Raw genomic sequence first — 112,488 nt, 5'->3', positions numbered from 1 at the left:
GGCGGCGGGTCGCCACCCGATATGACCGCTGCCCCGAAGTCTTCCTCTCGGCCATCGCTCTCGCCGCAACAGTCATGTTTTGGTTATGAGTCCTGAGCCTAGATACTTTTCGGGTATGTATTACGTTTATTAAAAATGCAAATTAAATATGAATAGAGGATAAGGGTTGGGGAAATACAGCCTTAGAATCACAATAAAATTTCCCCTTATGAGTTTATTGCGAAATCGCTATGTGAACGGATCAAGGCTTTTCACGGCTTTCTGGTGATCTCAATTCCGACCGATTGCTGTGAAAAGGCAATGAACCGATAACAATCCTCTGGCAGGCTTTCTTGTAGGGCCTTCCATTCATGATGCCGCCAGCCGGGATAGCCGTACAATTCGTCAAACAGCAGGATACTGCCCACGTCCAACCGGGGCCGCAGGGCATCCAGTACAAAGCGGGTGGGCGTATAGGTATCCAAATCCAGACTGGCCAAGGTAATCTTCTGATCGGGGTGGTCCTGTAACCAGCCTGGAACCGTGTCCTGTACCCAGCCTTTGACCAGTTTCACGTTCGGTTCAACCTCGGGGAGGTGGCCGTTCAGCGTGAACCGCCCGGCCTGTCCGCCCTTGGCGTGGCCGGTCCAGTCCTCTTCCAGCCCTTCAAAGCTGTCAAAGCCCCAGACCGTGCCTTGCTTGCCCAGCAACTTGGCAAACAGATTGACACCCACGCCCTTCCAGACACCGAATTCCACGAACAGGCCATCACAGCCCGTCCGGTCCACGGCCTGTTTCAGGCAGTACTTACGGATGCCGCGCTTTTCGGGGAACAGCATGGCTTTGGTCATCTGCTCCCGGAAGGTTTCGAAACTGTCGCGGATCGAATCGTCGACCAGCAGATCAATCGGAGAGGCGCGGCCACCCTGTTCAGCCATGTGTCAGCCCCCGACTTTCAAGACGATTTTGCCGATGTGGCCGCTGGCTTCCATATGGGCGTGCGCCTTGCTGGCATCGGCCAAGGCGTATTCGCTGTCCATCACCGGGCTGATTTTTCCAGCATCCAGTAGCGGCCAGACCTGTTCCCGCAGGCTGTCTGCAATCTGTGCCTTTGCCAGATCGCTTTGGGGGCGCAGGGTGGACCCTGTGATCGTCAGCCGCCGGGTCATGAGCTGGGCAAAGTTCAGTTCAACCTTTGGCCCTTGCAGGAATGCAATTTGCACCAAACGCCCGTCATCGGCCAAAGCACGGATATTACGGGGAATATACAGACCGCCGACCATATCCAGAATAAGGTTTGCGCCGCCTTCGTTGCGCATGACATCTACGAAATCCTCTTCGCTGTAGATGATGGTTTTTTCCGCGCCCAGTTTCGCGCAAGCGGCAGCTTTTTCCTGACTGCCGACGGTAACGAACACGCGGGCGCCGAATTCACGGGCCAGTTGGATCGCCGTCGTGCCGATGCCGGACGATCCGCCGTGGATCAGGAACCGTTCACCAGCTTTCAGCCCGCCGCGCTGGAACACGTTAGACCAGACGGTGAAAAAGGTTTCAGGCAGGCAGGCGGCCTCTTTCATGGACATGCCCTTGGGGATGGGCAGGCAATGCGCGGCGGGGGTGGCGACATATTCGGCATAGCCACCACCGGGCAGCAAGGCACAAACCTGATCGCCGATGGACCAGCCGCTGACGCCTTCGCCCAAGGCAACGATTTCACCCGAGGCTTCCAACCCCGGCAGGTCGCTGGCCGTGGGGGGCGGGGCATAGGAACCCGCGCGTTGCAGCGCGTCGGGGCGGTTCACCCCGGCATAGGCCACCTTGATGATGACCTGCCCGGCTGCGGCCTGCGGCACAGGGCGTTCGCAAAGTTTCAGCACATCGGGGCCACCTGCTTCGGTGATTTCCACCGCCCGCATCATATCGGTCATCGTCGTCTCCTTATTGTCCGCCGTGCGTGTGGCCCGGCCTGTCATTACGTGCGCCCGATGGCGCCTTGATCTGGTTCAGAATGGCCGTTGGTCCGGCCAACAGTGCGGAAAGCGCCTTGTTGTTGCGCACGCCTGCCTTGAATTTTTCAAACCGCATCACGTCGTCGATGCGGCGGGACAGGAAATCCCATGTCGCCTGATGATCCGGCGAATCATCCCCCAGCCAATACAGCACGGTCGCGCCATAAACCCCGCTAAGCGTGGCGCGTTTGGTGTACCAGTTCACATCGTCTGACGTGTCGCCCAGCGTGGTCCAGATCAGATCGCAGGTGTTCCAGATTAGCCGCGCGCCATCGGCGGCGTATTTGGGCAGGGCGAACAGGGTGCTGCCGCGGCGCACGGCTTCTTTGTCATCGGCGGCTTCGATCCGGAACCGGATCAGGGCGGCAACCTTTTCGCTGTAACGCAGGGCAGACAGGTCTGTAACGCTGGCGCGTTCGATCATCAAACGGTCGCCCCGCTGGTGATAGGCCACTGCCAAATCCACTGCGCCGCGTGGGCAAATTGCACGGGCCACCGCCATATTCACGCCGCTGTCTTCGACTGCCGCGCGAAACGTGTCTTCGGTCCAGCCGTCGAACGCGACATGGATCAGGGCGGCATCCAGCAGGGTTTCCTTCAGATCGGGGGCGGTCATGGCAGGCTCCAGTTTTGCTGTTCGGACATACCCTAGACAAATAGGGCAAGCTTTGCTATATGGCCACTTCCTGCAAATCCTTGCAACTCAACTTAGAAAGGTGGTGAAAACCACATGCAGGTAAGCGTTCGCGACAATAACGTCGATCAGGCACTTCGTGCCCTGAAGAAAAAGCTGCAGCGTGAAGGCGTGTTCCGTGAAATGAAGCTTAAGCAACATTTCGAAAAACCGTCCGTCAAAAAAGCGCGCGAGAAAGCTGAAGCCGTTCGTCGTGCCCGGAAACTGGCACGCAAGAAAGCACAGCGTGAAGGTCTTCTCTAAGATCTCCTCTCAGCTTGGATGCTAAAGACGACCCCCGCGGCCCTGCCCGGGGGTTTGTCGTTTCTGGCATAAGGATCAAGCTGTTGTGTAGGGACGTCACGCCATCGGTTTGCGGGCGTTCAGGGCGGCGGTAATTGTGCCGTCATCCAGATAATCCAATTCCCCGCCAATCGGCACACCCTGCGCCAGTGAACTCAGCGCAACGCGGCCCTCTAATTGATCCGCGATATAATGGGCGGTGGTCTGGCCGTCGACGGTGGCGTTCAGGGCCAGAATAACCTCGGTCACGGATTCGGTTTGCACGCGGTCCAACAGGCGGGGGATTCGCAATTCATCCGGGCCAATCGAATCCAGTGCCGACAGGGTGCCGCCCAGCACATGATAGCGTCCTTTGAAAACGCCGGATCGTTCCATTGCCCACAGATCGGCCACGTCTTCGACCACGCACAGGATGCCATTTCCCCGCGCGGACGAGGCACAGATGTCGCAAATATCGCCGGTGCCGATATTGCCGCAATTCAGACATTCGCGGGCATTGGCAGCAACGGTTTGCATCATATCGGCCAGCGGAGCCATCAACAGGGCGCGTTTGCGGATCAGATGCAGCACCGCACGCCGGGCCGAACGCGGACCAAGGCCCGGCAGCTTTGCCATCATGTCAATCAGGGCATCTATGTCGCGGTTACTGCTCAACCTGTGGCCTGTGGATGGGGTGGGATATCGAGTATTTTTGGCAAGATGAAAGGGGCGGGGTGCGCCCCTTTCGGATCATCGGATCAGAACGGCAGTTTCATATCCGCAGGCAGGCCCAGACCTTCGGTCAGCTTGGCCATTTCGGCCTGTGCAGCTTCGGCGGCTTTGCCCTGTGCATCCTTGATAGCCGCCAAAATCAGGTCTTCGACGACTTCTTTGTCATCGGCGTTGAAGATCGACGGGTCGATGTCCAGCGCGGTTAGTTCGGATTTCAGGGTGCAGGTCGCCTTGACCAGCCCGGCCCCGGATTCGCCGGTTACGGTCATGCTGGCCATTTCCTCTTGCAGGGTGGTCATTTTGCTCTGCATGTCCTTGGCCGCTTTCATCATCTTGGCCATATCGCCAAGACCGCCGAGTCCTTTTAGCATTTTATGTCTCCGTCATCTGGGGCGGCATCGGGGCCGCATGGTGGCGTTTGGCCGGGTGTTAAGCATATAGGGGCTTAGAAGGCGATGGTTAATCTTCCTCGAACGGGTCCCATTCATCCTCGACCTCTTGCAGGGCGTCGGCCTGAGCTTCGGCGGCGATGTCGTCATAAGATCGGACTTCGGTGACTTTTGCCTTGGGGAATGCCGCCAAAACCGCCTGCACCATCGGGTGTTGGGTGGCTTCCTGTTTCAGGGCCAGATCGGCGGCATCGCGTTTTTCAGCGATGGTTTCACCGCCGCCTTCCTGAACCAGCGTCACGACCCAGCGATTGCCGGTCCAGCGTTGCAGGGCGCTGCCCAGACGCGGGGCCAGATCGTTCGGGGCTTTGTCCGTGGGCTGGAATTCAATACGACCGGGGCGGTAGGCGGCCAGTCGAATGCCGGTTTCCACATCAACCAGTAGCTTGGCATCGCGATTGATGCGGATCAGATCGACCACATGTTCAAAGCTGGGATAGCGGGCCAGCGCCTGTTCGGTGTCCTGTGCCAGCGCCATGACCGGGCCGCCACCACCGCCGCCATATCCACCGCCGCCGGGGCCGGGGGAATAGGCCTGGGTCATCTGACCACGCGGGGCCGCATTGCCGGGCGCTGGCATTCCCCCGCCACCGCCGGGATTCGGCGCTGGTGGGGGTGTCGCGTCTTTCAGGCGGCGTACCAGATCTTCGGGGGTGGGCAATTCGGCCACATGTGTCAGCCGGATCACTGCCATTTCAGCGGCCATCATCGTGTTGGGGGCGTTGCCCACTTCGTCCAGCGCCTTTAGCAGCATTTGCCACATGCGGGTCAGGGTGCGCATGGACAGGGATTTGGCCATGTCCTGACCGCGCGCGCGTTCATCGGGCGAAACGGTGGGGTCTTCGGCGGCTTCGGGGGTGATCTGGACCACGGAAATCCAGTGAGTGATTTCCGCCAGATCACGTAGCACGGCCATCGGGTCTGCACCATCGGCATATTGTGCGCCCAGTTCTGTCAGCGCCCCGGCAGCGTCGCCTTTCATAATCAGGTCGAACAGATCCAGCACGCGGCCCCGGTCCGCCAGCCCCAGCATGGCGCGGACCTGATCGGCGGTGGTTTCGCCCGCCCCGTGGGAAATCGCCTGATCCAATAGCGAGGTTGCATCGCGGGCCGAACCTTCGGCGGCGCGGGTGATCAGGGCCAGCGCGTCATCGGTAATGTCGGCATTTTCAGCTCCGGCGATTTTGCGCAGCAGGGTGATCATTACCTCGGGCTCGATGCGGCGCAGGTCAAACCGCTGGCAGCGAGACAGAACCGTGACTGGCACCTTGCGGATTTCGGTGGTGGCAAAGATGAATTTCACATGGGCTGGCGGTTCTTCCAGCGTTTTCAGCAGCGCGTTAAAGGCGCTGGTCGACAGCATGTGAACTTCGTCGATGATATAGATTTTATAGCGGGCGCTGGCGGCGCGGTAGTGGACGCTTTCGATGATTTCGCGGATGTCGCCCACGCCTGTGCGGCTGGCGGCGTCCATTTCCATCACATCGACATGGCGGCCTTCCATGATGGCAACGCAATGTTCGCATTTGCCACAAGGTTCGGTGGTGGGACCGCCGGTGCCATCGGGACCGATACAGTTCATCCCCTTGGCGATGATCCGGGCGGTGGTGGTTTTCCCGGTGCCGCGAATCCCGGTCATGATAAATGCTTGCGCGATACGATCCGCCGCGAACGCGTTTTTCAGGGTGCGCACCATAGCATCCTGACCGACAAGATCGGCAAAGGTTTCGGGCCGGTATTTACGTGCCAGAACCTGATAGCCGGGGGTGGGGGTGTCGGTCATGCCTGCGCCTGTGGATTCGGAAGTTTGGGCTAAACTAAGCATCCCGGCGCGGCACGTCCACCGTATTGCCGCGGCATGTGGGCCAGCGGCGGGACAAAGGGGGAAAACACGCCGGTCTTTTTCATATCCAGCCGGATACAAAGGCGCTACGTTGGCGGGATTACATGAAAGAAAGTTCGACAGGATGCGTTTAAAAGGTGTGCGGGGCAGCCGCAACATAGAGGACCGCCGCCGCAGCGGTGCCGGGGGAAAGGCCAGTATTGGTGGCGTGGGGCTGCTGATTGTGCTGGCGATCGGGTATTTCGCTGGGATTGATGTGTCGCCATTGCTGGATGGGCAGATGGGCGGCCAAAGCACGGCCCCGCGCGAATTGAGCGCCGAAGAAGAAAAAGCGGCTGAATTTGCGGCGCAGGTGTTGGCGACGACCGAAACCGTTTGGACCGATGTGTTCGCGGAACAGTTGGATGCGGAATATGTGCCGCCGGTGCTGGTGCTGTATTCCGGTGTGACCCAAAGCCCCTGTGGCGGGGCCAGCGGGGCGACCGGGCCGTTTTACTGCCCTGCGGATGAAAAAGCATATCTGGACACCGATTTTTTCGCCACTTTGGCGCGGCAATTGGGGGCCAGGGGGGATTTCGCGGCGGCCTATGTGATTGCGCATGAAGTGGCGCATCATGTGCAGAATGAAATGGGGATTTTGCCGCAGGTGAATGAACTGCGCCAACAGGTCAATGCTGCGCAGGCTAATGCGCTGACGGTGCGGCTGGAATTGCAGGCGGATTGTCTGTCCGGGGTCTGGGCGCGGAATGTCGACGGGATGCTGGAACCCGGCGATCTGGAGGAGGCGCTGAACGCTGCCCGCATGATCGGGGATGACCATTTGCAAAAACGCGCAGGTCAGGTGCCGCAGCCGCATACGTTTACGCATGGCACATCCGAACAGCGATCCCGTTGGTTTGCCAAAGGATACAAAGGCGGTAAAATCAACGCGTGTGATACATGGAATGCACGTCAGTTGTAGCCTAAAGCTGAAGGGGATGGGGCTGTACGCCCGCACATGTCAGAGGAGGTGACAGTGCCGGATTTCGTCATTCATGCCTTGCAGGTGGGCGAGGGGATTTTGGCCTTGTCGCCATTGCCCGGTCGCGGCGGTGACTATGACGCCGATCTGGAACATCTGCGCGAATGGCAGCCCGCGATGCTGATCACGCTGACCACCGAGGTAGAGATGGTGGAAAAAGGTGTGCGACATCTGGGGCAGGATATTCAGGATCGGGGCGCGCGGTGGGTGCATTTGCCGATCCGCGATTTCGGGATTCCCGATGCCGAAGTCGAAGAAAAATGGCCCGAGGTCAGCCGGATTGCCCGCAAGGCGCTGTCCGGGGGCGGGCGGGTGCTGATTCACTGTATGGGCGGCTGTGGTCGATCTGGCATGACGGCGCTGCGGCTGATGGTCGAGGCCGGGGAAGACCCGCAAGCGGCACTGACCCGGTTGCGCAGGGTGCGTCCCTGCGCAGTGGAAAACGATGCACAGATGAAATGGGCGGTTACTCCCACTCCATCTGGCTGAACATTTCCTGTGCGTTGCGGCGGGCCAGCGTGTCGAAATTTTCCAGATAGGCAAAGGCGGATTGATCTACATCGACCGAACCGATGATGTCGCCGCCTTCGTCGATATAGTCCCGCATCTTGCTGCGCAGATTGTCCAGATAGTCGCGGGTGTCACGGGTCGCGGTGGCCAGATCGGTGACAGGGCCGTGACCGGGAACCACGTGATCCGGGTGCAGCGCGGCCAAGGCGTCGAACGCGTCCAGCCATGTGGCCCCGCTGGAAAATTCCATCACGCCCAGAATACGCCGGATATAAACGATATCGCCGGTAAAGACGGTTTTCGCGGCAGGGTGCCAGACAAACGTATCGCCCGGCGTGTGGGCCGCTGCCACATGCGACAGGTGCAGCGTGGTGTCCCCAAGGCTAAGGTCGTATCGTTCGTCGAATGTGATGTCGGCATAGGCGGGCGTTGTGCCCGAAAGTTTATCGGCACCAATCAGTGCAGTCAGTGCGGTTTGCTGCATCGAGGCGCGGGCGGTCTGATCGGCCACCGCATCGGCCGAGGCAATGATGGTTGCGCCCTGCTCTTTCCAATAGGAATTGCCGATCCAGCGATGATCCTGCCCGCCGGTGTTGATCACGAATTTCACGGGCTGATCGGTCAGGCTGCGGATCAGGGTGTGGATTGCCTGCGCCCCCTGATAGCTGCCGCCCGCGTCAATCAAAATCGCGCCTTTGGAGGTAACAATCAGCCCGTGGGTGGAGTTGTTCCCCAGATTTTCCGGGCTGCGGTTGCTGGTGGGACCAACCAGCGCGAAACTGTCTGCGGTGATCTGTGTTACGGTCATTTCCGCCCGGACGGGGCCGGTCAGCAGGGTGAATAGCAGGATCAGGCTGGTTAAAATGCGGGTCATCGGCGCCTCCCTTCGCGTGATGCAGGCGCCGATGTTTGTATGTGTGCGGCATTTCAGGCAATTGGCCGGATTGTCGCGCAACAGATTGGTCAGTCTTCACCACGGCGGGCGCGTTTGGCCTTCATCGTGTTGCGGACATGTTTGCTGAACTTGCGGCCACGGGCGCGGGATTCCGCCACGGTTTCGGAATTGCGGGCGTCTTCGTCTTTCAATTTGCGCCAGCGTTCCAGCCGGTCCTGATCCAGTTCCCCGGCATCAATTGCGGTACGAACCAGACAGCCCGGTTCCGACTGGTGTTGGCAATCTGAAAATTTGCACCCTGCCGCCAAATCGGTGATGTCCGCGAAAAGCTGATCAATCCCGCCAGCTGCGTCATGCAGGGCTAGTTCGCGCATACCGGGCGTATCCACCAGCCAGCCCCCGGCGTGCATCCGGTACATGGATCGGGCGGTGGTGGTATGGCGGCCCTTGGCATCATCTTCGCGGATGTCACCCACGGCCAGATCTTCGCCGGTCAGGCCGCGCGCGATGGTGGATTTACCCACGCCGGACGACCCGACCAAGGCCACGGTCTGCCCGGTGCCGCAATAGGGTTCCAGCTTTGCGATATGGGCCGGGTCTTTGGCATTGATCGCCAGCACGTTGGCATCGCGATACAGGGCGCGGGCGCGGTCCTGATAATCCTCGGCGCTGTGGTCTTCGGGTTTGTCGGCCTTGGTGATCACGATCACGGGGGCAATCCCGGCCTCGATCGCGATGGCCAGATAACGCTCCAGCCGCGCCTCATTAAAGTCGGCGTTGCAAGATGTGGTGATGAACAACGTGTTGATATTCGCCGCAATCAACTGCGTGTCTGAAATCAACCCGGCGGATTTACGCGAAATCAGCGTGCGCCGATCCAGACGGCGGGTGATCCTGTCGCCGTCGGTCAGAACGAAATCGCCAACGGCAAATTCGCTGGCGACATGTTCGCCGGTCAGTGCCAGATCGTGCCGTGCCAGATTGGCGGACAGCGCTACCACATCCCGCCGCCGGACTTCGGCAAGGCGCATGGGGGTTTGGGTTTCAAATTCGTCAGGGGAAAGCTGGCCGGTGAAATGCTGGGTCCAGCCAAGGGTTTTCAGATCGGATGTCATTGGTTTGCCTTGGAAAACGCGAAAAAGTCCCCGATGCCGAAGATGCGGCAGGGGCGAATGGTTTCGGGCAGTCCGGGAATGGCGCGTGCCTTAGGTTGCGGCGGCCCGAGGGGTGCGAACGACAAACATCAATGACCCTCCGTGGCGGCTGTGGACGATAAGGCGAATTAGGTGAGAGGCTGGACAACGACCCAAGCGGGACTCGTTACGGCTGCTTCCTTCCGGACCTGACCGGGTTGGCGAGGAGCTTGCCCGCGCCAACCTCTCAGGCGTTCATATAGGGGGCGGGGTTCGGATTCGCAAGCGGCCTGTCGCAAGCGTGTCATGTTGGCTGCATTTACAGATTTAGGCGATAGCGGGCAAAACCCCGTGGACCCGTTCCCACGCGTTCCAGTGGTAGCGGTACATCCTGCACGAAGTCCTGCGCGCGGGGCGAGGTTCGCAATAAGGCGCTGGTGTCCGGCATCGCTGCGAAGTTCCAGTTTAATGTGGGACGCGGGTCCAATACCTGTTGTTTGCGCACCCAATCCGTCAGGATGGTGCGTAAATCCTCGGTCGGGATGGGGACCTGAATGCCGGGGCCAGTCCCGGCAAAAGCACCACCGCCCCCCGCCCGAAAGCTGTTGGTGGCAATCAGGAACATGTCCGTGGGCGCGATTGGGCGGTCGGCGTGGCGCAGATCGCGAATCCGGTGGGTATCCGGGTGCAGCAGGCAGCCGTCTAGGGCAAACCGGCTGGGTTGGCTCAGATCAAGGGTGAAATCCACACCCAGAATGAACCCGCTGTGATAGCTTGGAAAATCCCGGTTCAGCAGCATTTGGTCTTGCTTGCCGGGGTGCAGTTGATTGAACTTGCCCGCGGCGCGTTCCAGCCAGTCCTTTATCTGTGCGCCGGTCACTTTCAGAATGCTAAGCGCATTTGGAAACGGATAAAGATCGGCCAGATTGCGCAGGCTGACGGGACCGGCGGCGACCATGGTGTAATTATCCGGGCCGGGGTGGCCGCCCGCGCGGAACGGGGATGCTGCCGCCAGAATTGGCAGGTCTTGCGGCCCCAGCAGAGCAACTGCCCGGTCGCGTTTGGCCATCGCCACAAGACGCGAGGCAGGATCGAAGCCGACAAAGGTGAAATAGGTATGCAGCGGTTGCCGGGTCTGGGCAACAGAGCGGCGGATATGGGTTAGTGTCTGGTTGTGGTCCCGTTGCAGGGCTTGCGGCACGTCAGGGGATGTGGCGGTTTGCATTGAAATCGGTCGCAGTGCAGACCGATGACGGCGCAGATACCAGCGTTTGGAAGCGTCCTGCGCCAGCGCCAGGTCAATCATACCAAGATCCGATCCCCAAAAGCCTGCCATAACGGCGGGTTTGCCGTGGATCGTGCCGTTCGTGGGGTCTACGTTCGGTAATTCCTGAAAGGCGGGATCGGGAAAGCGCCGGTGCTGGTGGCCGCATAGCACGACATCAATGCCGTCGATCGCGGCCAGCGGAATGCTGGCGTTTTCCTGATTTGATACATCTTGCGAGGCGCCGAACCCGGAATGATTCAGTGCGATAATCAGGTCGGCCCCTTCGGCCCGCATTTTTGGGACATAGGCGCGGGCAGCTTCGGTGATGCCGCGCATGAACAGGCGGTTTTCCAGATGGTGCCGATCCCAGATCGCTATTTGTGGTGGCGCGAAGCCGATTAGCCCAATTTTAATCTGCCGCACCTGTCCCAACGCGTCACGCACCTGCCGATCCAGAATGACATAGGGCGGGAATAGGGTTTCGTCCTGATCCGGGGTGTCGCCCAGCCGTGTGGCCGCATTGGCCAAAACAATTGGAAACCCGGCCCCTGCGGTGACTGCTGTCAGAAAGCTCAGCCCATAGTTGAACTCGTGATTGCCCACGGTGCCGCCATCATAGCCCAGAAGATTCATGGTTGTGATTGACGGATGCGTCGGGCCGCCCTGGGGGTTGTTTTCCGCGAACAGGTCGCCCAGCGGGGTGCCTTGCAGGAAATCGCCGGTATCCAGAAGCAGGGAATTAGGTACTTCGGCGCGAGCCAGATTGATCAGGCCCGCCACCTGAATTTGGGTCGGGGCTGTCGGTGAAATAGTTATAGGGCAGTAAATTGACGTGTACGTCCGTGGTTTGCAAAAGGCGAAGATGGGTTTCGTCGCTGGCGACGGGGAAAGGCGTTGGGTGAAACAAAGGCTGCTCGGGAGAGTTCATTTTTAGTTTAATCGCCTATAGGTTGAGTCGCTGCGCGCAGGAGTTCAAGAGCCGATACAATTTGGCAAAAAATTTTGGTGGTATTGCAGCGCATTTGTGACGGGACCGGACCCTTTCCGCGTCAGAAATGGATTTAGTGGTGAAATCCCCCCGGTTTTTCCCGTAAACCCGATGCGGGAGATATGGAGTCGAGCGGAATGAAATTTGCAGAGACAGTGACCTTTGGCGGATCGGGGCTGGATCGCGCAGCCGAGTGGCGGGGCGATACCGCTGCGATAGAAGCGGCACGAACCGATGTGAACGCTGTGGCGGTGGTGATGTGGCGCGGCAAACCGCTGGTCGTCTGGGGGATGGGTCAGACTGTTGAACTGGCACGGCTGCCGTTGGATCATCCGGTTCTGGCCGAGGCACAGGGCAACCCGCCGATTTTTTTGGGCCGAGAGGAGACAGGGCCGGTTTTCGCCTATGAGATTTCGGGCTGGGACCCTGACGATCTGGATCAGGCGCAACTGAACAGCTTTATGGATCGCAGCGAGCAGCATCATCCCAGCCTGCCGGAAACCCATCTGTTTTCGGAATTGCGTGGGATCATGACGCAGCTTTCAGCACGGGATGCCGAACTGGCGGCGATGGCGCGGGCGGTGTTTGCGTGGCATCGGTCGCATCGGTTTTGCGCCATGTGCGGGGCGGAAAGTGAAATTGCGATGTCTGGATGGCAACGGAATTGTCCGTCTTGCGGTGGGCAGCATTTCCCGCGCACGGACCCGGTGGCGATTATGCTGATCACACAGGGCAATGATGTGCTGATGGGGCGGTCGCATGGCTGGCCACGGGGGATGTATTCCTTGTTGGCCGGGTTTATCGAGCCGGGCGAAACCGTCGAAGCCGCCGTGCGCCGCGAGGTCTGGGAAGAAGCAGGCGTGCGCGTGGGCGAGGTTGGATATCTGGCCAGTCAGCCTTGGGCGTTTCCGGCGTCTTTGATGATGGGGTGCCGGGGGCAGGCCATCAGCCGTGATATAAATATCGACCCCAAGGAAATCGAAGACGCCCGCTGGTTCAGCCGCGAGGAAATCATGTTGGCGTTTTCCGGGCAGCACCCAGAGTTGATGCCCGCGCGAAAAGGTGCCATCGCGCAGTTTTTGTTGCGGAACTGGCTTGCTGATACGCTGGATTGAGGCGACACTGCGCCGCAACGGGCGGGCAGTTTACGAAAACAGGATGATTTATGGAATTTTCGACCAAGGCAGATATTGAAGCACCGGCAGAGTATGTTTTTGATTGCCTGTCCGATTTCCAGAGTTTCGAGAAAGCGGCCCTGCGGCGCGGGGCGGATGTGCAGCGCGTTGATGGCAATGCCGAACTGGGACTGGGCGCACAATGGCGGGCCGAGTTTAATTTTCGCGGGAAATCGCGCGAGGTGCTGGTGGAGTTGATCGAGTTTCAGACCCCGGAACTGGCGACTTATAAGGCGACCGGGCAGGGGATCGAAGCAACGATGCGGGTTGAGCTGATCCAGATGTCAAAAGACCTGACGCGGATGACTTCGACAGTGTCGATGGAGGCGAAAACCCTGCCTGCGCGGTTGCTTTTGCAATCGCTGAAACTGGCCAAGGGGCAGATTGGAAAAAGGTTCGACGGTATGATGGTGGATTACGGTCGACAGTTGGAAAAACGCTACAGCAAAATCAGCTAATCCGAGAGCTATTCCGGGACAGGGCGCGGAGGAACCGCGCCCTGTTGTTTGGATCGGGATGCGCCGCCCCGCGTCAGTGGTGGCGCTGTGCCGCGGGATAGACGCCCAGAATTTCGGTGTTGGTGGTAAAATACCCCAATTCGTCCAGCGCCAGTTTCACGTTGGCATCGTCGGGGTGGCCTTCGATATCTGCGTAAAACTGTGTGGCGGTGAATGATCCGTCCACCATGTAGCTTTCCAGTTTGGTCATGTTGACGCCATTCGTGGCAAAACCGCCCATCGCCTTGTACAGCGCGGCGGGGATGTTGCGGACCTGAAAGACAAAGCTGGTCATCATGCCCTGATCGCCCCGGCGGGAATAGTCCGGCTCACGGCTCATCAGCAGGAAACGGGTGGTGTTGTTGCCGTGGTCTTCGATATGGCGGGCCATCACGTCCAACCCATAGATTTCCCCCGCCAGTTCGCTGGCCAGCGCGGCCACTGTCGGATCGCCGCGTTCGGCCACTTCGCGCGCGGCGCGGGCGTTATCGGAACTGACCCTGCCAGTGATTCCATGTTTTTTCAGGAACCCGGCACATTGCGGCAACAGCACCAGATGCGAATGTGCTTCTTTGATGTCTTCCAGCCGGGCGCCGGGAACGGTCAGCAGGTTGATGTGAACGCGGACGAACGCCTCGTCTATGATATGCAGACCGCTGTGGGGTAGCAGCCGGTGAATATCCGCGACCCGGCCATAGGTGGTATTTTCCACCGGAAGCATGGCCATATCCGCGTCACCGCTGTTCACAGCGTCGATCGCATCTTCAAAAGTCCGGCACGGAAGGGCCTCCATCTCGGGGCGGGCCTGACGGCAGGCCTGATGGGAATAGGCCCCCGGTTCCCCCTGAAACGCGATGCGATTGGTCATTTTCGGTCATTCCTGTGGTTTTTTATACCCATTGGGCGATTGGTCGCGGAAACTACACCTTGCGTAAGGCAAGGGGAAGCGGATACATACGCGCCGACAGACACGAAATGAACGGGCGAACCATGTTTGACACGATGACCCTTACCAAAGTCGGCGGCGCGCTCTGCGGCTCGCTTCTGGTGTTCCTGCTGGGCAACTGGGCGGCGGAATCGCTGTACCATGTAGGTGGCGGCGGTCACGGCGACGAAGTGCATCAGGCCTATGTGATCGACACCGGCGATTCCGAAGCGGATAGCGGCGCTGAAAAAGAAGAAGGCCCCGACTTCGCAACCCTGTATGCCGAAGCTGATGTAGCTGCCGGTGCCAAGGTGTTCTCGAAGTGCAAAGCTTGCCATAAGATCGAAGCTGGCGTGAACGCAACCGGCCCGTCGCTGTACGGCGTTGTTGGGCGGAACGTGGATGCGGAACCCGGCTTTGCCTATTCGGGTAAGCTGGAGGAAGCCGCCGATGTGTGGACCCCGGAAAACCTGAGCCATTTCCTGGAAAACCCCAAAGGGTTCGCACCGGGTACGAAAATGTCCTTTGCCGGTCTGAAGAAGATCGAGGATCGCGCGAACCTGATTGCTTATCTGGATACGCTGGATAACTAAGTTCGCTGTTTAGGCATTAGGCAGAGATTCCAAAGGCCGTTGCCCGCGAGGCGGCGGCCTTTTTGCTGTCTGGGTGATCGCAGGCGCACAAATCCCGGTGAGGATCGGGAATAGCCGCTTGAACATGATCCACCCGGCCCGGTAGCTTGGCGTAACAGTCGCCAGACCGGAACGACGAGGAGGAAGAGCATTTGACACCCCATCGGCCCCGCGCCCGCGCCACGACCCGCGTATTGGTGCGCTCGTTTCCTTTGTCGGCTTGGATGGCCGCGATGGTTTTGACACTGGCCGCCGCGTTGGCTGCCCTGCCTGCGAAAGCAGAGGAGGTCATCAAAAGCCACGGCTATTCCTATTTCGGTGATCTGAAGTACCCGGCGGATTACGCGCATTTCGACTATGTGAACCCGGATGCGCCGAAAGGTGGGGAAATCGCCCTGTGGGCGCCGGGGACGTTTGATTCGATGAACCCCTACAGCCGCAAGGGCCGCGCGGGGCGCTATAGCTGGATGGTCTACGAAAGCCTGTTGGGCGAAGAACCTGCCGCTGGTGGCGGCGCCCCGGCGGATGTGTATGGCGAAAGCTATGGGTTGTTGGCCGAAAGTCTGGAATATGACGCAGGTAAAACTTGGGTCATTTTCCACATGCGACCCGAAGCCCGGTTTTCGGATGGTGCGCCGGTGACGGCGCATGACGTGGTGTTTTCCCATAACCTGTTGCTGGAACAGGGATTGCCGTCTTATGCGCAGGCCGTGAAAAAGCGGGTGCTAAGCGCCGAGGCGCTGGATGATTATACGGTGAAATTCACCTTTGCCACCGGGATTTCGCGGCGCAGCCTGATTGATCAGGTCGGCGGTGTGCCGGTCTGGCCTCGTCACTGGTTTGAACAAACCGACGCACGGCTGGATGAACCGCGTATGGACGCGGCACCGGGGTCTGGTCCCTATATGCTGGACAGTTATGAAATTAATCGCCGCATCGTGTACAAGCGGAACCCAGATTACTGGGGCAAAGATCTGCCGATCAATGTGGGGCGGCACAATTTTGACCGGATCAGGATCGAATATTTCGGGGATGATTCGGCTGCGTTCGAGGCATTCAAGGCCGGGGAATATACGTTCCGCGCCGAAGGAAATTCCAAACAATGGGCCACGGGCTATGAATTCCCGGCGGTGCAAAAAGGGTGGGTGAAACTGGAAACCCTGCCGGATGGCACCCCGCCGGACCCAAGCGGAATCGTGTTCAATCTGGGCCGCGAGATTTTCAAGGATAAGCGTGTACGCGAGGCGGTGTCGCTGGCCTATAATTTTGAATGGACCAACCAATCGCTGCAATACGGGCTGTTCAAGCAGCGCAATTCCTTTGTCGAAGGGTCGCATCTGGAAGCAAAGGGCGTTCCCACTGGCAAGGAACTGGAGCTGCTGAAATCGCTGGGTGATCTGGTGCCGCCTGAACTGCTGACGGAACCGGCTGTGATGGCGCATACGTCAGACCCGGATCGTCTGAAGGATCGGCGCAACCTGCGCAAGGCGATGAAGCTGCTGGATCAGGCCGGTTGGCCCGTGGGCAGCGACGGAATGCGCCGGAACGCCAAAGGTGACTTGCTGACCGTTCAATTCCCGATTGCGACCAGCGGATCGGCGACGCTGGAAGCGGTGGTGGAAACCTTTGTGCAGAATTTGCGGGCGATGGGGATCGACGCGAAGTTTGAAAAGATCGACCCGTCACAATACACGCTGCGCACGCGCGACCGTGATTACGATCTGGTCTTTGACGGCTATCGCACCTTTCTGGATACCGGCACCGGGCTGCATCAGATGTATGGATCGGCCGAGGCGGCGTTCAGCCTGTTTAACCCGGCCGGACTGGCCAGCCCGCTGGTGGATAAGATCATCGACATTTCGCTGGAAACCACCAACGCCGAAGATCGGGATGTGGCGCTGACGGCGCTGGATCGGGTGCTGCGGTTTGAACGTTTCATGATCCCGGTCTGGTACAACGATTCCAGTTGGGTCGCTTATTGGGACATGTTCGGACATCCCGCCGAATTGCCGACCTATTCGTTGGGGGTGCTGGATTTCTGGTGGTATGACACGGACAAGGCCGCCGCTCTGAAAGCGGCTGGCGCGCTGAGGTAACGCCTGAATGGGAGCTTACATCCTTCGCCGCCTGTTGCTGATCATCCCCACGCTGATCGGCATTATGGTGATCAATTTCGCGCTGGTGCAATTCGTGCCGGGTGGCCCGATTGAACAGGTCATTGCCCAGATGCAGGGGCAAGGCGATGTGTTTCAGGGGTTCGCCGGATCGGGCGAGGATGCAGGCGCATCCGCCCCCACGGGGGACGAACAATATATCGGCGCGCGCGGTCTGCCTCCGGAATTCATTGCGCAACTGGAAAAGGAATTTGGCTTTGACAAGCCGCCGCTGGAACGGTTCCTGAACATGATGTGGAACTATATGCGGCTGGATTTCGGCGAAAGCTTTTTCCGGTCCATTAGCGTGACGGATCTGGTGCTGGAAAAGATGCCGGTGTCGATCACGCTGGGCCTGTGGTCGACGATCATCGCTTATATGGTGTCGATCCCGCTGGGGATCAGGAAAGCGGTCAAAGACGGGACCAGCTTTGACACATGGACCAGTGGGCTGATCATCGTGGCCTATGCGATCCCCGGTTTCCTGTTCGCGATCCTGCTGCTGGTGCTGCTGGCGGGCGGGTCATATTGGCAGATTTTCCCGTTGCGCGGGCTGACCAGCGACAATTGGGATCAACTGTCGTGGCTGGGAAAAATCGGGGATTATTTCTGGCATATCGCGTTGCCGGTTGTGGCCTCGACCATTTCGGCCTTTGCCACGCTGACCTTGCTGACGAAAAATTCGTTTCTGGACGAGATCAAGAAGCACTATGTCATGACCGCCCGCGCCAAGGGGCTGTCGGAAAGCCGCGTGCTATATGGCCATGTGTTTCGCAACGCGATGCTGATCGTGATCGCGGGTTTTCCGGCAGTGTTTATCGGGGTGTTTTTTGGTGGCTCGTTAATCATCGAAACGATTTTCAGCCTTGATGGGCTGGGCCGTCTGGGGTTCGAGGCCGCCGTCGCCCGCGATTATCCGGTGATTTTCGGGACGCTGTTCATTTTTGGCCTGATCGGGCTGGTTGTCGGTATCCTGTCGGACCTGATGTATGTGCTGGTGGACCCGCGCATTGATTTTGAACGGAGGGAAGGCTGATGGCATTGTCCCCGCTGAATCAACGCCGCTGGAACAATTTCAAGCGCAACCGCCGGGCGTTCTGGTCCTTGATCGTCTTTTCGGTGCTGTTTGGGCTGTCGTTGTTTGCCGAATTTATCGCCAACGACAAACCCATTCTGGTGCAATATCGGGGGGAATATTACGCCCCGATTTTCAAATTCTACCCGGAAACGCAGTTCGGGGGGGATTTCCAGACCGAAGCCGCCTATCGAGACCCCGAGGTGCAATGCCTGATCGTGTCCGGCGGGCTGGAGGACTGTTTCGACGACCCCGACGGGATTATCGACGCCATTGGAACGGGTAGTTTCGACACCAGCACCGAAGGGTTCCAAAAAGGTTGGACGCTGTGGCCGCTGATCCATTATTCCTTTGACACGGTGGTGGATCGTCCCGGCGCGGCCCCGTTGCCGCCCAATGCGCAAAACTGGCTGGGCACGGATGACACCAAGCGCGACGTGGTGGCACGGGTGCTGTATGGGTTCCGGCTGTCGATCCTGTTTACGCTGATCGTGACCACGCTGGCATCGGTCGTGGGGATCGTGGCGGGGGCGTTACAGGGCTTTTTCGGAGGTTGGCTGGACCTGATTTTCCAGCGCGTGATTGAAATCTGGGGCGCGACACCATCGCTGTATGTGATCATCATCCTGTTTGCTGTGCTGGGGCGCAGTTTCTGGCTGCTGGTGTTCATTACGGTGTTGTTCGGCTGGACCGCACTGGTGGGCGTTGTGCGGGCTGAATTTTTGCGGGCGCGCAATCTGGAATATGTCCGCGCGGCGAAAGCGTTGGGCGTGTCCAATACCGTGATCATGTTCCGCCACATGCTGCCGAATGCGATGGTGGCGACGGTCACGATGCTGCCCTTTATCGTAACCGGAACCATTGCCACGCTGGCCAGTCTGGATTTTCTGGGATTTGGTTTGCCGTCCTCGGCCCCGTCCTTGGGGGAACTGACCTTGCAGGCGAAGCAGAACCTTCAGGCACCTTGGCTGGCCTTTACCGCGTTCACGGTTTTCGCGGTGATGCTGTCGCTGTTGGTGTTTATCTTCGAAGGGGTCCGCGATGCGTTTGACCCCAGAAAGACGTTCCAATGAACGCCGCAACCTGTTCATCGGCGCTGCAATGCAGGCTGAACGGTATGTTCGGCACGCTGACCTTTGTCAGCGCGGCGGCATTGGCGTGGGTGCTGTTTGACAGCGGTTTGTCGGGTATGGCGATGATGTTGCCAGCATTGGGCGCGGTCGGGGTGGCCGCCGCGCTGAAAATACTGGGGCGCCACCCCGGCTGGCTGTCGCTTGGCCTGTCTGTTGTGGGGGCGGTTTGGGCCGTCATTGCCTTGAATACGCTGGAGAGCCTATGAGCATTCTGGAGGTCAAAGACCTGACCGTATCCTTCCGGCAGGATGGGAAATCCCAAATGGCGGTCAAGGGCGTGTCCTTTGCGCTGGATCGCGGTGAAACCGTGGCCTTGGTCGGGGAATCCGGGTCCGGCAAATCGGTTACGGCGCTGTCCACGGTATCGTTGCTGGGCGGATCGGCGCAGGTGGGCGGGTCTGTAACCTATGACGGGCAGGAAATGATTGGCGCGCCCGAAAACCTGCTGCGCAAGGTGCGGGGTAACGACATCAGCTTTATCTTCCAAGAGCCGATGACCAGCCTGAACCCGCTGCACACGATCGAAAAGCAACTGGCCGAAAGCATCGCGCTGCATCAGGGGTTGGTTGGCGATGCCGCCCGCACCCGTATTCTGGAGTTGCTGCAAAAGGTGGGCATTCGGGACGCCGAAAGCCGTTTGGGCGCGTATCCGCATCAGTTGTCTGGTGGGCAGCGGCAGCGGGTAATGATTGCGATGGCGCTGGCGAATAAGCCCGACATCCTGATTGCGGATGAACCGACGACGGCGCTGGACGTGACCATTCAGGCGCAGATTCTGGAATTGCTGGCAGAATTGAAGGCCAGCGAAAATATGGGGCTGCTGTTCATCACGCATGATCTGGGGATCGTGAAGCGGATCGCGGATCGGGTTTGCGTGATGAAGGACGGCGAAATCGTGGAAACCGGCCCTACGGCCGAGATTTTCGCCAATCCGCAGCATCCTTATACGCAAAAGCTGCTGTCGGCCCGCGCCGTGGGGCAGCCCGCGCCGGTGCCGGATGGGGCGAAAACGCTGATTCAGACGGATGAATTACGGGTTTGGTTCCCGATCCAACAGGGTTTTTTCAAAAAGGTCGTAGGCCATGTGAAGGCCGTGAATGAGGCGACAATCAGCGTGCGCAGTGGCGAAACGCTGGGGATCGTGGGCGAAAGCGGATCAGGAAAAACCACGCTGGCGCTGGCGATCATGCGGCTGATCGGGTCCGAAGGGGGCATTACCTTTGACGGGCAGGACGTGCGCAAATGGTCGACCAGCCAATTGCGGGCCTTGCGCAAGGATATGCAGATCGTGTTCCAAGACCCGTTCGGCAGCCTGTCGCCGCGCATGACCTGCGAACAGATCATTGCCGAAGGGCTGGGCGTGCATCGCATAGATGCCGGGCGCAGCACCCGCGATCTGGTGGCCGAGGTGATGGAGGAAGTGGGCCTGAACCCGGCCATGATGCACCGCTATCCGCACGAATTTTCCGGCGGGCAGCGGCAGCGTATCGCAATTGCGCGGGCGATGGTGTTGCGGCCCCGTCTGGTGGTGCTGGACGAACCGACCAGTGCGTTGGACATGACGGTGCAGGTGCAGATCGTGGACTTGTTGCGTGATCTACAGGTGAAATACGGGCTGGCTTATTTGTTCATCAGCCACGATTTGAACGTGGTCCGCGCCATGAGCCACAAAATGATCGTGATGCGCCACGGCGATGTGATCGAGGCGGGCGCGGCACAAGATGTATTCGCCAATCCGCAGACGGATTACACCCGCAACCTGTTGGCGGCGGCTGATCTGTCATGACCGCCCGCCTGACTGCCCGGTTCTGGGTCGATGCCTATCTGATGCGGTTGCGTCTGTATGATATTCCCGCCTTCGTGGTGAAACACGGGGACGATACGGCAGGCGCGGTTCTGGTGAAACTGAACACGCTGGACGGCGCGGCGGTGGTGTATCAGCGGTCCTTTGATTTGCTGAGCGGTGAACGGGTCTGGATGGAACTGACCGCAGGCGAAGAACGGGATGTGGATGCCGCGATCCTGAAACAGCGCGGGTTTGACCCGGATTTGTGGGTGATCGAGGTCGAAGACCGTGCCGGGCGGCATCTGCTGGACGAACCGGGGCTGGAATAGCGCCGGGTTCCGGGGAATAGTGGCCGCATGGAATGGCGGGATCAGGGCATATTACTGGGTGTGCGCAGGCATGGGGAAACCTCGGCCATACTAGAGGTATTCACCGAAGGGCACGGGCGGCATGTGGGCGTCATGCGCGGGGCGACCAGCCGCAAGATTGCGCCGGTGTTGCAGCCGGGGGCGCAACTGGACCTGACATGGCGGGCGCGGTTGGACGATCACATTGGCAGCTATACGGTGGAACCGCTGCGCAGCCGCTCGGTGATGGCGATGGCGGATCGGTTGTCCCTGGCGGGGCTGAATGCTGTGGCGGCGCTGCTGATGTTCCTGCTGCCGGAGCGAGAGGTGCATTGGTCCCTGTATCGCCGGACCGAGGCGTTGCTGGATATTTTGGACGAGGTACAGGTCTGGCCGCTGGCCTATCTGAAATGGGAAATGGCCCTGTTAGAGGAATTGGGTTTCGGGCTGGACCTGCGCAAATGCGCGGTGACGGGCAGCCGGGATGATCTGATCTATGTGTCACCGCGCACCGGGCGGGCGGTGTCGCGTCAGGGGGCGGGGGATTGGGCGGATCGGCTGTTACCCCTGCCGCTGTGCATGTTGGGACAGGGCGGGGCGTCCGATACGGAAATTGCTGATGGATTACGCACGACGGGATATTTCCTGATGAACCGGCTGGCACCGGAACTGGGGCATAAACCCCTGCCCGAGGCCCGCCAGCGGTTCATGGATGTGTTCCTGCGTCGGTTAGCGCAGGGCCAGCACCAGATCGACAAGTGATCCCATTGCATTGGTATTGTCGGCTGAATCGCGTGACGATAATTCCTCCATCCCGATGTCGGCGGCATAGATGATCCGCGCCCATTCCGGGTTGGTGATGCCGGTTTCGTTCAGCAGGGTTTCCAACTGGGTCAGACGTTGCCCGTCGACATGGGCCAGCCGGTCGGCCACCATCGCATTCGCCCGCGCCCATGCCCGGATTGCAGTATCCAGCCGCACACCGCCCAGCGTTTCGCTGCGATGGGCTGCAACGATCTGACTAAGCCGCCGCAGTTTGGCAACGGGGGTGGGTTCGGTTTCCAGCGCGGCGGGAATATGGCTGGTGGCTTGTTCTGCCCACAGGTCCAACATGGCCGAATGAAAGGCCGGAACATCCGCGAAATGCCAGTAGAACGATCCCTTGGTCGTTCCCAGCCGCCGCGCCAAGGGTTCGGCTTTCAAGGCGTCTGGCCCGTCCTGTGCAAGGGCGGCGAAACCGGCAAGCAGCCAGTCGGTCTGGGAAAGGCGCGGTTTCTTTGTCATGGTTTCGGGATACGCGGAGTCCGATCATTTCGCAAATGCAGAAAAATCTTCTGCGGCAAAAGGGGGCGGGGGCGTGACACTCTTGCCCGGAAAATGATGACGGTCCTGTGACGAAGCGCTGTTTAATCCGGCGGAAAATGCCGCTTTGTGGGATTTCAACGGACGGGATGATCAAAAAACGGGCAAAACCGGGGGTGAGGGTAAAGTTTTTCACGCGGTCAAATTTTACCAGTTGATAAAAAATGAAACCGTGAAATAGTGAATCGCAAAAAAACACCAAGCACAGCGGAGGTTGAAATGACTTCAAACACCCTGACGCCAGGTATTGCCGCAGGGCGACTGCCGGGCGAAGATTATTCACGGAACTTTGCGGATTTGCATCCGGTTCTGGACGATCACGAGGCATTGGTTGCGGCGGATCGCTGCTATTTTTGCCATGACGCGCCCTGTATGACGGCCTGTCCGACCAGCATCGACATCCCGTTATTCATTCGCCAGATTGCCACCGGCACACCCGAAGCGGCGGCGAAAACCATTCTGAACCAGAATATTCTGGGCGGTATGTGCGCACGGGTTTGCCCCACGGAAACCCTGTGCGAAGAAGCCTGTGTGCGTGAGACCGCCGAAGGTAAGCCGGTACAGATTGGCCGGTTGCAACGCTTTGCCACCGATACGCTGATGGCGGCGGGGGTGCATCCGTTTGAACGGGCGGCACCGACCGGCAAGGCGGTCGCTGTGGTTGGGGCCGGGCCTGCGGGGCTGTCCTGTGCGCACCGTCTGGCGATGCACGGGCATGACGTGACGGTGTTTGATCCGCGTCCCAAGGCGGGCGGGCTGAATGAGTTTGGCATCGCCGCCTATAAATCCGTGGATGGTTTCGCCGCGAAAGAGGTGGATTGGCTGCTTCAGATCGGCGGTATCACGGTGGAAACCGGGCAGGCGCTGGGCGCTGGGCTGTCGTTGGAAAAACTGAAAGCGGATCACGATGCTGTCTTTCTGGCAATCGGGTTGGCTGGTGTGAATGCGCTGGGCGTCGAAGGCGAGGACAAGGACGGCGTGGACGACGCGGTGGAATTCATCGCGGACCTGCGTCAGGCCGATGATATGAGTACGGTGCCGATTGGCCGTGATGTGGTGGTCATCGGGGGCGGAATGACCGCCGTGGATGCTGCTGTGCAGGCCAAACTGCTGGGCGCGTTGAACGTCACGCTGGTGTATCGCCGGGGCAAGGACCGGATGAATGCGTCTGTATTCGAGCAGGATCTGGCAGCCAGCAAGGGCGTGCGGATCATCACCAACGCATCACCCAAGGCTGTCATCGGCAACGGTGCGGTGCAAGAGATCGAATTTGAATACACCGATGACGATCTGGCACCGACCGGGGAAACCTTCCGTCTGGCGGCGGATCAGGTGTTCAAGGCGATTGGGCAAACGCTGGGGCGGACTGACCTGCCGGAACTGGACGGGCGCAAGATCGCTGTCAATGACACGGGCCGCACCAGCATGGCGGGCGTTTGGGCCGGTGGCGATTGCGCCAGCGGTGGCGATGACCTGACCGTGACCGCCGTGGCCGAAGGGCGCGATGCCGCCGAAGACATCCACGCCACGTTGATGGCGTAAGAGAGGGAGATAAGCAGATGGCCAATCTCGCAAGCGAATTCATCGGGATCAAATCCCCAAACCCGTTCTGGCTGGCCTCGGCCCCGCCTACGGACAAGGAATACAACGTCCGCCGCGCCTTCGAGGCCGGTTGGGGCGGTGTCGTGTGGAAAACGCTGGGGTCCGAAGGGCCGCCGGTGGTGAACGTCAACGGCCCGCGTTATGGCGCAATCTGGGGGGCGGATCGCCGCCTGCTGGGGCTGAACAACATCGAACTGATTACGGACCGCCCGCTGGAAACCAACCTGCGTGAGATCAAATCGGTGAAGCGCGATTACCCTGACCGGGCGCTGATCATTTCGCTGATGGTGCCGTGCGACGAAGATAGCTGGGCCGATATTCTGAAGCGGATCGAAGATACCGGGGCTGATGGGGTCGAACTGAACTTTGGGTGCCCGCATGGGATGGCCGAACGCGGCATGGGTAGCGCCGTGGGGCAGGTGCCTGAATATATCGAGATGGTTACGCGCTGGGTGAAGAAGCACAGCCGGATGCCTTGTATTGTGAAGTTGACACCGAACATCACGGATGTGCGCAAACCCGCCGAGGCGGCCAAGCGGGGCGGGGCGGATGCTGTCAGCCTGATCAACACGATCAATTCCATTACCTCGGTCGATCTGGATGATTTCGCGCCTGAACCAACGATTGACGGCAAGGGGACGCACGGCGGCTATTGCGGACCGGCGGTGAAACCCATCGCGCTGAACATGGTGGCGGAAATTGCCCGGAACCCCGAAACCCACGGTCTGCCGATCAGCGGGATCGGTGGTGTGACCACATGGCGCGATGCGGCCGAATTTATGACCTTGGGGGCAGGTAACGTACAGGTTTGCACGGCGGCCATGACCTATGGGTTCAAGGTAGTGCAGGAAATGATTTCGGGCCTGTCGGATTACATGGACCGCAAGGGCATGACCTCGACCTCTGAATTGGTGGGGCGTGCGGTGCCGAATGTGACGGACTGGCAATATCTGAACCTGAACTACATCACCAAGGCCAAGATCAACGAGGCCGATTGCATCAAATGCGGGCGCTGCTATGCCGCCTGCGAGGACACCAGCCACCAAGCCATCGCCATGTCCGAAGATCGCGTGTTCACGGTGAAGGATGACGAATGCGTGGCCTGTAACCTGTGTGTCAACGTCTGCCCGGTCGAGGGCTGTATCACGATGGAACGCGTTGCGCCCGGCCAAGTGGACGAACGTACCGGCAAGGTGGTGCCAGAGGAATACGGAAACTGGCTGGAGCATCCGAACAATCCGGGCAATGCCTGCGCGGCTGAATAAAATACAAAGCCCCGGTTCCTGTGACCGGGGTTTTCCAAATTGTGCGCCTGCGGCGCGCTTTATAAGGATGGGTTTTCCCTGTGGGAAATCCCATCCGGTTTTGCCTTCGGCGAGGATATTTTGACCAAGAAAGAACGGTTTGGTCGGTCCGTTCAGGGGGCCAGCAATTTGCGGAATAATGTGTCCAGATAGGTTTCCGCGCCTTGGATAATGTCTTTTTCGCCGGGTGTCAGAACCGAAACCTGAGCTTCAAAATCCGCGTAGTGCTGGGTTGTGGCCCAGATTGAAAAGACCAGATGGCGGGGATCGACGCGGTTGATTTTGCCCGCATCCATCCAGCCCTGAATGACGGCGGTTTTTTCATCGAAAAGCGGCTTCAGGCCGGTTTCCAGATGTGGTGCCATCCGTGGGGCACCTTGCAGGATTTCATTGGCGAACAGGCGGCTTTCGCGGGGAAATTCGCGGCTCATTTCCGTTTTGCGGCGGACATAGGCGCAGATTTCTTCCAGCGGGTCGCCGTTGGGATTCATTTCGTGCAGCGGGTCCAGCCAGTTTTCCATCAGCTTATTCAGCAGGGTGACATGGATCGCTTCTTTGCCGTCGAAGTAATACAGGATATTGGGTTTGGACAATCCGGCGTGTTCCGCAATCTGATCAAGCGTCGCGCCGCGATAGCCGTGTTGGGAAAAAACCTCGAGCGCAGCATCCAGAATTTTCTTGCGGTTCCGCAGTTGAATCCGGCTTGGTTTTTTGGCTGTCGCGGTTTTTTCAACGCTCATTCAAATACCTTTCGGTAAAGTGCTGTAAAATTCATCGGGGCCTCTTTTAGACTATCGGGCGGGGCGCGATAGCCAAGAGTTTTCTTGACACGGGCAGGTCTGTTCGCAATCGTCACTTTACCAAATGGTAAAAAAGCAGCAAGAGGGCCTCGCTCTCCAGCCGAGCGCCGCTCTCTTGTCTGAAATGCATAACGACGAGGGAAAGAACAATGCCTGCGCCCGGTGAAAATCTGAAAATCAATGGGGACCGTCTGTGGGACAGCCTGATGGATATGGCCAAGATCGGCCCCGGTGTGGCGGGTGGCAATAATCGCCAGACGCTGACCGATGCCGATGCCGAAGGCCGCGCCCTGTTCCAGACATGGTGCGAAGACGCGGGCTGTTCGATGGGCGTGGACCAGATGGGCAACATGTTTGCGATGCGTCCGGGCGAAGACCCCGAGGCGCTGCCGGTTTATGTCGGCTCGCATCTGGATACCCAACCCACGGGTGGTAAATATGACGGGGTTTTGGGGGTGCTGGCGGGGCTGGAGCTGATCCGCACGCTGAACGATCTGGGGATCAAGACCAAGCACCCTATCGTTGCGACCAACTGGACCAACGAAGAAGGGACGCGGTTCGCGCCTGCGATGTTGGCTTCGGGGGTGTTTGCGGGAATTCATACGCAAGACTGGGCCTATGAGCGCGAGGATGCCGAGGGCAAGAGCTTTGGCGCCGAGCTGGAGCGGATCGGCTGGAAGGGCGACGAGGACGTAGGCGCGCGCAAGATGCACGCGTTTTTTGAACTGCACATCGAACAAGGCCCGATTCTGGAAGCCGAGGGCAAGGACATTGGCGTTGTCACGCATGGGCAGGGGCTAAGCTGGACGCAGGTCACAATCACCGGCAAGGACGCGCATACCGGATCAACCCCAATGCCGATGCGCAAGAATGCCGGGTTGGGTATGGCGAAGGTTCTGGAACTGGTGGATGAAATCGCGTGGTCGCATAAACCTCATGCGGTGGGGGCTGCCGGGCATATCGACGTTTACCCCAATTCCCGTAACGTGATCCCCGGCAAGGTGGTGTTCACGGTCGATTTCCGCAGCCCGGATTTGTCTGTCATCGAAGACATGGAAGCCCGCATGAAAGCTGGGGCGCAGAAGATTTGCGATGAAATGGGGCTGGGCATAGAGTTCGAGAAGGTCGGCGGTTTCGATCCGGTTGCTTTTGACGAAGGATGTGTGACTGCGATCCGGTCAGCGGCAGAGCGGCTGGGCTATAGCCATCGGGATATTATCTCGGGGGCGGGGCATGATGCCTGCTGGATCAATCAGGTGGCCCCGACTGCGATGGTGATGTGCCCCTGTGTGGACGGGTTGAGCCATAACGAAGCCGAGGAGATTTCCAAAGACTGGGCAGCAGCGGGCGCGGATGTGTTGCTACATGCGGTTTTGGAAACGGCCGAGATCGTGGAGTGAGCGGATAACGCCGGACCAAGGGGCAGCATCGTTCAAATCGTGCGAGAGCGGCCCCTTGTGTAGTATGAAAAGCAAGATGAAGCAGGGGCGCGTCCCTTGCCAACAGGGAGAGAAAGATGGGAACCAAAGTCATCAAAGGCGGCATGGTCTGCACCGCAGACCGCACATGGAGAGCCGATGTTCTGATCGAAGGCGAAACCATCAAGCAGATTGGCGAAGACCTGAAAGGCGACGAATATATTGACGCCGAAGGGGCTTATGTGATCCCCGGCGGGATTGATCCGCACACCCATTTGGAAATGCCCTTTATGGGGACCACTGCGGCGGAAACGTTCGAATCCGGGACGTGGGCGGCGGCTGTGGGTGGCACCACGATGATCGTGGATTTCTGCCTGCCGGGCGAGGATGGCAGCATCAAGAACGCGATCAACGAATGGCACCGTAAATCTGCGCCGCAGATTTGTTCTGACGTGGGCTATCACATGGCGATCACCGGCTGGAACGAGCAGGTATTCAACGAGATGAAAGACGCCGTGGACATGGGCGTGAACTCGTTCAAGCATTTCATGGCCTATAAGGGCGCGTTGATGGTCGAGGACGACGAAATGTTCGCGTCCTTTAAACGCTGCCGGGAACTGGGTGCCTTGCCGATGGTTCACGCCGAAAACGGCGATCTGGTGGCCGCGATGCAGGAAAAGCTGCTGTCCGAGGGTAAGACCGGACCAGAAGCACACGCCTATTCCCGCCCGCCCGAATTCGAGGGCGAGGCGGCGAACCGTGCAATCACGATTGCCGATGCCGCAGGAACGCCGCTGTATATCGTACATGTGTCCTGCGAACAGGCGCACGAGGCCATCCGGCGCGCGCGGCAAAAAGGGATGCGGGTCTATGGGGAGCCGCTGATTCAGTTCCTGACACTGGATGAAAGCGAATATTTCAACAAGGATTGGGATCACGCGGCGCGGCGGGTCATGTCGCCGCCCTTCCGCAACAAGGAACATCAGGACAGCCTGTGGGCGGGTCTGCAATCGGGCAGCCTTCAGGTGGTGGCAACCGATCACGCGGCCTTTTCGACCGAACAAAAGCGGATGGGGTTGAAGGATTTCACCCAGATTCCCAACGGATCGAACGGGCTGGAGGAACGTCTGGCTGTCTTGTGGACGATGGGCGTTGAAACCGGGCGGCTGACGCCGAACGAATTTGTCGCGGCGACCTCGACCAATGTGGCGAAAATCCTGAACATCTATCCCCGGAAAGGGGCGATCGTTGAAGGGGCGGATGCTGACATTGTGGTTTGGGACCCGAAAATCAGCAAGACAATCAGTGCATCCAACCATCATTCTGTGCTGGACTATAACGTCTTTGAAGGGTTCGATGTGACGGCACAGGCACGCTATACCCTGAACCGGGGCGAGGTGATCTGGGCCTGGGGCCAGAACAGCCAGCCGCAACCGGGCCGGGGGCGCTTCATTCCGCGACCGGCGTTTAATCCGGCCAGCGTGGCCCTGTCGAAATGGAAAGAGCTGACCGCGCCGAAGATGATCAAGCGTGATCCGATGAATATCCCGGCGGGGATCTGAGCCAAAGGAGCGCCCCGGTTTGGGCCGGGGCGCTACCATCTGATAAAAAACAAGACTGCGGCGTGACCGTGGCATCAAGGGACCTTGGGACATATGACCGAGACTGTAATCAGCGCCAAAGATCTGAGCCTGACATTTCAGACAAATGACGGGCCTGTACATGCGCTGAAGGATGTGAATCTGGATATCCAGAAGGGTGATTTCGTCAGCTTTATCGGGCCGTCGGGCTGCGGCAAGACCACCTTTTTGCGGGTGATGGCCGATCTGGAACAACCCACCGCTGGAACCATTACCGTGAATGGCGTCAGCCCTGAACAGGCGCGGAAATCGCGGGCCTATGGGTATGTGTTCCAGCACGCGGGCCTGTATCCGTGGCGGACCATCGGGGGGAATGTGCGTCTGCCGTTGGAAATCATGGGCTATGATAAGGCGGATCAGGACACGCGGGTAAAACGTGTGCTGGACCTGGTGGAATTATCCGGGTTTGAAAAAAAGTTCCCCTGGCAATTGTCCGGCGGGATGCAGCAGCGGGCCAGTATTGCGCGGGCCTTGGCCTTTGATGCGGATATTCTGCTGATGGACGAACCCTTTGGGGCGCTGGATGAAATCGTGCGCGACCACCTGAACGAACAATTGCTGAAACTTTGGGACCGGACCAACAAAACCATCGGGTTTGTGACCCATTCCATTCCTGAAGCGGTTTACCTGAGTACGAAAATCGTGGTGATGTCGCCGCGACCGGGGCGGATTACCGATGTGATTGAAAGCACACTGCCAAAAGAAAGACCGTTGGATATTCGGGACACGCCAGAGTTTCTGGAGATCGCGCATCGTGTCCGCGAAGGGCTGCGGGCGGGACATGCGTATGATGACTAAGGTTTACATGATCAGCGCCCCCTTGGCTGGCGCGCCGGGCGATAGCGATGGTGCAATGAGTATTTTGGGCAAGATGAAATCAGGGGCGCGCACATGAGGAAAAGCCTGTTTCCTGTCCCGACCGTGGTCGCCGCGCTTTTCGTGATCTGGTATGCGATGTCCGTGGTGCTGAACGCGCCCTGGGCTTATGACCGGGCAAAGCGGGCCGGGGTTGAATTGTCCTTTTCCGAACTTGTGGCCGATACATGGGCGCAGGACAAACCCAAGCTTCCCGCCCCGCATCAGGTGGCGGTGGAACTCTGGAACACCACGGTTGAGAAAAAGATCACCTCGAAACGGTCCTTGGTGTTCCATTCCGGGGTGACGCTGAGTTCGACCTTGCTGGGGTTCGTTTTGGGGACCGTGTTGGGGATCGGGCTGGCTGTTGGGATCGTCTATAACCGGGTGATGGACATGAGCGTGATGCCGTGGGTCATTGCCAGCCAGACCATTCCAATTCTGGCGATTGCGCCAATGATCATCGTGGTTCTGAATGCGGTGGGGATTTCTGGGCTGCTGCCCAAGGCGATTATTTCCATGTATCTGTCGTTCTTCCCGGTGGTCGTGGGCATGGTAAAGGGGCTGCGCAGCCCTGACATGATGCAACTGGATCAGATGCGGACGTGGAACGCGACCGGCGGGCAACAGTTCTGGAAGCTGCGCTTGCCCAGTTCGATGCCGTATTTGTTCGCGTCTTTGAAAATCGCGATGGCGGCATCGCTGGTGGGCGCTATCGTGGGTGAATTGCCCACGGGGGCTGTGGCCGGGCTGGGTGCGCGTCTGTTGGCCGGGTCGTATTACGGCCAAACCATCCAGATCTGGAGCGCGCTGATCATGGCCGCGGCTTTGGCTGCCGGTCTGGTGGCGCTGATCGGGGTGGTTCAGCGGGTCACTCTGAAACGGATGGGGATGGCGTGATGGGCTGGATTATCTTTGGCATTGTGGCGTGGCTGGCGGGCTGGGGTCTGAATGTGTATCTGTCCCGCCTGCCGAAAAGCCGGGCAACGGGGCTGGCCGTGCCGGTGATTTTCGGGGTCACGCTGTTGCTGATCTGGGAAAGCATCGTGCGCGGTTTCGGGATTTCCCCGGTTCTGCTACCGGCCCCCAGCGCGATAGCGGCCCGGTTTGCGGTGTCGACTGGCATCTTGTGGGAAGACTTCGTGCAGACCGTGCTGAAAGGCGCATTCAGCGGCTATGTGATCGGCTGCGGCGCGGCGGTTGTGACGGCGGTCATCGTGGATCGTTTCCCATTCCTGCGGCGTGGGCTGTTGCCGGTGGGCAATTTCGTGGCCGCGCTGCCGATCATCGGGATGGCCCCCATTTTGGTGATGTGGTTCGGGTTCGACTGGCAATCCAAGGCTGCTGTGGTTGTGGTGATGGTGTTTTTCCCGATGCTGGTGAACACGGTCGAAGGGTTGCAGGCCACGGATACCATGCAGCGCGATCTGATGCGGACCTATGCCTCGAATTACTGGGTCACGCTGCGCAAATTGCGCCTGCCTGCGGCGATGCCGTTTATCTTTAACGGGTTGAAAATCGCAACGACGCTGGCGTTGATCGGGGCCATTGTGGCGGAGTTTTTCGGATCGCCCATTCGGGGGATGGGGTTCCGTATTTCAACCAGTGTGGGCCAGTTGGCGATGGATCTGGTGTGGGCGGAAATCGTGGTAGCGGCCATCGCAGGGTCCGCAGTTTACGGAGGCGTGGCGCTGTTGGAGAAGGCGATGACCTTCTGGCATCCCTCTCAGCGCGGTTGAGCAAAGATAACAAAGCCGGATTAACGGGAAATCAACGACTAACAAGGAGAGTATGAAACATGAAAACGGTATTCAAATCGGTTGGGGTTTCGGCACTGGCCCTGTGGGCCGGAATGGCTGCGGCGGCGGATCAGATGACGTTGCAGCTAAAATGGGTCACGCAGGCCCAGTTCGGCGGCTACTATGTGGCGCTGGACAAAGGATTTTACGAGGAAGAAGGGCTGGACGTTACGATCAAACCCGGCGGCCCGGATATTGCCCCGGTACAGGTTTTGCTGGGCGGTGGGGCCGATGTGATGGTGGACTGGATGCCGTCGGCGCTGGCCGCGCGGGAAAAGGGTGCGCCGATTGTGAACATCGCGCAACCGTTCGCGTCCTCGGGTCTGATGCTGACCTGTCTGAAAGAACACGGGATCAAATCGCCCGCTGACTTCCCCGGTCATACGCTGGGAACGTGGTTCTTTGGCAATGAAATCCCTCTGTACACTTGGATGGGCAAGCTGGGTATTCCCACGGATGGGTCTGCTGGTGGTGTGACCATTCAGAAGATCAACTTCAACGTCGATCCGCTGCTGCAAAAGCAGGTCGAATGCGCCACGACCATGACCTATAACGAATATTGGCAGGTCATTGATGCCGGGCTGACGCCGGATGATCTGGTGGTTTTCAAATACGAGGACGAGGGGATTTCGACCCTTGAAGACGGTTTGTACACCACCGAAGAAAAACTGACCGACCCGGCCGAGGTGGACAAGCTGGCGCGTTTCGTGCGGGCATCCATGAAGGGCTGGAAATACGCAGAAGAACATCCCGACGAAGCGGCTGACATCGTTTTGGAAAACGACGCGACCGGGGCGCAGACCGAAAAACACCAGCGCCGGATGATGCGGGAAATTTCCAAGCTGACCGCCGGTAGCAACGGGTCGCTGGATACGGCGGCCTATGATCGGACTGTTGGCATCGTGATGGATGGCGGCGTGATCACCAAAGCCCCCGAAGGGGCATGGACCCATGCGGTTACGGATGCTGCGCTGAAATAAGTCTTTCAGGCACGGAATTGGAAAGGGCCGGTCATTGAACCGGCCCTTTTGCATTTGTCTTACTTGGGATGGTTTTCGCTGACACGTTTCAGCAGTCGGACAAGTGTGTCTTTTTCGTCTGGCGTCAGTCCCATTGTGATTTCGTCCTGAATTTCCAGCGCAATCTGCTGCACCTGATTCAGGATTTCGCGCCCCGAATCAGTGATTTCCAGAACCCGTGCGCGGCGATCGCGCGGGGAAACGGCGCGGGTGACATATCCCTTTTCGACCAGACGATCGACCACGCCGCCGATGGTGGCACGGTCACAGGCAGCCCATGCCGCAACCGATGCCTGATCCAGCCCCGGATTCATGTTGATGGCGGACATGGCCGCGAATTGAAATGGCGTAAGATCAATGCCTTCGGCGGTCATGTGGTTGTGAAATAAGGCCGTTGAAACTTGATGCGCGCGCCTGACCAAGTGTCCGGGCATGTCGTGAAACTTTGCCATTTTTCCTCTGGTTTTTTATTATAGCCGACCATATGGTCGGATTTGTGATCGTCGCCATTTCGTTTCTGCTGCAACGATATTGACATAACCCATAATAATATGAATACATATCGAATAATCGTTCAACACAAATCCTAGGGAGGAGGACCGATGTTGACCCAATTGTTCATCACTGCGGAAAATCCGCAACCCACTGTTTTGCAGCAGTGGCCGATGTGTTGCTGTTGAAAATTGGGATACGCACGCCTTCCTTTTCCCGCCAGCCGGAGTTCATAATTTGATGCGTTTTCTGGGATATTTCCGTAGCTCTTCGGCCTATCGCTGTCGGATCGCTTTTAATCTGAAGGGGCTGGAATACGAGTTTGAAAGCGTTCACCTGAAATCCGGGCAGCAAAAAGCCCCCGAGTTTGCAGCAGTGAATCCGCAGAAGCTGGTCCCTGCGTTGATTACGGATGACGGGCAGGAATTGTATCAGTCCTTGGCGATTATCGAATGGCTGGACGAAACCTATGGCGGGGCTGCGCTGATCCCGGCGGATAAGGATTTGCGGGCGCAAGTCCGTGCCTTTGCGCAGGTGATCGCCTGTGAGATTCACCCGCTGCAAAATTTGCGGGTGCTGCAATATCTGCGCAATGACCTGTCGCTGGGCGAAGATGCGGTAAACGCATGGCTGGCCCGCTGGCTGGGGGACGGGCTGCAAGCCTGCGAGGATATTTTGCAAAAACGGGGCGGTGCATCGCGGTTTTGCTTTGGGGATGAACCGGGGCTGGCTGATATCTGTCTGGTGCCGCAGGTGTTTTCTGCCCAGCGTTTCAATGTTGATATTTCGCATCTGACGCGTATCAATGCGATTTATGAACAGTGTCAATTACTGCCGGCCTTTGCGGATGCACATCCAAAGAACCAGCCGGATTTCGAGGCCTGAGGGGCCGCTGACCTGTAAGGGAGAAAAGTAATGTTTACCAAATTCACGATGCGCGGTGCAGTCGCCGCTGCTGCGCTGGCCCTGTCCGGGTTCGCTGCTCAGGCGCAAGAGGTGACGCTGAAGCTGCACCAATTCCTGCCTGCACAGGCAAACGTTCCAAAGCTGGTGCTGGATGTCTGGGCCGATAAGGTCGAGGCAGATTCCAAAGGGCGTATCAAGATCGAACGGTATCCTTCGATGCAGTTGGGCGGCAAACCGCCAGAGCTGATTGATCAGGCCATTGACGGGATCGCGGATATTGTGTGGTCGGTGAACGGGTTTACCCCCGGTCGTTTCCCCCGCACCGAGGTGTTTGAACTGCCCTTCATGGTCACGGATGCGCGGGCCGCGTCCTATGCCTATTGGAAAATGTATGAAAAGCACATGGCGGATACCGACTTCCGTTATGTAAAGGTGCTGGGCGCCTTTGTGCATGGTCCGGGGATGCTGCACACGAAAAAGCCCGTGGAAACCCCCGCAGACCTGAACGGGATGAAAATCCGCGGCGGGTCGCGTATGGTGAACCAGCTTTTGGAACTGGTGGGCGCAGTGCCGGTGGGTATGCCGGTGACGATGATCCCCGAAGCCCTGTCCAAAGGCGTGATCGACGGTGCAACGATCCCGTGGGAAGTCACCACGGCGTTGAAAGTTTCGGAAATGGTGGGCAACCACACCGAATTCGACGGCCCCGCGATTTACAATCTGACCTTTGTGCTGGCGATGAACCGGGATAAATACGACAGTCTGCCCGATGATCTGAAGGCGGTGATTGATGCCAATTCGGGGCTGGATTTCTCGATCTTTGCGGGCGGCACAATGGCCGAAGCAGACGGCCCGGCGCGTCAGGTGGCTGTCGATCGCGGGAATAACATCGTGACGGTCAGCGCGGAAAACGCAAAAATCTGGGAAGAAATGGCACGTCCGGTTTATGAAAAATGGATCGAAGACGTGAAGGGCAAAGGCATTGACGGTCAGGCCATGATCGACGAAGTGCGCGCCCTGATGGAGGAATACCAGGCGAAATAAGATCGTGCCTGGCAGCGGGCCAGCCCCTTCTGGCCCGCAAAACGATCTTAACCACGGGAGGAAAGACTAAATGAAACTATTCAAGACTGCACTGCGCACTGCGGCAGCGGCGGCTATTCTGGCTGGGACTGCGGCCACGGCCTATGCTCAGGAAGTGACGCTGAAAATGCACCAGTTCCTGCCAGCACAAGCCAACGTGCCGCGCGACGTTCTGGATGTCTGGGCTGACAAGGTCGAGGCGGATTCCAAGGGCCGTATCAAGATCGAGCGCTATCCCTCGATGCAGTTGGGCGGCAAGCCGCCGGAACTGATTGGCCAACTGGAAGATGGCATTGCCGATATCGTCTGGACTGTCGCGGGCTACACCCCCGGTCGGTTCCCGCAGGCCGAAGTGTTTGAACTGCCCTTCATGATGACCAATGCCGAGGCCACCAGCCGCGCCTATTGGGAATTCGCCGAAGCGAACATGTTCAGCACAGATTACAAGAGCTTCCAGCCGATTGCCCTGTGGGTGCATGGTCCGGGCCTGATCCATTCCAAAGCCGCGATTACCAGCCCCGCCGATCTGAACGGCGTGAAGCTGCGTGCCCCGACCCGCGTGACCAACAAGATGTTCACCGAACTGGGCGCAACCCCGATTGGGATGCCGGTGCCTGCGGTGCCCGAAGCCCTGTCCAAAGGCGTGATCGACGCAACCGTGATCCCGTGGGAAGTGACCGCCGCGCTGAAGGTTTCGGAACTGGTGGGCAACCACACCGAATTCGGGAATGCTTCGCTGTACACGACCTCGTTCATCTTCGGCATGAACAAGGACAAGTATGACAGCCTGCCCGATGATCTGAAGGCCGTGATCGACGCCAACTCGGGCGCGGATGTGTCGGCGTGGGCCGGTAAGACAATGGCCGCAGCGGATGAGCCTGCGCGTAAGATCGCGGTGGATCGTGGCAATAACATCATTCAGCTTAGCGATGCGCAGGTTGCCGAATGGAAAGCCGCAGCAGCCAGCCAAGAAGCTGACTGGGCCAAGGAAATGAGCGGCAAGGGTTTTGACGGTCAGGCGTTGCTGGATCAGGCCAAAGGTCTGATTGCTAAATACACCAAGTAAGAGCCTGCAAGCCAAAGAGAACGGTCACGGCGGGTATGATCCCGCCGTGATATCGCGTACCCTCTCTAGCCAAGGAAGAGGAACCTCATGCACCAGTTCATGAACAAACTGGCCCGGTTCATGGCCATTCTGGGCGGCATTATCCTGACCCTGTTGATCCTGCTGACCTGTGTTTCGGTCGTTGGTCGAACCCTGAACACCATCTTGCATTCCGGCGCTGCCCAATCCGTGCTGGGCGATTTCGCCAAGACCCTGCTGGACACCGGCGTTGGCCCGGTTCTGGGGGATTTTGAAATCGTCGAGGCCGGGATCGCCTTTGCCATTTTCGCGTTTATCCCGCTGTGTCAGATCACGGGCGGCCATGCGTCGGTTGATATTTTCACCTCGGCCTTTCCGGTGAAGGTGAATCGCTTCATCCAGATGGTTGTGGAAATCCTGTTCGCGGCTGCGCTGATCCTGATCGCGTGGCGTCTGTACGAAGGGATGATTTCGAAGATGCGCTATAACGAAACCACCTTCTTGTTGCAGTTCCCGATCTGGTGGGCCTATGCCGCCAGTCTGGCTGCTGCCTGTGTGACGGCGCTGGTTGCCGTTTACATGGCGGTCGTGCGCATCGCGGAATTTTTCGGTGGTCGTACCATCATCCATGTCGGCGGGGGAGCAGACCATTGATCGACCTGAGCAATCTTGAAATCGGACTTCTGTCCTTTCCTGTCCTGCTGATCATGATCTTTCTGCGGGTGCCGATCGGGTTGTCGATGTTCCTGACCGGCCTTGTCGGGCTGTACCTGATCAATAACGGCTGGAACGTTGCCTTTGCGAAGCTGAAAACCGAAACCTATTCGACCTTTTCCAGCTATTCGCTGTCGATTGTGCCGATGTTCATCCTGATGGGGCATTTCGCAACACTGGGGGGGATGTCCCAAGCCCTGTTCAAAGCGGCCGAGGCGTTTCTGGGCCATCGTCGCGGTGGTGTGGCTATGGCTGCTGTCGGGGCTTGTGCCGGGTTCGGGTCAATCTGCGGGTCGTCGCTGGCGACTGCCGCCACGATGAGTCAGGTCGCCCTGCCGGAACTGCGCCGCTATGGCTATTCGGGTGGGTTTTCCACAGCAACGCTGGCCGCTGGGGGGACGCTGGGCATCCTGATCCCGCCGTCTGTGATCCTTGTGATCTATGCAATCCTGACCGAACAGAACATTGCAAAGCTGTTTCTGGCTGCATTCATTCCGGGGATTCTGGCGGCTGTGGGCTATATGATCACCATTTCGGTCTATGTGCGTATGCACCCCGGATCGGCTGGTGTGCGTGAACCCCAACCGATGCGCGAACGGATGCGGGCGTTGGCTGATGTGTGGCCGGTGTTACTGGTGTTCATCGCTGTGGTTGGTGGGATTTATATGGGTATCTTCACCCCGACCGAAGGCGCCGCCGTGGGTGCGTTTGGCACAGGGCTGATTGCGCTGATCAATGGCGGCCTGACCCGCGTGACCTTTGTGGAAAGCTTCATCGCTACCGCACGCGGCACGGCGATGATTTTCTTCATCGTGCTGGGTGCCGGGTTCTACAACGGGTTTCTGGCGCAAAGTCAGGTGCCACAGGCGTTGTCGGAATGGGTGGTCGGTCTGGGGCTAAGCCCGTGGGTCGTGCTGTCGCTGATTCTGGTTCTGTATCTGGTTTTTGGCTGCGTGATGGATTCGCTGTCGATGATCCTGCTGACGATCCCGATCTTTTTCCCGATCATTTCGACACTGGATTTCGGCATGAACACCGAAGAAGTGGCAATTTGGTTCGGGATCATCGTTCTGATCGTGGTCGAGGTGGGGCTGATTACCCCGCCTGTCGGGATGAACCTGTTTGTTATCAATTCGATGGACCGTCTGACCCCGATGATCGAGACTTACAAAGCGGTTATGCACTTTGTCGCCTCGGATATCATTCGTGTGATCCTGCTGCTGGCCTTCCCCGGCATTACGTTGTTCCTTGTGCGGTTGCTACACTGATAACACTCTGACAAGAGTGTAAAAAATGAAACGCCCCAAAGGATGCTTTGGGGCGTTTTTCTGTGCTTGGGGTGGCAAACACGGTGCTGGACTTGTTTATGGCATATAGCTATATTCCATAACTAATAGTGGAGATAGCAATGACAGACGCAGAAGTCCTGAAGGTCGAGATGAAGGGCAACATTGCCGTTCTGACGATGAACCGCCCCGGCAAGCGCAACGCCATGAACGATAACCTGCTGGCGGCGTTGGATGGGTTCTTTTCCAACCCACCCGAAGCGGCCAAAGTGGTCGTTCTGACGGGGGTGGACGGGCATTATTGTTCCGGTCTGGATCTGAGCGAACACGTCGCTCGCGATGCCGAAGGCACGATGCGCCATTCGCGCAAATGGCACGGGATCATGGACAAAATCCAATATTCGGGTCTGCCGGTCGTGTCTGCGATGTTCGGCGCGGTGATTGGCGGGGGGCTGGAACTGGCCACCTCGACCCATGTGCGGATTGCGGAACCGTCCACGATTTTCCAACTGCCCGAAGGACGGCGCGGGATTTATGTGGGCGGCGGTGCCTCGGTCCGGGTGGGGCGTATTCTGGGCGCGGATCGCATGACTGAAATGATGCTGACAGGCCGTAAATACGATGCCGAAGACGGTCAGCGGTTGGGGCTGTGCCATTATTCCGTGGGTGAAGGCGAATCTATGGCGCTGGCAATGGAGCTGGCGGGCAAGATCGCCAAGAACGCGGGCCTGTCCAACTATGTCATGATCCACGCGCTAGCCCGGATCGAAGACATGTCCAAACAGGACGGATTCTTTACCGAAAGTCTGTGTGCCGCGCTGACCCAAACCAGCCCGGATGCCGAGGAAGGGCTGCGTGCCTTCCTTGAAAAACGTATCCCGACCTTCCGGTAAGTGGTCATGGAACGCAAACCCGCGCCCAGACCCGCACCCGTGGCCGATACGCAGCCCGGTCCTTTGGATCGGCATTTGCGCAGCTATGCAGGGTATAACCTGAAGCGGGCTTCGAACATCATGCAATCAAACGCAGCGCGGACGTTGGAACCGTTCGGGCTGCGGATTACCACGTTTTCCGCGCTTAGCGTGATCGTGGATAATCCCGACGTGACCCAATCGCAACTGGCAGCGGGGTTGAACATGGAACGGTCCAACACCGTCCTGATCATTGACGCGCTGGAAGAGGCCAACCTGATCGGGCGCTTTCGTGTGCCGACGGATCGGCGGTCTTATGCGTTGCGGGCAACATTGGCCGGGATGAAACGGCGGGATGCCGCCGCCAAGGCATTGGCCTCAGCCGAAGAGGAGCGGCTGGCTGATCTAAGCATGGAAGAACGGGCGCAACTGGTGGACCTGCTGCGCCGCATCGACCCCCTGGATTGAGGAGATCCAACCGATGACCAACGACATCACCGTCCCGCAGGACGTGATCACCGAAACGCGTGCCGACGGGGCGCTAATCCTGCGTTCATCCCACCCGATGGGGCCAGTCGCGCCCACGACAGGCGCGTGGCTGCATCAATGGGCGGATAAAACCCCGGACGCGGTATTTATCGCGGAACGGGACGGGGCAGGATGGCGCGAAGTCACCTATGCGCAAACGCTGGCGGCGGTGCGTCATCTGGGGGCGTGGCTGTTGGCGAACGGCTATGACAAAAAAGGGCCGGTGGTGATCATGTCCGGCAACTCTGTCGATCATGCGCTGCTGGCACTGGCCACGCAATATGTGGGCATGGCCAGCGTCCCGGTGGCTGAACAATATTCGCTGATCCCCGGCGCACATGACCGGCTGTTGTATATCGTTGAAAAGGTAAAACCGGGCTTGTTGTTCGTGGACGATGCCAAACGCTATGGCGATGCGATTGGAATGGCGGCGCTGTCTGGGTTCGATGTGCTGGCCAGCCAGCCCGAAGGCGCCCCGCGTGATGTGATCGCAATGACGGATGCGCTGCAAGGCGGTGCTGCGGATGTGGATGCGGCCCATGCGGCGGTGACGCCCGATACGCTGGCGAAAATCCTGTTCACGTCCGGGTCCACCTCGCATCCCAAAGGCGTGATTACCACGCATAAAATGATGTGCGTCAACCAGACCCAGATCGCGGATGCCTTTCCGGTGCTGCGGGCGCGTCCGCCGAAAATTCTGGACTGGTTGCCGTGGAACCACGTGTTCGGCGGGTCGCATAACTTTAACATGATGCTGGCGAATGGTGGGTCGATCTATATCGACGATGGCAAACCTACGGATGCGCTGTTCCCGCGTTCGCTGGAAAACATGAAGATGCACACTGGAACGCTGGCCTTTAATGTGCCGGTGGGTTTTGCTCGTCAGGTGGCCGCGCTAAAGGCCGATCCCGATCTGCGCCGTGATTTCTTTACCGGGTTGGATTTCACATTCTACGCCGGGGCGTCACTGCCACAGGAAATCTGGCAATCGCTGGGGGATATGGCACAAGAAGTAACAGGCAAAGTGCCGCTGATGGTGTCCAGTTGGGGGATGACGGAAACCTCGCCCGCCACGCTGATTGTGCATGAACGCGTGGATCGGTCAGGGATCATCGGCGTGCCGGTTCCGGGGGCGGAAATCAAGCTGCTGCCAGATGACGATGGCCGGTTTGAGCTGCGCTGCAAAGGCCCCAATATCATGCCGGGCTATTTTGAAGACGCCGAAAAAACCGCCGAAAGCTTCGATGACGAAGGATTCTTGATTACCGGCGATGCAGTGAAATTCGTCGAACCGGGAAATGCGGACCGCGGTCTTAGCTTCGATGGCCGCATATCCGAAGATTTCAAGCTGACCTCGGGAACATGGGTGCGCTGCGCCGCGCTGCGCGGGCAAATCCTGACCGCGTTGGAAGGCGTGATTGGCGATCTGGTGATCACCGGACAGGACCGCGCGGAAATCGGTGCGCTGCTGTTCCCGGCCCAGCCGCGCAATGGGCAGCCCGATCAAATCGTGACCGATGCGGATATGGTGGAAACCGTCCGTGCGAAGCTGACTGAACTGGCGGAACATGCCACTGGCAGTTCCACCCGGATCGGGCGGGCACTGATCATGGCCGAACCGCCCTCGCTTGCGGATCACGAAATGACGGCCAAGGGCAACCTGAACATGCGCAAGGTGCTGGCCCGCCGCGCCGGTCTGGTGGCCCGTATTTACGATGATGCCGATGCGGATGTGATCCGCGTCTAAGGCTTCTTTCTGATCTGAAATACTCTCTCGCCGAAGGCGTCCCGAACCCGCCTTTGGCATAACCTTTGAAAGGACAGGAATATGGTGGACATCACGAAAGTTCGTGCAATCGACTTCCACACCCATGCCGAAGAACCCTGCGGTTGTCATGCCGATGATGGCTATGACGATCTGCAATCGACGATGGCGAAATATTTCGGTGCGCCGTGGTCCCATCCGCCGACCATCCCGCAGACAGCCGCGCATTATCGCGAGCAGAATATCGCGGCGGTGATTTTCCCCGTCGATGCAGAACGCGAAACCGGATATCGCCGCTACAAGAACGAAGAAGTGGCCGAACTGGCCGCCGAAAACGATGATGTCCTGATCCCCTTTGCTTCGATCGACCCGTGGAAGGGCAAGATGGCCGCTCGCGAAGCGCGCCGCCTGATCAAGGATTTCGGCATCAAGGGCTTCAAGTTTCACCCGACGATGCAGGGGTTTTATCCCAATGACCGCATGGCCTACGAACTATACGAAGCCATCGCCGAGGAGGGCGGCATTGCCCTGTTCCACACCGGCCAGACCGGCGTGGGGTCGGGGATGCGCGGCGGCAACGGGATGCGGCTGAAATATTCCAATCCGATGTATATGGATGACGTGGCGGTGGATTTCCCCGACATGAAAATCATTCTGGCGCACCCGTCCTTCCCCTGGCAGGAAGAGGCGCTTTCGGTCGCGCAGCACAAGCCGAATGTCTATATCGACCTGTCGGGCTGGTCGCCGAAATATTTCCCGCCAATTCTGGTGAAATACTGCAACTCGATCCTGAAGAAAAAGGTGCTGTTCGGGTCGGACTGGCCGATGATCACGCCCGAACGCTGGCTGTCGGATTTTGAGCAGATCGCAATCAAGGACGAACTGCGCGAAGACATCACCAAAAACAACGCGGCCCGTCTGCTGGGCCTGATCTAAGCCCTGAACGACCCGTTTGAAAATCCCCCGTCCCGGCCTTCCGGGGCGGGGGTGATCTTTCTTTGTTCAAAAGGACCAGACATGAAACCCTATGCAGCCCCGGTGGATGATATCCTTTTTACCTTGGAACAGGTCGGGGGTGTTGCGGCGCTGCCGGATTGGGATGGCGCATTGATGCGAGAGATCACGCAGGCTTTTGCCGCCTTTGCCGAGGGCGAAATCGCACCGCTGGACGAACCCGGCGACCGGCAAGGGTGCCGCCTGAAGGATAGTCGGGTGATCATGCCGGACGGGTTCAAACGGGTTTATGCCGCCTATGCCGAACAGGGTTGGCCCGCGCTGACAGTTCCTGAAATCTATGCCGGGCAGGGGCTGGGCGGGGTGGCTTTGGCCTGCGTGTCTGAGATTTTCACCGGGGCAAATCACAGTCTGCAAATGGTGACGGGTCTGGTGCCGGGTGCGGTGCGGACCCTGCTGGACTACGGAACAGAGGCACAGAAAACCGCCTATATTCCACGTCTGGCATCGGGTGAATGGCTGTCTACGATGTGCCTGACCGAACCGGGGGCGGGGTCTGATCTGGGTCGTATCCGTACCCGTGCCGAACAGGATGGCGATGGATGGAAACTCAACGGCGAAAAGATTTTCATCTCGGGTGGGGATCAGGACATGACGGATGGCATTTTCCATCTGGTTCTGGCCCGCACCGGCAGCGCGGATAGCGGGGTCAAAGGCCTGTCGCTGTTTATCTGCCTGTCGCATCTGCCCGATGGCAGCCGCAACCCGATCACCGTTACCCGGATTGAGGAAAAAATGGGGCTTCATGCGTCCCCCACCTGTCAGATGGCGTTTGACGGGGCGCGGGCTGAACTGATTGGGGCCGAAGGCGAAGGCCTGAAGGCCATGTTCACGATGATGAACCACGCGCGGGTGGATGTGTCGCTTCAGGGGGTGGCCCATGCCACGCGGGCCTATGACATTGCTGCTGCCTATTGCGCGGATCGGGTGCAGGGGCGCGGGGCCGACGGGCAGCCTGTGACGCTGGACCAACACCATGACGTTCACGCGATGCTGGCAGAAATGCGGGCGCTGTCACTGCTTGGGCGGGCGATCAGTCATCTGGCGATTGTCCAGCTGGAAAAGGGCGATGACCCGATGCTGGTGGAATTCCTGACCCCGATTGCCAAGCATTTCTGTACCGAGGCGGGAACGCGGGCAGCCGATCTGGGGATACAGTGTTTGGGCGGCTATGGTTATTTACAGGAATACCGGCTGGATCAGGTCTGGCGCGATGCCCGTATTTGCCGGATTTACGAAGGCGCGAATGGCATTCATGCGCTGACACTGGCTACGCGTCTGGTGCAGGGGCGCGCGGCGGTGGCGGCGGACCGTTTCGCGGCCTTTATCGCGGACAATGCCACACCAGAAGCGGTGGCACATTGGACTCGTGCGCGGGCGGCACTGGGCGATGCAGCAGAACCCGCCAGCAAGGCCGCGGATTTCATGGCTTTGTCTGAATGGGTGCTGCTGCGCAGTCTGGCCCCACGGTTTGCCAGTCACGCGGCGGTGGGGCAGATCGGGGCATATCTGGCCCGGTCCGATTATCTGGGCGCGGTCCTGTCGGATCGGATTTGCGCCGACTGATCCCACCATATCATTAGCGGAGAATTGGCAGGTCACTCTTTTAGGGTGGCCTGTTTTGTTTGCGGGCCAATGATCGAGGTAAAAAAGGTATGACAAAAATATGCCTTTTGATTTGGATCAAAGTTTGCTGGGTGCATCATATGCCAATCACCGCATATCAGACAGAATACATGCGGGTTTAGGGAAGGACACGCAGATGACAGACGCAACACAAACACATGGCGAAAGCAGGCTGGAACATTACCCGGTCACGTTTTTCGCAACGATCATGGGCATGACAGGCCTATCGTTATCGCTTCACGCGGCAGAAAACAGTTGGCAGGTGGGGGATACCGCCTCGACCGTCGTGTATTATGTTGCGCTGGCGATGTTTGCATTGATCCTGCTGGGGTATCTGGCAAAGGCGGTCAAACACCCGCAGGCCGTTGTGGCCGAATGGAAGCACCCGGTTCGCATTGCGTTTTTCCCGGCGATTTCGATTTCCCTGTTATTGCTGGCAGCCGCCAGCCTGACCCGAGCGCCCGCGCTTGCTGAACCGCTGTGGTATGTCGGTATGATTTTGCAGGGGGTGCTGACCATTGCCGTGATTTCCGGCTGGATCGGGGCGCGCGCCTTTCAGACCGGGCATTTGAACCCGGCGTGGTTTATCCCGGCTGTGGGGAATGTGATCGTACCCATCGCGGGTGTGCCGTTGGGCCATCCTGAAATCAGTTGGTATTTCATGTCTGTTGGTTTGATTTTCTGGGTTGTGCTGATGACCCTGGTCATCAACCGCCTGATGTTCCACGACCCGCTGCCGGGGCGGTTGCAGCCCACGCTGGTGATCCTGATCGCCCCGCCCGCTGTGGGCATGGTGGCGTGGGTCCGGCTGGTGGGCGACGTGGATTCGCTGGCGCGTATCCTGCTGAACGGGGCGTATCTGTTTACCGTGATTGTGGCTGTGCAATTGCCGCGCATTGTCAAACTGCCCTTTGCCATGAGCTTCTGGGCACTTGGCTTCCCCTTTGCGGCGGTGACGATTGCCAGTTTCACCTATGCGGCCAAAACCGGCAGCGTTGCGCATCAGTATTTCGGTACGGTGCTGTTGGCGGTCTTGGTCGTGATCATTGCAGCGCTGACGCTGCGCACCCTGAAAGCGATGAGCGCAGGCGAAGTTTGCGTTCCCGAGTAACTTTTTACCCCTAGTAACCAAGAGAGGACTTCGATGAAACATTTCCTGACCGCCGCTGTACTGGCCGCCACTGTTGCAGGCGTGGCTGCCCCCGCGATGGCCGAGGATCAGCCCAAGCTGCTGACCATGCTGACCGCACCGGATGCACAAACGCAGCTTATGGCGATGGTACTGACCATGAATGCCGTGCAAGCCGGGGCCAAGGCACAGATTTTGCTGTGTGGTCCGGCGGCGGATATGGCGCTGAAAGACGCCCCCGCCAGCACCACTGCACCGCAGGCACCCAAAGGCATGAGCCCCCAAGGCCTGATGAAAACGATCATGGAAAAGACTGGCACCAAAGTCGAAGTCTGCGCCATCTATCTGCCGAACAAGGGTGTGGGTCCCGATGCGCTGCTGGATGGGATCACCGCAGCCAAACCCCCGGCGGTTGCGGCGGAAATGATCGACGATGACACCAAGATCATGAGCTTCTGAGGTCTTCTTCCCTGACGATGATGCTCATGCTGGGGCCGCGCTCTGTCTGTCTGGCGCGGCCCCTTCTTATTTTCCGCGCCGCGCCAAGGCAAAACCGCCCAGCCCCGAGAGCAGGATAACCGCCAATCCGATCAGGCTAAGCATGTCGGGCCAATCCCCGAACACCAAAACGCCCAACACTGCGGCTGCTACCAATTGGAAATAGATCAGAGGTGCTGAAATCGTGGCCGGTGTGGTGCGATTGATCACCACCAGCAGGAAATTCCCAAAGGCCGAGGCAAGTGCGCTAAGCAACACCAGCCCCCATATCGCAGGACTGCCGCTGCCGGGCAGGTGCGTCAGCCCCAATGGGGCCAAAAGCACAGCGCCAATCACCAATTGCGCCGTCAGCAGGAACCGTGGCCGATACGCCCCGGCCAGCCAGCGTGTCGCGGTCAGGTAGGACCCGTAACACACCCCGGCCAGCAGGGCGAACCCCATACCCGGCCCCATCGTTGCACTGGGTTGAACCACCAACAGGACCCCGGCAAAGCCCACCGCCAATAATGCACTGCGGGCGCGGGTGACGCGCTCTTTCAACAGCAGGATAGACAGGGCATAGGCCACGACCGGCCCAATGAAAAACGCGCCATAGACATTGGCGATGGGTTCGGTTTTCAACGCGGTCAGGATTGATGAAATCCCCCCGGCAATAAACGCCGCCCGCAGGATCACCCGCCAGTTCAGCAGATGCGGCAGTTCGGCCCGTGTCATCCCGGACAGGGGCAACAGCAAAGCGGCAGCCAATGCAAAGCGCGACCATGCGATGAAAAACGGGCTGATTGCATTTTGCGTCAGCAATTTCCCGGCGGCATCCCCCATCACGATGGATGTGGTGGCAACGCAGACCAGGGCGACAACAGATAGGGGGATTTGTGGGGGCATAAACAAGACCAGTGCTGCAAACACGCCAGCCCTATCGGGGGCGGGCTGGCGTGCCAAGCGTGTTTATACCGTAGCTATCGGCGTCAGCGGTGATCCCACAGCCCCCGGCAACCGTAGCGGCGGCGCCGTCAACAGGAACCGGGACCGCCCATGTTCCCGCAGCCAATGCGCCAGCGGGGTCAGTTGCCACAACTCGCCCAGATGGACGCCCAGTTTGAACAGGCAATGTTCGTGCAATGGCAGGGCCGCGCAACAGTCACCTGCGCCGGGTTTGGCGGGATATGCCTCGACCGCGTAATTATCGGCGATCAGGGTTGCCAGACCGCTGTCGGTGATCCAGTTCAGCAAGCGGTTGTCGCGCCCATCCAGAACGCAACAGGATTGATGCAGCGCGTCATTGTCGGGTTCGCGGTTCATCCCCAGCACCACATCGGCAAATCCCGTGTGCAGGCAAACCATATCGCCGGTTTCCACCTCGACCTGATCGGCCTCGATCACGCGCATCAGATCGTCATAGGACACATGCCGGAACGCATCGCCGAAATGGTGGCGCAGGTCGATCAGCACCCCGCGCCCCTGCACCCCATGCGCGGCCATATTTTCAATTCCCAGCTTGTCGGCGTGGCTGGTGGCCTCGGCCCCGCTGCCATCGACCACCAAATCGTCATCTGCGCGGAACCCGTTGTAATAGACCCGCTGCGCGGTGCCGTTGCCATCCACATCGAACAGACTGCCAATATGGCACAGCCCGTCCCATTGGGTCGAATACTGCAAATGCAGGATCGCCAGATCGTCACAAACCACATCGCTGTGGCCGGGGATTTGGACGTTGAAGCTTACCCCTTCGCCGCGCCGGGTGGGTTTCAGAACTGGCGGAAACCGGCGTGGGTTCAGCCCATTGCCACCGGGATAATCCAAAGGCAGCGACAGGCAGAACCGCAGCCCTTCCTGAACTTCGGCGGCACCTTGGCGGGTTTTTTCGGCTGTGATCAGATTTAGGCGTCCCAGCTGATCGTCCGGTCCAAAATCGCCCCACGTCGATCCCTGCGGGCGCTGCGCCCATCGTGGCTGTGTCATTGTTGTCTCCTCTCTCCCTTGGGGCAGAGTGGCAGGCCGAGGGAGATGCGGCAAGTGTTTCATCTTGCCAACAATACTCCTGCCGGAGGCACGGAAAATTGCAAATTTTCCGCTCAAAATTCTTTGTAAGAATTTTGCGCCCTCACAAAAACAGAGCGGCCTCAGAAGAAGCCGCTCTATTCGATCAAACTTTCTGGCAGGGCTTAGCCCAGCAGGCGGCGCGCGATCACCTGTGCCTGAATTTCTGCGGCACCTTCAAAAATGTTCAGGATGCGGGCATCGCACAGGATACGGCTGATTTTGTATTCCAGTGCAAAACCGTTGCCGCCGTGGATTTGCAGCCCGTTATCCGCCGCCGCCCATGCCACACGGGCGCCCAGCAGCTTGGCCATACCGGCCTCCAGGTCGCACCGCTTATCATGGTCTTTCTGCCATGCCGAAAAATAGGTCAACTGACGGGCAACCATCAGTTCCACCGCCATCATGGCCAGCTTATCGGACACGCGGGGGAAGTTGATCAGCGACTTGCCGAATTGCTTGCGGTCTTCGGCATATTGCATGGCTACGTCCAGCGCGGCTTGCGCCACGCCGATGGCGCGGGCAGCGGTCTGGATGCGGGCGGATTCAAAGGTCTGCATCAATTGCTTGAAGCCTTTGCCCTCTTCGCCGCCCAGCAGGTTTTCACCCTTCACATGGAAGTTGTCGAAACCCAGTTCGTATTCCTTCATGCCGCGATAGCCCAGAACCTCGATTTCGCCGCCAGTCATGCCTTCGGTCGGGAATGGGTTTTCATCCGTGCCGGGGGTCTTTTCCGCAAGGAACATGGACAGGCCACGGTAATCGGTGGTGTTCGGATCGGTGCGGGCCAGCAGGGTCATGACATGGGTCCGCGCGGCGTGGGTGATCCAGGTTTTGTTGCCGGTCACTTTGTAATCGCCGTTTTCGTCTTTGACAGCGCGGGTGCGCAGGCTGCCCAGATCCGACCCGGTGTTAGGTTCGGTGAACACAGCCGTGGGCAGGATTTCACCGCTGGCGATTTTGGGCAACCAATGGGATTTCTGGTCATCCGTGCCGCCGGCCAAAATCAGTTCTGCCGCGATTTCGGACCGCGTCCCCAGCGATCCGACACCGATATAGCCGCGCGACAGTTCTTCGGAGACCACGACCATCGACGCTTTGGACAGGCCCAGACCGCCCAGATTTTCGGGGATGGTCAGGCCGAAAACGCCCATTTCCGCCAGTTCGTTGACGACTTCCAGCGGGATCAGTTCGTCCTTCAGGTGCCAGTCGTGGGCGTGGGGTTCGATCTTATCCACGGCATAGCGGCGGAACTGTTCCCGGATCATTTCCAGTTCTTCGTCCAGCCCGGTGGCGCCGACGGTGATGTTGGCGCGCTGGTCTTGCATCAGGTCCACCAGACGCTTGCGGGCGGCGGGGGTATTGCCGCCTGCGATCAGGGCCTCGACAGCGTCACCGGACAGCGCGCTGGTGTCGATCCCCAGCGCAGACAGGCGCAGGATTTCGGTTTGGCTCATCGGGATGCCGCCGCGCATTTGGGCCAGATATTCCCCGAATGCGATTTGCAGCAGCAATTGTTCGGTTTCGCCAAAAGTGCCCGCATCGGTCAGCCGATCGGCCCACGCTTTCATCTGGCGCAGCGATTCCACATAGGTTGCCAGCCATGACAGCCCGTGTGCTGCGGCTTGGTTTTCCTCCAGCAGCGCGGCGGAAATACGACCCCCCTCGCTTAGCATTTCGCGCAGATTCGACGTTGCGGTTTCCAACACTTGTTCTGCCGGGGCAATCACTGCTGCCGCCAGCGCCATCAAATCGGGGAGAATGATCGGTTTCGTCATTGCGTGGTCCTGTCCGTCATGAGCCATGATTCACATCTTATCTATGTTCGATCACGTCCTAACTATTTCGCAGGTGCAGCGCAACATAAATGCGTTTATTTGTGGGTATTCGTTCTAAAATTGCGCGTGAATTTTTTGCGGTGCAGCGCCCAAGAAGCTGCTACAGAGCGGGAATGGATATGCTGTTTGTCGATCTGCCGCCCGTCACCCTGGCCCTGTGTCTTATGGTGGCGTTGCTGGCCGGAATTATCAAGGGGATGGTGGGTTTCGCCATGCCGATGGTCATGGTGTCCGGGCTGGGCAGCATTGTTGGGGCAGAATGGGCGCTGGCGGGGCTGATCCTGCCAACGGTGCTGACGAACCTGTGGCAATCGCTGCGACAGGGGCGGGCGGCGGCTTGGGCCTCGGTCAAGCGGTTTCGGGTGTTTTTGATATGTGGCGGGATCACGTTGTTGATCAGTGCGCAATTGGTGCGGGTGTTGCCTGCGCATGTTTTGTTACTGATGATTGGTGTGCCAGTGGTGATTTTCGCCCTGATCCAGTTATTTGGCATCAAGGTCAAACTGCCCGAGGATGGGCATCATGGAGTCGAGGCTGGGGTCGGATCATTCGCCGGGTTCATCGGTGGGATGTCCGGGATTTGGGGGCCGCCGACCGTGATGTATCTGACGGCCATCAATACGCCGAAACAGGATCAGATACGCATTCAGGGTGTGATTTATGGGCTGGGGGCCGTGATGCTGCTGGGGGCGCATATCGGCTCTGGCGTCATGCGGGCGGAAACGCTGCCGTTTTCGATTGCGCTTTTGGTGCCTGCGTTGGCGGGAACGTGGCTGGGGTTCAAGGTGCAGGATCGCATCGACCAGCACGCCTTTAAAAAGGCGACACTGGTCGTATTGATGATCGCCGGGCTGAATTTGATCCGGCGCGGGATGATGGGCTAACAGCCCATCCTGTTACGCGGCTGGCGTGTAATTCGCCACGGCGTCGATAAAGGACCGGATCTGAGTTTTCAGGCGTTCGTCCTGAATTTTAGAAATCACGCTGGCGATGCGTGCGGTTTCTTCGTCAATCACGGGGCCGCTTTGCCCTTCGGAATCACCCAAGCCATCAAAGAAATAGGACGGCGGTACATCCAGAATGCGCGAAATTTCAAACAGCTTGCTGGCTGAAATACGGTTGCGGCCCAGTTCGTATTTCTGAACTTGCTGGAACGAGATATCCAGTCCCTTAGCAACGTCGGTTTGGGTCAGCCCACGCAGCACGCGCAGGTTCTTCAGTTTCTTACCAACGTGTTCGTCTACAGGGTGTGACATGTTTGCCTTCCACTATCTATCGTCACATTCAGGTCTAGCGAATCCCTCGCGACGATCAATCTATTACAAATTGCAACTTTAGGTGTATGCGTTTACCCGATGGGTGCAAATATTTACCCTTGATGGATGATAAATTTACCGCTTAGAAAATTTATGGGGGCGAGTCCATGTCCGTGCGCATTGGTATAGCTTGCCTGTATGCGGAAAAGCGCCATAGAATTAATATGTTAACTTGTAAAGTGACGGGGCCAAATGACCAAGAACCAGAATACGGGATTGCTGTTTGAATTGTTACGATCCTTCGTGACATTGGCCCGTACCCTGAATTTGTCGCGGGCTGTGCGTGAGCTGAAATCCACCCGTCAAACTGTTCGACGCCATATAAATATACTGGAAGACATCAAAGGCGCCCCTTTGTTCGATGTGGAAGACCGCCAATATCGGCTGAGCGCCGAAGGTCGGCGCTCTTTACGAGAGGCCGAGGATATTCTGGCCCGAGGCGAGGCGTGGCTGACCGGGCAGGCGGGGCATGTCAATGGGCTGTTCCATGTTTCCCAATTAGAAGACGGAGAGGAATGGGAGTTCCACCTGCAACAGCATCCGATTTCCGGGATATGGACAGGAAATTCCAGCCTACTACGGGGGGGAATACAATGTTGGGCTGCGGCGCAAGGGCAGCTGGAGCATCCGGCCTTGCAGCCCTTGCGGCCCTATCTGATGGTGTTCCGGCGGCTGGAAGAGGATTGGGTTTGCACAGAGGTGGGTGAAAAGTCCTCTTACGCTACATGGTACGGCTGGGAATGGCACCGCAGCGCAGTGGGGCGCCCGGTGCCGGTTTTGCCGGGGGGAACGCCTGTGGCGCATCTGTTATCGCAACCCTTCGAGGAAATTCGCGCCACGCATGGGTTGCGGTATGACCATGTGCATACCTTTATGACCCGTGGAAAGGGCATAGAACCGATCAGCTATAAGCGGTTGCTGATGGGCTGTCGCTTCCCTGATGGCAGTTTCGCTTTGGCCTCGCTTGTCGAGCGCAGCTACGATTTACAGATTTTCGGTGTGGATCAGGCCATGATCCAAAGAATGCCCGAGATAGAGCTGATGCCGGATACGGACCCCTGCGCGGCGTCAAAATAACAAGGAAAAGACTCTTTTATCGGTTTTGGTCATCCTGTGTGGACGGTTAACACAAGGAGAAACCAAATGACGATTCACGACGTTTTTGATGGGGCGCGTTTGTTAACGCAGGTGACAGATACGCTGCGGGCGAACCAGATATTCCTGACGGTCGGTGATGATTTCGAAGAATACGCGCGGATTGTGGCAGCAGGCCGCCCCGAGCAACCGCTAGGTCCGCCTTTTGACCCGGTGAAGCAATTTTTACCTTCTGCCAGAGGGGTTTGGGTTGTTGGGCATAACGCGCAGGGGCAGCTAGTACATACACAGGCGATGCGGCTTCTGGATTTATGCGATCAGACCTTGGCCCGGTATATGGGGGCGCGGTTCGGGGAATTTCCGCCGGGTGGTGTGGGGATCGACATGGATGGGTCGTGGTTCCGTGCCGGACCCGGCGCTAAGCGAATCACTGGACGCGCTTGCTACCACGGCGAGATGTGGATGAAGGACGATCCGGTTTATCGCGGTCGCGGGCTGATTGATTATCTGGCGCGGTTCGCATTCTTGACTGCAACGTTGCACTGGCAGCCGGATTTTGTGTTCGGGTTTATGCTGCGCAGCGTGGCGCGTCGGGGGCTGGCCGAACGCGAAGGGTATATGCACTGCGATCCCTATTGCCTGAGCTGGAAAATCGAAGGCCGGAACGAGCCACTGGATTGCAATATGGTCTGGATGGATATCGACGACATCCGCCATGTGATCCACGTTCCGATGGAACACAAAGCACCAATCGCCGCCTGATGTGGGAGTCGGGGGGTGAGTGCGTAAAACAAAACGCCCCGGTACGGGGACCGGGGCGTTTGTTATATGATGGGGCGGGACGAACCCGCCACAGGCGAAAGCCTTAGCCGATTGCGGCAGCTTTCACGTCTTCGTCGATGTAGGGCAGGTACTGCTCGAAGTTGGCCGCGAACATCTGCACCAGTTTGGCGGCTTGTGCGTCATAGGCAGCACCGTCAGCCCAAGTCTGGCGCGGATCCAGCAGTTTCGCATCGACGCCTTCCAGCGCAACCGGAACGTCGAAGCCAAAGTTTTCGTCCTTGCGGAACTCAGCATCGTTCAGCGAACCATCCAGCGCTGCGGTCAACAGGGCTCGGGTGGCTTTGATCGGCATACGCGAGCCGGTGCCGAACGCGCCGCCGGTCCAGCCGGTGTTCACCAGCCAGCAGGTTGCGCCGTACTTGGCGATTTTTTCGCGCAGCAGGTTGCCGTAGGCTTCGGGACGACGCGGCATGAAGGGCGCACCAAAGCAGGTCGAGAAAGTGGGTTCCGGTTCCACGACGCCGCGTTCGGTGCCGGGGGTTTTCGAGGTGAAGCCCGACAGGAAGTGATACATCGCCTGTGCCGGGGTCAGCCGCGAGATCGGCGGCAGAACGCCGTAAGCGTCACAGGTCAGCAGGATGATGTTTTTCGGGTGGCCGCCCAGTGCGGTGTCCGACGCGTTCGAGATATACTCCAGCGGGTAGGCGCAGCGCATGTTTTCGGTCAGCGAGCTGTCTTGGAAGTCGAGAGCCAGCGTTTCCTCGTCGAACACCATGTTTTCGATCACGGTGCCGAATTTCGAGGTGGTCGCATAGATTTCCGGCTCGGCTTCGGCGGACAGGTTGATGGTTTTGGCGTAGCAGCCGCCTTCAAAGTTGAAAGTACCGCGATCCGACCAGCCATGTTCATCGTCACCGATCAGAGTGCGCGACGGATCGGCCGACAGGGTGGTTTTGCCAGTCCCCGACAGACCAAAGAAAATGGCGGTATCAACCGGGTTGCCAATCGCATGGTTGGCCGAGCAGTGCATCGGCATCACGCCTTTTTCCGGCAGTAGGTAGTTCAGCAGGGTGAAGACCGACTTCTTGTTTTCACCCGCGTATTCGGTGTTCCCGATCAGGATCAGCTTCTTGTCGAAGTTCATCGCAATCACGGTATCGGTGCGGCAGTCGTGGCGTTCCGGGTCGGCTTTGAAGCTGGGGCAGTTGATGACGGTGAAATCCGCCAAGAAACCGTCCAGTTCAGCGCGTTCGGGACGACGCAGCATGTGGCGGATGAACAGGCCGTGCCATGCCAGTTCCGTGACCATGCGAACGTTGATCGCATAGGCCGGGTCCGCGCCGCCGACCAGATCCTGAACGTAGAAGTCCTTGCCTTTCATATGCTCCAGCATATCGGCATACAGATTGTCGAACCCTTCGGGCGACATGGCGCGGTTGTTTTCCCACCAGATCGTATCAACAACGCTGTCGGTTTTGACGACATGCTTGTCCTTGGGCGACCGGCCAGTGAATTTGCCAGTGGACACGAGGAACGCGCCGCCATTGCCCAGTTTGCCTTCGCCATTCTTGAGCGCGGCTTCGATCAGCGCGGGCTCCATAAGATTGTAAAAGACATTGCCCAGACCTTCGATCCCCTGATCCTCAAGCCGGAATTCCGGGTTTACCCGTCCAAATGCCATATTGCCAAGCTCCTGTAGCCGCGAAATCTGCGGCGTTGTCTTTCGTCCGGTGCGGGCTCCCTCCCGCATCGTGTCGGAGAAGCCCCCGATAACGGGCCTCTTAGCATGTCGTTTCCGTGAAGGAACAGGACGGTTTAGCACAGTTAGCGCAACCAAATGCAGGTTAGCGCAATCACGGCACATTTTGACCGATTGGTCCGGCGAATGTTCCACGATGTTCTGCAAAGCATGTGTAAATTAGCAATCCGTTCAGGAAACGCCCGCAGAATTAAGGCGAAAAGATGGCTGATTCGCAGTTTGGGATTGATTGATCCGACGAAAAGACGGCATAATGAACGGAAAAAACATAATATAGAGCAGTACAAGGAATTCAAAAATGTCTAAGATCGCCCTTGTGGACGATGACAGGAATATCCTGACGTCCGTGGCCATGACCCTTGAGGCAGAAGGGTTCGAGGTCGAAACCTATAATGATGGTCAATCGGCGTTGGATGCGTTTAACAAAAAACTGCCGGACATGGCCGTGCTGGATATTAAAATGCCGCGCATGGACGGCATGGACCTATTGCAGCGCCTTCGTCAGAAAACCACGATGCCGGTCATCTTTCTGACGTCGAAGGATGACGAAATCGACGAGGTTCTGGGCCTGCGTATGGGCGCGGACGATTACGTTAAAAAGCCCTTCTCTCAGCGCTTGCTGGTCGAACGCATTCGCGCCTTGCTGCGCCGTCAGGATGCGGTTGCCGGGGATATCGTGGGTGATACCGAAGAAACCAAGGTGATGGAACGCGGTGAGCTGCGGATGGACCCGCTGCGTCATGCCGTGGCATGGAAAGGACAGGATGTGTCGCTGACCGTGACCGAATTCCTGTTGCTTCAGGCGTTGGCCCAGCGTCCCGGTTTCGTGAAATCGCGCGATCAGTTGATGGACGTGGCGTATGACGATCAGGTCTATGTCGATGACCGCACGATCGACAGCCATATCAAGCGGTTGCGCAAGAAAATGCGTTCGGTGGATTCGGATTTCTCGGCCATCGAAACGCTGTACGGTATCGGCTACAGATATAACGAAGAATAATGGCTCTCGCTGAGGGGATACATTTGCGGGAAACGGCGCCAAGGCGTGACGGCGATGTTGTGCTGGGCGATGAATTCGTCGCACCGGACAGCACCGTCGAGAAAGAGCTTCGCGTCCGCCGGGCGCGGCGCGGATTTCTGTCGCTGAACAGGTCGCCGCTGACACGCAAGATCATCACGTTCAATCTGATTGCGTTGAATGTGTTGGTGGCCGGGGTGTTGTTGCTCAACTCCTCTCGGGATTCATTGGTGGTGGATCGGGCAAATGCGTTGATCGCGCAGGCGGAACTGGTGTCTGACGTGGTAGAAGCGCAATTGCCCAAGGGCGCGCCTGTCAGTTTGCTGTCTGGGGATGGTGTGGACATTCCCGCCACGTTGGGCGGTCTGGACCTGCGCAAAGGCGTCGAGGTGTTTGTTTTTGATCAGACCGGCGCGTTGATTGCCTCGGGGCAGGGTCGTGGTGTGCTGCGGGCCGGGGAAAACGGCGAACGGGGATCAACGCTGATTTCCGATGCGCTGGCAAAGGTCTGGAGCCGGTTTGATGCGCTGATCAACGGGCCTCGCAATCGTATGACGATGCCGACTGTGGAACAATTGGTTAGCGGTATGGTGCCGCCGACGGTCAAGGCCGGGTCGCAGATTGAAACCGGGTTGCAAACCGCCGAAGGCAGCTATTTCGCCGCTGCCACACCGATCATGCAGGGGGGGCAAACCGTAGGTGTGATCGCCCTGACCAGCGCCGCCGGGGAAATTGATCAACTGGTGCGCGGTGAACGCGAACGCATTCTTCAGATGTTCCTGATTGCTACGCTGGTGTCTATCGGGCTTAGCCTTGTTCTGGCGTCGACGATTGCCAATCCGCTGGCTGATCTGGCCGCCGCCGCTGAACTGGGTGGTGCGCGGGACCGGCGCAATAATGCGGCAGGCCGTATCCGCATCCCCGATTTGACCGCGCGACCCGATGAAATCGGGCGTCTGTCTTCGGCGCTGCGGGGCATGGTGTCGGCGCTGTATGACCGGATCGACAGCAATGAACAATTCGCTGCCGACGTGGCGCATGAGATCAAAAACCCGCTGGCCAGTCTGCGGTCTGCCGTGGGAACGCTGCGGGTGGCGCAACGGGATGATCAGCGTGCGAAGCTGCTGGATGTGATTGACCATGACGTGCGCCGTCTGGATCGTCTGGTCAGCGATATTTCCAACGCCTCGCGGTTGGATAGCGAACTGGTAAAGGAAGAACAGGAAAGCTTCAACCTGTTGAAAATGATCGGCAACCTGGGTGAATATCTGGGCCAGCAGGCAGGTGAAAAGGGGGTGGAGTTCATTATGGACATCCCCGAACATCCCATCGTGATTCACGGGCTGGAGGCGCGGCTGGCACAGGTTTTTGTGAACCTGATCACCAACGCCATTAGCTTCTGTGAAGATGGCGATGCAATCCGGGTGTGGGTGCGCCAACGGGATAATCGCGTGCTGGTCGTGGTCGAAGACACCGGGCCGGGCATTCCGGAACAGGCGCTGACCAAGGTGTTCAAACGCTTCTATTCGGAACGCCCGGAAAACCAGTTCGGCAACAATTCCGGCCTTGGGCTGGCGATCTCCAAGCAGATTGTCGAGGCACATGGCGGCGTGATTTGGGCTGAAAATATCCGTCCCACCGATGCTGATCCTACCTCGGAACCGCTGGGTGCGCGGTTTGTTGTGGGCCTGCCGGTCTGACGTGGGGTCGGGTGAACAGATCATTCATGCCAGCGCGGTGGCCCTGAACGGGGCCGCCGTTTGCATTTGCGGGGCCAGCGGATCGGGGAAATCGGCATTGGCGCTGCAACTGATGGCGATGGGGTGTGATTTGGTGGCGGATGATGGTTGTCGGATCTGGCGTGACGGCCCGGCATTGTGGCTGGACACACCGGACACGATCCGGGGCCGGATCGAGGCGCGGGGCATTGGGATACTGAATGCCGACGCTGTGGGACCGTCCCAAGTGGCGCTATGGGTCGATTTGGATCAGGTGGAAACCCACCGTTTGCCACCAAAGCGTGAAAAGGTTTGTCTGGGCGTTTCCCGCCCGATCCTGCACAATATGCAGGCGCAGCATTTTGCTGCGGCGATTCTTCAATATCTGAAAGCCGGGCGTTTTGCCTGATTGTATGATCTAATGATTGACCACAGCCCATCGACCGCCGCCCGAAAGCGTATTGTTTTGATCACCGGCCCCTCTGGTGCGGGGCGTAGTACGGCCATTCGCACGCTAGAGGATTTGGGTTTTGAGGCGATAGACAACTTGCCGCTGTCCTTGCTGCCGCGTTTGTTGGAAGGTCCGCCATTGGGTAGCGATCTGGCGCTGGGGCTGGATGTGCGGAACCGTGATTTTTCGGTGAATGCGTTGATTGAAACGATCGACCACCTGACGGACATGCCCAATATCCGGCCCGAAGTTCTGTATCTGGATTGCCGACAGGATGTGTTGCTGCGCCGGTTTTCCGAAACCCGCAGACGGCACCCTCTGGCCCCGGCGGAAAGCCCCGATCAGGGGATTCAGCGCGAATGCGATCTGTTGGTGCCAATCATGACACGGGCTGATATCTTGATTGACAGCTCGGACCTGACGCCACACGACCTGAAGGCCGAGGTCGAGCGCCTGTTCGCCGGGGAAAAGGGGGCGCATCTGGCGGTGTCGGTGAATTCGTTTTCCTACAAACGCGGGTTGCCGCGCGGCATGGATATGGTGTTCGATTGCCGTTTCCTGCGTAATCCCTATTGGGACGCCAGCCTGCGGGGGCTGGACGGGCGTTCCGCCGCAGTGGCCGAGTATGTGGCGCAGGACGCGCGGTTCCCCGGCTTCTTTGATCGGGTGCTGGACCTGACGGAAATGCTGTTGCCCGCCTACCGGGACGAGGGTAAGGCGCATTTCGCCATCGGGTTTGGATGCACTGGTGGGCAACACCGGTCTGTCACTATGACAGAAAAGCTGTCGAAGGCCCTTGCAGATCGTGGGTGGCAAGTGTCAACTAGGCACCGTGAAATCGAGCGGAAGGCCAACGCCGTACCGCCGCTGGAAACGAAAACACGGACCGCTGAGTAAAGGAAGGCAAGCGTGATCGGTATTGTCATCGTCGCGCATGGGGGACTGGCACGGGAATACCTGGCTGCGGTCGAACATGTAGTAGGCGCGCAAAGCGGTATTCGGGCGATCTCGATCGAGAATGATCATGATCGCGGGCAGAAACAGCGCGAAATATGCGAGGCCGCGGATGCGGTGGATCAGGGGCAGGGTGTGGTTCTGGTAACGGATATGTTTGGTGGATCGCCATCCAACCTGTCGCTGATGGCCTGTCATCCGTCCGGGCGGCGTATCCTGTACGGTGCCAATTTACCCTTGTTGATCAAACTGGCCAAAAGCCGCCACATGGCGGTGGGCGATGCGGTGCGGGCTGCCACCGAAGCCGGGCGCAAATATATAGACAGCCAAAACATATCCAAAGACTGAGCCATGACCGATAGCATCACACGCAATTTGCAGATCATTAATGAAAAGGGGCTGCACGCCCGTGCTTCGGCAAAGCTGGTCGAGGTCGTCGAAGGCTTCGATGCCCGCGCCGAAGTCAGCCGCGACGGCATGTCAGCCTCGGGGGACAGCATTATGGGGCTTTTGATGTTGGCAGCCTCGAAGGGAACCACTATTGAGGTGCGGACCTCGGGGCCGGACGCAACGGCGTTGGCCGACGCGCTGGAAACGCTGGTTGGGGACCGTTTCGGGGAAGAAATGTAAACGTCGCGCTTTGGCGTGAAAATGGTGCAGTCAAGGTGGAAGACAGATCTCATTCCGATCAACGCGCGGTGACGTCCGATACGGTCACGCATACGACCTATGACCGGCGCAGCCTGACCTATGCCAACACGTTTGACAGCCCGCTGAAATCACTGACGATCAAGCTGATCGAATGGTTTACCGGAAAGCTGACGATCCTGCGGATGATCCGCCGGTTTGAACGCGAAGGTGCCCCACAAGGGCAGGCATTTTGGCGGGCGGCGTTGAACGTGATGGGGATTCCGCTGCACACCCCACAGGATCAGATTGATCGCATTCCCGCCGAAGGCCCGGTTGTCGTGGTGGCCAATCATCCGCACGGATTGGTGGACGGGATGATTTTGGCCGATCTGATCGGGCGGCGGCGGCAGGATTATGGGATTTTGACCCGATCCTTGTTGACCGGCATTGACGAGGTGGCTTCGTCCTATCTGATCCCGGTGCCGTTCCCGCACGAGGAAGACGCGCAACGCAAAAGCGTGGAAATGCGGGCGCAGGCGATGTCTGTGCTCAAATCGGGTGGCGTGATCAGCGTGTTCCCGTCGGGCGTGGTGGCCGCATCAGAAAGCATGTTTGGCCCCGCCGTCGAAGCGGAATGGAATGTCTTTACCGCCCAGATGATCCGCCGATCCGGTGCGCGGGTGGTGCCGATCTTTTTCCCCGGCTCCAATTCGCGCGCCTATCAGATCGCCAACCGAATTTCCCCGACATTACGGCAGGGGTTGTTGCTGCATGAGATCGTCAAAAGCTGTAACAGGCCGCAAAAACCCATCGTGGGGCATCCGCTGACGGATGATCAGATGGAACGCCTGCACAGTGACCCGCGCGGGTTTATGGCGTGGTTGCGGGACCATACGCTGTCGCTGAAAGCCTAAGGAAAAGCCCGGCGCATGGCCGGGCTTTGTGGTTCAGCGCGTGGGGACTGGTGTTTCGCCCCGGTAATCATAAAAACCGCGCTTGGTTTTGCGGCCCAGCCAACCGGCCTCGACATATTTGGTCAGCAGCGGGCAGGGGCGATATTTCGTATCCGCCAACCCGTCATGCAGCACGTTCATGATGGCCAGACAGGTATCCAACCCGATGAAATCGGCCAGTTCCAGTGGCCCCATCGGGTGATTGGCCCCCAGCTTCATCGCATTGTCAATCGACGCCACATTTCCCACACCTTCGTACAGGGTATAGCAAGCTTCGTTGATCATCGGGATCAGGATGCGGTTCACGATGAAGGCCGGGAAATCTTCGGCCGAGGCGGCGGTTTTGCCCAGCCGTTCCACGATAGCCAGACACGACTGATAGGTTTCTTCGTCCGTGGCAATGCCCCGGATCAGTTCAACCAGTTTCATCATGGGCACCGGGTTCATGAAATGGAACCCCATGAATCGTTCCGGGCGATCGGTGCGGCTGGCCAGACGGGTGATCGAAATCGAAGATGTGTTCGAGGTCAGAATTGTCTGTTCCCCCAAATGCGGGGCCAGCGTTTCGAAAATTTTATTCTTGATATCCTCGCGCTCGGTCGCGGCTTCGATAATCAGATCGGACGGGCCAAGCTGTGTCAGCTCCAGCGTGGTTTGAATCCGGGACATGGCGCCAGCCTTGTCATCGGCGCTGATCAGATTGCGGCTGACCTGACGTTCCATGTTCTTGTCGATCAGGGCCACAGCCTTGTTCAGCGCGTCCTGATTGATGTCATTCAGCAGCACGTCATAGCCCGCCAGCGCCATCACATGAGCGATCCCGTTGCCCATCTGACCCGCGCCGATAACCCCGATTGATTTGATGTCCATGCACCCGGTTCCTTCTTCGGTTCCGGCCAACCTTATGCGCGGGGGCGGCCCTGCCGCAAGGGCGGGAACAAATGAAAATTCGAGTCGAATTCGAGAATTAGCAGTTTTTCAACACCTTCCGCCGATTCTCTGGGGTGGGTGAAAATATGGTGGGTGAAATGACCTATGAACATAACGGGGCTTCGGCCCTGGACTATTTGTCATGTGGCTATGGGCAATCGCGGCTTTCGTTTCGCGGGCCAGAGCGGTCACTGGATGCGCCCTATGGCGTTTTTATTGGTGGGACAGAAACTTATGGCAAATTCGTTGCCCGTCCCTTTCCGGCATTGCTGGAGGATCAAACAGGACTGACCAGCGTTAATCTGGGGGTGATCAATGCGGGGATTGAAACCGTACACAGCGATCCAACGGTGCTGCGCATTGCGCGTGGTGCAGCGTTCGTTGTGCTACAGGTGATGGGGCCGCAATATGTGAGTAACGCGTTTTATTCGGTGCATCCGCGCCGGAATGATCGGTTCATTCGGGCAAAACCCCCGCTTGTGGCGCTGTATCCGCAACTGGATTTTACCGAGTTTCATTTTGTCGGCCATCTGCTGAGCAGTTTGCGCCGAGCATCGCCACAGGCATTTGGCAGGGTTGTTTTGGAATGCCGCAAGGCGTGGCTGACTTCGGTCATTGGAATGATCCGGCGGGTCGAACGCCCGGTGGTTTTACTGTGGCTGCCACATGTTGCCGGACAAACTGGACGCGCCGCAGATCCCTTTGTGGACGAGCAATTGTTGGCACCCTTACGCAAACGAAGCGCCGGATTGGTTCAGGTGTTGCCATCCGGCGCGGTTCAGGACGTAGGAACCGCCGGGATGGTGTTTGGCGCGATGGAGGCATTTGCCGCTGCCGATCTGCCCAATCCGTTAATGCACGGGTTGATTGCCACGCGATTAAAGACCGTGTTGGAGGATTTGGGCATGGTTTGATCCGCCATGAAGCCCAGAAAAGAACAGGATAACGTATGTGTGTGATGGTTCGTTATGGGGCCTGTTCTTTTTGGATCGAATTGCGCCTATGTCTTTGGGATGAAAATTCTACTGGCATTGTTTCTTTTGTTCCCGTCACTGGCCTGCGCTGATTGCGTGGTGCTGCTGCACGGGTTGGCCCGCAGCGAAAATTCGTTCCTGTTGATGGAGCAGGTACTAAAGGTCAAAGGCTTTGATGTTGTGCGGCCCGGATACCCGTCACGGCAGGAAACCATCACCAATCTGGCGCTGAATGTGCTGCCGCGTGCGATTCAGGGCTGTCATGGCCAACGGACCCATGTTGTAACGCATTCCATGGGGGGGATTTTGTTGCGTTATTGGCTGGTTGGGCATGAGATTCCCAATCTGGGCCGGGTCGTAATGTTGGCCCCGCCCAATGGCGGTTCGGAATTGGTGGATGTTCTGGGTGATCTGGAAGCATTCGGCTGGTTCAACGGCCCGGCAGGGCAACAGTTGGGCACAGGCGAACATGGGCTGCCCGCGCATTTGCCGAAGGTGGATTTTGATCTGGGGGTGATCGCGGGGGATCAATCGCTGAACCCTGTCTTTTCGTCTTTGATCGACGGCCCGGATGACGGCAAGGTGTCTGTCGCATCTACTCGGGTGGATGGGATGGCGGATCATATCGTGTTGCCGGTGACGCATACGTTTATGATGAATAACCCGCTGGTGATTGCGCAGGTGGTGGAATTCATCGAAAAGGGGGCGTTCGACCACGCTATGACATGGGGGCAGGCCATTCGGTCCCTGCCGGATGCTGAATGACGCTTTGCCTGACCTTGACCAATGCCACCGTTTTGTTCCCGGATGGCACACGCCCCGGCGATCTTAGCTTTGCGAATGGCCTGATTGTTGATGGTGGGGCGGGTCGGTCGGTGGACCTGCGCGGGTTTCGGGTGCTGCCGGGCATTGTGGATTGCCACGGTGACGGGTTTGAACGCCACCTTGCCCCCCGTCGTGGCGCGATGAAAGACCTGTCCGCCGGATTGGCCGCGACCGAGGCGGAACTGGCGGCCAACGGTATCACCACCGCCGTTCTGGCCCAATTCTGGAGCTGGGAAGGCGGAATGCGTGGCCCGGATTTCGCCACCCGGTTCTTGGAGGCGCTGGCGGGGTATGACGGGCTTGGCACCGATCTGCGGACCCAGTTGCGGTTTGAAACGCATATGTTGGACGATTACGCCAAGGTCGAAGACATCGTTGTGCGTTACGGCATCCCTTATGTGGTGTTCAACGATCACCTGCCGCATGACGCGCTGATCAAGGGAAAGCGCCCGCCGCGTCTGACCGGGCAGGCGTTGAAGGGCGGGCGCAGCCCCGAGGCGCATTTGGCGCTGATGCAGGCATTACATGACGCGGCAAAGGATGTGCCGCAGGCGTTGGCCGGGTTGGCGGCGCGATTGCGGGCGCGGGGTGTCGTGCTGGGTAGCCATGATGACCGCGATGCCGATCAGCGGGCGAATTGGCGTAATATTGGCGTGTCGGTGTCCGAATTTCCCGAAACGCTGGCGGCGGCGCAAGCTGCGGCCAATGCCGGTGATCCGGTGATTCTGGGGGCGCCGAACGTGGTACGCGGCGGATCGCATTCCGGTAATGTCAGCGCTGCGGATTTGCTGGCGCAGGGAATTGGGGATGCGCTGGCGTCAGATTACCATTACCCGGCCCCGCGCCTTGCGGCCTTGTCGCTGGGGAATTGGGATCTTGTCTCCTCAGGTCCGGCGCGGGTGTTGGGGCTGACGGACAGGGGTGTGTTGGTCCCCGGAAAACGTGCCGATCTGGTGGTGCTGGATGATGCGGGCCGCGTCGGGGCCACGATCGCAGGCGGGCGCGTCACCTATCTGGCGGGCGAAGTTGCTACGCGCTTTCTAAGCTGAAACAGGTGAAAAAAGCCGCCGGAAACCGGGTTTCAGGCGGCTTTGCGTCTTATATCAGGCTTTCACCCGATTGACGTGGCCCATCTTGCGGCCCGGTTTGGTTTCCGCTTTGCCATACAGATGTAGCGCGGCATTCGGTTCCTTGGCGATGTCTGGCACGCGGTCCATATCATCGCCAATCAGATTTTCCATCACCACATCCGAATGGCGCTTGCCATCGCCCAGCGGCCAGCCTGCCACGGCGCGGATGTGCTGCTCGAATTGATCCACAGCACAGCCATTTTGTGTCCAGTGGCCGGAATTATGCACACGCGGCGCAATTTCATTCACGATCAGCCCTTGGGGTGTCACGAACAGTTCCACGCCCATTGTACCGACATATTTCAGGGCGTTCAGGATTTTCGCGGTCAGCAGAACCGCATCCATTTTCTGACTGGCGGTCAGGTTGGCGGGCACGGTTGTGGTGTGCAAAATCCCGTCCCGGTGAACGTTTTCGCCGGGATCGAAGCAGGCCACTTCACCATCCACGCCACGGGTGCCGATCACTGAAACCTCGTGGGTGAAATTCACGAAGCCTTCCAGAATTGCGGGCGCCCCGGCCATATCGGCCAGTGCGGTTTCGGCGTCTTCTGCTGATTTCAGGCGCGACTGTCCCTTGCCGTCATACCCGAACCGCCGGGTTTTCAGGATCGCGGGAGTGCCGATTTCGGCAATTGCCTCGGCCAGATCAACGGCATCATCCACGGCGGCAAAAGGGGCGGTTTTCAGGCCCAGATCGGTCAGGAACGCCTTTTCCGTCAGTCGGTCCTGCGACACGGCCAGCGCCTTGCGATTGGGACGGATCGGTTTCAGCGTTTCCAGCAGATCAAGGGCCGAGGTCGGGATGTTTTCAAACTCATAGGTGATCACATCCACCGTCGCGGCAAAGGCCCGCAAGGCCGCTTCGTTCTCGTAAGCGGCGGTGGTCACGGCATGGGCCACATCTGCGGCGGGTGGGTTGGCACCGGGTTCAAAGATATGGGTTTTGAACCCCAGCCGGGACGCCGCAACAGACAGCATCCGGCCCAGTTGGCCACCGCCCAGAATGCCAATGGTTGCACCAGTCAAAAGCGTATCAGTCATCAGTCGGTTCATCCGGGATAGAGGCCGACAACGCCTGACGCCATGCGTCCAGACGGGCGGCAAGTTCAGCATCGGTATTGGCCAGAATGGCCGCCGCCATCAGGCCCGCGTTTTTCGCCCCCGCGCCGCCAATGGCCATCGTAGCCACTGGAAACCCGCGCGGCATTTGCAGGATGGAATACAGGCTGTCCACACCGGATAACGCCTTGGTCTGGACCGGGACGCCGATTACCGGCACGCGGGTTTTAGACGCCATCATGCCCGGCAAATGCGCCGCCCCGCCTGCGCCTGCGATGATCACATGCAAGCCGCGGTCCACGGCGGTTTTACCATAGTTCCACAAACGGTCCGGGGTACGGTGGGCGGAAACGATTTTCGCCTCATACGGAATGTTCAGTTCATCCAGAACATCGGCGGCTTCTTTCATGGTGGGCCAATCCGATTGGCTACCCATGATGATGCCCACTTTTACGTCCGTCATTTACCCGTGCCCTTCTTGGTTTCGTGGTCCCGTGTGTTCAAGGGGCGCACTATAGTCAAGGCGCGGCGTTACGCAATAATATCAGGGGTCAGGCGGTCTTCGATCAGGGAAATCATGTCCTTTAGCCGCAGCTTTTTCTTTTTCAGCCGTTGCAGGGTCAATTGATCGGAAGTGCCGCGTTCCACCAGTGCCGTGATCGCCTGATCCAGATCGCGGTGTTCCTGTCGGAACACTTCGAGTTCTACCCGCAGCACGTCATCGGTTTTCATCGAAATATCGGTGGGGGCGTTCATGGCTGTGATTCTTATTGTTGGCTATTGGCTTAACATACTGAAAAGGAACCTTTTCGCAAAGCCCTTGCGCCTGTGGCTTGTGCTGCCCATATTTCCTGTATCGGGTCGCCGTAACGGGGCCGGATAAAAATGGACTGTCGCTTAGCCGTAAGGACGTGCCGATGACGAAACTTACCTTGGGGTCGCACCCGTATCTGCTGGGGTTTGACCAGCTTGAACGCCTGCTGGAACGCAATGCCAAATCCGGCAATGAAGGGTATCCTCCTTTCAATATCGAGCAAACCTCGGAAAACTCATACAGAATCACGCTGGCCGTGGCCGGTTTCGCCGAAGATGATCTGGCGATCACGCTGGAAGACCGGCAATTGGTGATCCGTGGGCGGCAGCAAGAAGATCTGGACGGGCGCGTGTTCCTGCATCGGGGAATCGCTGCGCGGCAGTTTCAGCGGTCTTTCGTTCTGGCCGACGGGGTCGAGGTGGGCGAGGCCGTGATGGAAAACGGGTTGCTGCATGTCGATCTGACCCGCGTTCAGCCCGATACGATTGTTCAAAGCATCAAGATCAAAAAGGGGTAAGTCATGAATACCAAATATGATTTCGGCCAGGATGGCGAACAGCGCATCGTTTATGTCCGCCCTGTGAAAGTGGCGGACCTACCCGAAGAATTGCGCAAACAGGCGGGTGATCTGACCGAACTTTACGCCGTGCATAACGCCGAGGGCGAAAGGCTGGCGCTGGTCAATGACCGCAAACTGGCCTTCTTGCTGGCCCGCCAGCACGATCTGGCCCCTGTGACTGTACACTAAGCGTCAGGCACGGCCCTTCATTAGGGCCAAGTTTTCGCTCATCGAGGGGGCGCACAGCCCCCGTTCGGCTTATCGCTCATCCCTTGCGCAGCGATTGCACCTCGGCCCGCAGGGCGCGCAGTTCGGTCATCACATCCTGTAAATCCGGTTGCGGATCGTCGGCGGCTTCGGCCTCGTGTTGGCGCTGGATTGCGTCCACTACGATGCCGATGAACAGGTTCAGCACGGTAAACGATGTCAGCAGGATAAACGGCAGGAAATAGGCCCAGGACAGCGGGTACACCTCCATCACCGGGCGGACCACGCCCATCGACCAGCTTTCCAGCGTCATAACCTGAAACAGCGTGTACAGCGATGCGCCCAGCGTGCCGAAAAATTCGGGAAAGGACGCGCCAAACAGTTTCGTCGCAATCACGGCAAAGACGTAGAACACCAGTGACAGCAATCCGACAATCGACCCGATTCCGGGGATGGATGCGATTAGCGCACCAACAACCCGGCGCATTGAGGGGACAGCCGAAATCAGCCGCAGTACCCGCAAAATGCGCAGCGCCCGCAGCGCAGACAAGCTGCCGGTGGCGGGGATCAGCGCCACGGCGATGACGGCGAAATCGAACAGGTTCCACGGATCGCGCGCAAAGCGACTGCGATAGACCACCAGTTTCAGCACCAGTTCGGCGACGAATACCGTCAGCAAAACAGTGTCCAGCATCATCAGCAGGGGGCCGATGGCTTGCATTACGCGTGCGCTGGTTTCCAGCCCCAGTGTGATTGCATTCAACGCGATCAGGGCAATGATAGCTTGCTGAAACCGCGCGGATTCCAAAAGGCGCTGTATCGCGCCCAGCGGGCCGGGCTGAATGGGGGGAATGCGGCGCAGATCGTCCGGTGCGGTCTGTGTCATGGGGTCCTGTTCGTGATCAATGAGAATGGGTCGCGTATCCTGCCCCATATATGGACCCCGCGCCGCGTTTCCACGCCCTATCGTAGAAAAATCAAAGACGGGGATGGGATGGTGTCCCTTCCCCGTCATCTGTGTTGACCCCTGTCGGGGCTGGCGGATCAGTTGATCCCGTTCGCGGCCTGAACTTCGCGCACATAGCGGATGATGGCGGTCATATCCGCGCGGGTCAGCCCGGATTGCGGTGGCATATCGCCAAACCGCCAGTGGTGCGATTTCACCCCGCGTTCTGCCGCCATGAAAAAGGCCATGTCGCCATGATGCGATGGTTCATAAATACGGTGAATCAGGGGCGGCCCCATGCCGACACGCCCCACACCATTCGTTCCGTGACAGGCTGCGCATACGGCATCAAAGCCACGTTTGCCCATTTGGGCCTGCGCTGACAGTGTTGCGGGTTCCGTCACTTCAACGATTGCGCTGCCCCGTGCCGGTTGGGCCAATGCGGGGTCAGCAGGGCGCAAGGCTGGATATCCGCCCACGCCCAAGGCCACCGCAGCAGCGGCAGCAAAAAGATACGATTTCATAGTGGTCTCTTTTGTCCGAATTATCTGGAAACGGCGCATTTCACGCCGCCGTGATCAGGCAAAAAAGACAGGTTTCGGCGGTGGCACACCCGGCCCCGGCCCAAAACCGACAAGGGATATTCCCCGCCAGACCGGCCAAACCATAGGAATATCCATTGGTATCGGGACGAACACAGGGCCGACCAGTATCAGCCCCGCCCCGCAGGCGATGCCGTGCGTGCAGGGGTTTGTTTCGGCATCCATATCCATGCAATCCGCGCAATCCTGCATCGCGTGGCTTGTGATTGCCCCCATATCCATTGGGGACGCCGCCCCCTGATGCGGGGGCCACAGCAGGGCAAACAGACTGATGGCAAGCAGTGCCAAAAACCCGCGCATGGCATGGAATCCTTTGCGAACGACCAAGGGCGCCCGCGCGCCCCCGCCCTTATTTTGCAGCTTTTTCCAAAGCGTCCAGACGCGCTTTGAGCGCCTCGTTTTCCTCGCGCGCTTTTTGCGCCATCAGGCGGACCGCTTCGAATTCTTCACGCGTGACAAAATCGCGATCTGCCAGCCAGCGGTCAATCAGGCTTTTCATCGCGGTTTCGGCCTCGTCCTTGGCCCCCTGCGCGACACCCATCGCGTTGGTCATCAGTTGGGACATATCGTCCAGAAACTTGTTGCGGGTCTGCATCTATGCTCTCCACCGTTGCACTTTGTTCCTATATGGGCCGTAGCGGCTTCGGCCACAAGGTTGACTTCTCTTCCCAGCCAGAGGCACACAGACGCACATGAACGCTGTCATCCCCTTTCCCAATATCTCGTCCGAGATTTTTTCGATCTCCCTGTTCGGGTTCGAATTTGCGCTGCGCTGGTATGCGCTGGCCTATATCGCTGGCATCTTGATCGGCTGGCGCATTGTCGTAACCGCTGTGCGCCGCGCCGCGTTATGGCCGAACGATCCCCCCATGACACCCAGACAGGTCGAAGATCTGCTGACATGGATGATTCTGGGCATCATCATCGGTGGGCGTCTGGGGTTCGTGTTGTTCTATCGGCCCGGCTATTATCTGGATCATCCGGGCGACATTCTGAAAGTCTGGCAAGGCGGGATGTCGTTCCACGGCGGTTTTCTGGGGGTGGTGATTGCTGCGCTGATCTTTACCGGGTTGAACCGTATTCCGCGCCTGTCCACCGGCGATCTGTTGGCGCTGGCCGCGCCCATCGGGCTGATGCTGGGCAGGGTGGCGAATTTCATCAATGCCGAACTATGGGGCCGTCCGACCGATCTGCCGTGGGGGGTGATTTTCCCCGGTGCTTCCGCCCAGACCTGTGAGGGTGTGATCGGCCTGTGCGCCCGCCATCCGTCGCAGCTGTACGAGGCATTTCTGGAAGGTGTCGTTCTGGCCTCGATCCTGTTGTGGCTGGCGTTTCGTCGGGGGGCGTTGAAAAAACCGGGGTTGATCATGGGCCTGTTTTTGATGGGTTACGGCATTGCCCGTGTGATCGTCGAACATTTCCGGCAGGCCGACGACCAGTTCATTACCGTTGATAACCCGCTGGGCCATGTCATCCGGCTGGGTGAATGGGGGCTAAGCATGGGGCAAATTCTGTCCTTGCCGATGATCCTGATCGGGTTGGGCTTTGTTCTGTATGCGCGGCGGGTGAAATGACATTGACCGAACACCTGATAGCCCGCATTCAGCGTGCAGGGCCAATGACCGTGGCCGATTATATGGCCGAATGCCTGTTGCATCCTACGCTGGGGTATTACACCATCCGCGACCCGCTGGGGGCTGCGGGGGATTTCACCACTGCGCCTGAAATCAGTCAGATGTTCGGGGAACTGATTGGCCTGTCATTGGCGCAAACATGGCTGGATCAGGGCGCACCGACCCCATTCATTCTGGCCGAGGCAGGGCCGGGACGCGGAACCCTGATGGCCGATGTGTTGCGGGCCACCCGTGCCGTGCCGGGGTTTCATGCCGCGCTGCGCCTGCATCTGATCGAAGCATCCCCGACCCTGCGGGCCATACAGGCTGATACCTTGGCGCAATATGCCCCCGCATGGCACGATACAGTGGCAGGCCTGCCGGATGGTCCCCTGTTTTTTATCGCGAACGAATTTTTCGATGCGCTGCCGATCCGCCAGTTTGTGCGCGAAGGCTCCGCATGGCGTGAACGCCGCATCATCGCATCGGACGGCGATCTGCGCTTTGCGTTGACGGAACCGGGGCCGGTATCCGCGCTGGATCACCGTTTGCAAGATACCCAAGACGGCGATCTGGTCGAACTATGCCCGGCGGCCCCTGCGATTGCCGCTGATCTGGGCCAGCGCATCGCGCAGCATGGTGGCGCGGCGCTGATCCTTGATTACGGTGATTGGCGCAGTCTGGGCGATACGCTTCAGGCGTTGCACCGCCATCAGCATGTCGATCCGCTGACCAGCCCCGGCCAATGCGATCTGACCTCTCATGTCGATTTCGAAGCATTAGCCGTTGCTGCTGCCCCGGCCAAATTCACCCGCTTGTCCACGCAGGGCGTATTTTTGGAACGGTTGGGCATTACAGGCAGGGCGCAGGCGTTGGCCAGCAAACTAAGCGGTCCTGATCTGGAAAACCTGATTGCTGCACATCGGCGCTTGACGCATCCGGCAGAAATGGGAACCCTGTTCAAAGTGCTGGGCCTGTACCCTGATGGCAAAACCGCACCCCCCGGACTGGAGGCATGATGCTGGAATTTCTCACGTCGGATTTGCTGACCGGAACGCAGCACGGGTTTTTCACCCGCAAGGGCGGGGCATCTTCGGGGATATTCAGCGGTTTGAACTGCGGGTTCGGATCATCGGATCAGCGCGAAATCGTGGCGATCAATCGCAGCCGCGTGGCGCAGGCAATGGACCTGCCAAACGATGCGCTGCTGACGATCCACCAAACCCATTCCGCCGATGTCGCGATCATAACCGACTCCGAACAGGACATCGGTCCCGGTGATGGCATGGTCACCAATCAGCCGGGTATCGCGCTGGGGATTCTGACGGCGGATTGCCAGCCCGTGTTGTTTTCGGACCCACAGGCTGGCGTGATCGGCGCCGCCCATGCGGGCTGGCGCGGGGCGCTGGATGGTGTGCTGGAGGCGACGCTGGACGCAATGGAAACGCTGGGCGCAAAGCGCGCCAACATCCGGGCCGCCATCGGCCCTACCATCAGCCAACGCGCTTATGAGGTTGGGCCAGAGTTTCTGGATGATTTCATGGTGGAAGACATGGACAATACCCGTTTCTTCACCAATGGGCAGGGGGATCGTTATATGTTCGATCTGCCCTCTTACGGGTTGCACCGCCTGCGGCAGGCGGGCGTGGGCGAAGCCGAATGGATTCGGCACTGCACCTATTCGGACCCTGATCGTTTCTTTTCATATCGGCGGACCACACACGCCAAAGAAGCAGATTATGGCCGCTTGATGTCTGTTATCCGTCTGTAAGGCGTATAGCTGCATTCTGCATGTGAAAATTCAGAACGGGGAACGTCACAATTGTTCCCCATTGTTTTGGTGTAAACGCCCAAACAATGCCGCAATGCCGGGGCAAATTGTTTCCTTAGGAAGAAACGAATACCCGACTCGCAGGAGCGTCAGAATGGCCCGTAAACAGAAACGCTGGATGAAATCGGTGGTCGAAACGTCGAAAACGGATATGCCCGCTATGCCGTGGGCCCGCAGCCAGAAGCCAGCCAAACGCAGTCGGGATGTGACACCGGCCCAACCTGCCCCTGTTGCGAAGTTGCGGGTGGGATAAGCGAATTAATTGTGTAACCAGTGCATTTTGTAACGTGTAGAAGGCCGCCCAATCGGGCGGCCTTTTGCCATTCTACGGCAGGGTTCCGTGGGTGCGAATCGCCCAGATGCAGCAATTGAGGCATCTTCGTTCAGCTTGCGGAAACAATTCTGGGGCGAACCCTATATTTTTCCGACTGTAGCGACACAATACGGTGAAATCTTTGACAATGCCTGTCTTGTCCGGGCATTATTTCCATATCAACAGATGGAAACCTGTCCTTCTGTCGTTGTCGGTGGGGGCCGACGCGGATGTGACGAACCTGGAAAGGTGCGTACATGAATAAGTTTGCCCCCGTCTATGACGTGGTTGCTCGTCCTTCTCTCTCTGGTCGCGATGCCCGTCTGGGTGTGGCGCGCAGGCCGGTTGTGACCCGTCGTTATGATCTGGCTTATCTGGATGAAGACAACCTTCCCGCGCATCGGCAACTGGTGGCCCCGGCTTTGCCATTGTTTGAAGCGGCATTTTCGGCCTTTGGCCGGGGATTGTTGTTAACAACACCAGAAGGTCCCTGCGCTGTCGAGGATTTGATCCCCGGCATGGCCGTCGAAACGCTAGAGTACGGTCCCCTTCCCGTGCTGTGGATTGGTTCGATGCAGGTTATCCCCAACGTGCCGGTCGATCAGCCGGAACAATCCCGGTTGGTCCGTATCATGGCGGACCGCTTTGGGATCGGTCGGCCCGTTGTGGATATGATCCTTGGTCCGGGGGCGCGTCTATTGCGTGGGGAAGGGGCGGATGCTGCCTATGTTCCTGTGGCCGATATGGTTGATGGGGATGGGGTATTTCAACTGACCCCGCCCGCACCAACACGGGTGTTTCATATCTGCCTGCCCCGTCACGCCACGCTATTGGCAGAAGGGCTGCATTTGGAATCCTATCATCCGCGCGGCTGCAAGGCTGAATTGTTGGGGCCGGATATGTTGCGCGTTTTTCTGAACATGTTCCCGCATGTTGCAACGCTGTCGGATTTTGGCCCATTGGCCCATTCCCGCAGCGATGACTGGCAGGATATGTGCGGTCAACTGTATTAAGTACGGCGTGGATTGTCGCGTTCTGGACCGTTTGACCGCAGTCAGGCGGTCCGGTTCAGGCGTTCTTCCATCACGCTGAAGGGCACGCCCGGCTCGTCCTTGGCACAGCGGATCACCAAAGAGGTTTTCACGCTTGCCACGTTTTCCGCCGCAGTCAGTTGTTCCGTCAGGAAAGACTGAAACGTACTCAGGTCAGGTGCCACACATTTCAGGATAAAATCCACCTCGCCATTCAGCATATGGCATTCACGAACCAGTGGCCAATCCCGGCACCGCTGTTCAAACTTGCTCAGGTCGACTTCGGCCTGGCTTTGCAGGCCGACCATTGCGAAAACCTGAACCTCGAACCCCAGTTCGCGCGAATCAACCTTGGCGTGGTAGCCCCGGATAAATCCCGCCTCCTCCAGCGTACGCACCCGGCGCAGGCATGGCGGCGCGGAAATCCCGACCCGTTTGGCCAGTTCGACATTGGTCATGCGACCGTCCGCCTGAAGCTCGGCCAGAATTTTGCGATCAATGGGATCAAGACGCGAGGTTGGCATAATTATCCTCCTATGGAACGGTTTCTTATAACACCCTCTTTCCGTGCGCAATATTATTTCGCGTAGCCGCAAGATCGTTACATTTTCCTTACAGTTTTGCCCAATTTTCCACCACGCCCCAGAAACCGCAACAAGGCCGCACTCCACACCCAAGGGGGTTTTCGCCGCGCCATGTGGGGATTATATCCGTTGCCAACGCAATCACCGCGAAAAGAGGTTCCCATGTCCGAAACCCGTCACACCAAAGTTCTGATTATTGGCTCTGGTCCGGCTGGCTATACCGCTGGCGTTTACGCCAGCCGCGCCATGCTGTCCCCCATTCTGGTGCAGGGGATCGAACCCGGCGGCCAGTTGACCACCACCACCGAGGTTGAAAACTACCCCGGCTTCACCGAGGTGCAAGGCCCCGACCTGATGATCAAAATGCAGGAACACGCACAGGCAATGGGCTGTGAAATCGTGGGCGACATTATCACCAATCTGGACACATCGAAGCGACCGTTCACGGCGACGGGTGACAGTGGCACGGTTTACACGGCGGATGCGGTTATTCTGGCCACCGGCGCCCGCGCCAAATGGCTGGGGCTACCGTCGGAAGATGCTTATAAGGGCTTTGGCGTTTCGGCTTGTGCCACTTGTGACGGATTTTTCTATCGCGGGCAGGAAATCGTGGTCATCGGTGGTGGCAACACCGCAGTAGAAGAAGCGCTGTTCCTGACCAATTTTGCCAGCAAGGTGACGCTGATCCACCGCCGCGACGAACTGCGAGCGGAAAAAATCCTGATCGACCGTCTGATGAAAAACGAAAAGATCGAACCGCTGTGGCATCATGTATTGGACGAGGTCGTGGGCGAAGATAACCCCAAAGGCGTCACCGCCGTGCGCGTCAAACATGTGGAAACCGGCGAAGTATCGGAAATCCCCTGCAAGGGCGTTTTCGTCGCCATCGGCCATGCCCCCGCCAGCGAGTTGGTGAAGGACGTTCTGGATCTGCATAACGGCGGCTACGTCAAGGTGAAGCCCGGCTCAACAGAAACCTCGATCCCTGGCATTTTTGCGGCGGGCGATCTGACGGATCACAAATACCGTCAGGCTGTCACCTCTGCCGGGATGGGCTGTATGGCGGCGCTGGATGCCGAACACTGGCTGGCCGCGCAGGACTGAAGCGCGAGCCATTTCGCCGTTCTCAGGGAACGGCAGGAAATAAGCGGCGGGAGGGATCACCCCCCCCGTCGCAGGTTGCGTTTGAATTCGGACAGGCGGAACGCGCCAATCACCTGACCCGCGCCGAAATAGCTGATCATGCCCAGCAGGATCAGGGCCGCCAGTGCCAGATACCGGACCCCCGCCATGCCCAGAAACGGGTTCAGCAACGCCATTGCAGCCCACAGCACCGCGCCCATGAATGCTGAGGCGGCGGTGATGCGCCATATGCGCTGATGGAAACGGGTATCGAACCGCGCCACATCGCCAAAGGGACGCGCCCCGATGGACAGCAGCGCAACCATGCCCCAACCGGCCAGCGTGGTCGCAATGGCACTGGAAATCCAGCCCAGCACCGGGGCCAGCCCGATTGCCACCACTGCGTTGATGATCATCGCCACAACGGCATAGTTGAACGGGCGGCGGGTGTCCTCGCGGGCGAAAAACAGCGGTTGCAGGATTTTCTGCACCACGAAGGCTGGCAACCCCAGGCCATAGATCGCCACGGCCATCGCAATCGCGGCGCTGTCATCCGCTGTTGTGGCCCCGCGTTGGAACAACACGGAAACCAGTGGCAGCGGGATCACGATCAAGGCCACGGCGGCGGGGATGGTCAGGGCCAGCGATACCTCGGCTGCGCGGGACAGGGCGTTGCGCGACCCATCCTGATCGTTGGCCTTCAGGCGGCGCGACAGATCGGGCAACAGCACCACGCCAATCGCAATGCCAACCACACCCAGCGGCAGTTGATACAGCCGGTCCGCCGCATACAACCACCCCACGGCACGATCGAAATAGCTGGCGACCTGCTGACCCACCAGCAAGTTGACCTGCACCACGCCCCCGGCCAGTGCGGCGGGGATGGCGACGCGGATCAGGCGGCGCATATCTGGCGTCAGACGGGGGCGTTTCAGGTGAATGTGAAACCCCGCCTTGCGCGCCGCGACCCAGACCAGCGCCAATTGCGCCACGCCTGCCGCCGGGATGGTCCAGATCAGCGCACGGGCCACATCGCCGCCGGTCAGGGCGGCCACAACCATCATGCCCACCAGCATCACGTTCAGCAGAACCGGGGCAGCAGCGGCGGCGGCAAAGCGCCCCAGCGCGTTCAGCACCCCCGACAGCAGCGCCGCCAGCGAAATGAACAGGATATAGGGAAAGGCGACACGGGCAAATTCCACCGACAGACCAAATTGTTCCTGCCCTGCAAACCCCGAGGCCAGACCATAAATCAGCCACGGCATCGCCAGTTGCGCCACCAGCGTCAGCACGATCAGGATCGAGGCCAACCCGGCAAAGGCCTGCGCGGCGAAGCCTTCGGCATCTTCGCCGCCTTCCAGTTTCTTGGAAAAGATTGGGATAAAGGCCATGTTGAACGCCCCTTCGGCAAAGAAGCGGCGGAACATGTTGGGCAGGCGAAAGGCAACGACATAGGCCTCGTATGCCGGGCCGGTGCCCAGATAGGCCAGAATGATCGCATCACGGACAAAGCCCAGAATGCGGCTGGCCAAGGTCCAGACCCCGACCGTCAGAAAGCCCGAAAGCAGGCGGATGGGTTTCACGAAATCGCCCTTTCAACACCTTTGTCGATGGCTTCGCGCAGTTTGCGTTCCAGTGCCTTTTGCTTGGCGGCTGAATGGAATTTCAGCCCAAACATGTCTTTGACATAGAACGTATCCACGACCTGTTCGCCATAGGTCGCAATCACGGCACTGGCAATATAGACGTTGTTATTGGCCAGCGTGCGGGTCAGATCGAACAGCAGGCCGGGGCGGTCGCGTGTATCAACCTCGATAATCGTGTAGATTTCCGATCCTTCATTATCGAACATGATCGAGGTCGGCACCTTGAAGGCGCGTTCCCGTTTCTTGATCTTATCGCGTGATTTGATGGCTTCGGTCGCCACGATCTCGCCCTTCAGGGTTTTCAGGATCATCTGGCGCAGACGGGACAGGCGGGCCTGTTCATAGGGGTGGCCATCGGCGTCCTGAATCCAGAATGCAGCCGTGGCGTACCCGTCATTCGATGTATAGGTGCGGGCATCGACCACGTTGGCCCCGACCAGTGCCAGTGCCCCGGCCAGACGCGAAAAGATGCCGGGATGGTCGACCAGCGCGAAACAGGCGCGGGTGGCATCGCGGTCCGCGTCCAGATGCAGGTCAATCCTCACCTCGTCATCGGGGATATCGCGCAGAAGGTTGGCGAAAATCACCTGTGTCGCGGTATCTAAGCCCTGCCAATAGGGGGCATAATGGCGACCGCTTTCGTGGCGCAGGGCGGCCGGGTCCCAACCATCCAGGGCTTCGCGCAACTGGCGGCGGGCTTCGGCACCGCGGTTTTCACGGTTCAGTTCCTCTAGCCCGTGTTCCAATGCCTGCGCGGTTTCACGGTGCAACTGGCGCAGCAGCATGGCTTTCCAGTTGTTCCACGTCCCCGGCCCGACACCGCGAATGTCACAGACAGTCAGCACTGTCAGCAGGTCCAGCCGCTTGCGGTTTTTCACGGCCTTGGCGAAATCGCGCAGGGTGCGGGGGTCCGACAGATCGCGTTTTTGCGCCATGTCGGACATCAGCAGGTGATACCGCACCAGCCATTCCACGGTTTCGCATTCCACCTTGTTCAGCCCCAGACGCGGGGCCACCTTGCGGGCGATTTGCGCCCCAAGGACCGAGTGATCCTCGTCCCGGCCCTTGCCGATGTCATGCAGTAACAGGGCGATATACAGCACGCGCCGATTGACGCCGTTTTCCAGAATGCTGCTGGCAACCGGCAATTCTTCGACCAGATCGCCGTGTTCGATTTCGCTAAGTACCTTGATGCACTGGATGATGTGTTCGTCCACCGTGTAATGGTGGTACATATTGAACTGCATCATCGCCACGATCGGTTCAAATTCGGGGATAAAGGCGGCCAGAATCCCCAGCTCATTCATCCGCCGCAGGGCGCGTTCCGGGTTGCCGTGTTTCAGCAGCAGGTCCAGAAAAATGCGCTGCGCTTCGCGCGTGGTGCGCATGTCGTCGTCGATCAGATGCAGGTTCGCCGTGACCAGACGCATGGCATCGGGGTGGATCAGCATCCCGGTGCGCAAGCCTTCTTCGAACAGGCGCAGCAGGTTCATTTTGTCCGACAGGAACTTCTTTTCGTTTTCCACGGCCAGACGGTTATGGATGACCTTGTAACCCGGTTTGGTTTTGGGGGTCCGGCGGAAGATGCGTTCCAAAAGCGGGCCGCTTTTGACGTGCATTGCTTCCAGTTTGGTCAGGAAAATGCGGGTCAGGTCGCCGGTGGCAGTGGCGTGGCGGAAATAGTCCTGCATGAAATGTTCGACCGCGCGGCGCCCGCCCTTGTCCTTGTAGCCCATGCGGTCTGCCACTTCGACTTGCAGATCGAAGGTCAGCTGATCCGCTGCGCGTTTGGTGATCAGGTGCAGGTGGCAACGCACGGCCCACAGGAAATCCTCGGCCCGGATGAAGGTTTGGTATTCGTCGGCGGTAAAGACTTTCAGCCGGACCAGTTCTTCGGTGTTTTGAACGCGGTGCAGATATTTGGAAATCCAGAACAGCGATTGCAGGTCGCGCAGACCGCCCTTGCCCTCTTTGACATTGGGTTCCACAACGTAGCGCTGCCCCCCCTGCCGCATATGGCGGGCGTCGCGTTCGGCCAGCTTGGCCTCGATAAATTCGGGGGCGGTGTTTTTGAACAGGTCAGACCATAGTTTCTGGTCCAGTTCCTTGGCCAGCGCATGATCCCCGGTCAGAACCCGGTGTTCCAGCAGGGCGGTGCGGATGGTAAAATCCTCTTTGCCCAAGCGAATGCAATCTTTGACCGTGCGCGAGGAATGACCGACCTTCAGCCGCAAATCCCACAGGATATACAGCATGGATTCGATCACGGTTTCCGCCCATTCGGTGATTTTCTGCGGGGTCAGGAACAGCAGGTCCACATCGGAATAGGGGGCCATTTCCCCCCGCCCATATCCCCCCACGGCAATCAGCGCCAGCCGCTCGTTCGGCGCTGCCGGGGATAACAGCCGCGTGGCGACATCCATCGCCGTGACCACGATGCAATCGGTCAGCCATGTATAGGCGCGGGTCGTGGGGCGCGCCGCAAAGGGCTGATCGGCAAAGGCCGCCGCGATGGCGTCCATCCCGTCCTTGCGGGCTTGCATCAGGATCGGCACCACAACGGCGCGAATGTCGGTTGGGTCTTTCAGGCCCGCGGTGGCGTCGGCGATTTGCTGATCCACATGGGGGGCGTTGAAAATGTCAGTTGCCGGACAGATCAGGCTGTCCGGCGCTTCAGGCATGTCTTTCATGACTCGTTCTTTGTGTCAAAGCCCGCCGCCGGCGAAGCTGCGCGGGGCCTGATCAATGATCACGACCCGCTTGTTCTGGATCTGGGCCACAGCCAGACCACGTTCATTCGTACCATCGTTGAACAGCCGGAATATGCCGTTCACCCCTTGGAAACCGGCCCCTTGGGTCAGCGCCGCGCCGGTCAGTGCATTGCTGTGTCCGGCCTTCACCAGCGCGCCGATGGCTGCGATGCCATCATAAGCCAGCCCGCCAATGGTATGGGGTTGCCCGCCATAGGCCTGTGCGTAGCGGCTGCTGAAGCGTTGGGTCATGGTGGGGTCGGGCATGGCGAACCATGCACCCTGTACGCCGGGCAGTTCCAGCGTTTGCGGCGGCACGTCCCAACGGGTCAGGCCGATATACTGGGTGGTTTGCGGGTTTACCCCGGCTTCGGACAATAGCTGTGTGACAAGGGGAAGCGCCCCGTCGGTATTGGCGGTCAGGAACAGCGCATTCGCCGCGCCGTTCTGGACAGCCTGACGGATTTGCGGGATTGCGGCAACCACGCCCTGTTGCGAAAACTCGTAGCCCACAGCCGCCGACATAGATGTACCGCCGGTTTGGCCGATTGCGGTTTGAATGGCGTTTTTGCCCAGTTCCCCGGCCAGATTGGTGTCATGGGCAATCACGATATTGCCCTTGGCCTGAGTTGCGGCGTAGCGCACCAGCCGTCTGGCGGTGTTGTCAAAGGTCGGACCAAGAATGAACAGGTTTCCACCTGCAACCGTGGCATTATTGGAAAACGACAGGACATTCACGCCTTTGGAGGCGACACCAACAGCCACGGCGTTGGCTTCGGCACTGTAAACCGGGCCAAGGATGATTTTCGCGCCATCGTTCACGGCTTTGATAGCCTGCGATTGCGCGGTGCCGGGATCGCCAGCGGTAGCATAAACACGCAGATCGATTTTCACGCCTTCCAGATCGGAAATCGCCAGCTTGGCCGCATTTTCCAGACTTTGCGCCAGAATATCATCCCCGGAATTGCCCCCGCCGCGTGGCACCAACAGGGCAACGGGTACAGGGGTTTGGGTATTGATCAGCGGACCGCCGCCACCGGGCAGGGGCTCACAGGCGGATAGCACGATCAGGCTAAGCGCCGCGAATACATAGGCGATCAATTTGCGGGGTGCAGATAAAATGGCAAGCATCGAAAGGTTTTACTCCCTTTGGGCGGGCGGTATGATGCCCTGGGTTTTCAAGGCCCGATAATAGACACCGTGTGGAAGGGGTCCAGTGTTGAATCCGCAAATTGCTTCGTTGTTGCCGGGCCTGTACCTGATTGCCACGCCGATTGGCACGGCACGGGATATTACGCTGCGGGCGCTGGATATTCTGGCCTCTGCCGATGTACTGGTGGCCGAGGATACGCGCAGCCTGCGCAAGCTGATGGATATTCACGGCGTGGCGCTGCGTGATCGTCCGGTTTTGAGCTATCACGATCACAATGGCAGCCAGATGCGCCCGCGTATCATGGCCTTGCTGGCCGAGGGGAAATCGGTGGCCTACGGGTCCGAGGCGGGAACGCCAATGGTGGCCGATCCGGGGTTTGATCTGGCCCGCGCCGCCCGCGCCGAAGGGGTCCCGGTGGTATCCGCGCCCGGCCCGTCGGCGGTGATTACGGCGCTGACTGTGGGCGGGCTGCCGACAGACAGGTTTTTCTTTAACGGATTTTTGCCCAACAGTTCCGGTCAGCGGAAAACCGCGCTGCGGGGGCTGAAGGACGTGCCGGGAACGCTGGTGTTTTACGAATCACCCAAACGCATTGCGGCGATGCTGCGCGATGCCGCCGAGGTGCTGGGGGCCGAACGTGAGGCCGCTGTTTGCCGCGAGTTGACCAAGAAATTCGAAGAGGTGATCCGCGCGCCACTGTCTGAATTGGCCGATATCTGCGCTGAACGGGCGCTGAAAGGTGAAATCGTGGTGCTGATTGACCGTCCGGGTTTACCGAATATTAGCGAATCGGACTTAGAAGAATTGGTTAAGCAAGCCTTGTCTGATGGAACGGTCCGGGATGCGGCTGATAAGGTGGCACAGCAGACAGGATTACCCCGGCGGCAGGTCTATCAACTGGCCCTGAAACTGGCCCCCTGACGGGATGACGATCCATGCCGGATTTTTTCGATGGTGATTGTGGTGCCGGTTCTGTTGTTGCCGGGCCGGGCGTGGCCCGTCGTCGCCGGGGGGCGCGGGCGTACCTGTTTGGACAGGCAGCGGAAAATCAGGTGGTGCGGGAATATATCCGGCGCGGCGCCGATGTGCAGCGCCGCAGGTGGCGGGGGAAAGCCGGGGAAATTGATCTGATCCTGCGCGATGGCCCGGTGTTGGTTTTTGTCGAAGTCAAAGCATCCCGCGATCTGGATACGGCAATTTCTCATTTACGCCCAGCCCAGATGAAACGCATTCACAAAGCGGCCGAAGAATACCTGATCCATGAACCGGACGGGGGGCTGACGGACCTGCGTTTTGATCTGGCCTGTTGCGACCAGACAGGGCGGATACTGATCCTTGAAAACGCGTTTGGGCATTTCTGATTTGCCTCCCCCCACACCTTGCGCCATGTAAGGGGCAAGCAACCAAGGGGACTGCGCATGAAAATCGCCTTTCAGATGGACCCAATCGGGCCGATTAACATCAACGCTGACAGCACGTTCCGTATCGCGCTGGAGGCGCAGGCGCGTGGGCACGAGCTGTTTTATTACACACCTGACAAGCTGGCCTATGAAGAAGGCCGTGTCACCGCGCGGGGATGGCCGCTGACCGTGCAGCGGGTCGAGGGGGATCATTACGCGCTGGGCGAAGAACAGGTGGTGGATCTGTCCGAATTTGATGTGGTCTGGCTGCGGCAGGACCCGCCGTTTGATATGTTCTATATCACCACGACCCACCTGCTAGAGCGGATTCATCCCAAGACGCTTGTGGTCAATGATCCGTTTTGGGTGCGGAACTATCCTGAAAAGCTGATGATTCTGGATTTCCCGCAATTGATGCCGCCCACCACGATTGCCCGTGATCTGGGGACGATCCGGGCGTTCAAGGAAAAACATGGCGATGTGATCCTGAAACCGCTGTATGGCAATGGCGGGGCGGGGGTGTTCCGGCTGACGGAAAGCGACCGGAACCTGTCATCCTTGCATGAACTGTTCACCGGGTTTTCGCGCGAACCGCTGATTGTGCAGAAATATCTGCCTGCGGTCAGCAAGGGGGACAAGCGGGTTATTCTGGTGGATGGCGAACCCGTGGGGGCAATCAACCGTGTGCCGCAGGCGGGGGAAACCCGGTCCAACATGCATGTGGGCGGGCGGCCTGAAAAGATCGGGCTGACAGAGCGCGATTTGGAAATCTGCGCCACGATTGGCCCGCGGCTGAAAGAAAAAGGCCAGATTTTCGTGGGGATTGACGTGATCGGTGATTATCTGACGGAAATCAACGTGACCTCGCCCACGGGGATTCAGGAACTGGAACGGTTCGACGGCACCAATACGGCGAAACTGATTTGGGAAGCGATCGAGGCAAAACGGGCGTGAGCCTGCGCCGCCATCTGCTGAACCTGTGCCTGCGCCTGACAGAAAAACGGTATCTGGCGCGGGTTCAGGACCCGGTAGAGGTGCGGGACAGTTTTGAACGCAAGGCGCGGCTTTTGTTTCGCGCCCCACGCGGCACGCAATCCGAACGGGTGAACCTGAACGGGGTGTCGGCGTTGCGGATCAAGGGGGACGGCCCCGGCGCAATCCTGCATTTTCATGGTGGGGCTTATGTATTCGGGTCTGCCCGGACCCATCGGGGGATGCTGGGGCGGCTGTCGCAATTGACCGGGCTGCCCGTTTATTTACCAAATTACCGACTGGCCCCCGAATATCCGTTCCCGGCCGCGGTACAGGATGCGCTGACCACCTATCGCGCCCTGTGTGATCAGGTGCAGGGTCCGATCATTCTGGGCGGTGACAGTGCCGGTGGCGGATTGGCGCTGTCGCTTCTGTCACAAATCAATGCGGCGGGGATGCGGCAACCGGCGCTGACCTATGCGCTGTCGCCTTTTACGGATATGACCTTTGCCGGGGCGTCGATCCGGCGTAATGCGCGGGCGGATGTGATGCTGCCTGTGTCGCGGCTGGAAGAATTGCGCGACATGTATTTGCAAGGGGCAGCCCCGCATGATCCCCATGCCTCGCCCTTATTCGCAGATTTCAGCGGGGTCGGGCCTGTGTTGCTGGCGGTTAGTGATACAGAGATTCTGGAAGATGATACCTTGCGATTGCAGGAACGGCTGATTGCGCAGGGCGCAGCGGTCGATCTGATCCACGGCCATGATCTGCCACATGTCTGGCCGTTTTTCTGGCGGTTTGCGCCAGAGGCGGACCGGGATTTGCGCCGGATTGCGGCGGCTATTGCGCGTCAGGTTGCGCGCTAAGCCGGAAAGATACCGTTTCGGCCACATGGGCGCGGCGCACGGCGTCATCGCCATCCAGATCGGCAATGGTGCGGGCCACGCGCAAGACGCGGTGATACCCCCGTGCCGACAGGCTGAACCGTTCGGCCACACGGCCCAGTAAATTCTTGCCCGCATTGTCCGGGGTCGCAACCCGTTCCAGCAACGCCCCTTCGATATCGGCATTTTGATGGGCCGCGCCGTCGCGGGCATACCGATCCGCCTGTATGGCGCGGGCCTGTGCCACGCGCGCGGCCACATCGGCAGAACGATCCCCTGAAGGCGGCAAATCCAGATCGGTAAAGGCGACCGGCGGCACCTCGACCCGCAGATCGAAACGGTCCATCAGCGGGCCGCTGATCCGGCCCATGTAATCCTGTCCGCAGATCGGGGCGCGGGTGCAGGCGCGGGCGGGATCGGACAGATACCCGCATTTGCAGGGGTTCGCGGCGGCAATCAGCATGAAACGGCAGGGATATTTCACATGGGCATTGGCGCGGGCCACCATGACCTGACCTGTTTCAATGGGCTGGCGCAGGGTTTCCAGAACGGTCCGCGGAAATTCCGGGAATTCATCCATGAACAGTACGCCATTGTGGGCCAGACTGATTTCGCCGGGTTTTGCCCCACGTCCGCCGCCAACAATCGCCGCCATCGAGGCCGTGTGATGCGGTTCGCGGAACGGGCGGGTGCGGGAAATTCCGCCTTCGTCCAGCAGCCCGGCCAGCGAATGTATCATCGAGGTTTCCAAGGCCTCTGCCGCCGTTAGCGGGGGCAGGATGCCGGGCAGACGGGCGGCCAGCATGGATTTGCCCGATCCGGGCGTGCCGACCAGCATCAGGTGATGCCGCCCGGCGGCGGCGATTTCCAAGGCGCGTTTGGCGCGTTCCTGTCCTTTGACATCGCGCAGACAGCGGGATTGCAGGGCAGATGTGACCTCGCCCGGTTGTGCGGGGGGCAAGGGGGATTGGCCGGTATAGTGGCGGACCACTTCGGCCAGACCAGCGGGGGCGATCACCTGACAGGCCCCGACCCATGCAGCCTCGGCCCCCGAGGCGCTGGGGCATAGCAGCATCCTGTCCGCTTCGGCGGCGGCCATTGCCGCAGGAAGCGCCCCGATCACAGGCACCAAAGACCCGTCCAGCGACAGTTCACCCAATGCGGTGGTGCCTTCGGCGGCGTCTTTGGGGATGATTTCCAGCGCGGCCAACAGGGCAAGGGCGATGGGCAGATCGAAATGGCTGCCCTCTTTCGGCAGGTCGGCGGGGGATAGGTTGATGGTGATCCGTTTCGAAGGCAGGGCAATGGCCATCGCCGCCAGCGCCGACCGTACCCGTTCGCGGGCTTCTGATACGGCTTTGTCCGGCAGGCCCACGATGGAAAACGCGGGCATACCGGGGCTGACGGCGCATTGCACTTCGACCGGGCGGGCGGTGACGCCCTCGAACGCGACGGTATAGGCCCGCGCCACCATGTTTGATCCCCTTCCACCAAGGTTAACGGAACCTTAGCCGCAGGAAGATTGAGGAATGGTTAACGCGCGTCGGGACCGGGCCACGGGCGCGTTGGCAGGTCCATCGCATAGGGGACCGGATCATAGGATTTGGTCAGCCCCATTGCCCGCCATTCGCAAAAGGCCGGATCGGCCAATGTGGTTTGCACATAATCCTGCGCCAAATCGCTGACCGGCAAATCATACCCCGCAATCCGCGCCGCAACAGGGGCATAGAAGGCATCAGCCAGCGAATAGCGTCCGAATAACCAAGGGCCATCCGCGCCGTGGCGGGTGCGGGCCAATGTCCACAACTCGGTGATCCGGGTCAGGTCGGCCAGCACGGCATCGCTGGGGGTAAAGCCATCATATTGGTGCAGCAGTTGCATCGGGCAGGCGCTACGCAAGGCGCCGAACCCGGCGTGCATTTCCGCCGACAGCCAGCGCGCCAGCGCCCGCGCGGCGGGATTGGTGGGCCACAGCCCGGCGTCCGGGTGGCGTTCCGCCAGCGTTTCGGCCATCGCCAGCGTTTCCCCCACAACGATCCCATCGGGGGTGCGCATGGCGGGAACCAGACGGGCCGGGGCCAGATCGGCCAAATCCTGCGCCATCGTGCCATCATACAGCCCAACCATATGGACGGTGTGGGGCAGGCCGAATTTTTCAAACATCAACCAGCCGCGTAAGGACCAACTGGAAAAAGTTCTGTCCCCGATGAATAGCTCGTAACTCATGCTTTGCCCTTTCTGAATAATGGGCGCAGCGTAGAATGAGTGTGATATCAGGAAAAGTGAATTGTTGTGGGGGGTATATATCACGGAAGATGATTGATTGACGCGGCTTGCCACTGCCCGTCTGACAGGCGGATTTCGGTGACGGACAGGTTGTCAATTTTATGGGAAAACGCCCGCGTCGCCGGGATGTTCAGCGCCTTTTGGACCTGTGTCAGGATCACGCCAAAATGCGTAACAGCCACGAAATCGCGCCCCGGATATTGGGCAAGTAGACGATCCACCGCGCCATCAACACGGGCGCGGACCTGATTCCAGCTTTCGCCCTGTGGTGGGTGAATATCGCCGGGCTGTTCCCAATAGGCGCGGGCGTGATCCTGATCGTCGATTTCATGGTAGCGCTTCATTTCCCACGCGCCGAAATTGATTTCCCGCAATGCCGGATCATGCGGCAGGCGGTGTCGATCCCCGGTAATCGCGGTGGCGGTGTCAACTGCCCGCACCAGATCCGATGAAATGATCAGGGCATTGTCCGGCAGGTGATCCCGCACACGGCCCAGCAGTGCGGTATCTGACAGATCGGCGGGCAGGTCGGTCCAGCCCACCATAGCTTTGGCATGGGTGGGGCCGTGGCGAACCCAGAAAAAGCGGCTCATGGCAATGTTCCTTTCAGCGTCAGCGGAAGGCCCGCCATGACCGCCACCACCAACCCGGCCTGTGCGGCCAGCTTTTGGTTCAGCGCCCCCTGTGCATCGCGGAACCGGCGGGCCAGCGCGTTATCGGGGACGACGGACAGGCCCACCTCGTTCGAGACAACGACGACCGGGGCGGTGCAGGTGGACAGAGCGGTCAGAAAACGGGCTTCTTCGGTGGCCAGATCGGTTTCATCCAGCAGATGATTGGACAGCCACATCGTCGCGCAATCCAACAGAACCACCTGATCCGGTCGGGCTTGTGCCAAGGCGCTTGTAACATCCAACGGGGCTTCGATCGTGGTCCAGCCGGGGCCGCGTTGGGCGATGTGATGGTTTACTTTTTGGCGCATTTCATCGTCCCAAACCCTTGCTGTCGCAAGATAAATTCGGTCTTTTCCGGCGTTGCGCACCAGCGTTTCGGCCCACAGGGATTTGCCCGATCCGGCCCCGCCCAACACTAGGGTCAGTTTATCAAGCATTTTCTGCACACCTTTTTGTGAACCAAACAGTCTTGTGGTGCGTATCATTACAAGGCCTAATCAAAAAGAGGCACCGGAAATGTAACATTGCACTCAGTCTGGAGGGTGTCATGGCGCTGGATCATCCGAACGAACTGTCCTTATCGCGGGTTGCGATGAAGGCGGAACTGCTTGATGCTGAAACCGAATTGAAGCTGGCCTATGCGTGGCGGGATCAGCGGGACGAGGCGGCGCTGCATCGCCTGATCACGGCCTATATGCGGTTGGCGATTTCAATGGCGGCGAAATACAAACGCTATGGCGCGCCCATGAATGACCTGATCCAAGAGGCGGGGCTGGGCCTGATGAAGGCCGCAGACAAGTTTGACCCGGATCGCGGCGTGCGATTTTCCACCTATGCCGTGTGGTGGATCAAGGCCAGCATTCAGGACTATGTGATGCGCAACTGGTCGATGGTGCGCACGGGGTCCACGTCTTCGCAGAAGTCGCTGTTTTTCAACCTGCGTCGGGTGCAGGCCCGGCTGGAGCGCGAAGCGATGGCGCGGGGCGAAGAACTGGACCGCCACCAGATGCGGCACAAAATTTCCACGGAAATCGGTGTGCCGTTGCATGATGTGGAAATGATGGAAGGTCGGCTTTCGGGGTCGGACTTTTCGCTGAACGCGACCCAATCATCCGAGGATGAGGGCCGCGAATGGATCGACACGTTAGAGGATGATGGGGCGCAATCCTCGGAAATTGTCGAAGAACGCCACGACAGGCAGACGCTACGCGATTGGCTGGTCGAAGCTATTGGCGCCCTGAACCCGCGCGAGCAATTTATCATCAGAGAACGCAAGCTAAGGGACCCCGCCCGCACGCTGGAATCGCTGGGGCAAGAGCTGAACCTGTCCAAGGAACGGGTCCGCCAGTTGGAAGCGGCAGCTTTTGCTAAAATGCGTAAGCAGCTTGAAAATCGTTCTGAAGAGGTTCACGAACTACTGTCATGAAGACGTTTACCGTAATCTGTGCCGCTGCGCTTGTCGCGGCGGCTTCTGCATGGGCGCAACCCATGCCCAAGGGTATGAAAGCCGCGCAAATCGTTCTGTTGGGCGAAATCCACGACAACCCGGATCACCACGCCCGTCAGGCCGAATTCGTGGGGCAGATCGCCCCCAAGGCGCTGGTGTTTGAAATGTTGACCGCCAAACAGGCCGCCAGCGCCACGCCCGAGGCGCGACGGGAGCGCGATGTCTTGGAAACCGCGGTGGGCTGGGCCAATACCGGATGGCCGGATTTCGGGATGTATTTCCCGGTCTTCGCAGCAGCCCCCGCGGCGGCCATCTATGGCGGGGGCGTCCCGCGTGATGACGCCCGGCAGGCATTAAAGCAGGGTATTGCGACATGGTTCGGGGAACAGGCTGCCGCCTATGGGCTGTCCGCCCCCCTGCCCAAAGAACAGCAGCAAGAGCGCGAAAAGATGCAGATGGAGGCGCATTGCGATGCGCTACCCGAAGCGATGTTGCCGGTGATGGTGGATGGTCAACGCCTGCGTGATGCAGCACTGGCGCGGGTGGCTGTGCAGGCGTTGCAGGAAACCGGCGGGCCGGTGGCGATCATTCTGGGCAACGGCCATGCCCGCAAGGATTGGGGGGTTCCCAGCTACATTCACCGGGTCCGTCCGGATGCGGTGATGTTCGCACTGGGCCAGACCGAGGAGGACGACACCGCCGATCCTGCGTTTGACATGGTGTTATCCGCCCCCAAGACGCCACGCGAAGACCCCTGCAAGGCGTTTCGGTAACTGACGGGCAGGCTTGTCAGTTTGCGCCCGAATGCCTAGTGTCAGCCCGATCTGACAAAGGGGGCTGCAATGCTTGCGAACAAGCGTATCCTGTTGATCATAGGCGGCGGTATTGCCGCCTATAAGACACCGGACCTGATCCGCCGGTTCCGTGAACGCGGGGCCAGTGTAACCCCGGTGCTGACGCGTGCGGGGGCCGAATTTGTGACCCCATTGACGATTTCCGCCGTGGCTGGGGTAAAAGTGCATACCGACCTGTTCGATCTGACGGACGAGGCGGAAATGGGCCATATTCAACTGTCACGCAGCGCTGATTTGGTGATCGTGGCCCCTGCAACCGCTGATCTGATGGCAAAGATGGCGGGGGGACAGGCGAATGATCTGGCCTCGACCCTGTTGATGGCGACGGATACGCCGGTGATGATCGCGCCCGCAATGAATGTGCGGATGTGGGAACACCCGGCCACCCAGCGCAATCTGGCCACGTTGAAATCGGATGGCATTGCCGTGATTGGCCCGAATGCGGGCGATATGGCCTGTGGCGAATTTGGTCCGGGGCGCATGTCTGAACCGTTGGAAATCGTCGCCGCAGCCGAGGCGGCGCTGTCTGACGGGCCGTTGAAAGGAAAACGGATCGTCATAACCTCGGGGCCGACGCAAGAACCGATCGACCCGGTGCGCTACATCTCGAACCGATCATCCGGGGCGCAGGGCACGGCAATCGCGCGGGCGCTGGTGGCATTGGGGGCCGAGGTGGTGTTTGTCAGCGGTCCCGCCGATGTGCCGCCCCCCGAAGGGGTGCAACTGGTGCGCATCGAAACCGCCCGACAGATGTTGGATGCGGTACAGGCCGCTCTGCCCGCCGATGCCGCTGTGTTTGCCGCCGCCGTGGCCGATTGGCGCGTTGCGCAAGAAGCGACATCGAAGATGAAAAAGGAAAAAGGCGCGTTACCGACCCTGAGCTTTGCCGAAAACCCCGATATTTTGGCCACAATCAGCCAGATGACCGAAGGCCGCCCGCCGCTGGTGGTGGGGTTCGCTGCGGAAACCGATGACGTGATCGCCAATGCCACGGCCAAGCGGTTGCGCAAAGGGTGCGATTGGATCGTGGCGAATGATGTGTCCGTGGGGACCGGCACCTTTGGCGGGGCTGACAATACGGTGCATATCATTAGTGATAGAGGCGTCGAAGATTGGCCGAAAATGGGCAAGGCGCAGGTGGCGGAACGGTTGGCGGACCGGATCGCCGGGGCATTGCGCGGCTAAGGCGGATGCCTTCGGCAAGAGTATTTGGAATCAGAAAGAAGGGATGATCGTGTCATGGTGACTGTCGCGCTTTTGTGGACAGAAGAGGCGGATCGCGATTTGCCCTTGCCTGCTTATGAGACCGAAGGTGCGGCGGGGGCTGATTTGCGGGCGAATTTCGGGCCGGACCTGCGGGCCGATGGCATGGTGCTGGCCCCCGGTGCGCGGGCGTTGATCCCGACCGGGCTGCGGTTGGAAATTCCTGCGGGATACGAGGTGCAGGTGAGACCCCGGTCAGGGCTGGCGTTGAAGCACGGGATTACCCTGCCCAATTCCCCCGGCACGATTGACAGTGATTATCGCGGGCCGCTGGGGGTGATCGTGATGAATGCCGGGGATCAGCCGTTTCAGATTCAACACGGTGATCGCATCGCTCAGATGATCGTGGCCCCGGTGGTGCAGGCGCGGTTTACCGTTGTAGAGGCGCTGACCGATACGGATCGGGGCGCGGGCGGTTTTGGGTCGACCGGGCGGGGCTGATGGCGCTGATCCTGTTTCTGGCCGCCGCATTGTGGGGCATGGGCGTGGTGCTGAAAGTGCCGCAGCGGGTGCGGGCGATTATGCTGGGCCTGTTGTGGCTGGCGATTGTCGGGCTGCACCTGCTGTTGCCTGATGCGCATCCGCTGCGGGCCAGCACCGGGGGCAGTGCCGCGCCGTGGCTGTTGCTGGGGGGCTTTGTGGGGCTGGTGCAGCTGTACCGTATCGGCCTGCGCTGGTTGCGGGGGCGCGTTGCGCCGGTGACCGACCCGGCCCCGCAGGGGGCGTTTTCCGAGGTCGAACTGAACCGCTATGCCCGCCATATCGTGTTGCGGGAAATTGGCGGCAAGGGACAGAAAAAGCTGAAGAACGCCCGCGTGCTGGTGATCGGGGCCGGGGGGCTGGGATCGCCGGTGCTGCTGTATCTGGCGGCAGCGGGGGTGGGCACCATTGGCGTGATTGACGATGACGAGGTCGACAATTCCAACCTGCAACGGCAGGTGATCCACCCGGATGCGGCGATTGGAATGCCCAAGGTGTTTTCCGCCCAAAAGGCGATGGAGGCGCAGAACCCGTTCGTAACGGTGCGGCCTTATCGGCGCCGCCTGACCCCGGAACTGGCGGCTGAACTGTTCGCGGACTACGATCTGGTTTTGGATGGGACCGATAATTTCTCCACCCGCTATATGGCAAATGCGGCGGCGGTGGCGCGGGGTATTCCGCTGGTTTCCGGTGCTTTGTCGCAATGGGAAGGCCAGATCAGCGTATTCGACCCCGCCACTGGCGGCCCCTGTTATCAATGTGTGTTTCCGCAAGCCCCAGCGGCGGGATTGGCCCCATCCTGTGCCGAGGCCGGGGTGATCGGCCCCTTGCCGGGCGTGATCGGCACCATGATGGCGGTGGAGGCGGTCAAGCTGCTGACCGGGGCGGGTGCGCCGCTGCGTGGGGAAATGCTGATCTATGACGCGCTGTGGGGTGAAACTCGCAAGATCGCGCTGAAAAAACGGGGCGACTGCCCGATCTGCGGGGAAACGCATTAGGCGCACTGGACGATCCGGCGGGGTGTCATTACCTGTTTCCCCAAAGGAGATATGCAATGACCAACCCGTTGTTGTCCGACTGGACCACGCCCTTTGAACTGGCCCCTTTCGCGGAAATCCGGGACGAGGATTTTGCCCCCGCGTTCGAGGATGCCCTGAAAGCCCATTCTGCGGAAATCGCTGCCATTGCGGATAACCCGGATGCCCCCAGCTTTGCCAATACGGTCGAAGCGATGGAGGCGGCGGGCGAGGCGCTGGACAAGGTGTTGTCGGTGTTTTTCACCGTGGCAGGCGCGGACAGCACCCCCGAGCGCGAGAAGTTGCAAACCGCGTTTTCGCCACGGCTGGCGGCACATTATGCGGCGATTTCATCGAATAAGGCGCTGTTTGCGCGGATTGCCGATCTGTGGGCGCGCAAAGATGAATTGGGCCTGACGCCCGAGCAGGCCCGCGTGTTGATGCTGACCCATCGCGGGTTCGTGCGGGCCGGGGCGGCACTGGACGGGGCCGAGGATGTCCGGATGGCCGAGATCAAGGGCCGTCTGGCAACGTTGGGGACGCAGTTCACCCAGAACCTGCTGGCGGATGAACGCAGTTGGTTCATGGAACTGACCGAGGATGATCTGGAAGGGCTGCCCGATTTCGTGGTGGCCGCGATGCGGGCCGCAGCGCAGGAGAAAGGCGCGAATGGCCCGGTTGTGACGCTATCGCGGTCGATCATCACGCCGTTTTTGCAATTCTCGCCACGCCGTGATTTGCGGCAGCGGGCGTATCAGGCGTTCGTTGCGCGTGGGGCGAATGGGGGCGATACGGATAACCGGGGCATCGCTGCGGACATTCTGACCCTGAGGCAAGAGCGGGCGGCCTTGTTGGGATACGACAGTTTTGCGGCCTACAAGCTGGACACCGAGATGGCCAAGACCCCCGAGCGGGTGGAGGAGTTGCTGATGGCGGTGTGGGAACCGGCCAAAGCGCGGGCCGAAGCGGATGCTGCCGTGTTGGAACAGATGATGCACGCAGATGGGATCAATGGCGATCTGGAGGCATGGGACTGGCATTACTATGCCGCGCGGCGGCGCAAGGCCGAACACGATCTGGACGAGGCGGCGTTGAAACCCTACCTGCAACTGGACCGGATGATCGAGGCGGCCTTTGCCTGTGCCAATCGCCTGTTCGGGCTGGAATTCGCGCCGCTGGATGTGCCGCTGTACCATCCCGATTGTCGCGCGTGGGAGGTCACGCGGAACGGTGAGCATGTGGCGGTGTTCATTGGGGATTATTTCGCGCGGGGATCGAAACGGTCTGGCGCGTGGTGTTCCGCGATGCGGGCGCAGGCGAAATTCCCGAAAGTACAAACCCCGGTGGTGATCAACGTGTGTAACTTTGCCAAGGGCGATCCGGCATTGTTGTCTTATGATGATGCGCGGACCTTGTTCCATGAATTCGGTCATGCGCTGCATCAGATGCTGTCGAATGTGACTTATGAAAGCATCTCGGGGACATCCGTGGCGCGTGATTTTGTCGAACTGCCCTCGCAACTATATGAACACTGGTTGGAGGTGCCGCAGGTGTTGGCGGAATTCGCCACCCATGCCGAAACCGGCGCGCCGATGCCGCAAGCCATGCTGGAAAAGGTGCTGGGCGCGGCCAATTTCGATCAGGGGTTTCAGACGGTGGAATATGTGGCCTCGGCCCTTGTGGATTTGGCGTTTCACCGTGGCGCGGCCCCGGCGGACCCGATGGCGATGCAAAGGGACGTGCTGGCCGGGTTGGGGATGCCGCGGCAAATTGCGATGCGTCACGCGACGCCGCATTTCGCGCATGTGTTTTCAGGTGATGGCTATTCCAGTGGCTACTACAGCTACATGTGGTCCGAGGTGATGGATGCCGACGCGTTCGAGGCCTTCGAGGAAGCGGGTGATGCGTTCGACCCCGAAACGGCGCGGGCACTGGAGGCGAATATCCTGTCCACGGGCGGATCAAGAGAGGCCGAGGCGCTGTACACGGCATTCCGGGGCCGGATGCCGGGTGTTGAGGCATTGCTGAAAGGGCGTGGGTTGCTGGCGTAACATCGCCTGCGGCGGGCGGGGCAGGGGCGTTGCCCCCTCTGGCCTTGCGGCCATTCACCCCCCGAGTATTTTCAATCAGAAAGAAGCCGAAATGAGAAAAGGCCCGGCGGGATGTGCCGGGCCTTTTGCCTGTTCAGATTGTTTGGTCGTAATCGCCGACACCGGGTTCGGTGCGGATAACGGTGTTCAGTTCGTCAAAGATGGCGCGCATTTCCGCGTCGCTTTCACTGCTTTCACAGACCACAACCAGATTGGGCGTGTTGGAGGAGGCACGCACCAGCCCCCAAGAGCCGTTTTCAAGGATCACGCGGGCACCGTTAACGGTGACGACCTCTTTGATGGGTTTGCCTGCGAAACTGTCGCCTGCGTCGGCCTTGGCGACCAGTTTTTGCACGATGCGATCAAGGATGTCGTATTTTTCCTCGTCCGCGGCAAAGGGCGACATGGTGGGGGTGGACCATGTTTTTGGTAGCGCCTTGCGCAGGTCGGACATGGACATGTCCGGGTTGCGGTCCATCAATTTGCAGATTTCAACGGCAACGCGCATCCCGTCGTCATAGCCGCGCCCGATCGGTTCGGCCAAAAAGTAGTGGCCGGATTTTTCAAAGCCTGCCAAAGCACCAAGAGCGTGAACGCGGCGTTTCATGTGGCTGTGGCCGGTTTTCCAGTAATCGGCTTTGACGTTGTGTTTTTGCAGTTCGGGGTCCGAGGCAAAAAGGCCGGTGGACTTCACATCGGCCACGAAGGTCGCGCCGGGATAAAGTTTGGCCAGATCGCGGGCCATGATGACGCCCACCTTATCGGCAAAAATCTCTTCGCCTTCGTCATCTACAACACCGCAGCGGTCGCCGTCGCCATCGAAGCCAAGCGCGAAATCCGCACCCGAGGCTTTGACCGTGGCAGCCATGTCATGCAGCATTTCCATCGCTTCAGGGTTGGGGTTGTAGTTGGGGAAGGTGTAGTCCAGTTCGTTATGGCTGGGCACGATGTCCACACCCAGACGTTCAAACAGCGCCGGACCAAAGGCCGAGGCGGTGCCGTTGCCGGTGGCGCAGACGACCTTCAACTTGCGGGTCATTTTGAAATCACCGACCAGATCGTCCATATAGGCATCCCAGACGCCATCGACGAATTCATAGGCGCCACCGGGGGCCGGTTCGCCCCGACCGTTCAGAACGATGTCTTTCAGTTCGGCCATTTCATCGGGGCCGTGGGTCAGCGGGCGTTGGAACCCCATCTTTACCCCGGTCCAGCCGTTCGGATTGTGGCTGGCCGTCACCATCGCCACGGCGGGCGCGTCCAGATGGAATTGGCTGAAATAAGCCATCGGGGTGATGCAGGGACCAATATCCTTCACCTGAATACCGGCCTGCATCAGGCCAAGGATCAGCGCATTTTTGATCGCCAAAGAATAGTCCCGATAATCGTTACCAACGGCAATCACCGGGTCCAGCCCGTGTTTGCGCATCTGGGTGCCGATCCCCAGACCCAGAGCCGTCATGCCGGGCAGGTTGATTTCATCGGGGTATTTCCAGCGGGCATCATATTCGCGAAACCCAGTTGGCTTGATCATTGGGTTTTTCAGAAAATCCCAGGTATTGGGGGTGACGTTATAATTTGGTTTGGTCACGTTGACCTCTTTCTAGAAACGGAATGGATTTTGAACCACCAACAGGTATGCCCGAGTATGGATACCGAATACAACAGCCATGCGACGCATTCCTTGGTCAGTCTGCGCCGATTGCCTGTAATTCGGACGTCCCGTGGTCCGGACTAGGTGGACACTTGTTCGCGCAGGATTGACGCGGTGAGCGAGAACATCAGGTAGATTCCGGAAAAAATCAGGAACGCCAGCAAAGTGTTCTCGAACGCGCGTGGATAGGTGGGGTCATCCGGTGGAACCGGGCTGACACTGGTGGTCAGGTAGCGGACCTGGCGGTTGGCTTCTTGTGCTGTCTGCTTTTCATTTTGCAGGGCGGATTGCAGGAACAGGTCAGCGGTGGCCAGATCGGCCTGTGCGATCTGGATTTGCGCGGCTTTTGCGGCCAGCGACGTGCCGCCATTGGTGGCCTGTGTCAAACGGGCGCTTTGCTTGCTCAGCTCTTCGCCCAGCAGACGGATTTCAGTTCGCAGTGCATCCACGCGCGGTTGCGAGGGGCGGGCGTTGTTGAGCAGGGTTTGCAGTTGCAGCTCTTTTTCCTGCAATTGCAGTTCCACATTGTTCATCAGGGAGCGGATGCTGGCGATTTCGCCTTCGGGGTCCAGCAACGTGCCTTCTTGTAGTTGAACCAGCCGCACCTGCGCCTCGCGGCGTTCTTGCTTGGCCTCTTCCAGACTGGAGCGGGCTTCTTTCATCTGATCTTCGCGTTTGCGGCGGGACAGGTCATCCACCCGCTTTTCGGCATAAGAAATCAGATGTTCTGAAAAGGCGGCGCTGATCTTGGGGTCTGCGGCGATGACTTCCATGCGAATGACGCCTTCGGTCGGATCATAGCCGATCTGGACGTTTTTCTTGTAGATGCCATAGGCCGCTTCGTCCGACGCATTGGGTTCCAGCCGTTGAATGGGGTCGATCCAGTCCTGACTGAAATGTGTCTTGAAGCCGATATCGCTGTCCAGACGTTGCATCGCATCACGCGATTGCAAATAGGATTGAACGGCGATGGCGTCCTGATTGGTGGCGAATTGGGTGCCGCTGAGAAGCCCCCCAAGCGCCGAGCCGCCCACGGCATCCGCTTCGAGGATCAGGAATTCGGATTTGGTGGCATACATCGGCGTTGCCACGGTGAAATAATACCATCCGGCCAAGATCGTTGGCAGAAATACAAAGAACGCCAGCCGGGACAGCAGCAACATTGATTTGCGGCGTCGGCGCCGGGCAATATCGCGCTGAATTTCAGAAATTTCCTGCGCACGCCGATCAGAGGGGCTGATCCCGTCCACCCCGACCTGAGTCGAGGGCAGGCGCTTTTCTACTTCGACCGTTTGGGGTAGTTGCACCATATGTTCGTTGGACGGCACCGGGGCGTTGTCCTGCGGCACCACCAGTTCCAGCATGGTCGAGCGTTGAAATGGATCAATCCCCTTGGCGCGCAGCAATCGCACGGCATCGAAATCCGAAGTCGGGGCCAGCCCGTGTTTTTGCGCGACCCGGCGGGCCATGCGCAACTGACGGCCTGTCAGCCCTTCGCGGCGGATTTGATCCAGAGTGTTTTCGCCTGATACCTGCCGGGGGGATGCCGTTTCCGCCACGGTCGCCACCGGATCGTCCTGTGGTGTATCGGTCGGTTGTGGCGGCACATCTGCGCCCGCGGTGGGGTGCGGTTGGGGCTGCGGATCGGTGCGCACGGCGGACAGGTGGCGGCGCACTGATTCTGCTGCCGGACGCGGGGCTTCTTGCGCTTCTGGCTCGGGCTGTGTGACAGCGCGCAGTGGGGCAGTAGCCCCGCTGGGATGCCCAACGGGATGTCCCCCCATCGAAAGCGGTTGGCTGCGGCGAATGCGGAATTTCTTAGCCTTGGGTTTCGTAGTCATAAAGCTGCTTCGCCTCTTCCAAGGTATCAAACATGTGAAGTTTACCATTCATCAGAACAGCCGCCGAGCGGGCAAATTTTTCCAGCGTGGCGGGTTGGTGTGATACGATAATGACAGTGGTCGTGCGCAATCGTTCGCGCAGAATTTCCCCGGCTTTGCGGTTGAATTCGACGTCGGTTGATCCCGGCATCCCTTCGTCGATCAGGTATAGATCGAAATCCAGCGCCAGCATCAGGGCAAAGGAAAACCGCGATTTCATCCCAGAGCTATAGGTGCCCAAGGGTTGATCGAAATATTCGCCCAGACCGCACAGCCAGCGGCAGAATGCTTCGACATAATCGGGGTCCAGACCGTAAAGCCGCGCAATATACCGGCTGTTTTCCACGGCCGAATGCTTACTGACGACCCCGCCCATGAAACCCAGCGGAAAGCTGACGTTGCATTCGCGGCGGATCTGGCCTTCGTCCGGTTTTTCCAGCCCGGCCATCATATTGATCAAAGTGGTTTTGCCGGTGCCGTTCGGGGCCAGAATGCCCAGCGACTGCCCCAGTTCCACGCGAAAAGACACGCGTTCAAGGATCACCTTGCGCTGGGTTCCCGTCCAGAAGGACTTGCTGACATTTTCGAACTCCAGCATCACTGGCTCCGGTTCTGCTCTGCCTTACTGATAACGGTCTTGTCTTACGTCCGGTTTAATACCGCTTATGGTCCGTCGATCAGATCGAAAGAGAAGATTGCAATTCTTCTTGTCGAAATTAAGGCCCATAAAGGCAGAAACCGGCCCCTTACGGAACCGGTTTCGCAAAAAATTGATGTGATCAGGGGGTTATAGCTGCTGCTTTTGTACCCGGCACATCATTCCGGCCAGCAACGAGACCCCCGCTGCGGCAAAGCTGAACAGCGCCCCCATTTTCGCGGCGTCCTGCACCGGCCCGCCGGGGAACGCCACCGAAGCCACGAACAGCGATACGGTAAAGCCGATCGCGGCGACACAGCCAATCACCAGCAGGTCAATGGTGCGCATCCCTTGCGGCAGGCCGAAGCGCAGCACATGCGCCCCGATGATGCCCATGACCAGAATGCCCACCGGCTTGCCGATCAGCAGGCCGCCCAGCACCAGCCATGTCGGTTCCGAAATGGCGGAAAACTCCACGCCAGCATTCATTAACCCAAAGAAGAACAGGATGATTTCAACCGGATGCTTCAGCGCATGTTCGATATGGTTCAGCAGGTCCGACAGGTATTGTTCCGCCTCGCTAAAGATACCAAAAGCGCGGTCGGCATGTGGGATGGTCGGCACGATAGGCAGCAGGCCCAAAGCCGGGTGAATCCCCGCCCGCATGAACCCATACCAGCTGATGCAGCCCGCGATCAGATAGGGCCAGAAGCTGATGTTTTGGCGCACCCAAGTAGAGTTCGGACGATCCTGATTACCCCGGTCCATCCGACGTGGCAGCCAGTTGAACAGCACGAAAACAGCAACCGCTGCGGCCAGCGACAACAGCAACCAGACCGGCGCCAGTTCCGCCGAGGGATAGAAAATCGCCAGAATGATCAGCCCTGCCGCGTCGTCGGCAATCGCCAGCAACAACAGGAAACGCACAGCCGGGTGGCCCGCGCCAAACACCAGACGCCCCACCAAATAGGAAAAGGCGATGTCGGTTGCCGTCGGAATGGCCCAGCCGTTTTTCACGTCGTTGAACGTATCGGGCCAGATGAACAGCGCCATTGCCAGATATACTGCAATCGGCCCCAGCATCCCACCGGCGGTTGCGATCAAGGGCGTTGCGGCCTTTTTCCCACGCAGCGACCCGTTATCAAGGATCACGGCCTCCCATACCTCTTTGGCGGCAATGGCAAAGAACAACGCCATCAGCACGTCATTGATCAGATAATGCAGCGTCAGCGTACGGTGGCCATCGTGCAAATGTCCAATCGGGGCGTTTTCCCACAGCGGCATTTCAACGAAATGGTGATAGCTGCCAGGATTCACATTGGCCCATACCAACGCAATCAATGCACCGAATATCAGCAAGAGCGAGTAATTGGTGAGAAAATTCCAAACGCGATACATGCAGGCCCCGTCGTCTATTGTACACAAGTGAGCCGAGGACTATGGCATTTACTACAATTCGGCAACCGAAAGCCGGACCAAGCGCAAGGAAATTGCGTCTTTTCACGCTGAAATGAACGAAGCGCTTTGTCAGATACCCCGCAGGTGGTTTCTGGACGAAGGTTTGATCCCTTTGCCTTGTGGATATATCTTTTGTGTATGACACCGCTGCCCGATCAGATACGCGCCTGCCGCCTGTGTGCGGATCGTTTCGCGCAAACCGCCACCCGGCACCGGCCCAATCCGGTGGTCTGGTTCCGTCCCGGTGCGCGTTTGCTGATTGCCGGGCAGGCGCCGGGAATGCGGGTGCATGAAAGCGGATTGCCGTTCAATGATCCTTCGGGGGACCGGCTGCGCGATTGGCTGGGGCTGGATCGCGATACGTTTTATGACCGGGGCAGGGTCGCAATTGTACCGATGGCGTTTTGTTTTCCGGGCTATGATGCCAAAGGGTCGGACTTGCCGCCGCCCAAGCTGTGTGCGCAGACGTGGCATCAGAAGGTCATGGCTGATCTTGGGCCTGTTCCGCTGCGCATTTTGGTAGGCGGCTATGCCCATGCGTTTCATCTGGGGGGGCGGATCAGCGTCACAGATCGCGTTCGGCGCTGGCGGGATCATGCGCCGGGCGTTTTTCCCTTGCCTCATCCGTCGTGGCGCAATACGGCATGGCTGCGCCGAAACCCGTGGTTCGAGGCCGAGCTGATCCCCGAACTGCGCCAGCATGTTCAAAGGGTTCTGAATGACTGAGCAAACACCCCTGGATCTGGCCCATGCCGCGATGATCGCGGACGAGTCCGACGATGCCGCCCGCCTGCGGTTTTACGAACGTCTGGCCGATAGCGAATTGTTCCTGCTGCTGACCGAAGAGCCCGTGAACGAAAATGTTTCCCCCGAGGTGTTCGAGGTCGAAGACACAGGATTCGTGCTGGTGTTCGACCGAGAGGAACGGCTGGCCGATTTCGTCGGTAAATCCGCGCCCTATGCGGCGCTGTCCGGGCGGATCATCGCCAGCCTTCTGGCGCAGCAGGGCATGGGGCTGGGCTTGAATCTGGAGGTCGCCCCGTCCTCGATCCTGATCCCACCGCAGGCGATTGGGTGGCTGCATGACACGCTGGGCAATGCCCCGGATGAAACCGAAGCGAAAATTCAGGACGTCATGCCGCCGGTCGGGATGCCAGAAAACCTGTTGAGCGCACTGGACGCAAAACTGACTACGGCCGCCGGATTGGCCCATAGTGCCTATCTGGTGGGGGTGATCTATGAAAATGGCATTCGCACGCACCTGTTGGCCTTTGTCGATGCGATTCCGGGGGCCGAAGGTGCGCTGGCCAAAGCTGTGTCCGAGGCGCTGGTTTTTTCCGGGATCGAGGCCGGGGCGCTGGATGTCAGTTTCGTGCGGGCCAGCGATGCGATGGCGGCCACGCTGGCAAAATGGGGGCTGCATTTTGAACTGCCCCAACCGCAAGAGGCACAGGAATTGGGACGCGCGGCCCCCGGTTCAGACCCGGCCAAACCACCGATCCTGCGCTGATGGGCAAGGGGGGGGTAAAATTCTTGCAAAGAATTTTGACCGGAAAATTTGTAATTTTCCGGGCCTCCGGCGGGAGTATTTGGGATCAGAAAGAAGCGGTTGGATCAGTATCCTAAATCGCGATCCACAAGGAATAATAGCTCTTCGCCTGCTTCGCTGCGCCGGATGTTTTCGACGATCACCTCGGACGCGGTTTCCGGGCGGGTTTCCGAAGCGATGTGGGGCGTGACCGTCACCTTGGGGTGCGCCCAATAGGGGTGATCCGCAGGCAGGGGGGCAACGCGGAACGCATCCAGCTTTGCAGTCCAGCCCCTTGGGGAATTACGGCTATAAAATTGGCAACGATGGCAGAATGAAGGTCAACCCGCCGGCAATGATGGCCGGATTGCCGGGTTAGCCGCATTGGAGGGCACTTTCGATCGGGGCGGTCGAAAGCAACAACTTGACGTTTCCGATTTGGGTTATGAGAAATACTTTTGCTTGAAATTGAATGTGAAAGCTATCATCGTCGCGCCAGAGTACGTTTTCTTGGAAAATTGACGTATTGAAAACAAAGGCTTTTGGAAACTTCGGCTTATCTCCCGGATCACTACCGACGTGGAACCACAGTTCGGTCAGACCCCGAGGACCATTAGAACCAACAGCATTCTTAGCCTGTCTGACGGGCACGAAGGATCGGTTGCGGCGGTGTCGCTACGGGGGATGTTTCCAGTTCGAACGAAGCGATCCTGCTTGAAAGAGTCCTGATCGAGCCGTGGGAAGAACCAGAAGCCCCCGCGGACCAACAAATGGTGTCTGACCGACCGATGGACAGCGGTGACGGCACAGTCGCCTGCAACGGCGGTGGGGGACAAGGCGCCGACGTACCAGAACTTCCGTTTGGCCGGACGCCTTGGCAAATGCACATGGGACTGCCGGTCAAAATGCTGGACGTAAATCTGAGCAGCCCCGGCGCTCTGGACAATTATCAATGGGCCGATATCCCGATGGCCGACGATACAGGCTGGGGGGCGGCACCAGACCCCGAGATCATCGGTTTCGGCGGCCCCGGAACGTCGGAGATACCGGGGGAAAACTGGCGTGATAATTGCATGAAAGCCGTGAATTACACGTATTTTTAGACCTTTATCCGCATCCCCGAAACCGCGCCCCTGCCTTAAGTGGAGATCACATTCGAAGGTCTGGACGATGGCGCCCGAGCCACCGTCTTCAATGACAGATATCCCGCAGGCATCGTGGATGAAGGCAGCTATGTCACGCTCAAAAATACCGCTACGGGGGATCTGAGCGAATTCATGGCTCCGGGGATCAACCGGATCGTCGTGACGCATGTGGATGCTTGCAAGAACGATAGCAGACTGGACTCGGCGCAGATTTTGATCGGCGGTGCCCCTGCCCCTGCCCCTGCCCCTGCCCCTGCGCCTGCTGGCAATCCCGGCGCGGGTACATCGACTCCGGTCGATAACCCGGTAGCCAATACGCCACCGCCTCCGGCAGATCAAAGCAACGCCCGATTCAACGACTCTCCGGCCCAGATTGTAGAGAACGAGTCGGAAGATGGTATTTTTCGGATTGAGCGTAATGTGCCCTACCCATCCCCGGACGGAGCGTGCCAGCTCGTCTTCCAAGATGACGGCAACCTCGTCGTTTACACGGCGGATCAAGGCTATGTTTGGGGCCTGAACGAGACCAGCGCAAGTTTCGGAATTGAACGATACGCCGCAATAGACGAAAGCCGGGACCAACCCGATTGATCTTCCCCCCGAGCCGGTGATGGCTATCTATCTGCGCGCCTATTCGGTCAACGACGAGGTTCGCGAAACGGCAGAGTTGAGTGACACCGATTTCTTCGTGACCTCGAACGAAGGTGCGGCTTGGATTGGCGGACCGGGCTATGCGGCGAAGCTCGAACTTTATGTCCTGGGAGAAGATACCGTTGTCTTCCGCGCCTTGGATTTCGGGTTCCTGACCGCGCACGAAGATGGTGCGATTTTCACGGAAAATGCGACCGAGGCCTCGGTGTTTAAGGTGCGCAATCCCTGGGAGGTCTCCGAACTCCCGGTGCGGCTGGCCAGCTTTGAATCCGCAGTTTATCCGGGCCAGTTCCTGCGTCACCAGAACTATGCGCTGACGCTTGATCCGATAAACGCGGACTCGTCCAGTCTGGAGCGGCGCGACGCAACATTTGACTTGTTCTCTGAACAATGACGTTCGCATTGACCATTGGTGTGCAAAACATTTTGACCGGACGCCTGATGAACCGGCGTTCGGCTCTGAAAATCCAACGTAGGATGAATTGGAGTCGACCGATGCTTTCGCAATTCCCACGCCTGAATGTGTTGAGACCGGCGGTTGGTTGGGTCCGGTCCGTCTTTTTTGGTACGGCGATCATGACCCTTGGCACCTTGGCCGCCAGTCCGGTTGCCGCTCAGACTGATCCTCTTTGTACGCAGGGCATGACAAATGCGTCAGGTCAGGTGCTCAAATTCTACCGGGTGGTGAACCGGCATCCCTATACGCTGGAGATTCGCCAGTTCAATGACGGTGTTCTGGCAACCAGATTCCGGCTTGGGCCGGGGAAAAGCCATGACGTTACGTATGGCCAGACAACAACGGTCACGCTTCGGTGGCAGGAACAGGGCGTGACCACAGAACGTTCACAGGGGATGACTTGGTGGTCGGGCAATCATTGCTATCCGCTCCAGCCGACGGTGACAAATGCTCAAACGAAACCGCGGCGAGCTGTGCCCTCCACGCCTCCGGTTCCCGTCCGCAAGTACGGCGATCCGATTCCGCCGATGGGGGATCAGACCGTGCTCAACCCCTGCCAGACGCTTTACAGCGACGGCACGGTGAGAACGCGAGGAGGCTTTGATTGTTCCACTGACAAAACGGGCACTCGCGGTCAGGCCAATGCAGATCCCGCCCGGCGTCGGAAAGTGCCGGCCGATCCGCCATATATCGTTCGCAGATATGGCGACCCGATCCCGGCGACGGGCGACAAGCGGGTTCTAAAGCGATGTCAGTATCTTTACAGCGACGGTATCATCCGCACGCGTGGAGCTACCGGTTGTTCGCCGCAGATGGGCCAGCCGATCCAGTTGCTGCCGTCGCCGACTTTGACACAGACTCGTTCGACCCCATCGCCAGCCCCGAATCCGCCCCCAACGCGTCTAGTGCAACCCATACCGAAACCGAACTTCGACACGCCCATCTGTCAGAACCAGCGTCGACGACCACAACCGCAGGCCATTGCTGCCTCGGCGGATACTGGTCGCGCGCCGATCGGGCCGGGTCAGTCCCTGGTCGTCAAGAAGAGATACCTGACCGATGGTGATTTCTATTCGATTGCTCTCGGCTCGGACGGCAACATCGTTGTTAATGATGCTAAGACGGGCAATTACGAGTCTTCGATTTACGAAGAGCCTGATGCCAAGGGATTCGGAAACCGCGTCAAATCCGCTGAAATGGGCACTAATGGCGTATTAGCTTTGCGCGACGGGAAAGGCGACATCCTGTATTCGGTTCCCAAGTCCGGAGCCGTTCGCGGGTCAAGCCTGACGGCGACTCCCCTAGGGAAACTGGCGATCATCGCGCCGGATGGCCGGTATGTCTGGCCCAAAGACACGTCCGAGTCGACAAAGGGCATCAATATCTCGACCTATGGCAGCCGTTGCCCGGCTGAAGGCGACGGACGTCCGTATATCGACACCTCGGAATTCGTTGGCTTCGGCGACGTCTGGCAATTAGAGCCCGTGCAGTGACGGGTGTGACCGGCGATTAACAACACCCGCCGGACCTTTTCAGTACTTCATAGAGGAGCGCCCAATATGCGCCTGATTTCTGTAATTGTCGCGGCGTTGTGTATGGGGCCGATGGCTCAGGCCCAAACGACGGCTTGGCTGGGTGGTATGACGTCGACGGAAACGGAAAAAACTTATTCGTATGGCACCCAGATTCCCAAGGATGTCGGGACCTGGTTGATGCAGAACGGGACGCGCGTCACCCATCCGACGGATCAGGGGGGATCGCGTCTTTTACGAAGTGTCAGTCGACTGGGACACTAGCAACCATGCGAACCCGGCTAACGGTGGCATGTTCAGCCTGCATACCGGGAACGGATACGGCGCGAAATGGATGACACCGTCGAACGACTTGAAGAACAGCACAGCAATTGTTGCGCTGATGGACAAGAATATCGTTTCAAAACATGGCACATGGCGCGTCGCTAAGTTCCTGGTGATGGAAGGCCAAGGCGACAACAACCCGAACGTCACATTACGGCTGGCGATCCCGGAAGAGGATCAAATCAAAGCGCGGATGCACAAAGTCGCAGCCACGACGGTTCGCGGGCAGTTCTACCCCAATGAGGTGCAGAACCCAGCCGATCTCGACGCGATGCGCCGGGAAATCTCGGCGTTGGGCAATCTGGGGCGGCGCGATCCGAACTATCGTAAGAACAACAAATACGCGTCGGACCTGAGCGGGCCGACTGTGACCAGTGTCAACGGGCCTGAAAAAATCTACCACGACAATCCCACTCCGCTTTACTTCAATGATCTGGTTCTGCACCCCAAGCTGAACGAGGCCTGTCAGTTCATGGCCGAGTATTACGCCCGCACCAACGGTAACACGAATATGCCTAAGGGCCGTAAACACGATGCGCCGGGTGTCAAATGGCAAGGGGCCAAGATGGACGGGCTGGGTGACCGGCTGAAGCATTTTGCGCCGGGTGTTGGTTCGGCAGGTGAAGGGCTTGCCGGTGCAGGTGCGGCGGACTCGGCACCGACCACATGGATGACGTCGGAAACCCATTACCGTCCGTGGTTCAGCATCGACTATCATGTGAAATCCATGGGCATAGGCGCGGCCAAGACGGACCGGGGCTGGTACTTTTGCAAGATCGGCGGCACTGAACTGCCCGATGGCGTGACACAAGCCGCTGTGCAACCCAAACCGCAACCAGTTGCAAAGCCGGAACCGAAACCCGTTGTCATGCCAACCGCACAGCCTGCGCCGGTTCTGACAGAGACACCCGCAGATGCGCGCACCTATGTTGGTCATATCGGCAAAAACCAGTACATGACCAAGGACAATCCCTATCATTCCAACGGGATGGGGATGTATCTGATGCATCAGAGCGATGGCAATCTGGTGATCAAGCGCGCCTCGGACCACATGTTTGTCTGGGGACTGAACGAACAGCCGGGCGTTGATTATCAGAAAGCCGACAAGGTCGCGTTCACCGGAGACCGGCTTGTCGTTTATGATACCAACATGAAGGAAATCTGGAGCACGGCTACCCCATCGCCGTCCCTGTCCGACATCGAGATGATGCTGTCCGAAGATGGGACGCTGATCGTTTTTTCCGACGATGTCGATGGCCCCCCTGTCTGGGCCTCGCGCAAAGCGATATGGACCTATGACGGGATTCAGCCGGGGCAGGAGTTGCAGCGCGGAACCCGCGTATTTGCCGTCCGGAACCAAGACAAGATTCCGACCATGGCGGGCAAAGGTCGGGTCCACGGCGAACAGCTTTATTCATTCCTCAATCGCTACATGGAACTGCAGGGGGATGGAAATTTTGTCATCAAGGGCGCGCGGGCGGAAATGCCTTATGTCTGGGGACTGGATCAGGCGGCCGGATTGAATCTGGCTGATATCGACAGGATGCGCATGAACGAAGACGGACGCTTGATTGCGTTGAGCAAAAGCGGTGCGGAGCTTTGGTCTGTCCCGCAAAGCAGCGCCGTTCCGGTTCCGGGTTCGCTTTTGAACCTGTCTCTGGATGGCACGTTGCAGATCGTTTCTCCCGGTTTCCAACAGGTTGTTTGGCAAAACCGCTAAAGCGGAATTGAAGGAGGGATTGCCTCGGCGTTGCCAAGTTTTTCACCCGTCTGAATGAGAATGTGCAGTATCTTGTGCCTGACGTGTTCTGTTGGGGCATGGGTAAACTGTTTTCGAACATGATGGCTCGCTGGCTTTTGACAGCGTGCCAATCGCGTACCAAACGCTTCCACTCGACTGATGTGGTATTGAGCGCCAGATAGATCAATTCCGCCGCGTCGTCGTCGCTTGGGACTGGCTTACGGTTCTGGCGGCGCGGCGGATTTTCGAATTCAGCGCCTCAATGGCGTTCGGAACCTCACCTTTCCTCCCATAAAACCTCCGAGTTGCGCAGGGCTTGTTTTACTGGGGCAGGTGGATGTTTCGCGTAGAATTTGGGGACCAGATCAAGGGTATGGCCTAGCGGTTCACTATTTTTGAAACGTTGCGTCACTTTCGCTCGGAATTGACAGGTCCGCCTGCTTTGGGGGAACGTTGCTACAATCATAAGCGCACTGACGATAAAAGGGTGCAATCAGGGAGGAAGTACTATGTGGAAGTCGTTTGTAACTGCCGGACTTGTGTTCGCGGCAAGCCAAGTGTCGGCGCAAGACGTAAGTTTGCCATCACAGGTGACGTGGACAGCCTATGGCACCGGATCGGCGGGGTATAATCAGGCGGTGGCAATCGGTGCAGCGATGCAAGAAGCGGCAAATGTGAACCTGCGGGTTCTGCCGGGTAAGAATGACATCGCCCGCACCGAGCCACTGCGTCAGGGCAAGGTGCAGTTTTCGGCCAATGGTGTTGGCGGCTCGTTCATGGCCCAAGAAGGCGTCTTTCAGTTCGGTGCGAAAAACTGGGGGCCGCAGCCGGTGCGGGTGCTGGCGGCGAACAATGGCGGCACCGTTGGTCTGTCGCTGGCAGTGGCAGCCGAAGCCTGTGAAAAGGTGGGCAAACCGAAATGCGAAGGGTTCACCTATGCTGACCTAAAGGGGCTGCGCGTCAGTCTGGTCAAAGGCGCCCCGTCGCTGAACGTGAATAATGAGGCCTATCTGGCCTATGGCGGGCTGACGTGGGACGATGTGGAAACCGTTGAATTCGGCGGTTTCGGTGACAGTTGGAAGGGCATGATCGACGGCAGCACGGATGCGGCTTTTGCGTCGACCAACTCGGGCCGCGCATACGAGGCTGCCTCTAGCCCGCGTGGCGTTTACTGGCCGCCGATTGACCCGAACAATACCGAAGGTCTGGCACGGATGGCCGCCATTGCCCCGTTCTTTAGCCCGATGACCGCCACGGTGGGGGCCGCCATTGACGGCACGCCCGGCACGCCAACGGCGGGCTATGCCTATCCGGTTCTGATGACCTATGACGTTCAGGACGAAGAACTGACCTATAACATGACCAAGGCTATGCATGTCTTTTTTGATGCCTACAAAGGCAAGGCACCGGGCATCAACGGTTGGGCTATGGATAAGCAGGATTTCCAATGGGTTGCCCCATATCATGACGGTGCAATCCGGTATTACAAGGAAGTCGGCCAATGGACCGACGCGGATCAGGCCCATAATGACAATCTGATCGCGCGTCAGGCAGCCCTGATGAAAGCATGGGAAGAGTTGAAAGCAGAAAACCCGGATAACTGGGAAGACGCATGGGCCACCAAACGCCGCGAGGCGTTGAAAGCTGGCGGTTTCGCGGTCGTCTTCTGATCGCTACACGCTTTGAACGGGCGGGCCTGTCCTGTGCCTGCCCGAACACCCTGCCCATTTTACCTGCTTTGCCCGGTGACGCCGGACCCATTGGATTGGATGCCCCATGACGACAGACAAAGACCATTCGAACGCCCGCGGCGACGCCGCTATCGAGGCGGAGCGTGCAGCAGAACGGTTGATTTTTACCGGCGCGGCGCGCTGGATGATCATCATCTGCACGCTGGCGGCGATTGGCCTGGCAGTGAACCAGTTGTTCAATATCCGGCTGGGGGGCTTTTCCTTTTTGGAAGGGATGTATCTGTATCTTCTGGCCGGGCTGTTTCTAAGCCTGACCTTTATCACCTTTCGCGCATGGGGTCCGCCCTCGCCCACGGTGCCGTGGTATGATTGGGTGCTGGCGGGGATCACGCTGGGCGTTGCCGGATTTTTTACATGGACCGCGAATGAAAGCCTTGATTCCGGATGGGAGTATGCCGCGCCGGATCAGGCAGTTTGGATGTCCATCGTTTTCTATGCCCTGATTCTGGAAGGCACCCGCCGCGCCGGGGGGCTGGTACTGTTTGGGATTGTGCTGCTGTTTTCGCTATATCCCACCTTTGCCGAACATGTCCCCGATCCGCTGAATGGGTTTACACAGCCGTTCCGCGATGTCGTACCCTATTTCATGATCTCGTCCGAGGCGTCCTTTGGCATTCCAATGCGGGCCTTCGGGAACCTTGTGATTGGCTTCATCCTGTTCGGGGCCGTTCTGCAATTCACGGGGGGCGGCAAGTTTTTCAATAATCTGGCGCTGTCGCTTGTCGGGGGGTATCGCGGGGGCGCGGCCAAGGTGTCGATTTTTGCCAGCGGGTTCATGGGATCAATGTCCGGTTCGGTCATCTCGAACGTGCTGACAACTGGGGCTGTGTCGATTCCAGCGATGAAAAAAACCGGATTTTCCGCCCGTTACGCTGCCGCGACCGAGGCCTGCGCCTCGACCGGGGGGGTTCTGATGCCGCCGATCATGGGGGCCACGGCCTTTGTGATCGCGTCGTGGCTTAGCCGCCCATATGTTGAAATCATGCTGGCGGCGGCAATTCCGTCGTTGTTGTATTTCTTCGGCCTGTTCATGCAGATTGATGCCTATTCCGCCCGGCGTGGTCTAAAAGGCATGACCCGCGCAGAATTGCCCGAACTGGGCCGGACCGTCCGCGAAGGATGGTTGTATATCGCCGTATTCGCGTTGCTAATTTTCCTGATGGTCGCGTTCCGCTGGGAAACCACGGCCCCTTTCTATGCGGTGTTGTTGTTGCTGGTGGTCAACCAATTCAACCGCGAAGACCGCATGTCGTGGCATGAGTTCATGAATGTGATTGCCTCGGTCGGGCGAACCTTGGCGGAACTGGTCGCGGTGCTGCTGGGGATTGGCATGATTGTCGGGGCCTTTCAGGCCACGGGGCTGACCGGACCGCTGGCGAATGAATTGGTGCATCTGGCGGGCAGTTCCGTGCCGATGTTGCTGATCATGGGGGCTGTGACCTCGTTCATCTTTGGCATGGGGATGACTGTCACCGCCTGTTATATCTTTTTGGCTGTGGTGCTGGCACCCGCGCTGGTGCAGGCCGGGTTGAACGAATTGGCGGTGCATTTGTTCATTCTGTACTGGGGCATGGTCAGCTTTATCACGCCCCCCGTTGCTTTGGGGGCTTTTGCCGCCGCCACGATGGCGGGCGCGGGCGCCATGCGCACCGGGTTCGAGGCAATGAAGCTGGGCGGGGTGATTTACATCGTTCCCTTCTTTTTCGTGCTGAACCCCGCATTGATCGGCCAGGGCAGCCCGCTGGAGGTGACCGTAGTCCTGATTTGTGCGCTGATCGGTGTGTGGTTCCTGTCCGCATCGTTTCAGGCCTATGTCAGCTTTCTGGGTCCGTTAGGATCGGGGCCGATGGGTGCGGTTATGCGGGTGGTGCTGTTTTTTGCCGCCTTGATGATCGCGGCCCCCGCCGGGGGCGTGGCCGGGCTGGGCCATACCACGCTGACATTGGCGGGCTTTGCCCTGTCGCTGATCCCGCTTAGCCATGCGTGGCGCGGCGGTCAGAGGGAGAAGGCCAGTATATAAACCGAGGCCGCGCTGGCGCGTCTGAAACCCGTTGCTGACCCTTTGGCGGGATGGCTATGATCTGCGAACGATTAGGGTAGAACACCCTGAATCCACATTGGTTTTGAAGGAAACGTTCAATGAAAGCTGTCCTGTTTGAAAAGTTCGCCGAAGCCCCCAAATTGGTGAACCTTGACGATCCAACCCCGGATGTGGACGGTGTTGTGATCAAGGTTCAGGCCACGGGGGTTTGCCGATCAGACTGGCATGGTTGGATGGGGCATGACAGTGACATCGAATTGCCGCATGTGCCGGGTCATGAACTGGCCGGTATTGTCGAAGCCGTGGGCAAAAATGTGCGCAACTGGAAACCGGGGGACCGGGTGACGGTGCCATTCATTTCCGGGTGCGGGTCGTGCCCGGAATGCCATGCGGGGCATCAGCAGGTTTGCCATAATCAGGAACAGCCGGGTTTCACCCATTGGGGATCTTTCGCGGAATATGTGGCAATTCATCAGGCCGATTTGAATCTGGTTGCGCTGCCCGAGGATATGGATTTCGCCACCGCTGCCAGTCTGGGCTGCCGCTTTGCCACGTCGTTTCGGGCGGTGGTCGATCAAGGCAGGGTTGGCGCGGGGCAATGGGTTGCCGTGCATGGCTGTGGTGGTGTGGGCCTGTCTGCGGTGATGATTGCCAATGCCGTTGGGGCAAATGTGATTGCGGTAGATATTGATGACCGAAAGCTGTCGCTGGCCAAGGAACTGGGGGCGGTCGCCACTATTAATGGCGCAGCCGGGGATGTTGCCGAGGCAGTCATCGAACTGACGCGGGGCGGGGCGCATGTTTCGCTGGATGCGCTTGGGCATCCGGTGACGTGTTTCAACTCGATCCTGAATTTGCGCCCACGCGGGAAACATGTGCAGGTGGGCTTGATGCTGGGGGAACATATGACGCCGCAGGTGCCTATGGCCAAGGTGATCGGTAAAGAACTGGAAATCCTTGGCTCACATGGGATGCAGGCGCATCGCTATGGCGCAATGCTGGATATGATTGCGTCGGGCAAACTGTCGCCGGACCGTTTGGTGGGGGACAGAATCAATATAGCGCAAGCCCCAAAGGCGTTGATGGATATGGACAAATTCCAATCGGTCGGCGCAACGGTGATCACCTCATTCTGATGCGGGCAAACGTTGCTTGATTTGCGCAGGCTCCCTTTTGGGGGCCTGTGTTGGTTTTTGGGGGAGGGAAGGGGGGCGAGTCTGTTAGTTAGACAGGGATGAGAGGGTCGATTCTGTTCTGTTTTGTGTTGATTTTCGTCTGAGGCGATTTGCTTTGCTTTGATTTGGTGGTTTCTGCTGTTGTTTTGTGCGGTTTAGAGTGTT

112 protein-coding genes, 1 other RNA gene and 2 pseudogenes are annotated in these 112,488 nt (G+C 58.8%); 75 read left to right on the top strand and 40 right to left on the bottom strand.

Features of this window, described 5'->3' with window-relative positions:
- A pseudogene (locus FN828_RS10110) lies at positions 1–89 on the top strand (IS5/IS1182 family transposase); the annotation flags it as partial.
- Between the two features lie 162 nt (positions 90–251).
- Here the strand turns inward: FN828_RS10110 and FN828_RS10105 are convergent.
- The 3 genes from FN828_RS10105 to FN828_RS10095 are packed head-to-tail and all read right to left on the bottom strand — an operon-like array spanning position 252 to position 2,604.
- On the bottom strand, positions 252–917 hold the full coding sequence (locus tag FN828_RS10105) for a TylF/MycF/NovP-related O-methyltransferase (protein WP_142493286.1): 666 nt from the start codon (positions 915–917) through the stop codon (positions 252–254).
- A gap of 3 nt (positions 918–920) precedes the next feature.
- A complete protein-coding gene (locus FN828_RS10100) occupies positions 921–1,907 on the bottom strand; it encodes an NAD(P)H-quinone oxidoreductase (protein ID WP_142493285.1) in 987 nt (328 codons plus the stop codon).
- A gap of 10 nt (positions 1,908–1,917) precedes the next feature.
- Complete coding sequence (locus FN828_RS10095) at positions 1,918–2,604, bottom strand: COQ9 family protein (RefSeq protein WP_142493284.1); 687 nt, start codon at positions 2,602–2,604, stop codon at positions 1,918–1,920.
- A 114-nt stretch (positions 2,605–2,718) separates the two neighbouring features.
- On the opposite strand from FN828_RS10095, the gene rpsU reads away from it, so the two are divergent.
- Positions 2,719–2,925, top strand: a complete 207-nt coding sequence (gene rpsU, locus FN828_RS10090; protein WP_043871123.1) for a 30S ribosomal protein S21 — start codon at positions 2,719–2,721, stop codon at positions 2,923–2,925.
- Positions 2,926–3,021: 96 nt separating this feature from the next.
- Here the strand turns inward: rpsU and recR are convergent, their stop codons facing one another.
- From recR to FN828_RS10075, 3 genes are all read right to left on the bottom strand, one after another.
- Positions 3,022–3,618: a recombination mediator RecR gene (recR, locus tag FN828_RS10085; RefSeq protein WP_142493283.1), complete on the bottom strand. Its 597-nt coding sequence runs from the start codon at positions 3,616–3,618 to the stop codon at positions 3,022–3,024.
- Between the two features lie 83 nt (positions 3,619–3,701).
- On the bottom strand, positions 3,702–4,046 hold the full coding sequence (locus FN828_RS10080) for a YbaB/EbfC family nucleoid-associated protein (RefSeq protein WP_142493282.1): 345 nt from the start codon (positions 4,044–4,046) through the stop codon (positions 3,702–3,704).
- A gap of 88 nt (positions 4,047–4,134) precedes the next feature.
- Positions 4,135–5,907 (bottom strand): DNA polymerase III subunit gamma/tau, encoded by a 1,773-nt coding sequence (locus tag FN828_RS10075; RefSeq protein WP_235891453.1) that lies wholly within the window; start codon positions 5,905–5,907, stop codon positions 4,135–4,137.
- A gap of 184 nt (positions 5,908–6,091) precedes the next feature.
- Between FN828_RS10075 and ypfJ the strand changes: the two genes are divergently transcribed.
- Both ypfJ and FN828_RS10065 read left to right on the top strand, forming a co-directional pair.
- Positions 6,092–6,928, top strand: coding sequence for a KPN_02809 family neutral zinc metallopeptidase (ypfJ, locus tag FN828_RS10070; protein WP_142493280.1), 837 nt, complete (start codon positions 6,092–6,094; stop codon positions 6,926–6,928).
- A 36-nt stretch (positions 6,929–6,964) separates the two neighbouring features.
- The gene (locus tag FN828_RS10065; RefSeq protein ID WP_142493279.1) at positions 6,965–7,477 is read left to right on the top strand and encodes a phosphatase domain-containing putative toxin; all 513 of its coding nucleotides are present in this window, start codon (positions 6,965–6,967) and stop codon (positions 7,475–7,477) included.
- Here FN828_RS10065 and FN828_RS10060 read toward each other — a convergent pair.
- The 4 genes from FN828_RS10060 to FN828_RS10045 all read right to left on the bottom strand — a co-directional run bounded on the left by FN828_RS10060 (position 7,455) and on the right by FN828_RS10045 (position 11,573).
- Positions 7,455–8,372 (bottom strand): MBL fold metallo-hydrolase, encoded by a 918-nt coding sequence (locus tag FN828_RS10060; RefSeq protein WP_142493278.1) that lies wholly within the window; start codon positions 8,370–8,372, stop codon positions 7,455–7,457. The two genes, FN828_RS10065 and FN828_RS10060, sit on opposite strands and share 23 nt — an antisense overlap.
- 89 nt (positions 8,373–8,461) lie before the next feature.
- Positions 8,462–9,508 carry a ribosome small subunit-dependent GTPase A gene (gene rsgA, locus FN828_RS10055; RefSeq protein ID WP_142493277.1) on the bottom strand — a complete coding sequence of 349 codons (1,047 nt, stop codon included), beginning with the start codon at positions 9,506–9,508 and terminating at the stop codon, positions 8,462–8,464.
- Positions 9,509–9,677: 169 nt separating this feature from the next.
- Positions 9,678–9,776: signal recognition particle sRNA small type (gene ffs / locus FN828_RS10050), an RNA gene on the bottom strand.
- Between the two features lie 69 nt (positions 9,777–9,845).
- Positions 9,846–11,573, bottom strand: coding sequence for a bifunctional 2',3'-cyclic-nucleotide 2'-phosphodiesterase/3'-nucleotidase (locus FN828_RS10045; protein ID WP_185958984.1), 1,728 nt, complete (start codon positions 11,571–11,573; stop codon positions 9,846–9,848).
- 345 nt (positions 11,574–11,918) lie between these two features.
- On the opposite strand from FN828_RS10045, the gene nudC reads away from it, so the two are divergent.
- The gene (nudC, locus tag FN828_RS10040) at positions 11,919–12,896 is read left to right on the top strand and encodes an NAD(+) diphosphatase (protein WP_142493275.1); all 978 of its coding nucleotides are present in this window, start codon (positions 11,919–11,921) and stop codon (positions 12,894–12,896) included.
- A 50-nt stretch (positions 12,897–12,946) separates the two neighbouring features.
- A complete protein-coding gene (locus FN828_RS10035) occupies positions 12,947–13,414 on the top strand; it encodes an SRPBCC family protein (RefSeq protein ID WP_142493274.1) in 468 nt (155 codons plus the stop codon).
- Positions 13,415–13,487: 73 nt separating this feature from the next.
- Here the strand turns inward: FN828_RS10035 and FN828_RS10030 are convergent, their stop codons facing one another.
- Positions 13,488–14,321 (bottom strand): prephenate dehydratase, encoded by an 834-nt coding sequence (locus FN828_RS10030; RefSeq protein ID WP_142493273.1) that lies wholly within the window; start codon positions 14,319–14,321, stop codon positions 13,488–13,490.
- A 122-nt stretch (positions 14,322–14,443) separates the two neighbouring features.
- Here FN828_RS10030 and FN828_RS10025 point away from each other — a divergent pair, with 122 nt between their 5' ends.
- The 8 genes from FN828_RS10025 (at position 14,444) to recO (ending at position 22,266) form a co-directional block, all read left to right on the top strand.
- On the top strand, positions 14,444–14,971 hold the full coding sequence (locus FN828_RS10025; RefSeq protein ID WP_142493272.1) for a c-type cytochrome: 528 nt from the start codon (positions 14,444–14,446) through the stop codon (positions 14,969–14,971).
- A 263-nt stretch (positions 14,972–15,234) separates the two neighbouring features.
- The gene (locus FN828_RS10020) at positions 15,235–17,106 is read left to right on the top strand and encodes an extracellular solute-binding protein (RefSeq protein WP_142493289.1); all 1,872 of its coding nucleotides are present in this window, start codon (positions 15,235–15,237) and stop codon (positions 17,104–17,106) included.
- Positions 17,107–17,113: 7 nt separating this feature from the next.
- Positions 17,114–18,199, top strand: coding sequence for a microcin C ABC transporter permease YejB (locus FN828_RS10015; RefSeq protein WP_142493271.1), 1,086 nt, complete (start codon positions 17,114–17,116; stop codon positions 18,197–18,199).
- A complete protein-coding gene (locus FN828_RS10010) occupies positions 18,199–19,311 on the top strand; it encodes an ABC transporter permease (RefSeq protein ID WP_142493270.1) in 1,113 nt (370 codons plus the stop codon). Before FN828_RS10015 ends, FN828_RS10010 begins: the two co-directional genes overlap by 1 nt.
- A complete protein-coding gene (locus FN828_RS10005; RefSeq protein WP_142493269.1) occupies positions 19,308–19,577 on the top strand; it encodes a hypothetical protein in 270 nt (89 codons plus the stop codon). Before FN828_RS10010 ends, FN828_RS10005 begins: the two co-directional genes overlap by 4 nt.
- Positions 19,574–21,157: an ABC transporter ATP-binding protein gene (locus FN828_RS10000; RefSeq protein ID WP_142493268.1), complete on the top strand. Its 1,584-nt coding sequence runs from the start codon at positions 19,574–19,576 to the stop codon at positions 21,155–21,157. Before FN828_RS10005 ends, FN828_RS10000 begins: the two co-directional genes overlap by 4 nt.
- The gene (locus FN828_RS09995) at positions 21,154–21,486 is read left to right on the top strand and encodes a DUF1491 family protein (RefSeq protein WP_142493267.1); all 333 of its coding nucleotides are present in this window, start codon (positions 21,154–21,156) and stop codon (positions 21,484–21,486) included. The genes FN828_RS10000 and FN828_RS09995 overlap by 4 nt, the downstream gene beginning before the upstream one ends.
- A 27-nt stretch (positions 21,487–21,513) precedes the next feature.
- A complete protein-coding gene (recO, locus tag FN828_RS09990; RefSeq protein ID WP_142493266.1) occupies positions 21,514–22,266 on the top strand; it encodes a DNA repair protein RecO in 753 nt (250 codons plus the stop codon).
- On the opposite strand, the gene FN828_RS09985 is transcribed toward recO, so the two are convergent.
- Positions 22,234–22,788 carry a TetR/AcrR family transcriptional regulator gene (locus FN828_RS09985; protein ID WP_142493265.1) on the bottom strand — a complete coding sequence of 185 codons (555 nt, stop codon included), beginning with the start codon at positions 22,786–22,788 and terminating at the stop codon, positions 22,234–22,236. The two genes, recO and FN828_RS09985, sit on opposite strands and share 33 nt — an antisense overlap.
- A 297-nt stretch (positions 22,789–23,085) precedes the next feature.
- Here FN828_RS09985 and FN828_RS09980 point away from each other — a divergent pair, with 297 nt between their 5' ends.
- Positions 23,086–24,408: an NAD(P)-dependent oxidoreductase gene (locus FN828_RS09980; protein ID WP_142493264.1), complete on the top strand. Its 1,323-nt coding sequence runs from the start codon at positions 23,086–23,088 to the stop codon at positions 24,406–24,408.
- A 17-nt stretch (positions 24,409–24,425) separates the two neighbouring features.
- A complete protein-coding gene (gene preA / locus FN828_RS09975; protein ID WP_142493263.1) occupies positions 24,426–25,733 on the top strand; it encodes an NAD-dependent dihydropyrimidine dehydrogenase subunit PreA in 1,308 nt (435 codons plus the stop codon).
- Between the two features lie 152 nt (positions 25,734–25,885).
- On the opposite strand, the gene FN828_RS09970 is transcribed toward preA, so the two are convergent.
- The gene (locus FN828_RS09970) at positions 25,886–26,512 is read right to left on the bottom strand and encodes a TetR family transcriptional regulator C-terminal domain-containing protein (RefSeq protein ID WP_142493262.1); all 627 of its coding nucleotides are present in this window, start codon (positions 26,510–26,512) and stop codon (positions 25,886–25,888) included.
- Positions 26,513–26,721: 209 nt separating this feature from the next.
- On the opposite strand from FN828_RS09970, the gene FN828_RS09965 reads away from it, so the two are divergent.
- The 6 genes from FN828_RS09965 to FN828_RS09940 all read left to right on the top strand — a co-directional run bounded on the left by FN828_RS09965 (position 26,722) and on the right by FN828_RS09940 (position 33,264).
- On the top strand, positions 26,722–27,972 hold the full coding sequence (locus FN828_RS09965; protein WP_142493261.1) for a Zn-dependent hydrolase: 1,251 nt from the start codon (positions 26,722–26,724) through the stop codon (positions 27,970–27,972).
- A gap of 116 nt (positions 27,973–28,088) precedes the next feature.
- Positions 28,089–29,552 (top strand): dihydropyrimidinase, encoded by a 1,464-nt coding sequence (hydA, locus tag FN828_RS09960; protein WP_142493260.1) that lies wholly within the window; start codon positions 28,089–28,091, stop codon positions 29,550–29,552.
- Positions 29,553–29,645: 93 nt separating this feature from the next.
- Positions 29,646–30,428, top strand: a complete 783-nt coding sequence (locus FN828_RS09955) for an ABC transporter ATP-binding protein (RefSeq protein WP_142493259.1) — start codon at positions 29,646–29,648, stop codon at positions 30,426–30,428.
- A gap of 93 nt (positions 30,429–30,521) precedes the next feature.
- Positions 30,522–31,385, top strand: coding sequence for an ABC transporter permease (locus FN828_RS09950; protein WP_142493258.1), 864 nt, complete (start codon positions 30,522–30,524; stop codon positions 31,383–31,385).
- Entirely contained in the window at positions 31,385–32,224 is an 840-nt protein-coding gene (locus tag FN828_RS09945; RefSeq protein WP_142493257.1) for an ABC transporter permease, read from the top strand. Before FN828_RS09950 ends, FN828_RS09945 begins: the two co-directional genes overlap by 1 nt.
- A gap of 59 nt (positions 32,225–32,283) precedes the next feature.
- Positions 32,284–33,264: an ABC transporter substrate-binding protein gene (locus FN828_RS09940; protein WP_142493256.1), complete on the top strand. Its 981-nt coding sequence runs from the start codon at positions 32,284–32,286 to the stop codon at positions 33,262–33,264.
- A gap of 59 nt (positions 33,265–33,323) precedes the next feature.
- Here FN828_RS09940 and FN828_RS09935 read toward each other — a convergent pair whose 3' ends face one another.
- The gene (locus FN828_RS09935) at positions 33,324–33,677 is read right to left on the bottom strand and encodes a MarR family winged helix-turn-helix transcriptional regulator (protein WP_235891451.1); all 354 of its coding nucleotides are present in this window, start codon (positions 33,675–33,677) and stop codon (positions 33,324–33,326) included.
- Between the two features lie 358 nt (positions 33,678–34,035).
- Between FN828_RS09935 and maiA the strand changes: the two genes are divergently transcribed.
- The 12 genes from maiA to FN828_RS09875 all read left to right on the top strand — a co-directional run bounded on the left by maiA (position 34,036) and on the right by FN828_RS09875 (position 46,300).
- Positions 34,036–34,680: a maleylacetoacetate isomerase gene (maiA, locus tag FN828_RS09930; RefSeq protein ID WP_142493254.1), complete on the top strand. Its 645-nt coding sequence runs from the start codon at positions 34,036–34,038 to the stop codon at positions 34,678–34,680.
- 30 nt (positions 34,681–34,710) lie between these two features.
- A complete protein-coding gene (locus tag FN828_RS09925) occupies positions 34,711–35,745 on the top strand; it encodes a TRAP transporter substrate-binding protein (RefSeq protein WP_142493253.1) in 1,035 nt (344 codons plus the stop codon).
- 70 nt (positions 35,746–35,815) lie between these two features.
- Positions 35,816–36,850, top strand: a complete 1,035-nt coding sequence (locus FN828_RS09920) for a TRAP transporter substrate-binding protein (protein WP_142493252.1) — start codon at positions 35,816–35,818, stop codon at positions 36,848–36,850.
- 87 nt (positions 36,851–36,937) lie between these two features.
- Positions 36,938–37,522: a TRAP transporter small permease gene (locus FN828_RS09915; RefSeq protein ID WP_142493251.1), complete on the top strand. Its 585-nt coding sequence runs from the start codon at positions 36,938–36,940 to the stop codon at positions 37,520–37,522.
- A gap of 5 nt (positions 37,523–37,527) precedes the next feature.
- A complete protein-coding gene (locus FN828_RS09910) occupies positions 37,528–38,850 on the top strand; it encodes a TRAP transporter large permease (protein WP_142493288.1) in 1,323 nt (440 codons plus the stop codon).
- 140 nt (positions 38,851–38,990) lie between these two features.
- A complete protein-coding gene (locus FN828_RS09905; protein WP_142493250.1) occupies positions 38,991–39,761 on the top strand; it encodes a crotonase/enoyl-CoA hydratase family protein in 771 nt (256 codons plus the stop codon).
- A gap of 6 nt (positions 39,762–39,767) precedes the next feature.
- On the top strand, positions 39,768–40,247 hold the full coding sequence (locus tag FN828_RS09900) for a MarR family winged helix-turn-helix transcriptional regulator (RefSeq protein WP_142493249.1): 480 nt from the start codon (positions 39,768–39,770) through the stop codon (positions 40,245–40,247).
- Positions 40,248–40,260: 13 nt separating this feature from the next.
- The gene (locus FN828_RS09895; RefSeq protein ID WP_142493248.1) at positions 40,261–42,054 is read left to right on the top strand and encodes a feruloyl-CoA synthase; all 1,794 of its coding nucleotides are present in this window, start codon (positions 40,261–40,263) and stop codon (positions 42,052–42,054) included.
- A gap of 81 nt (positions 42,055–42,135) precedes the next feature.
- Positions 42,136–43,008: an amidohydrolase family protein gene (locus tag FN828_RS09890; RefSeq protein ID WP_142493247.1), complete on the top strand. Its 873-nt coding sequence runs from the start codon at positions 42,136–42,138 to the stop codon at positions 43,006–43,008.
- A gap of 81 nt (positions 43,009–43,089) precedes the next feature.
- On the top strand, positions 43,090–44,652 hold the full coding sequence (locus FN828_RS09885) for an acyl-CoA dehydrogenase family protein (RefSeq protein WP_142493246.1): 1,563 nt from the start codon (positions 43,090–43,092) through the stop codon (positions 44,650–44,652).
- Between the two features lie 196 nt (positions 44,653–44,848).
- The gene (locus tag FN828_RS09880) at positions 44,849–45,823 is read left to right on the top strand and encodes an SLAC1 anion channel family protein (RefSeq protein WP_142493245.1); all 975 of its coding nucleotides are present in this window, start codon (positions 44,849–44,851) and stop codon (positions 45,821–45,823) included.
- 33 nt (positions 45,824–45,856) lie between these two features.
- On the top strand, positions 45,857–46,300 hold the full coding sequence (locus FN828_RS09875; protein ID WP_142493244.1) for a hypothetical protein: 444 nt from the start codon (positions 45,857–45,859) through the stop codon (positions 46,298–46,300).
- 66 nt (positions 46,301–46,366) lie between these two features.
- Here FN828_RS09875 and FN828_RS09870 read toward each other — a convergent pair whose 3' ends face one another.
- The 3 genes from FN828_RS09870 to FN828_RS09860 form a co-directional block, all read right to left on the bottom strand.
- Positions 46,367–47,224 (bottom strand): DMT family transporter, encoded by an 858-nt coding sequence (locus FN828_RS09870; protein ID WP_142493243.1) that lies wholly within the window; start codon positions 47,222–47,224, stop codon positions 46,367–46,369.
- A gap of 63 nt (positions 47,225–47,287) precedes the next feature.
- A complete protein-coding gene (locus FN828_RS09865) occupies positions 47,288–48,301 on the bottom strand; it encodes a cyclase family protein (protein WP_142493242.1) in 1,014 nt (337 codons plus the stop codon).
- Positions 48,302–48,504: 203 nt separating this feature from the next.
- Positions 48,505–50,184 carry an acyl-CoA dehydrogenase family protein gene (locus tag FN828_RS09860; protein ID WP_142493241.1) on the bottom strand — a complete coding sequence of 560 codons (1,680 nt, stop codon included), beginning with the start codon at positions 50,182–50,184 and terminating at the stop codon, positions 48,505–48,507.
- 146 nt (positions 50,185–50,330) lie between these two features.
- On the opposite strand from FN828_RS09860, the gene FN828_RS09855 reads away from it, so the two are divergent.
- Positions 50,331–51,101: a sulfite exporter TauE/SafE family protein gene (locus FN828_RS09855; RefSeq protein WP_142493240.1), complete on the top strand. Its 771-nt coding sequence runs from the start codon at positions 50,331–50,333 to the stop codon at positions 51,099–51,101.
- Positions 51,102–51,113: 12 nt separating this feature from the next.
- On the opposite strand, the gene FN828_RS09850 is transcribed toward FN828_RS09855, so the two are convergent.
- Positions 51,114–51,473 carry a helix-turn-helix domain-containing protein gene (locus tag FN828_RS09850; RefSeq protein ID WP_142493239.1) on the bottom strand — a complete coding sequence of 120 codons (360 nt, stop codon included), beginning with the start codon at positions 51,471–51,473 and terminating at the stop codon, positions 51,114–51,116.
- 252 nt (positions 51,474–51,725) lie between these two features.
- On the opposite strand from FN828_RS09850, the gene FN828_RS09845 reads away from it, so the two are divergent.
- Together FN828_RS09845 and FN828_RS09840 are read left to right on the top strand one after the other, a co-directional pair.
- Positions 51,726–52,610 carry a LysR family transcriptional regulator gene (locus FN828_RS09845; protein ID WP_142493238.1) on the top strand — a complete coding sequence of 295 codons (885 nt, stop codon included), beginning with the start codon at positions 51,726–51,728 and terminating at the stop codon, positions 52,608–52,610.
- 66 nt (positions 52,611–52,676) lie between these two features.
- On the top strand, positions 52,677–53,390 hold the full coding sequence (locus FN828_RS09840; protein ID WP_142493237.1) for a hypothetical protein: 714 nt from the start codon (positions 52,677–52,679) through the stop codon (positions 53,388–53,390).
- Between the two features lie 103 nt (positions 53,391–53,493).
- On the opposite strand, the gene FN828_RS09835 is transcribed toward FN828_RS09840, so the two are convergent.
- Positions 53,494–55,092, bottom strand: a complete 1,599-nt coding sequence (locus FN828_RS09835) for a phosphoenolpyruvate carboxykinase (protein WP_142493236.1) — start codon at positions 55,090–55,092, stop codon at positions 53,494–53,496.
- Between the two features lie 376 nt (positions 55,093–55,468).
- Here FN828_RS09835 and FN828_RS09830 point away from each other — a divergent pair, with 376 nt between their 5' ends.
- Genes FN828_RS09830 through FN828_RS09800 form a run of 7 tightly spaced genes read left to right on the top strand, consistent with a single transcriptional unit; the run spans position 55,469 to position 60,855 of the window.
- Positions 55,469–56,170 carry a response regulator transcription factor gene (locus FN828_RS09830; RefSeq protein ID WP_142493235.1) on the top strand — a complete coding sequence of 234 codons (702 nt, stop codon included), beginning with the start codon at positions 55,469–55,471 and terminating at the stop codon, positions 56,168–56,170.
- On the top strand, positions 56,170–57,888 hold the full coding sequence (locus FN828_RS09825; RefSeq protein WP_142493234.1) for a sensor histidine kinase: 1,719 nt from the start codon (positions 56,170–56,172) through the stop codon (positions 57,886–57,888). The genes FN828_RS09830 and FN828_RS09825 overlap by 1 nt, the downstream gene beginning before the upstream one ends.
- Positions 57,857–58,315: an HPr kinase/phosphorylase gene (locus tag FN828_RS09820; RefSeq protein WP_235891450.1), complete on the top strand. Its 459-nt coding sequence runs from the start codon at positions 57,857–57,859 to the stop codon at positions 58,313–58,315. The genes FN828_RS09825 and FN828_RS09820 overlap by 32 nt, the downstream gene beginning before the upstream one ends.
- Positions 58,316–58,327: 12 nt before the next feature.
- On the top strand, positions 58,328–59,254 hold the full coding sequence (gene rapZ, locus FN828_RS09815; RefSeq protein WP_142493232.1) for an RNase adapter RapZ: 927 nt from the start codon (positions 58,328–58,330) through the stop codon (positions 59,252–59,254).
- 12 nt (positions 59,255–59,266) lie between these two features.
- Positions 59,267–59,659, top strand: coding sequence for a PTS sugar transporter subunit IIA (locus FN828_RS09810; RefSeq protein WP_142493231.1), 393 nt, complete (start codon positions 59,267–59,269; stop codon positions 59,657–59,659).
- A gap of 3 nt (positions 59,660–59,662) precedes the next feature.
- Complete coding sequence (locus FN828_RS09805; protein WP_142493230.1) at positions 59,663–59,941, top strand: HPr family phosphocarrier protein; 279 nt, start codon at positions 59,663–59,665, stop codon at positions 59,939–59,941.
- A gap of 35 nt (positions 59,942–59,976) precedes the next feature.
- Positions 59,977–60,855: a lysophospholipid acyltransferase family protein gene (locus FN828_RS09800; protein WP_142493229.1), complete on the top strand. Its 879-nt coding sequence runs from the start codon at positions 59,977–59,979 to the stop codon at positions 60,853–60,855.
- A 33-nt stretch (positions 60,856–60,888) separates the two neighbouring features.
- Here FN828_RS09800 and FN828_RS09795 read toward each other — a convergent pair whose 3' ends face one another.
- Complete coding sequence (locus tag FN828_RS09795; RefSeq protein WP_142493228.1) at positions 60,889–61,764, bottom strand: 3-hydroxybutyryl-CoA dehydrogenase; 876 nt, start codon at positions 61,762–61,764, stop codon at positions 60,889–60,891.
- 158 nt (positions 61,765–61,922) lie between these two features.
- Between FN828_RS09795 and FN828_RS09790 the strand changes: the two genes are divergently transcribed.
- The 3 genes from FN828_RS09790 to FN828_RS09780 all read left to right on the top strand — a co-directional run bounded on the left by FN828_RS09790 (position 61,923) and on the right by FN828_RS09780 (position 64,672).
- Positions 61,923–62,738, top strand: a complete 816-nt coding sequence (locus FN828_RS09790) for a DUF6473 family protein (protein ID WP_185958983.1) — start codon at positions 61,923–61,925, stop codon at positions 62,736–62,738.
- A gap of 99 nt (positions 62,739–62,837) precedes the next feature.
- Entirely contained in the window at positions 62,838–63,563 is a 726-nt protein-coding gene (locus tag FN828_RS09785; RefSeq protein WP_142493287.1) for a lipase family protein, read from the top strand.
- Entirely contained in the window at positions 63,560–64,672 is a 1,113-nt protein-coding gene (locus tag FN828_RS09780; RefSeq protein WP_142493226.1) for an alpha-D-ribose 1-methylphosphonate 5-triphosphate diphosphatase, read from the top strand. The genes FN828_RS09785 and FN828_RS09780 overlap by 4 nt, the downstream gene beginning before the upstream one ends.
- Positions 64,673–64,726: 54 nt before the next feature.
- Here the strand turns inward: FN828_RS09780 and FN828_RS09775 are convergent, their stop codons facing one another.
- From FN828_RS09775 to FN828_RS09765, 3 genes are all read right to left on the bottom strand, one after another.
- Positions 64,727–65,794: a 5-(carboxyamino)imidazole ribonucleotide synthase gene (locus FN828_RS09775; RefSeq protein ID WP_142493225.1), complete on the bottom strand. Its 1,068-nt coding sequence runs from the start codon at positions 65,792–65,794 to the stop codon at positions 64,727–64,729.
- The gene (gene purE / locus FN828_RS09770; protein WP_142493224.1) at positions 65,787–66,275 is read right to left on the bottom strand and encodes a 5-(carboxyamino)imidazole ribonucleotide mutase; all 489 of its coding nucleotides are present in this window, start codon (positions 66,273–66,275) and stop codon (positions 65,787–65,789) included. Before purE ends, FN828_RS09775 begins: the two co-directional genes overlap by 8 nt.
- A gap of 68 nt (positions 66,276–66,343) precedes the next feature.
- Entirely contained in the window at positions 66,344–66,568 is a 225-nt protein-coding gene (locus tag FN828_RS09765; RefSeq protein WP_142493223.1) for a YdcH family protein, read from the bottom strand.
- 161 nt (positions 66,569–66,729) lie between these two features.
- Between FN828_RS09765 and FN828_RS09760 the strand changes: the two genes are divergently transcribed.
- Complete coding sequence (locus FN828_RS09760; protein WP_142493222.1) at positions 66,730–67,143, top strand: Hsp20 family protein; 414 nt, start codon at positions 66,730–66,732, stop codon at positions 67,141–67,143.
- A gap of 3 nt (positions 67,144–67,146) precedes the next feature.
- Positions 67,147–67,374: a DUF1150 family protein gene (locus FN828_RS09755; RefSeq protein ID WP_142493221.1), complete on the top strand. Its 228-nt coding sequence runs from the start codon at positions 67,147–67,149 to the stop codon at positions 67,372–67,374.
- Between the two features lie 76 nt (positions 67,375–67,450).
- On the opposite strand, the gene FN828_RS09750 is transcribed toward FN828_RS09755, so the two are convergent.
- The 4 genes from FN828_RS09750 to FN828_RS09735 all read right to left on the bottom strand — a co-directional run bounded on the left by FN828_RS09750 (position 67,451) and on the right by FN828_RS09735 (position 69,535).
- Positions 67,451–68,278, bottom strand: coding sequence for an ion transporter (locus FN828_RS09750; protein WP_142493220.1), 828 nt, complete (start codon positions 68,276–68,278; stop codon positions 67,451–67,453).
- Positions 68,279–68,436: 158 nt separating this feature from the next.
- Positions 68,437–68,862 (bottom strand): c-type cytochrome, encoded by a 426-nt coding sequence (locus tag FN828_RS09745; protein WP_142493219.1) that lies wholly within the window; start codon positions 68,860–68,862, stop codon positions 68,437–68,439.
- Between the two features lie 54 nt (positions 68,863–68,916).
- Complete coding sequence (locus FN828_RS09740; protein WP_142493218.1) at positions 68,917–69,240, bottom strand: hypothetical protein; 324 nt, start codon at positions 69,238–69,240, stop codon at positions 68,917–68,919.
- A 49-nt stretch (positions 69,241–69,289) separates the two neighbouring features.
- Positions 69,290–69,535 carry an accessory factor UbiK family protein gene (locus tag FN828_RS09735; RefSeq protein WP_142493217.1) on the bottom strand — a complete coding sequence of 82 codons (246 nt, stop codon included), beginning with the start codon at positions 69,533–69,535 and terminating at the stop codon, positions 69,290–69,292.
- A gap of 97 nt (positions 69,536–69,632) precedes the next feature.
- On the opposite strand from FN828_RS09735, the gene lgt reads away from it, so the two are divergent.
- From lgt to FN828_RS09715, 5 genes are all read left to right on the top strand, one after another.
- On the top strand, positions 69,633–70,514 hold the full coding sequence (gene lgt / locus FN828_RS09730; RefSeq protein WP_142493216.1) for a prolipoprotein diacylglyceryl transferase: 882 nt from the start codon (positions 69,633–69,635) through the stop codon (positions 70,512–70,514).
- A complete protein-coding gene (locus tag FN828_RS09725; RefSeq protein ID WP_142493215.1) occupies positions 70,511–71,572 on the top strand; it encodes a class I SAM-dependent methyltransferase in 1,062 nt (353 codons plus the stop codon). Before lgt ends, FN828_RS09725 begins: the two co-directional genes overlap by 4 nt.
- A complete protein-coding gene (pgeF, locus tag FN828_RS09720) occupies positions 71,569–72,324 on the top strand; it encodes a peptidoglycan editing factor PgeF (RefSeq protein WP_142493214.1) in 756 nt (251 codons plus the stop codon). Before FN828_RS09725 ends, pgeF begins: the two co-directional genes overlap by 4 nt.
- 154 nt (positions 72,325–72,478) lie before the next feature.
- The gene (locus FN828_RS20490) at positions 72,479–72,637 is read left to right on the top strand and encodes a hypothetical protein (RefSeq protein WP_185958982.1); all 159 of its coding nucleotides are present in this window, start codon (positions 72,479–72,481) and stop codon (positions 72,635–72,637) included.
- A 317-nt stretch (positions 72,638–72,954) separates the two neighbouring features.
- Entirely contained in the window at positions 72,955–73,710 is a 756-nt protein-coding gene (locus tag FN828_RS09715; RefSeq protein WP_142493213.1) for a Hint domain-containing protein, read from the top strand.
- A gap of 41 nt (positions 73,711–73,751) precedes the next feature.
- Here FN828_RS09715 and FN828_RS09710 read toward each other — a convergent pair whose 3' ends face one another.
- Positions 73,752–74,252 carry an Lrp/AsnC family transcriptional regulator gene (locus FN828_RS09710; protein ID WP_142493212.1) on the bottom strand — a complete coding sequence of 167 codons (501 nt, stop codon included), beginning with the start codon at positions 74,250–74,252 and terminating at the stop codon, positions 73,752–73,754.
- A gap of 222 nt (positions 74,253–74,474) precedes the next feature.
- Here FN828_RS09710 and trxB point away from each other — a divergent pair, with 222 nt between their 5' ends.
- Positions 74,475–75,416, top strand: coding sequence for a thioredoxin-disulfide reductase (gene trxB / locus FN828_RS09705; RefSeq protein WP_142493211.1), 942 nt, complete (start codon positions 74,475–74,477; stop codon positions 75,414–75,416).
- Positions 75,417–75,472: 56 nt separating this feature from the next.
- On the opposite strand, the gene murJ is transcribed toward trxB, so the two are convergent.
- The 3 genes from murJ to FN828_RS09690 are packed head-to-tail and all read right to left on the bottom strand — an operon-like array spanning position 75,473 to position 80,961.
- Positions 75,473–77,017, bottom strand: a complete 1,545-nt coding sequence (gene murJ, locus FN828_RS09700) for a murein biosynthesis integral membrane protein MurJ (RefSeq protein WP_142493210.1) — start codon at positions 77,015–77,017, stop codon at positions 75,473–75,475.
- Positions 77,014–79,770 carry a [protein-PII] uridylyltransferase gene (locus tag FN828_RS09695; protein WP_142493209.1) on the bottom strand — a complete coding sequence of 919 codons (2,757 nt, stop codon included), beginning with the start codon at positions 79,768–79,770 and terminating at the stop codon, positions 77,014–77,016. The genes murJ and FN828_RS09695 overlap by 4 nt, the downstream gene beginning before the upstream one ends.
- Before the next feature lie 15 nt (positions 79,771–79,785).
- The gene (locus FN828_RS09690; RefSeq protein ID WP_142493208.1) at positions 79,786–80,961 is read right to left on the bottom strand and encodes a penicillin-binding protein activator; all 1,176 of its coding nucleotides are present in this window, start codon (positions 80,959–80,961) and stop codon (positions 79,786–79,788) included.
- 88 nt (positions 80,962–81,049) lie between these two features.
- Between FN828_RS09690 and rsmI the strand changes: the two genes are divergently transcribed.
- From rsmI to FN828_RS09670, 4 genes are read left to right on the top strand one after another with little or no spacing between them, the layout of a single operon-like run.
- On the top strand, positions 81,050–81,904 hold the full coding sequence (gene rsmI / locus FN828_RS09685) for a 16S rRNA (cytidine(1402)-2'-O)-methyltransferase (protein ID WP_408033800.1): 855 nt from the start codon (positions 81,050–81,052) through the stop codon (positions 81,902–81,904).
- A gap of 14 nt (positions 81,905–81,918) precedes the next feature.
- On the top strand, positions 81,919–82,344 hold the full coding sequence (locus tag FN828_RS09680; RefSeq protein ID WP_142493206.1) for a YraN family protein: 426 nt from the start codon (positions 81,919–81,921) through the stop codon (positions 82,342–82,344).
- Between the two features lie 57 nt (positions 82,345–82,401).
- Positions 82,402–83,337: a glutathione synthase gene (gshB, locus tag FN828_RS09675; protein ID WP_142493205.1), complete on the top strand. Its 936-nt coding sequence runs from the start codon at positions 82,402–82,404 to the stop codon at positions 83,335–83,337.
- On the top strand, positions 83,334–84,221 hold the full coding sequence (locus tag FN828_RS09670; protein WP_142493204.1) for an alpha/beta hydrolase: 888 nt from the start codon (positions 83,334–83,336) through the stop codon (positions 84,219–84,221). Before gshB ends, FN828_RS09670 begins: the two co-directional genes overlap by 4 nt.
- Here the strand turns inward: FN828_RS09670 and FN828_RS09665 are convergent.
- The 4 genes from FN828_RS09665 to cobU form a co-directional block, all read right to left on the bottom strand.
- Positions 84,196–85,713, bottom strand: coding sequence for a YifB family Mg chelatase-like AAA ATPase (locus tag FN828_RS09665; protein WP_142493203.1), 1,518 nt, complete (start codon positions 85,711–85,713; stop codon positions 84,196–84,198). The genes FN828_RS09670 and FN828_RS09665 overlap by 26 nt on opposite strands.
- A 59-nt stretch (positions 85,714–85,772) precedes the next feature.
- Positions 85,773–86,465, bottom strand: coding sequence for a glutathione S-transferase (locus FN828_RS09660; protein WP_142493202.1), 693 nt, complete (start codon positions 86,463–86,465; stop codon positions 85,773–85,775).
- 80 nt (positions 86,466–86,545) lie between these two features.
- A complete protein-coding gene (locus FN828_RS09655) occupies positions 86,546–87,118 on the bottom strand; it encodes a histidine phosphatase family protein (protein ID WP_142493201.1) in 573 nt (190 codons plus the stop codon).
- Positions 87,115–87,636, bottom strand: a complete 522-nt coding sequence (gene cobU, locus FN828_RS09650) for a bifunctional adenosylcobinamide kinase/adenosylcobinamide-phosphate guanylyltransferase (RefSeq protein WP_142493200.1) — start codon at positions 87,634–87,636, stop codon at positions 87,115–87,117. The genes FN828_RS09655 and cobU overlap by 4 nt, the downstream gene beginning before the upstream one ends.
- A 110-nt stretch (positions 87,637–87,746) precedes the next feature.
- Here cobU and FN828_RS09645 point away from each other — a divergent pair, with 110 nt between their 5' ends.
- The 6 genes from FN828_RS09645 to FN828_RS09620 all read left to right on the top strand — a co-directional run bounded on the left by FN828_RS09645 (position 87,747) and on the right by FN828_RS09620 (position 94,310).
- Complete coding sequence (locus FN828_RS09645; protein ID WP_142493199.1) at positions 87,747–88,625, top strand: RNA polymerase factor sigma-32; 879 nt, start codon at positions 87,747–87,749, stop codon at positions 88,623–88,625.
- Positions 88,622–89,419, top strand: a complete 798-nt coding sequence (locus FN828_RS09640; RefSeq protein WP_142493198.1) for a ChaN family lipoprotein — start codon at positions 88,622–88,624, stop codon at positions 89,417–89,419. The genes FN828_RS09645 and FN828_RS09640 overlap by 4 nt, the downstream gene beginning before the upstream one ends.
- 69 nt (positions 89,420–89,488) lie before the next feature.
- Positions 89,489–90,685, top strand: coding sequence for a bifunctional phosphopantothenoylcysteine decarboxylase/phosphopantothenate--cysteine ligase CoaBC (coaBC, locus tag FN828_RS09635; protein WP_142493197.1), 1,197 nt, complete (start codon positions 89,489–89,491; stop codon positions 90,683–90,685).
- 54 nt (positions 90,686–90,739) lie between these two features.
- A complete protein-coding gene (dut, locus tag FN828_RS09630; protein ID WP_142493196.1) occupies positions 90,740–91,204 on the top strand; it encodes a dUTP diphosphatase in 465 nt (154 codons plus the stop codon).
- Positions 91,204–92,241: a HesA/MoeB/ThiF family protein gene (locus FN828_RS09625; RefSeq protein ID WP_142493195.1), complete on the top strand. Its 1,038-nt coding sequence runs from the start codon at positions 91,204–91,206 to the stop codon at positions 92,239–92,241. The genes dut and FN828_RS09625 overlap by 1 nt, the downstream gene beginning before the upstream one ends.
- Positions 92,242–92,297: 56 nt before the next feature.
- Positions 92,298–94,310, top strand: coding sequence for a M3 family metallopeptidase (locus tag FN828_RS09620; RefSeq protein ID WP_142493194.1), 2,013 nt, complete (start codon positions 92,298–92,300; stop codon positions 94,308–94,310).
- Positions 94,311–94,443: 133 nt separating this feature from the next.
- On the opposite strand, the gene FN828_RS09615 is transcribed toward FN828_RS09620, so the two are convergent.
- The 4 genes from FN828_RS09615 to FN828_RS09600 form a co-directional block, all read right to left on the bottom strand.
- A complete protein-coding gene (locus FN828_RS09615; protein ID WP_142493193.1) occupies positions 94,444–95,940 on the bottom strand; it encodes a phosphomannomutase/phosphoglucomutase in 1,497 nt (498 codons plus the stop codon).
- A gap of 143 nt (positions 95,941–96,083) precedes the next feature.
- Positions 96,084–97,844: a capsule biosynthesis protein gene (locus tag FN828_RS09610; RefSeq protein ID WP_142493192.1), complete on the bottom strand. Its 1,761-nt coding sequence runs from the start codon at positions 97,842–97,844 to the stop codon at positions 96,084–96,086.
- Positions 97,822–98,481: an ABC transporter ATP-binding protein gene (locus tag FN828_RS09605; protein ID WP_142493191.1), complete on the bottom strand. Its 660-nt coding sequence runs from the start codon at positions 98,479–98,481 to the stop codon at positions 97,822–97,824. Before FN828_RS09605 ends, FN828_RS09610 begins: the two co-directional genes overlap by 23 nt.
- Positions 98,482–98,670: 189 nt before the next feature.
- On the bottom strand, positions 98,671–99,918 hold the full coding sequence (locus tag FN828_RS09600; RefSeq protein ID WP_142493190.1) for a Na+/H+ antiporter NhaA: 1,248 nt from the start codon (positions 99,916–99,918) through the stop codon (positions 98,671–98,673).
- A 198-nt stretch (positions 99,919–100,116) separates the two neighbouring features.
- Here FN828_RS09600 and FN828_RS09595 point away from each other — a divergent pair, with 198 nt between their 5' ends.
- Both FN828_RS09595 and FN828_RS09590 read left to right on the top strand, forming a co-directional pair.
- Complete coding sequence (locus tag FN828_RS09595) at positions 100,117–100,704, top strand: uracil-DNA glycosylase family protein (RefSeq protein WP_142493189.1); 588 nt, start codon at positions 100,117–100,119, stop codon at positions 100,702–100,704.
- Positions 100,697–101,488, top strand: coding sequence for an SseB family protein (locus tag FN828_RS09590; RefSeq protein WP_142493188.1), 792 nt, complete (start codon positions 100,697–100,699; stop codon positions 101,486–101,488). The genes FN828_RS09595 and FN828_RS09590 overlap by 8 nt, the downstream gene beginning before the upstream one ends.
- A gap of 104 nt (positions 101,489–101,592) precedes the next feature.
- On the opposite strand, the pseudogene FN828_RS09585 reads toward FN828_RS09590, so the two are convergent.
- Positions 101,593–101,790: pseudogene (locus FN828_RS09585) on the bottom strand (NAD(P)-dependent oxidoreductase); the annotation flags it as partial.
- 486 nt (positions 101,791–102,276) lie between these two features.
- On the opposite strand from FN828_RS09585, the gene FN828_RS09580 reads away from it, so the two are divergent.
- The 8 genes from FN828_RS09580 (at position 102,277) to FN828_RS09540 (ending at position 112,284) form a co-directional block, all read left to right on the top strand.
- Positions 102,277–102,609 (top strand): hypothetical protein, encoded by a 333-nt coding sequence (locus tag FN828_RS09580; RefSeq protein WP_142493187.1) that lies wholly within the window; start codon positions 102,277–102,279, stop codon positions 102,607–102,609.
- A gap of 39 nt (positions 102,610–102,648) precedes the next feature.
- Positions 102,649–103,242, top strand: coding sequence for a hypothetical protein (locus FN828_RS09575; protein WP_142493186.1), 594 nt, complete (start codon positions 102,649–102,651; stop codon positions 103,240–103,242).
- Between the two features lie 19 nt (positions 103,243–103,261).
- Positions 103,262–103,696, top strand: coding sequence for an AbfB domain-containing protein (locus tag FN828_RS09570; RefSeq protein WP_142493185.1), 435 nt, complete (start codon positions 103,262–103,264; stop codon positions 103,694–103,696).
- A gap of 8 nt (positions 103,697–103,704) precedes the next feature.
- Positions 103,705–105,252 carry a hypothetical protein gene (locus tag FN828_RS09565; RefSeq protein WP_142493184.1) on the top strand — a complete coding sequence of 516 codons (1,548 nt, stop codon included), beginning with the start codon at positions 103,705–103,707 and terminating at the stop codon, positions 105,250–105,252.
- A 331-nt stretch (positions 105,253–105,583) separates the two neighbouring features.
- On the top strand, positions 105,584–107,335 hold the full coding sequence (locus tag FN828_RS09560; RefSeq protein WP_142493183.1) for a hypothetical protein: 1,752 nt from the start codon (positions 105,584–105,586) through the stop codon (positions 107,333–107,335).
- A 530-nt stretch (positions 107,336–107,865) separates the two neighbouring features.
- Positions 107,866–109,026, top strand: coding sequence for a TAXI family TRAP transporter solute-binding subunit (locus tag FN828_RS09550; protein ID WP_142493182.1), 1,161 nt, complete (start codon positions 107,866–107,868; stop codon positions 109,024–109,026).
- A gap of 106 nt (positions 109,027–109,132) precedes the next feature.
- On the top strand, positions 109,133–111,127 hold the full coding sequence (locus FN828_RS09545; RefSeq protein ID WP_142493181.1) for a TRAP transporter permease: 1,995 nt from the start codon (positions 109,133–109,135) through the stop codon (positions 111,125–111,127).
- Between the two features lie 119 nt (positions 111,128–111,246).
- A complete protein-coding gene (locus FN828_RS09540; RefSeq protein WP_142493180.1) occupies positions 111,247–112,284 on the top strand; it encodes a zinc-dependent alcohol dehydrogenase family protein in 1,038 nt (345 codons plus the stop codon).
- Positions 112,285–112,488: the final 204 nt, after the last annotated feature.

The sequence above is a fragment of the Thalassovita litoralis genome (assembly GCF_900182725.1).
In the GTDB taxonomy this organism is placed as follows: Bacteria; Pseudomonadota; Alphaproteobacteria; order Rhodobacterales; family Rhodobacteraceae; genus Thalassobius; species Thalassobius litoralis.
This window is presented reverse-complemented; position numbering and strand designations above follow the sequence as displayed.

Coding starts and splice junctions, on each gene's coding strand:
- FN828_RS10105 (WP_142493286.1), bottom strand. CDS start 917: ATGGCTGAACAGGGTGGCCGCGCCTCTCCGATTGATCTGCTGGTCGAC.
- FN828_RS10100 (WP_142493285.1), bottom strand. CDS start 1,907: ATGACCGATATGATGCGGGCGGTGGAAATCACCGAAGCAGGTGGCCCC.
- FN828_RS10095 (WP_142493284.1), bottom strand. CDS start 2,604: ATGACCGCCCCCGATCTGAAGGAAACCCTGCTGGATGCCGCCCTGATC.
- rpsU (WP_043871123.1), top strand. CDS start 2,719: ATGCAGGTAAGCGTTCGCGACAATAACGTCGATCAGGCACTTCGTGCC.
- FN828_RS10080 (WP_142493282.1), bottom strand. CDS start 4,046: ATGCTAAAAGGACTCGGCGGTCTTGGCGATATGGCCAAGATGATGAAA.
- FN828_RS10075 (WP_235891453.1), bottom strand. CDS start 5,907: ATGACCGACACCCCCACCCCCGGCTATCAGGTTCTGGCACGTAAATAC.
- ypfJ (WP_142493280.1), top strand. CDS start 6,092: ATGCGTTTAAAAGGTGTGCGGGGCAGCCGCAACATAGAGGACCGCCGC.
- FN828_RS10065 (WP_142493279.1), top strand. CDS start 6,965: ATGTCAGAGGAGGTGACAGTGCCGGATTTCGTCATTCATGCCTTGCAG.
- FN828_RS10060 (WP_142493278.1), bottom strand. CDS start 8,372: ATGACCCGCATTTTAACCAGCCTGATCCTGCTATTCACCCTGCTGACC.
- rsgA (WP_142493277.1), bottom strand. CDS start 9,508: ATGACATCCGATCTGAAAACCCTTGGCTGGACCCAGCATTTCACCGGC.
- nudC (WP_142493275.1), top strand. CDS start 11,919: ATGAAATTTGCAGAGACAGTGACCTTTGGCGGATCGGGGCTGGATCGC.
- FN828_RS10035 (WP_142493274.1), top strand. CDS start 12,947: ATGGAATTTTCGACCAAGGCAGATATTGAAGCACCGGCAGAGTATGTT.
- FN828_RS10030 (WP_142493273.1), bottom strand. CDS start 14,321: ATGACCAATCGCATCGCGTTTCAGGGGGAACCGGGGGCCTATTCCCAT.
- FN828_RS10025 (WP_142493272.1), top strand. CDS start 14,444: ATGTTTGACACGATGACCCTTACCAAAGTCGGCGGCGCGCTCTGCGGC.
- FN828_RS10020 (WP_142493289.1), top strand. CDS start 15,235: ATGGCCGCGATGGTTTTGACACTGGCCGCCGCGTTGGCTGCCCTGCCT.
- FN828_RS10015 (WP_142493271.1), top strand. CDS start 17,114: ATGGGAGCTTACATCCTTCGCCGCCTGTTGCTGATCATCCCCACGCTG.
- FN828_RS10010 (WP_142493270.1), top strand. CDS start 18,199: ATGGCATTGTCCCCGCTGAATCAACGCCGCTGGAACAATTTCAAGCGC.
- FN828_RS10005 (WP_142493269.1), top strand. CDS start 19,308: ATGAACGCCGCAACCTGTTCATCGGCGCTGCAATGCAGGCTGAACGGT.
- FN828_RS10000 (WP_142493268.1), top strand. CDS start 19,574: ATGAGCATTCTGGAGGTCAAAGACCTGACCGTATCCTTCCGGCAGGAT.
- FN828_RS09995 (WP_142493267.1), top strand. CDS start 21,154: ATGACCGCCCGCCTGACTGCCCGGTTCTGGGTCGATGCCTATCTGATG.
- recO (WP_142493266.1), top strand. CDS start 21,514: ATGGAATGGCGGGATCAGGGCATATTACTGGGTGTGCGCAGGCATGGG.
- FN828_RS09985 (WP_142493265.1), bottom strand. CDS start 22,788: ATGACAAAGAAACCGCGCCTTTCCCAGACCGACTGGCTGCTTGCCGGT.
- FN828_RS09980 (WP_142493264.1), top strand. CDS start 23,086: ATGACTTCAAACACCCTGACGCCAGGTATTGCCGCAGGGCGACTGCCG.
- preA (WP_142493263.1), top strand. CDS start 24,426: ATGGCCAATCTCGCAAGCGAATTCATCGGGATCAAATCCCCAAACCCG.
- FN828_RS09970 (WP_142493262.1), bottom strand. CDS start 26,512: ATGAGCGTTGAAAAAACCGCGACAGCCAAAAAACCAAGCCGGATTCAA.
- FN828_RS09965 (WP_142493261.1), top strand. CDS start 26,722: ATGCCTGCGCCCGGTGAAAATCTGAAAATCAATGGGGACCGTCTGTGG.
- hydA (WP_142493260.1), top strand. CDS start 28,089: ATGGGAACCAAAGTCATCAAAGGCGGCATGGTCTGCACCGCAGACCGC.
- FN828_RS09955 (WP_142493259.1), top strand. CDS start 29,646: ATGACCGAGACTGTAATCAGCGCCAAAGATCTGAGCCTGACATTTCAG.
- FN828_RS09950 (WP_142493258.1), top strand. CDS start 30,522: ATGAGGAAAAGCCTGTTTCCTGTCCCGACCGTGGTCGCCGCGCTTTTC.
- FN828_RS09945 (WP_142493257.1), top strand. CDS start 31,385: ATGGGCTGGATTATCTTTGGCATTGTGGCGTGGCTGGCGGGCTGGGGT.
- FN828_RS09940 (WP_142493256.1), top strand. CDS start 32,284: ATGAAAACGGTATTCAAATCGGTTGGGGTTTCGGCACTGGCCCTGTGG.
- FN828_RS09935 (WP_235891451.1), bottom strand. CDS start 33,677: ATGACCGCCGAAGGCATTGATCTTACGCCATTTCAATTCGCGGCCATG.
- maiA (WP_142493254.1), top strand. CDS start 34,036: ATGCGTTTTCTGGGATATTTCCGTAGCTCTTCGGCCTATCGCTGTCGG.
- FN828_RS09925 (WP_142493253.1), top strand. CDS start 34,711: ATGTTTACCAAATTCACGATGCGCGGTGCAGTCGCCGCTGCTGCGCTG.
- FN828_RS09920 (WP_142493252.1), top strand. CDS start 35,816: ATGAAACTATTCAAGACTGCACTGCGCACTGCGGCAGCGGCGGCTATT.
- FN828_RS09915 (WP_142493251.1), top strand. CDS start 36,938: ATGCACCAGTTCATGAACAAACTGGCCCGGTTCATGGCCATTCTGGGC.
- FN828_RS09905 (WP_142493250.1), top strand. CDS start 38,991: ATGACAGACGCAGAAGTCCTGAAGGTCGAGATGAAGGGCAACATTGCC.
- FN828_RS09900 (WP_142493249.1), top strand. CDS start 39,768: ATGGAACGCAAACCCGCGCCCAGACCCGCACCCGTGGCCGATACGCAG.
- FN828_RS09895 (WP_142493248.1), top strand. CDS start 40,261: ATGACCAACGACATCACCGTCCCGCAGGACGTGATCACCGAAACGCGT.
- FN828_RS09890 (WP_142493247.1), top strand. CDS start 42,136: ATGGTGGACATCACGAAAGTTCGTGCAATCGACTTCCACACCCATGCC.
- FN828_RS09885 (WP_142493246.1), top strand. CDS start 43,090: ATGAAACCCTATGCAGCCCCGGTGGATGATATCCTTTTTACCTTGGAA.
- FN828_RS09880 (WP_142493245.1), top strand. CDS start 44,849: ATGACAGACGCAACACAAACACATGGCGAAAGCAGGCTGGAACATTAC.
- FN828_RS09875 (WP_142493244.1), top strand. CDS start 45,857: ATGAAACATTTCCTGACCGCCGCTGTACTGGCCGCCACTGTTGCAGGC.
- FN828_RS09870 (WP_142493243.1), bottom strand. CDS start 47,224: ATGCCCCCACAAATCCCCCTATCTGTTGTCGCCCTGGTCTGCGTTGCC.
- FN828_RS09865 (WP_142493242.1), bottom strand. CDS start 48,301: ATGACACAGCCACGATGGGCGCAGCGCCCGCAGGGATCGACGTGGGGC.
- FN828_RS09860 (WP_142493241.1), bottom strand. CDS start 50,184: ATGGCTCATGACGGACAGGACCACGCAATGACGAAACCGATCATTCTC.
- FN828_RS09855 (WP_142493240.1), top strand. CDS start 50,331: ATGGATATGCTGTTTGTCGATCTGCCGCCCGTCACCCTGGCCCTGTGT.
- FN828_RS09850 (WP_142493239.1), bottom strand. CDS start 51,473: ATGTCACACCCTGTAGACGAACACGTTGGTAAGAAACTGAAGAACCTG.
- FN828_RS09845 (WP_142493238.1), top strand. CDS start 51,726: ATGACCAAGAACCAGAATACGGGATTGCTGTTTGAATTGTTACGATCC.
- FN828_RS09840 (WP_142493237.1), top strand. CDS start 52,677: ATGACGATTCACGACGTTTTTGATGGGGCGCGTTTGTTAACGCAGGTG.
- FN828_RS09835 (WP_142493236.1), bottom strand. CDS start 55,092: ATGGCATTTGGACGGGTAAACCCGGAATTCCGGCTTGAGGATCAGGGG.
- FN828_RS09830 (WP_142493235.1), top strand. CDS start 55,469: ATGTCTAAGATCGCCCTTGTGGACGATGACAGGAATATCCTGACGTCC.
- FN828_RS09825 (WP_142493234.1), top strand. CDS start 56,170: ATGGCTCTCGCTGAGGGGATACATTTGCGGGAAACGGCGCCAAGGCGT.
- rapZ (WP_142493232.1), top strand. CDS start 58,328: ATGATTGACCACAGCCCATCGACCGCCGCCCGAAAGCGTATTGTTTTG.
- FN828_RS09805 (WP_142493230.1), top strand. CDS start 59,663: ATGACCGATAGCATCACACGCAATTTGCAGATCATTAATGAAAAGGGG.
- FN828_RS09795 (WP_142493228.1), bottom strand. CDS start 61,764: ATGGACATCAAATCAATCGGGGTTATCGGCGCGGGTCAGATGGGCAAC.
- FN828_RS09790 (WP_185958983.1), top strand. CDS start 61,923: ATGACCTATGAACATAACGGGGCTTCGGCCCTGGACTATTTGTCATGT.
- FN828_RS09785 (WP_142493287.1), top strand. CDS start 62,838: ATGAAAATTCTACTGGCATTGTTTCTTTTGTTCCCGTCACTGGCCTGC.
- FN828_RS09780 (WP_142493226.1), top strand. CDS start 63,560: ATGACGCTTTGCCTGACCTTGACCAATGCCACCGTTTTGTTCCCGGAT.
- FN828_RS09775 (WP_142493225.1), bottom strand. CDS start 65,794: ATGACTGATACGCTTTTGACTGGTGCAACCATTGGCATTCTGGGCGGT.
- purE (WP_142493224.1), bottom strand. CDS start 66,275: ATGACGGACGTAAAAGTGGGCATCATCATGGGTAGCCAATCGGATTGG.
- FN828_RS09765 (WP_142493223.1), bottom strand. CDS start 66,568: ATGAACGCCCCCACCGATATTTCGATGAAAACCGATGACGTGCTGCGG.
- FN828_RS09760 (WP_142493222.1), top strand. CDS start 66,730: ATGACGAAACTTACCTTGGGGTCGCACCCGTATCTGCTGGGGTTTGAC.
- FN828_RS09755 (WP_142493221.1), top strand. CDS start 67,147: ATGAATACCAAATATGATTTCGGCCAGGATGGCGAACAGCGCATCGTT.
- FN828_RS09750 (WP_142493220.1), bottom strand. CDS start 68,278: ATGACACAGACCGCACCGGACGATCTGCGCCGCATTCCCCCCATTCAG.
- FN828_RS09745 (WP_142493219.1), bottom strand. CDS start 68,862: ATGAAATCGTATCTTTTTGCTGCCGCTGCTGCGGTGGCCTTGGGCGTG.
- FN828_RS09740 (WP_142493218.1), bottom strand. CDS start 69,240: ATGCGCGGGTTTTTGGCACTGCTTGCCATCAGTCTGTTTGCCCTGCTG.
- FN828_RS09735 (WP_142493217.1), bottom strand. CDS start 69,535: ATGCAGACCCGCAACAAGTTTCTGGACGATATGTCCCAACTGATGACC.
- lgt (WP_142493216.1), top strand. CDS start 69,633: ATGAACGCTGTCATCCCCTTTCCCAATATCTCGTCCGAGATTTTTTCG.
- FN828_RS09725 (WP_142493215.1), top strand. CDS start 70,511: ATGACATTGACCGAACACCTGATAGCCCGCATTCAGCGTGCAGGGCCA.
- pgeF (WP_142493214.1), top strand. CDS start 71,569: ATGATGCTGGAATTTCTCACGTCGGATTTGCTGACCGGAACGCAGCAC.
- FN828_RS20490 (WP_185958982.1), top strand. CDS start 72,479: ATGGCCCGTAAACAGAAACGCTGGATGAAATCGGTGGTCGAAACGTCG.
- FN828_RS09715 (WP_142493213.1), top strand. CDS start 72,955: ATGAATAAGTTTGCCCCCGTCTATGACGTGGTTGCTCGTCCTTCTCTC.
- FN828_RS09710 (WP_142493212.1), bottom strand. CDS start 74,252: ATGCCAACCTCGCGTCTTGATCCCATTGATCGCAAAATTCTGGCCGAG.
- trxB (WP_142493211.1), top strand. CDS start 74,475: ATGTCCGAAACCCGTCACACCAAAGTTCTGATTATTGGCTCTGGTCCG.
- FN828_RS09695 (WP_142493209.1), bottom strand. CDS start 79,770: ATGAAAGACATGCCTGAAGCGCCGGACAGCCTGATCTGTCCGGCAACT.
- FN828_RS09690 (WP_142493208.1), bottom strand. CDS start 80,961: ATGCTTGCCATTTTATCTGCACCCCGCAAATTGATCGCCTATGTATTC.
- FN828_RS09680 (WP_142493206.1), top strand. CDS start 81,919: ATGCCGGATTTTTTCGATGGTGATTGTGGTGCCGGTTCTGTTGTTGCC.
- gshB (WP_142493205.1), top strand. CDS start 82,402: ATGAAAATCGCCTTTCAGATGGACCCAATCGGGCCGATTAACATCAAC.
- FN828_RS09665 (WP_142493203.1), bottom strand. CDS start 85,713: ATGGTGGCGCGGGCCTATACCGTCGCGTTCGAGGGCGTCACCGCCCGC.
- FN828_RS09660 (WP_142493202.1), bottom strand. CDS start 86,465: ATGAGTTACGAGCTATTCATCGGGGACAGAACTTTTTCCAGTTGGTCC.
- FN828_RS09655 (WP_142493201.1), bottom strand. CDS start 87,118: ATGAGCCGCTTTTTCTGGGTTCGCCACGGCCCCACCCATGCCAAAGCT.
- cobU (WP_142493200.1), bottom strand. CDS start 87,636: ATGCTTGATAAACTGACCCTAGTGTTGGGCGGGGCCGGATCGGGCAAA.
- FN828_RS09645 (WP_142493199.1), top strand. CDS start 87,747: ATGGCGCTGGATCATCCGAACGAACTGTCCTTATCGCGGGTTGCGATG.
- FN828_RS09640 (WP_142493198.1), top strand. CDS start 88,622: ATGAAGACGTTTACCGTAATCTGTGCCGCTGCGCTTGTCGCGGCGGCT.
- coaBC (WP_142493197.1), top strand. CDS start 89,489: ATGCTTGCGAACAAGCGTATCCTGTTGATCATAGGCGGCGGTATTGCC.
- dut (WP_142493196.1), top strand. CDS start 90,740: ATGGTGACTGTCGCGCTTTTGTGGACAGAAGAGGCGGATCGCGATTTG.
- FN828_RS09625 (WP_142493195.1), top strand. CDS start 91,204: ATGGCGCTGATCCTGTTTCTGGCCGCCGCATTGTGGGGCATGGGCGTG.
- FN828_RS09620 (WP_142493194.1), top strand. CDS start 92,298: ATGACCAACCCGTTGTTGTCCGACTGGACCACGCCCTTTGAACTGGCC.
- FN828_RS09610 (WP_142493192.1), bottom strand. CDS start 97,844: ATGACTACGAAACCCAAGGCTAAGAAATTCCGCATTCGCCGCAGCCAA.
- FN828_RS09605 (WP_142493191.1), bottom strand. CDS start 98,481: ATGCTGGAGTTCGAAAATGTCAGCAAGTCCTTCTGGACGGGAACCCAG.
- FN828_RS09600 (WP_142493190.1), bottom strand. CDS start 99,918: ATGTATCGCGTTTGGAATTTTCTCACCAATTACTCGCTCTTGCTGATA.
- FN828_RS09595 (WP_142493189.1), top strand. CDS start 100,117: ATGACACCGCTGCCCGATCAGATACGCGCCTGCCGCCTGTGTGCGGAT.
- FN828_RS09590 (WP_142493188.1), top strand. CDS start 100,697: ATGACTGAGCAAACACCCCTGGATCTGGCCCATGCCGCGATGATCGCG.
- FN828_RS09580 (WP_142493187.1), top strand. CDS start 102,277: ATGGTGTCTGACCGACCGATGGACAGCGGTGACGGCACAGTCGCCTGC.
- FN828_RS09570 (WP_142493185.1), top strand. CDS start 103,262: ATGGCTATCTATCTGCGCGCCTATTCGGTCAACGACGAGGTTCGCGAA.
- FN828_RS09560 (WP_142493183.1), top strand. CDS start 105,584: ATGTTCAGCCTGCATACCGGGAACGGATACGGCGCGAAATGGATGACA.
- FN828_RS09550 (WP_142493182.1), top strand. CDS start 107,866: ATGTGGAAGTCGTTTGTAACTGCCGGACTTGTGTTCGCGGCAAGCCAA.
- FN828_RS09545 (WP_142493181.1), top strand. CDS start 109,133: ATGACGACAGACAAAGACCATTCGAACGCCCGCGGCGACGCCGCTATC.
- FN828_RS09540 (WP_142493180.1), top strand. CDS start 111,247: ATGAAAGCTGTCCTGTTTGAAAAGTTCGCCGAAGCCCCCAAATTGGTG.